96 protein-coding genes, 7 tRNA genes, 2 pseudogenes and 1 riboswitch (2 of these 106 only partly in view) are annotated in these 115343 nt (G+C 63.0%); of the genes and pseudogenes, 50 read left to right on the plus strand and 55 right to left on the minus strand.

Annotated elements, in window-relative coordinates:
- Positions 1-851, plus strand: partial view of an SDR family oxidoreductase gene (locus LDO86_RS08380; RefSeq protein ID WP_018770759.1) — the 3' portion only. 28 nt of this gene lie to the left of the window's left edge; 851 of the gene's 879 nt are visible here — the last part of the coding sequence; the start codon falls outside the window, past its left edge; the stop codon is at positions 849-851.
- Positions 852-911: 60 nt separating this feature from the next.
- Positions 912-2690 carry a multicopper oxidase domain-containing protein gene (locus LDO86_RS08385; RefSeq protein ID WP_051081413.1) on the plus strand — a complete coding sequence of 593 codons (1779 nt, stop codon included), beginning with the start codon at positions 912-914 and terminating at the stop codon, positions 2688-2690.
- A 25-nt stretch (positions 2691-2715) separates the two neighbouring features.
- Here the strand turns inward: LDO86_RS08385 and ybaK are convergent, their stop codons facing one another.
- Genes ybaK through LDO86_RS08400 form a run of 3 tightly spaced genes read right to left on the minus strand, consistent with a single transcriptional unit; the run spans position 2716 to position 4651 of the window.
- The gene (gene ybaK, locus LDO86_RS08390; RefSeq protein ID WP_018770761.1) at positions 2716-3228 is read right to left on the minus strand and encodes a Cys-tRNA(Pro) deacylase; all 513 of its coding nucleotides are present in this window, start codon (positions 3226-3228) and stop codon (positions 2716-2718) included.
- A gap of 11 nt (positions 3229-3239) precedes the next feature.
- Entirely contained in the window at positions 3240-3698 is a 459-nt protein-coding gene (locus LDO86_RS08395; RefSeq protein ID WP_043425219.1) for a SufE family protein, read from the minus strand.
- Positions 3699-3727: 29 nt separating this feature from the next.
- Entirely contained in the window at positions 3728-4651 is a 924-nt protein-coding gene (locus tag LDO86_RS08400) for a sulfurtransferase (protein ID WP_018770763.1), read from the minus strand.
- A 215-nt stretch (positions 4652-4866) separates the two neighbouring features.
- On the opposite strand from LDO86_RS08400, the gene zapE reads away from it, so the two are divergent.
- Positions 4867-5904, plus strand: coding sequence for a cell division protein ZapE (gene zapE, locus LDO86_RS08405; protein ID WP_018770764.1), 1038 nt, complete (start codon positions 4867-4869; stop codon positions 5902-5904).
- Here the strand turns inward: zapE and LDO86_RS08410 are convergent.
- From LDO86_RS08410 to LDO86_RS08440, 7 genes are all read right to left on the minus strand, one after another.
- Positions 5901-7121: a benzoate/H(+) symporter BenE family transporter gene (locus LDO86_RS08410; protein ID WP_018770765.1), complete on the minus strand. Its 1221-nt coding sequence runs from the start codon at positions 7119-7121 to the stop codon at positions 5901-5903. The genes zapE and LDO86_RS08410 overlap by 4 nt on opposite strands.
- A gap of 165 nt (positions 7122-7286) precedes the next feature.
- Entirely contained in the window at positions 7287-7550 is a 264-nt protein-coding gene (locus tag LDO86_RS08415; RefSeq protein WP_026265999.1) for an antitoxin, read from the minus strand.
- 137 nt (positions 7551-7687) lie between these two features.
- Positions 7688-7762: transfer RNA gene (locus LDO86_RS08420), tRNA-Val, on the minus strand.
- 32 nt (positions 7763-7794) lie between these two features.
- A tRNA-Gly gene (locus tag LDO86_RS08425) sits at positions 7795-7867 on the minus strand.
- 54 nt (positions 7868-7921) lie between these two features.
- Positions 7922-7993: transfer RNA gene (locus LDO86_RS08430), tRNA-Val, on the minus strand.
- 38 nt (positions 7994-8031) lie between these two features.
- Positions 8032-8102 (minus strand) — tRNA-Cys (locus tag LDO86_RS08435).
- Between the two features lie 47 nt (positions 8103-8149).
- A tRNA-Gly gene (locus LDO86_RS08440) sits at positions 8150-8222 on the minus strand.
- 328 nt (positions 8223-8550) lie between these two features.
- Between LDO86_RS08440 and LDO86_RS08445 the strand changes: the two genes are divergently transcribed.
- The 14 genes from LDO86_RS08445 (at position 8551) to hisF (ending at position 19873) form a co-directional block, all read left to right on the plus strand.
- Positions 8551-8622, plus strand: a tRNA-Val gene (locus tag LDO86_RS08445).
- Between the two features lie 105 nt (positions 8623-8727).
- A complete protein-coding gene (locus tag LDO86_RS08450; RefSeq protein WP_018770767.1) occupies positions 8728-9588 on the plus strand; it encodes a hypothetical protein in 861 nt (286 codons plus the stop codon).
- A gap of 77 nt (positions 9589-9665) precedes the next feature.
- Positions 9666-10268 carry a peptide deformylase gene (gene def / locus LDO86_RS08455; RefSeq protein ID WP_018770768.1) on the plus strand — a complete coding sequence of 201 codons (603 nt, stop codon included), beginning with the start codon at positions 9666-9668 and terminating at the stop codon, positions 10266-10268.
- Positions 10265-11185 carry a methionyl-tRNA formyltransferase gene (fmt, locus tag LDO86_RS08460; protein WP_018770769.1) on the plus strand — a complete coding sequence of 307 codons (921 nt, stop codon included), beginning with the start codon at positions 10265-10267 and terminating at the stop codon, positions 11183-11185. Before def ends, fmt begins: the two co-directional genes overlap by 4 nt.
- Complete coding sequence (locus tag LDO86_RS08465; protein ID WP_018770770.1) at positions 11182-12762, plus strand: transcription antitermination factor NusB; 1581 nt, start codon at positions 11182-11184, stop codon at positions 12760-12762. Before fmt ends, LDO86_RS08465 begins: the two co-directional genes overlap by 4 nt.
- Before the next feature lie 144 nt (positions 12763-12906).
- Positions 12907-13584 carry a ribulose-phosphate 3-epimerase gene (rpe, locus tag LDO86_RS08470; protein ID WP_018770771.1) on the plus strand — a complete coding sequence of 226 codons (678 nt, stop codon included), beginning with the start codon at positions 12907-12909 and terminating at the stop codon, positions 13582-13584.
- Between the two features lie 39 nt (positions 13585-13623).
- A riboswitch (FMN riboswitch) is annotated at positions 13624-13772 on the plus strand.
- Positions 13773-13939: 167 nt separating this feature from the next.
- Positions 13940-15079, plus strand: coding sequence for a bifunctional diaminohydroxyphosphoribosylaminopyrimidine deaminase/5-amino-6-(5-phosphoribosylamino)uracil reductase RibD (ribD, locus tag LDO86_RS08475; RefSeq protein ID WP_224084421.1), 1140 nt, complete (start codon positions 13940-13942; stop codon positions 15077-15079).
- A complete protein-coding gene (locus LDO86_RS08480) occupies positions 15079-15741 on the plus strand; it encodes a riboflavin synthase (protein WP_018770773.1) in 663 nt (220 codons plus the stop codon). Before ribD ends, LDO86_RS08480 begins: the two co-directional genes overlap by 1 nt.
- 47 nt (positions 15742-15788) lie before the next feature.
- Positions 15789-16487 (plus strand): 3,4-dihydroxy-2-butanone-4-phosphate synthase, encoded by a 699-nt coding sequence (gene ribB / locus LDO86_RS08485; protein ID WP_155845615.1) that lies wholly within the window; start codon positions 15789-15791, stop codon positions 16485-16487.
- Entirely contained in the window at positions 16484-17218 is a 735-nt protein-coding gene (gene ribA, locus LDO86_RS08490; RefSeq protein WP_018770775.1) for a GTP cyclohydrolase II, read from the plus strand. The genes ribB and ribA overlap by 4 nt, the downstream gene beginning before the upstream one ends.
- A gap of 15 nt (positions 17219-17233) precedes the next feature.
- Positions 17234-17722, plus strand: coding sequence for a 6,7-dimethyl-8-ribityllumazine synthase (gene ribH / locus LDO86_RS08495; RefSeq protein WP_018770776.1), 489 nt, complete (start codon positions 17234-17236; stop codon positions 17720-17722).
- 123 nt (positions 17723-17845) lie between these two features.
- Positions 17846-18109 carry a phosphoribosyl-ATP diphosphatase gene (locus tag LDO86_RS08500; protein ID WP_009358176.1) on the plus strand — a complete coding sequence of 88 codons (264 nt, stop codon included), beginning with the start codon at positions 17846-17848 and terminating at the stop codon, positions 18107-18109.
- 85 nt (positions 18110-18194) lie between these two features.
- Complete coding sequence (gene hisG, locus LDO86_RS08505) at positions 18195-19055, plus strand: ATP phosphoribosyltransferase (RefSeq protein WP_018770777.1); 861 nt, start codon at positions 18195-18197, stop codon at positions 19053-19055.
- Between the two features lie 41 nt (positions 19056-19096).
- Positions 19097-19873, plus strand: coding sequence for an imidazole glycerol phosphate synthase subunit HisF (gene hisF / locus LDO86_RS08510; RefSeq protein ID WP_018770778.1), 777 nt, complete (start codon positions 19097-19099; stop codon positions 19871-19873).
- A gap of 66 nt (positions 19874-19939) precedes the next feature.
- Here the strand turns inward: hisF and LDO86_RS08515 are convergent, their stop codons facing one another.
- A complete protein-coding gene (locus LDO86_RS08515; protein ID WP_018770779.1) occupies positions 19940-20584 on the minus strand; it encodes a TIGR03085 family metal-binding protein in 645 nt (214 codons plus the stop codon).
- Positions 20585-20696: 112 nt separating this feature from the next.
- Between LDO86_RS08515 and hisI the strand changes: the two genes are divergently transcribed.
- From hisI to pyk, 11 genes are all read left to right on the plus strand, one after another.
- Positions 20697-21149 carry a phosphoribosyl-AMP cyclohydrolase gene (gene hisI / locus LDO86_RS08520; RefSeq protein ID WP_018770780.1) on the plus strand — a complete coding sequence of 151 codons (453 nt, stop codon included), beginning with the start codon at positions 20697-20699 and terminating at the stop codon, positions 21147-21149.
- 111 nt (positions 21150-21260) lie between these two features.
- Entirely contained in the window at positions 21261-22823 is a 1563-nt protein-coding gene (locus tag LDO86_RS08525; protein WP_018770782.1) for an anthranilate synthase component I, read from the plus strand.
- Entirely contained in the window at positions 22823-23527 is a 705-nt protein-coding gene (locus tag LDO86_RS08530) for a Trp biosynthesis-associated membrane protein (protein ID WP_018770783.1), read from the plus strand. Before LDO86_RS08525 ends, LDO86_RS08530 begins: the two co-directional genes overlap by 1 nt.
- A gap of 104 nt (positions 23528-23631) precedes the next feature.
- Positions 23632-23919 carry an HGxxPAAW family protein gene (locus LDO86_RS08535; protein WP_018770784.1) on the plus strand — a complete coding sequence of 96 codons (288 nt, stop codon included), beginning with the start codon at positions 23632-23634 and terminating at the stop codon, positions 23917-23919.
- Positions 23919-24740 carry an indole-3-glycerol phosphate synthase TrpC gene (gene trpC / locus LDO86_RS08540; RefSeq protein WP_018770785.1) on the plus strand — a complete coding sequence of 274 codons (822 nt, stop codon included), beginning with the start codon at positions 23919-23921 and terminating at the stop codon, positions 24738-24740. Before LDO86_RS08535 ends, trpC begins: the two co-directional genes overlap by 1 nt.
- Before the next feature lie 126 nt (positions 24741-24866).
- Positions 24867-26186 (plus strand): tryptophan synthase subunit beta, encoded by a 1320-nt coding sequence (gene trpB / locus LDO86_RS08545; protein ID WP_018770786.1) that lies wholly within the window; start codon positions 24867-24869, stop codon positions 26184-26186.
- A gap of 11 nt (positions 26187-26197) precedes the next feature.
- Positions 26198-27031 carry a tryptophan synthase subunit alpha gene (trpA, locus tag LDO86_RS08550; protein ID WP_018770787.1) on the plus strand — a complete coding sequence of 278 codons (834 nt, stop codon included), beginning with the start codon at positions 26198-26200 and terminating at the stop codon, positions 27029-27031.
- Positions 27032-27034: 3 nt separating this feature from the next.
- Positions 27035-28201, plus strand: a complete 1167-nt coding sequence (gene lgt, locus LDO86_RS08555; protein WP_018770788.1) for a prolipoprotein diacylglyceryl transferase — start codon at positions 27035-27037, stop codon at positions 28199-28201.
- 263 nt (positions 28202-28464) lie between these two features.
- Positions 28465-33078: a glutamate synthase large subunit gene (gltB, locus tag LDO86_RS08560; RefSeq protein ID WP_018770789.1), complete on the plus strand. Its 4614-nt coding sequence runs from the start codon at positions 28465-28467 to the stop codon at positions 33076-33078.
- Positions 33071-34528 carry a glutamate synthase subunit beta gene (locus LDO86_RS08565; protein WP_018770790.1) on the plus strand — a complete coding sequence of 486 codons (1458 nt, stop codon included), beginning with the start codon at positions 33071-33073 and terminating at the stop codon, positions 34526-34528. The genes gltB and LDO86_RS08565 overlap by 8 nt, the downstream gene beginning before the upstream one ends.
- A 91-nt stretch (positions 34529-34619) precedes the next feature.
- Entirely contained in the window at positions 34620-36116 is a 1497-nt protein-coding gene (gene pyk / locus LDO86_RS08570) for a pyruvate kinase (protein WP_043425225.1), read from the plus strand.
- A gap of 126 nt (positions 36117-36242) precedes the next feature.
- On the opposite strand, the gene LDO86_RS08575 is transcribed toward pyk, so the two are convergent.
- A complete protein-coding gene (locus LDO86_RS08575) occupies positions 36243-36848 on the minus strand; it encodes a response regulator (RefSeq protein ID WP_009358190.1) in 606 nt (201 codons plus the stop codon).
- Positions 36849-37049: 201 nt separating this feature from the next.
- Between LDO86_RS08575 and LDO86_RS08580 the strand changes: the two genes are divergently transcribed.
- Positions 37050-37131, plus strand: a tRNA-Leu gene (locus LDO86_RS08580).
- Positions 37132-38034: 903 nt separating this feature from the next.
- Here the strand turns inward: LDO86_RS08580 and LDO86_RS08585 are convergent.
- The 10 genes and pseudogenes from LDO86_RS08585 to LDO86_RS08630 form a co-directional block, all read right to left on the minus strand.
- Positions 38035-38223 (minus strand): hypothetical protein, encoded by a 189-nt coding sequence (locus LDO86_RS08585; protein WP_018763842.1) that lies wholly within the window; start codon positions 38221-38223, stop codon positions 38035-38037.
- 455 nt (positions 38224-38678) lie between these two features.
- A pseudogene (locus tag LDO86_RS20260) lies at positions 38679-39187 on the minus strand (flavin reductase family protein).
- Between the two features lie 15 nt (positions 39188-39202).
- Positions 39203-39508 carry a hypothetical protein gene (locus LDO86_RS08595; RefSeq protein WP_018770794.1) on the minus strand — a complete coding sequence of 102 codons (306 nt, stop codon included), beginning with the start codon at positions 39506-39508 and terminating at the stop codon, positions 39203-39205.
- A gap of 112 nt (positions 39509-39620) precedes the next feature.
- The gene (locus LDO86_RS08600; RefSeq protein WP_018770795.1) at positions 39621-40109 is read right to left on the minus strand and encodes a DUF1097 domain-containing protein; all 489 of its coding nucleotides are present in this window, start codon (positions 40107-40109) and stop codon (positions 39621-39623) included.
- Positions 40110-40294: 185 nt separating this feature from the next.
- Entirely contained in the window at positions 40295-41572 is a 1278-nt protein-coding gene (locus LDO86_RS08605) for an amidohydrolase family protein (RefSeq protein WP_018770796.1), read from the minus strand.
- A 44-nt stretch (positions 41573-41616) separates the two neighbouring features.
- The gene (locus LDO86_RS08610) at positions 41617-42525 is read right to left on the minus strand and encodes an alpha/beta hydrolase (protein ID WP_018770797.1); all 909 of its coding nucleotides are present in this window, start codon (positions 42523-42525) and stop codon (positions 41617-41619) included.
- The gene (locus LDO86_RS08615) at positions 42522-43394 is read right to left on the minus strand and encodes a fumarylacetoacetate hydrolase family protein (protein ID WP_018770798.1); all 873 of its coding nucleotides are present in this window, start codon (positions 43392-43394) and stop codon (positions 42522-42524) included. Before LDO86_RS08615 ends, LDO86_RS08610 begins: the two co-directional genes overlap by 4 nt.
- 133 nt (positions 43395-43527) lie before the next feature.
- Positions 43528-44169: a GntR family transcriptional regulator gene (locus tag LDO86_RS08620; RefSeq protein WP_018770799.1), complete on the minus strand. Its 642-nt coding sequence runs from the start codon at positions 44167-44169 to the stop codon at positions 43528-43530.
- 12 nt (positions 44170-44181) lie between these two features.
- Complete coding sequence (locus LDO86_RS08625; protein ID WP_018770800.1) at positions 44182-45600, minus strand: DHA2 family efflux MFS transporter permease subunit; 1419 nt, start codon at positions 45598-45600, stop codon at positions 44182-44184.
- Positions 45601-45685: 85 nt separating this feature from the next.
- A pseudogene (locus LDO86_RS08630) lies at positions 45686-46104 on the minus strand (cupin domain-containing protein).
- 147 nt (positions 46105-46251) lie between these two features.
- Here LDO86_RS08630 and LDO86_RS08635 point away from each other — a divergent pair.
- The 6 genes from LDO86_RS08635 to LDO86_RS08660 are packed head-to-tail and all read left to right on the plus strand — an operon-like array spanning position 46252 to position 51728.
- Positions 46252-46887, plus strand: a complete 636-nt coding sequence (locus LDO86_RS08635) for a GntR family transcriptional regulator (protein ID WP_018770801.1) — start codon at positions 46252-46254, stop codon at positions 46885-46887.
- Between the two features lie 43 nt (positions 46888-46930).
- Entirely contained in the window at positions 46931-47644 is a 714-nt protein-coding gene (locus tag LDO86_RS08640; protein ID WP_018770802.1) for an SDR family oxidoreductase, read from the plus strand.
- 43 nt (positions 47645-47687) lie between these two features.
- Positions 47688-48761 (plus strand): SDR family oxidoreductase, encoded by a 1074-nt coding sequence (locus tag LDO86_RS08645; RefSeq protein WP_224084423.1) that lies wholly within the window; start codon positions 47688-47690, stop codon positions 48759-48761.
- Positions 48761-49981, plus strand: a complete 1221-nt coding sequence (locus LDO86_RS08650) for an MFS transporter (protein WP_018770804.1) — start codon at positions 48761-48763, stop codon at positions 49979-49981. The genes LDO86_RS08645 and LDO86_RS08650 overlap by 1 nt, the downstream gene beginning before the upstream one ends.
- On the plus strand, positions 49978-50757 hold the full coding sequence (locus tag LDO86_RS08655; protein WP_018770805.1) for an aldo/keto reductase: 780 nt from the start codon (positions 49978-49980) through the stop codon (positions 50755-50757). The genes LDO86_RS08650 and LDO86_RS08655 overlap by 4 nt, the downstream gene beginning before the upstream one ends.
- A 23-nt stretch (positions 50758-50780) precedes the next feature.
- Positions 50781-51728, plus strand: a complete 948-nt coding sequence (locus tag LDO86_RS08660) for an aldo/keto reductase (protein ID WP_018770806.1) — start codon at positions 50781-50783, stop codon at positions 51726-51728.
- Between the two features lie 656 nt (positions 51729-52384).
- Here the strand turns inward: LDO86_RS08660 and LDO86_RS08665 are convergent.
- From LDO86_RS08665 to LDO86_RS08710, 10 genes are all read right to left on the minus strand, one after another.
- Complete coding sequence (locus LDO86_RS08665; RefSeq protein WP_018770807.1) at positions 52385-52630, minus strand: hypothetical protein; 246 nt, start codon at positions 52628-52630, stop codon at positions 52385-52387.
- A 65-nt stretch (positions 52631-52695) separates the two neighbouring features.
- On the minus strand, positions 52696-54348 hold the full coding sequence (gene aceB, locus LDO86_RS08670) for a malate synthase A (protein ID WP_224084424.1): 1653 nt from the start codon (positions 54346-54348) through the stop codon (positions 52696-52698).
- Positions 54349-54434: 86 nt separating this feature from the next.
- Positions 54435-55799 (minus strand): pyruvate dehydrogenase complex dihydrolipoamide acetyltransferase, encoded by a 1365-nt coding sequence (locus tag LDO86_RS08675; protein WP_043425410.1) that lies wholly within the window; start codon positions 55797-55799, stop codon positions 54435-54437.
- A gap of 31 nt (positions 55800-55830) precedes the next feature.
- Positions 55831-58038: an alpha-ketoacid dehydrogenase subunit alpha/beta gene (locus LDO86_RS08680; RefSeq protein ID WP_018771251.1), complete on the minus strand. Its 2208-nt coding sequence runs from the start codon at positions 58036-58038 to the stop codon at positions 55831-55833.
- A 907-nt stretch (positions 58039-58945) separates the two neighbouring features.
- A complete protein-coding gene (locus LDO86_RS08685) occupies positions 58946-59452 on the minus strand; it encodes a VOC family protein (protein ID WP_018771253.1) in 507 nt (168 codons plus the stop codon).
- A 124-nt stretch (positions 59453-59576) separates the two neighbouring features.
- Positions 59577-60455 carry a carbohydrate ABC transporter permease gene (locus LDO86_RS08690; RefSeq protein WP_018771254.1) on the minus strand — a complete coding sequence of 293 codons (879 nt, stop codon included), beginning with the start codon at positions 60453-60455 and terminating at the stop codon, positions 59577-59579.
- Positions 60452-61408: a sugar ABC transporter permease gene (locus tag LDO86_RS08695; protein ID WP_081620244.1), complete on the minus strand. Its 957-nt coding sequence runs from the start codon at positions 61406-61408 to the stop codon at positions 60452-60454. The genes LDO86_RS08690 and LDO86_RS08695 overlap by 4 nt, the downstream gene beginning before the upstream one ends.
- Positions 61409-61471: 63 nt before the next feature.
- Complete coding sequence (locus LDO86_RS08700; protein WP_018771256.1) at positions 61472-62830, minus strand: sugar ABC transporter substrate-binding protein; 1359 nt, start codon at positions 62828-62830, stop codon at positions 61472-61474.
- A gap of 608 nt (positions 62831-63438) precedes the next feature.
- Positions 63439-64515: a 2,3-butanediol dehydrogenase gene (locus LDO86_RS08705; RefSeq protein WP_026266070.1), complete on the minus strand. Its 1077-nt coding sequence runs from the start codon at positions 64513-64515 to the stop codon at positions 63439-63441.
- 519 nt (positions 64516-65034) lie between these two features.
- On the minus strand, positions 65035-65805 hold the full coding sequence (locus LDO86_RS08710) for an IclR family transcriptional regulator (RefSeq protein ID WP_026266071.1): 771 nt from the start codon (positions 65803-65805) through the stop codon (positions 65035-65037).
- Between the two features lie 635 nt (positions 65806-66440).
- On the opposite strand from LDO86_RS08710, the gene LDO86_RS08715 reads away from it, so the two are divergent.
- The 5 genes from LDO86_RS08715 to LDO86_RS08735 are packed head-to-tail and all read left to right on the plus strand — an operon-like array spanning position 66441 to position 71639.
- The gene (locus LDO86_RS08715) at positions 66441-67235 is read left to right on the plus strand and encodes an SDR family NAD(P)-dependent oxidoreductase (protein ID WP_224084425.1); all 795 of its coding nucleotides are present in this window, start codon (positions 66441-66443) and stop codon (positions 67233-67235) included.
- Positions 67232-68206, plus strand: coding sequence for a hypothetical protein (locus LDO86_RS08720; protein WP_018771260.1), 975 nt, complete (start codon positions 67232-67234; stop codon positions 68204-68206). The genes LDO86_RS08715 and LDO86_RS08720 overlap by 4 nt, the downstream gene beginning before the upstream one ends.
- Entirely contained in the window at positions 68199-69308 is a 1110-nt protein-coding gene (locus LDO86_RS08725; protein WP_018771261.1) for an enolase C-terminal domain-like protein, read from the plus strand. Before LDO86_RS08720 ends, LDO86_RS08725 begins: the two co-directional genes overlap by 8 nt.
- Positions 69309-69366: 58 nt before the next feature.
- Positions 69367-70350, plus strand: coding sequence for a sugar phosphate isomerase/epimerase (locus LDO86_RS08730; protein WP_018771262.1), 984 nt, complete (start codon positions 69367-69369; stop codon positions 70348-70350).
- 23 nt (positions 70351-70373) lie between these two features.
- On the plus strand, positions 70374-71639 hold the full coding sequence (locus tag LDO86_RS08735; protein ID WP_018771263.1) for a Gfo/Idh/MocA family oxidoreductase: 1266 nt from the start codon (positions 70374-70376) through the stop codon (positions 71637-71639).
- 596 nt (positions 71640-72235) lie between these two features.
- Here the strand turns inward: LDO86_RS08735 and LDO86_RS08740 are convergent.
- Both LDO86_RS08740 and LDO86_RS08745 read right to left on the minus strand, forming a co-directional pair.
- Complete coding sequence (locus tag LDO86_RS08740; protein ID WP_018771264.1) at positions 72236-73114, minus strand: SMP-30/gluconolactonase/LRE family protein; 879 nt, start codon at positions 73112-73114, stop codon at positions 72236-72238.
- 34 nt (positions 73115-73148) lie between these two features.
- On the minus strand, positions 73149-73787 hold the full coding sequence (locus tag LDO86_RS08745; protein ID WP_018771265.1) for a zinc-binding dehydrogenase: 639 nt from the start codon (positions 73785-73787) through the stop codon (positions 73149-73151).
- Between the two features lie 966 nt (positions 73788-74753).
- On the opposite strand from LDO86_RS08745, the gene LDO86_RS08750 reads away from it, so the two are divergent.
- The 7 genes from LDO86_RS08750 (at position 74754) to LDO86_RS08785 (ending at position 85608) form a co-directional block, all read left to right on the plus strand.
- Complete coding sequence (locus LDO86_RS08750) at positions 74754-76748, plus strand: alpha-ketoacid dehydrogenase subunit alpha/beta (RefSeq protein WP_018771266.1); 1995 nt, start codon at positions 74754-74756, stop codon at positions 76746-76748.
- A gap of 1292 nt (positions 76749-78040) precedes the next feature.
- Positions 78041-79078, plus strand: coding sequence for an alcohol dehydrogenase catalytic domain-containing protein (locus LDO86_RS08760; protein ID WP_018771269.1), 1038 nt, complete (start codon positions 78041-78043; stop codon positions 79076-79078).
- Positions 79079-79385: 307 nt separating this feature from the next.
- Positions 79386-79817, plus strand: a complete 432-nt coding sequence (locus tag LDO86_RS08765; protein ID WP_018771270.1) for a hotdog domain-containing protein — start codon at positions 79386-79388, stop codon at positions 79815-79817.
- A 243-nt stretch (positions 79818-80060) separates the two neighbouring features.
- On the plus strand, positions 80061-81497 hold the full coding sequence (locus tag LDO86_RS08770) for an SLC13 family permease (RefSeq protein ID WP_018771271.1): 1437 nt from the start codon (positions 80061-80063) through the stop codon (positions 81495-81497).
- Between the two features lie 80 nt (positions 81498-81577).
- Positions 81578-83137: a multiple monosaccharide ABC transporter ATP-binding protein gene (gene mmsA / locus LDO86_RS08775; RefSeq protein ID WP_018771272.1), complete on the plus strand. Its 1560-nt coding sequence runs from the start codon at positions 81578-81580 to the stop codon at positions 83135-83137.
- A 44-nt stretch (positions 83138-83181) separates the two neighbouring features.
- Positions 83182-84465, plus strand: coding sequence for a multiple monosaccharide ABC transporter permease (mmsB, locus tag LDO86_RS08780; protein WP_018771273.1), 1284 nt, complete (start codon positions 83182-83184; stop codon positions 84463-84465).
- Between the two features lie 54 nt (positions 84466-84519).
- A complete protein-coding gene (locus LDO86_RS08785; protein ID WP_018771274.1) occupies positions 84520-85608 on the plus strand; it encodes a sugar-binding protein in 1089 nt (362 codons plus the stop codon).
- 453 nt (positions 85609-86061) lie between these two features.
- Here the strand turns inward: LDO86_RS08785 and LDO86_RS08790 are convergent, their stop codons facing one another.
- The 8 genes from LDO86_RS08790 to LDO86_RS08825 all read right to left on the minus strand — a co-directional run bounded on the left by LDO86_RS08790 (position 86062) and on the right by LDO86_RS08825 (position 97898).
- Entirely contained in the window at positions 86062-87096 is a 1035-nt protein-coding gene (locus tag LDO86_RS08790) for a DUF4192 domain-containing protein (RefSeq protein ID WP_155845632.1), read from the minus strand.
- Positions 87097-88524: 1428 nt separating this feature from the next.
- Positions 88525-91110 (minus strand): UvrD-helicase domain-containing protein, encoded by a 2586-nt coding sequence (locus LDO86_RS08795; protein ID WP_018771277.1) that lies wholly within the window; start codon positions 91108-91110, stop codon positions 88525-88527.
- A 388-nt stretch (positions 91111-91498) separates the two neighbouring features.
- Positions 91499-92305, minus strand: a complete 807-nt coding sequence (locus tag LDO86_RS08800; RefSeq protein WP_224084426.1) for a nuclease-related domain-containing protein — start codon at positions 92303-92305, stop codon at positions 91499-91501.
- Between the two features lie 679 nt (positions 92306-92984).
- Positions 92985-93338, minus strand: coding sequence for a hypothetical protein (locus LDO86_RS08805; RefSeq protein ID WP_346655924.1), 354 nt, complete (start codon positions 93336-93338; stop codon positions 92985-92987).
- A gap of 137 nt (positions 93339-93475) precedes the next feature.
- On the minus strand, positions 93476-94318 hold the full coding sequence (gene catA / locus LDO86_RS08810; protein WP_018771281.1) for a catechol 1,2-dioxygenase: 843 nt from the start codon (positions 94316-94318) through the stop codon (positions 93476-93478).
- Positions 94319-94360: 42 nt separating this feature from the next.
- Complete coding sequence (locus LDO86_RS08815; protein ID WP_018771282.1) at positions 94361-95335, minus strand: amidohydrolase family protein; 975 nt, start codon at positions 95333-95335, stop codon at positions 94361-94363.
- Positions 95336-95409: 74 nt separating this feature from the next.
- Entirely contained in the window at positions 95410-96696 is a 1287-nt protein-coding gene (locus LDO86_RS08820) for an FAD-dependent oxidoreductase (RefSeq protein WP_018771283.1), read from the minus strand.
- A 38-nt stretch (positions 96697-96734) separates the two neighbouring features.
- A complete protein-coding gene (locus tag LDO86_RS08825) occupies positions 96735-97898 on the minus strand; it encodes an MFS transporter (RefSeq protein ID WP_018771284.1) in 1164 nt (387 codons plus the stop codon).
- A 299-nt stretch (positions 97899-98197) separates the two neighbouring features.
- On the opposite strand from LDO86_RS08825, the gene LDO86_RS08830 reads away from it, so the two are divergent.
- From LDO86_RS08830 to LDO86_RS08840, 3 genes are all read left to right on the plus strand, one after another.
- A complete protein-coding gene (locus tag LDO86_RS08830; protein WP_018771286.1) occupies positions 98198-99073 on the plus strand; it encodes a LysR family transcriptional regulator in 876 nt (291 codons plus the stop codon).
- A 419-nt stretch (positions 99074-99492) separates the two neighbouring features.
- Complete coding sequence (locus tag LDO86_RS08835; RefSeq protein WP_224084428.1) at positions 99493-99699, plus strand: ribbon-helix-helix protein, CopG family; 207 nt, start codon at positions 99493-99495, stop codon at positions 99697-99699.
- Positions 99696-100064, plus strand: a complete 369-nt coding sequence (locus LDO86_RS08840; protein ID WP_018771288.1) for a type II toxin-antitoxin system death-on-curing family toxin — start codon at positions 99696-99698, stop codon at positions 100062-100064. Before LDO86_RS08835 ends, LDO86_RS08840 begins: the two co-directional genes overlap by 4 nt.
- A 394-nt stretch (positions 100065-100458) precedes the next feature.
- Here LDO86_RS08840 and LDO86_RS08845 read toward each other — a convergent pair whose 3' ends face one another.
- The 13 genes from LDO86_RS08845 to LDO86_RS08905 all read right to left on the minus strand — a co-directional run.
- Positions 100459-101361 (minus strand): carbohydrate ABC transporter permease, encoded by a 903-nt coding sequence (locus LDO86_RS08845; protein ID WP_018771289.1) that lies wholly within the window; start codon positions 101359-101361, stop codon positions 100459-100461.
- An 8-nt stretch (positions 101362-101369) separates the two neighbouring features.
- Positions 101370-102299, minus strand: coding sequence for a sugar ABC transporter permease (locus LDO86_RS08850; RefSeq protein ID WP_018771290.1), 930 nt, complete (start codon positions 102297-102299; stop codon positions 101370-101372).
- The gene (locus LDO86_RS08855) at positions 102296-103756 is read right to left on the minus strand and encodes an extracellular solute-binding protein (RefSeq protein ID WP_018771291.1); all 1461 of its coding nucleotides are present in this window, start codon (positions 103754-103756) and stop codon (positions 102296-102298) included. Before LDO86_RS08855 ends, LDO86_RS08850 begins: the two co-directional genes overlap by 4 nt.
- A gap of 64 nt (positions 103757-103820) precedes the next feature.
- The gene (locus LDO86_RS08860; protein ID WP_018771292.1) at positions 103821-104792 is read right to left on the minus strand and encodes a PfkB family carbohydrate kinase; all 972 of its coding nucleotides are present in this window, start codon (positions 104790-104792) and stop codon (positions 103821-103823) included.
- Positions 104793-104826: 34 nt separating this feature from the next.
- Positions 104827-106251 (minus strand): glycoside hydrolase family 32 protein, encoded by a 1425-nt coding sequence (locus tag LDO86_RS08865; protein ID WP_018771293.1) that lies wholly within the window; start codon positions 106249-106251, stop codon positions 104827-104829.
- Between the two features lie 246 nt (positions 106252-106497).
- Positions 106498-107571 (minus strand): ABC transporter ATP-binding protein, encoded by a 1074-nt coding sequence (locus LDO86_RS08870; RefSeq protein ID WP_018771294.1) that lies wholly within the window; start codon positions 107569-107571, stop codon positions 106498-106500.
- On the minus strand, positions 107568-108521 hold the full coding sequence (locus tag LDO86_RS08875) for an ABC transporter ATP-binding protein (protein ID WP_018771295.1): 954 nt from the start codon (positions 108519-108521) through the stop codon (positions 107568-107570). The genes LDO86_RS08870 and LDO86_RS08875 overlap by 4 nt, the downstream gene beginning before the upstream one ends.
- Positions 108518-109444 carry an ABC transporter permease gene (locus tag LDO86_RS08880; protein WP_018763807.1) on the minus strand — a complete coding sequence of 309 codons (927 nt, stop codon included), beginning with the start codon at positions 109442-109444 and terminating at the stop codon, positions 108518-108520. Before LDO86_RS08880 ends, LDO86_RS08875 begins: the two co-directional genes overlap by 4 nt.
- A 32-nt stretch (positions 109445-109476) precedes the next feature.
- Positions 109477-110454, minus strand: a complete 978-nt coding sequence (locus tag LDO86_RS08885) for an ABC transporter permease (RefSeq protein ID WP_224084429.1) — start codon at positions 110452-110454, stop codon at positions 109477-109479.
- A gap of 122 nt (positions 110455-110576) precedes the next feature.
- A complete protein-coding gene (locus LDO86_RS08890; protein ID WP_018771297.1) occupies positions 110577-112250 on the minus strand; it encodes an ABC transporter substrate-binding protein in 1674 nt (557 codons plus the stop codon).
- 79 nt (positions 112251-112329) lie between these two features.
- A complete protein-coding gene (locus tag LDO86_RS08895) occupies positions 112330-113400 on the minus strand; it encodes a LacI family DNA-binding transcriptional regulator (protein ID WP_018771298.1) in 1071 nt (356 codons plus the stop codon).
- A gap of 155 nt (positions 113401-113555) precedes the next feature.
- The gene (locus LDO86_RS08900) at positions 113556-114554 is read right to left on the minus strand and encodes an aldo/keto reductase family protein (RefSeq protein ID WP_018771299.1); all 999 of its coding nucleotides are present in this window, start codon (positions 114552-114554) and stop codon (positions 113556-113558) included.
- Positions 114554-115343 carry the 3' portion of a glycoside hydrolase family 32 protein gene (locus tag LDO86_RS08905; protein WP_018771300.1) on the minus strand. 719 nt of this gene lie beyond the right edge of the window, so only the last 790 of its 1509 coding nucleotides appear in the window; its start codon lies beyond the right edge, outside the window; its stop codon occupies positions 114554-114556. Before LDO86_RS08905 ends, LDO86_RS08900 begins: the two co-directional genes overlap by 1 nt.

Below are 115343 nucleotides of genomic sequence, written 5' to 3' on the forward strand. Positions count from 1 at the left end.
CAACTGTGCTGATCACGGGAGGCGGCAGCGGGCTGGGCCGCCGCCTGGCGCTTGGAGCAGCCCGGCGCGGAAGCCGGGTGGTGATCTGGGATGTGGACGTCCAACGCGGCACGGCGGTGCGCGACGAGATCCGGGCTGCCGGCGGTTTGGCCGAAGCCCATGCCGTGGACGTCACGGACCGTGGGGGCGTGAAGGCCGCGGCGGCTGTTGCCGGACCCGTGGATATCCTGGTCAACAACGCCGGAGTGGTCAGCGGCCTGGCACTCCTCGACGCCACGGAAGAAGCCATCGAAAGGACCATGAAGGTCAACGTCATGGCCCTGTACTGGGTCACCCGCGGCTTCCTGGGCGGAATGGTAGACCGCCGGCGGGGAACCGTGGTCACCATTGCCAGTGCTGCAGCCCTGGTGGGCGTCGCCCGCCAGACAGACTATTCCGCCAGCAAGTTTGCCGCCTTCGGTTTCAACGAATCACTCCGTGCCGAGCTCCGCGCTGGAAAAATTGGTGTCAATACGCTGGCGGTGTGCCCTTATTACATCGACACGGGGATGTTCGACGGCGTCCGGACGCGCTGGCCCCTGCTTCTTCCCATCCTCCAGGAAGAGCAGGTGGCAACCAAGGTCCTGGATGCCATCGAAGCCGGGCGCCGAAAGCTGGTCCTGCCGCCCATCGTGAACCTGCTGCCGGCCCTGCGGGTCCTTCCGGTTGGCGTCTTCGACCGGGTCATGGATGTGCTGGGGGTCAACCAAACCATGGACCATTTCACCGGCCGGGCCGCGGGGCGGACTGGAGGGCATACCGGGGTGGCCCACCCCCTTACAGAGGGGACCCGTGACCCTATGACGGACTAAAGCACAGGTTTATCCTGCTGCCCAAGGGGGGATACCGCTGCGAAGAAATGGGGCCCCAAAATGCGCATTACAAGACGACAACTGCTGCAGGCCGGCGCTGTGGCCGGTGCAGGTGTTCTGACCCAGGCTTATGGATCCGGGGCCAGCCCGGGACTGGCGGCCCCTGTTTCCCCGCCCGGCACCTTTACGGAGCAGCTTCCCGCGCTCGCCGACCTGGGGGTTATCGACATGCGGTCCGGCGGCAACCTTGAGTTGTGGGCCCGCAACTCCCGCCACCGCTTCCAGGCCGAAATGGGCCTGACCGACACGCTGACGTACCAGGACGCTGCATCAACCAGGAGTTACCTGGGGCCGGTCATCATCGCCCGGAAGGGTACACCCCTGAGCCTCACAGTCCACAACGATATTGGGCGGCATCCCCTTGCCTTCGCCATCGACCCGGAACTGGTCCCGCCTGGCAGCAACGACGCCCGATCTCCCAGGACGGCTGTCCACCTCCACGGCGGCAACACTGCACCAACGTCCGACGGCGGCCCTGGACAGACTTTCCGGCCCGGCGCCTCGTACACCTACCACTATGGCAACAACCAGGATGCGGCCGGCCTCTGGTACCACGACCACGCGCTGGGCCTCACCCGCCTGAATGTCTACGCCGGGCTGGCCGGTGGCTACCTGCTCCGGGACACCCGCAGTACGGGCATCGACACCGGCGACGGGACACATCTTCCACCGCCGCCATATGAATTGCCGCTGGTCATCCAGGACCGCATGTTCAACCCGGACGGCTCGTTTGCCTACCCGCCCAACCCTGAACTAGTGGACGCAGACGGCGCAGCCCGGCCCTGGGCCCCTGAGTTCTTCGGCGATGTTGCCACGGTCAACGGAAAATGCCGGCCCAACCTGGACGTGGCCCGCGGCAAGTACCGCTTCCGGATGTTCAACGGCTCCAACGCGCGGTTCTACGACTTCAAGTTCATCGCGGACGGCACCGCAGTCACTTTCCACCAGATAGGGTCCGACGGCGGCCTGCTGGACGCCCCGGTCAGGCTCAACAGGCTGGTCATGGGACCCGGTGAGCGGGCAGACATTGTGGTGGACTTCGCCGGGCTGAAGGCAGGTTCGAAGGTGGTCCTGGCCAACAGTGCCCGGGTGCCCTTCCCGAACGGGCCGGAATCTGTCCAGCGCGGCGCCATCCCGCTCCCACAAATCATGCAGTTCACTGTCCTCTCCGAGCCCGGCTATACGGTGCCGCTGCCGGCCCAGCTGCGGTCCGAGCCTCTCACCCGGCTCGTGGAACTGCCCACCGTGGCCACCAGGTCCATGGCATTGGTGGAAGTGGCGAACACCGATGACGTTCCCATCATGGCGCTGCTGAACAACAGGATGTTCGACAGCCCCGACATCACGGTGGTGAAGCAAGACACACTGGAACAGTGGGAACTCATCAACACCACCGTGGACGCCCACCCGATCCACCTTCACTTCACCCAGTTCCAGGTGCTCAACCGGCAGAAGTTCGATGCCGACTCCTACCTGGAGGCCACGGACTTCGTGGACCCCAAAACCGGACTCGTCACGCCCGGAAGGGGGTGCGCTGTACCGGTCAAGCCCTTCCTGATCGGCCGTCCCAAGGCCGCGCCGGCCAATGAACAGGGATGGAAGGACACCGTGGTGGCGATGCCTGGCGAAGTGACGCGGATCCGCGTCCCCTTCGGTGCAGCCGCTGCAGGAGGTGACCCACTGGCCATCGGCTCATCCTTCACGGGTGAATACGTCTGGCACTGCCACATCCTGGAGCACGAGGACAACGACATGATGCAGCGGTACGTCATCGAGTAGCCAGAGGCTCCCAGCCCCTGCACTGCTATGGACGGGAGTTGCCCGCAGCCGGCGAACCAATGGGCGCCGCAACAGCTTCCGTCAGCCGGATGAGGTCGGCCGGAGCTAGCTCGATGTCCAGGCCGCGGCGCCCCCCGGACACCAGCATCGTCTCCAGCCGCAACGCGGAGGAGTCCAGGACCGTGGGGGAGGGCTGGCGCTGGCCGATCGGGGAGATGCCGCCCAGCACATAGCCTGTGCGCCGCTGGGCCGCTGCGGGATCAGCCATGGCAGCCTTCTTGGCTCCGAGTGCGGCAGCCATTGCCTTCAGGTCGAGGGTTCCGCTGACAGGTACGATGCCCACGGCCAGCCGGCCCTCCACGTCCACCATCAACGTCTTGAAGACGCGGGACGGATCAATGCCGAGGGCCTCGGCGGCCTCGGTGCCATAGCTCGCGGCCGCCGGATCGTGGGTGTAGGGGTGGAGCACAAAGGGAACCCCGGCCGCGGTCAAAGCCGCTGTGGCCGGGGTTCCCTGGGAGCCGTTCCTGCGTGCCATGGAGGGGGGGGTCAGGCGACCTTGGCGTCTGCGGCCACCTTGCGCTTGATCCTTCCCAGCATGGCCGTCATGCCCCTCATGCGCAGCGGGGTGATGGCCCGGGTGAGCCCCAGCAGCTCCGGCATGTCGTCCGGCACGGACAGGATCTCCTCCGCGGACAGGCCGTCCAGTCCCTCGTGCAGGACGCCGGCAAAACCCCGGGTGGTGGGAGCCTCAGCCGGGGCCTTGAAGTACAGCCGCACGGCGCCGGCGGGACCGGCGTCGTTCTTCTCTGTCTCGATGGTGAGGAACAGCGGCGACTGGCACTCCACCACCTGCTCCAGGAGTTCGGGGTGGTCCTTGAGCCGGTCGGGGAGCTCCGGCAGTCCTTCCGAGAACTCCAGCAGCAGCTGCAGCCTCTCGGGTTCGGACAAGGCCTGGAAGTCGTCCACGATTGCCGCCAGGGCGGAAGGCAAAGCTTGAGTAGTCATCGTTCCAAGTCTACGCGGGTGGTCCTGCGTCAGGCTCCGACGGCGACGGGAACGGAACCACGCTCGGCGCCCTTGACGATCGGCACCCGCACGGCGTTGCCCCACTCGGTCCACGATCCGTCGTAGTTGCGGACGGAATCAAAGCCCAGGAGGTACTTCAGGGCGAACCAGGTGTGGCTGGACCGCTCGCCGATGCGGCAGTACGCCACGACGTCGTCACCCTCGGACAGCCCGGCTTCGCCCAGGTAGATGGCCTCCAGTTCCTCCCTGCTGCGGAAGGTGCCGTCAGCTGCGGCGGCACGGGCCCAGGGAATGGATGCCGCAGTGGGGATGTGGCCGCCGCGGAGGGCGCCCTCCTCCGGGTAGGCAGGCATGTGGGTGCGCTGGCCGGTGTATTCCTCGGGGGAGCGGACGTCGATGAGGGGCTTGCCCAGGTGAGCCAGGACGTCGTCCTTGAAGGCGCGGATTGGGGCGTCGTCGCGCTCAACCACCGGGTAGCTGCCCCGGGCGGGGGCAGGCCGGTCCTTGGTCAGCTCGCGGCCTTCGGCGATCCATTTGTCCCGGCCGCCGTCGAGCAGCCGGACATCCTGGTGGCCAAAGAGCGTGAAGACCCAGAGCGCGTATGCGGCCCACCAGTTGGACTTGTCGCCATAGATGACCACGGTGCTGTCCCGGGAGATGCCCTTGGACGCCGCCAGCTCAGCGAAGGCCGCGCCGTCAATGTAGTCGCGGGACACTTCGTCGTTCAGGTCGGTGTGCCAGTCGATCTTGACGGCACCGGGGATATGGCCGGTCTCGTACAGCAGCACGTCCTCGTCGGACTCCACCACCACCAGCCCGCCATTGGCCACTGCGCCGTCCTTGATGGCAGCCGCGAGCCACTCCGTGGAAACGAGCCGCTCCGGGTGGGCGTAGGCTGCGAACTTCTCATTCTGTTCAACCGGGTAGGGCATGGCTTGGCCTTTCAGTAAGAGCACGGGAAACCGTGGAACATGCATTGGAACCTGTTCCCACCCTAGCCAGCGCCCATGACGTTGTCCGTATTCCGTTAATAGGACGAAATGTTGCCTTCGTCACGCCCTCGGTCGGGAGGGAGGCAACCAGCCCGGGTCCGGTCCGCATTGCCGGTATCCTTTCTGGGGACCAACCACCAGCAGAACGGACCACCTTGGTACAGATCGAACAGCTTGCCGCCCGCACTCCGGCAGTTTCGGTGGACGAACTCCTCAAGGGCTTCTACCCATCGCCGCGGTTCGGGGAGGTCTCCTTTGCGAGCTACCGCCCGGACCCCAAGCAGCCCAGCCAGGCCGCTGCCGTGCGCGAACTGGAAGGGTTTGCCGACGGCGTGGGGTCGGGCAACGGAGGCGGGCTGTTCAAGAAGCTGTTCGGCAAAAAGGACGATTCCCGTGCCGGCATCTACCTTGACGGCGGGTTTGGCGTGGGCAAGACCCACCTGCTCGCTTCGCTGTGGCATGCCTCGCCGGGCCCCAAGGCTTTCGGCACGTTCGTGGAGTACACCAACCTCGTGGGCGCCCTGTCCTTCCGCAAGACCGTTGACGCCCTGAGCAGCTACAAGCTGGTCTGCATCGACGAATTCGAACTGGACGATCCCGGCGACACCGTCCTGATGTCCCGGCTCATGCGGGAACTGGCCGACGCCGGCGTCAAGCTCGCCGCCACGTCCAACACCTTGCCGGGTTCCCTGGGTGACGGCCGCTTTGCCGCCGTAGACTTCCAGCGCGAAATCCAGGTCCTGGCGGACCAGTTCGAGGTCATCCGCATCGACGGCGAGGACTTCCGCCACCGCGGCCTCCCCGCCGCACCGGCCCCGCTGAGAAACAGCGAACTTAACGCCCACATGAAGGCGGAGTTCGACGGCAAGACGGTTGCCCAGGACGAATTCTCCACCCTCATCCACCACTTGGCCGGTGTCCACCCCAGCCGCTACCGCCAACTGATCGACGGCATTGACGGCGTGGTGTGGCGCAACGTGGAAACCATCAAGGAGCAGGCTGTGGCGCTGCGGTTCGTGGTCCTGGCGGACCGGCTCTACGACAAGGACGTTCCCATCCTGGCCAGCGGCGTCCCCTTCGACCAGCTGTTCACCGAGGAAATGATGACCGGCGGGTACATGAAGAAATACTTCCGCGCCGTGTCCCGCCTGACCGCCCTGGCGCGTGAAGGGCAGAACCACGAACCGTCCTAAGAGGCGGTCCCGCTGCGCCGTGGCTGCAGCACCCACCGCACCGCCAGCCCGGCAATGAGCGCCCAGAACGCGGAACCGATTCCGGCAAATGCCAGGCCTGAGGCCGCCATCAGGAACGTGACGGCCGGGGCGATGCGGTCTTCCGTGTCCGCCAGGGCAGCCGAAATCGCCGACGCAAGGGTTCCCAGCAGGGCCAACCCGGCCACTGCTTCGAGCATCCCGCCCGGCGCCCGGTTCACCACCGCCACCAAGGCAGCGGAAAAAGCGGCAAGCACCAGGTAGGCCAGCCCGGAGGTGAAGCCGGCAACCCACCGCCTGCTCCGGTCCCCGCCTGCTTCCCCGCCCGCGGCCAGCGCCGCGCTGAGCGCTGCAAGATTGATGGCGTGGCCGCCGAAGGGAGCCCCCGCAACAGTCCCCGCTCCCGTGACCAGCATCGCCGGCTGCCACGGAGTGTCATATCCGAATGACCGCAGGACAGCCACCCCGGGAACGTTCTGCGACGCCATGGTCACCACGAACAAGGGGACGGCGATGCCCACCAGGGCCTGCAGGCTGAACGCCGGCGTGGTCCAGGCGAGTGCGGGCATAAGGCCTCCCGCATCCACCGGCGTCCCGGCGGACGCCAGGGAAATTCCGATCACGCCCAGGGCCATGAGCAAAGCCGCGGGCACCGCCCACCGCGGAGCGAACTTCATCATCACCAGCCAGCACAGGATCACCGGCGCCACAAAACCGGGAACCGTGCCCAGGGCTTTGAAGGGGGCCAGGCAAAGCTGGAGCAGGACTCCCGCCAGCATCGCCTGCGCCAGCGGGGACGGAATCCGCGCCATCAACCTGCCAAGCGCCGGCACCATGCCGGTCAGGGCCAACAGCAGGCCTGTCGCCAGGAAGGCGCCGACGGCGGCCGGCCACCCGCCGTCGGGCATTCCCGCTGCCGCCAGCAGCGCCGCACCCGGCGTCGACCAGGCCAGAGTCACCGGAACCCGGGAGCGCCAGGCGAGGACCAGGACGCCCAGCCCGACGGCGAGGGTCAGCGCCAGCAGGCCGGACGCGGCCTGGGTGGAATCGGCGCCCACCGCCTTGAGGCCGGCGAGGACTACGGCAAAGGACGAGGTAAAGCCCACCAGGGCGGTAACGATCCCGGCGACAACGGGCCGGGAGTCGAACCGCGGCAGTCCGGCCTTGGTTGTCCTGGAGGGTGCGGGGGAGTTGGGCATACCCGGCAGGTTACCGGCGCGGGTTTGGGAACCGGCAATCGGGGCTGCCAAAGGCAGACTGGCCGGGCGGCCGAGGGCACTTTTAAACGCCAAAGGCGCGGGCGCCGCCTCGCGGCGGGACCCGCGCCCCGTTGACGTGCTGGGGCAAGGCCCCGGCCAAATCCTTTACGGAGCCCTGTCCACCGGCGGAACCGGATTTTCAGGAGCTGCCGGGGGAACCTGTCCGGGGGCAGGTGCCTGGCCCGGGGTTCCGTTCTTGTCAATGAGCTTGGAAGCGCCATCCTGGATCTTGTCGACGTGGCCTGCGTACTTGCCGCCGGTCTTCGTGTCGACGAAATCGCCGGCCTTGCTGATGCCGTCCTTGATGGCCTGCTCGTTGCCGCGGATGAGACCCTGAGCCTTGCCCTTTAGATCGTCAATCAAACCCACGAGCACCTCCCTTCTGTCGCGGAGCCAGGTCGCTCCTCGCGCCTTCGATCCTATCCGGGCGTGAAAGGTGTGCCAAGGGACTTCGCCTGCAGCGGATCGGGAATACGAAAAAAGCAGCTCCGCAGAGCTGCTTTACATGGTGGGCGATACTGGGATCGAACCAGTGACCTCTTCCGTGTCAGGGAAGCGCGCTACCGCTGCGCCAATCGCCCCGAACCGGAAGACCGGCTGTGGGATGTAAGAGAGCGGACGACGAGATTCGAACTCGCGACATCCACCTTGGCAAGGTGGTGCTCTACCAGCTGAGCTACGTCCGCGTGTGCAGGATGGACCGGTAAACCGGTGGTACTGCGGGCAAGTTGCCTTGCCAGTGGGCGATACTGGGATCGAACCAGTGACCTCTTCCGTGTCAGGGAAGCGCGCTACCGCTGCGCCAATCGCCCATTGCATCCGAAGGATCCGGAAACCATGGTTTTCACCGAGGTGGGTACGGGATTCGAACCCGTGTATACGGCTTTGCAGGCCGCTGCCTCGCCTCTCGGCCAACCCACCGTGTTAGCGTCAATTCCGAAGAACCTTTGCTGTGACAGTGTCCTGCGAGCGGACGACGAGATTCGAACTCGCGACATCCACCTTGGCAAGGTGGTGCTCTACCAGCTGAGCTACGTCCGCATTTTGGAGTGTTGATTCCCTGCCGTTTCCGGCATTTCCTCGCGTTCCAACGAGTAAAAACAATATCGGAGGTTCCGGGATTCTCCAAATCGCTCCGGCCCTGCGCCCATTGTGTGCCTCCAGATCGCTGCAACCACGCGGAGTTTGCGAGTTACAGGTGTGTAATTTCCGACGGCGGCAGGGGCGCCCGGGGGCGGCAGGCTGTGCTCCGCCGGGCTGCTTTCGAGGATTCCCGGCCAGGCAGAGGCTGCGGCGCGGTACCGGTCAGCGGGGTGTGTTGTTCGATTTTTGAAATAGGGCAGAGGTGGGCTAGCATTCAAATGCATCGGGGCGATTGGCGCAGTGGTAGCGCGCTTCGTTCACACCGAAGAGGTCACTGGTTCGAACCCAGTATCGCCCACCGCAGAGGCCCGTTTCCGCTCATCAGCAGCGGAGACGGGCCTTTTTCATGTGCAGCGCCTGCCTCCCGGAGCTTTTGTCGGCCCCCTGTGAAAGAGTCTTTTGTATGACTGATCCGCTTCTCGCCCACGCCACCGAATACGGCCGGATGTACGCACGGTCAACGTCTGAGCAGTTTTCCGTACCTTCCATCACCACGGTTATCAGCCAGCAGCCGCATGGCCTTGACGGCTGGTTCGGTTACATGGGTGCCAGCAGCCTGGCCAATGATCCGCTGCTGTCGGACTGCCTGGGCAGCCCGGCCAAAATCAAGCAGGCCATCAACCGTGCGGCCAAGGCTGCGGAAACCTATCGTGATGATGCCGCCCGGCGCGGGGACCGCGTCCACAATTACTGCGAGCAGGTGGCGTTGCGCGCGCTGGGACGTCCCCACGCCATGAAGGAGGCCCGTGAGGCGTTGGCCGCCAACGGGGAGGAAGCGTTCGCGGTCCGCTTCGACGAGTGGTGGGAGCTCTTCCAGGTGGAGCCCATCGCCCCCGAGATCACGGTCTGGAACAACACCGTGGGCTACGCCGGCACCCTTGACCTTGTGGCGCGGATCAACGGACGCATTTGCCTGATCGACTACAAGACCAAGGGCACAACGCGCGACGGCCTGGTCAAACCGCTGGACGACAAAGTAGTGATGCAGCTGGTGGCCGGCATGAAGGCGGAGGAAAGCCTGGTGGATGCGGAGGCGGGAACCTGGGAGCCCTGGAAGTACGGCGAAAACCCGGTCCTGCTGGCCGTCGCCATCGGGGAGACGGAGGTCCGGCCCGTCCGTGCCAACCCCGAGGTCCTCAAGCACCACTGGTGGAAATTCTGCGCCTTGCGCCGGGTCTGGGAACTGTCGGCGGACACCATCAGTGCAGGCACCGCGCTGCTGCCCATCGCACCCCCGCCGCTGGCACAGGCCCGTACCGCCTAAGCGCCGGATGGACCCGGAGAGACTGCACCTAAACTGGATAGGTTCCCTTTGCCGCCAACCGTGAGGACAAACAGCGCATGGCTATTCTGAATATCCGCATCATCGGTGATCCTGTGCTGCGCACAGTTGCCGATCCCGTGACGGAATTCGGACCCGAGCTTGCCAAACTGGTGGCCGACATGACCGAAACCATGGAGGACGTGGACGGTGCAGGGCTTGCCGCCCCGCAGGTCGGCGTCAGCAAGCGCGTCTTCACCTACCGCATCGACGGTGTGGAAGGGCACATCATCAATCCGGTCCTGGAGAACAGCGGGGACTACCAGCCGGACCAGGTGGAAGGCTGCCTGTCCATTCCGGGCCTCGGTTTCCCTGTCCGCCGCTTCCGCGCCACCCGGGTCACCGGTGTGGACATGCATGGACATCCGGTGTCCATCGACGGGGAGGGCATGCTGGCACGCTGCTTCCAGCACGAAAATGACCACCTGGACGGCATCCTCTACACCGACCGCCTCGAAGGCGAAGACCGGAAGGCTGCCTTGCGGTCCATCCGCAACGCCAATTACGACGCCGTCGCCGGTCGGACCACAGCCAAGCGCGCCAAGAACGTGGGATCGAGTTTCGGCGGTGCCGGCTTTGGCCAAACCAGCACCCCCGGCTCCAGCTTTGGCGGAGCAGGGTGAGGGTCCTCTTCGCGGGGACGCCCGCCGTCGCCGTGCCATCCCTGGACGCCCTCGTCAATGCCGGCTTCAACGTGGTCGCGGTCCTGACCCGTCCCGATGCCCCGGTAGGCCGCAAACGCGTACTGACGCCGTCGCCGGTGGCACAACGGGCCGGGGAACTGGGCATTGATGTCATCCGTGCCGCCCGGGTCGACGCCGACGCCGTCGCCGCCATCGCCGCAGTGCAGCCGGACGTCGCGGCCATCGTTGCTTATGGCGGACTGGTCCCCCCTGCGGCCCTGGGCATACCGGCGCACGGCTGGGTCAATCTGCATTTCTCCCTGCTGCCGGCCTGGCGAGGCGCGGCACCGGTCCAGCGGTCCGTCATTGCCGGAGACGATGTCACAGGTGCCGTGACCTTCCAGCTTGAAGAGGGACTCGACACCGGTCCTGTTTTTGGCACCCTCACCGAGGCGGTCAGGCCCCAGGACACGGCAGGAGACCTGCTTGAGCGGCTGTCCCACAGCGGTGCCGTCCTGCTGGCGCAGACACTGTCCGCCATCGAGGCCGGAAAAGCGTCGCCGCAGCCGCAGGCCGGAGAGGTCTCCCTGGCACCCAAACTGACTCTGGAGGACGGACACCTTAACTGGTCCCACCCGGCCCTTGCCATCAACAGGCAGGCACGCGGAGTCACCCCTGAGCCCGGCGCCTGGACCCTGCTGGACGGGCAGCGGGTCAAGCTCGAACCTGTCCGGCTCCGGCCGGATATTTCAGGACTTGCCCCTGGCTCAGTGGCATTGCAGGGGAAAGCCGTGTTGGTGGGAACAGGTTCACACGCCGTGGAACTCACCCGGGTCCAGCCCGCTGGGAAAAAGATGATGGCTGCAGCCGACTGGGCACGCGGCATGGCTTCACTGGAGGGTGTGGTGTTCGAATGAGCGTGTCCGGCGGTAATACAGGTGGACGGAACACGGGCGGACCAAACACCGGCGGAGGGGGAAGCGCCGGAGGAGGCGGCCGCGGCAAGGGCGGACCCCGGGATGCCAGCAGAAGGGATGCCAAAGGGCGGGAACGCAACCGCGGGCCGCAGCGGAACTTCACCGGGCAGGCGCCGTCGCAGCGGACCAGGCGCGCCGATCCAGCCCGCCTGGTGGCCTTCGAAGTGCTGCGTGCCGTGGCTGAGGAGGACGCCTACGCCAACCTCGTGCTGCCCGCGCGGATCCGGCACCACCGGCTGGACAAACGCGACGCCGGATTCGCCACGGAACTAAGCTACGGAGCCCTGCGCGGCCAAGGCACCTACGACGCCATCCTGGCGCGGTGCGTGGACCGGCCCCTGGCCCAGCTTGACCCCGCCGTCCTCGACGCCCTCCGTATCGGCGCCCACCAGCTGCTGGCCATGCGGGTCCCCGCGCACGCCGCACTGGACCAGACGGTTGGACTTGCCCGTGCCGTCATCGGGGCGGGACCCTCGGCGCTGATCAATGCCGTCCTCCGCAAGGTCACTGCCCACCCCCTTGAGGAATGGCTGGACCTGCTGGTGGAGGGCGAAACCGACGAGACGAAGATTGCCTCGCTCAGGTACGCCCACCCCGAATGGATTGTCCGGGCAATGCGCCAGTCGCTCGTGGCCCATGGCCGGCCCGCAGCCGAGATCAACGACCTGCTCGAAGCGGACAACGCCGCCCCTGTGGTCAACCTTGTGGCCCTGCCGGGGCTGGGCAGCCTCGACGAAGCGCTGGAAAACGGTGCCACCCCCGGGGAACTGGTGGAAGGCTCCGCGCTCTCCAGCGGCGGTGACCTGGGGCGGTTGGCATCCGTACGCGCCGGTACCCTCCGGGTGCAGGATGTCGGTTCCCAGCTGGTGGCCAGGGCCCTGGCCGCGGTGAACCTCGGCCAGGCGGCCGATGGTGCCGGTGAAGCGTGGCTCGACCTCTGCGCAGGCCCGGGTGGAAAGGCGGCACTCCTTGGTGCCCTTGCGCACCAGCGGGGGGCCACGCTTCTTGCGAACGAGCCCGCCCCGCACCGCGCAAAGCTTGTCAGTCAGGCACTGTCCGCCGTACCGCAGGACAGCTGGCAGGTCCGGACCGGCGACGGCCGGGATGTAGGCGCCGAACAGCCGGGGCAATACTCCCGTGTCCTGGTGGACGTTCCCTGCACCGGCCTGGGGGCACTTCGGCGCAGGCCCGAGTCCCGGTGGCGTCGCTCGCCCAAGGACATTGCAGACCTGGGCCCACTGCAGCGCGAGCTGCTGAACTCTGCCCTGGCCGCGGTTCGGCCCGGAGGAGTGGTGGCCTACGTGACGTGTTCACCGCACCCGGCAGAGACCACAGCTGTTGTGGCCGACGTGCTCCGGAAGCGCGGCCACCTGGAACTCCTCGATGCCGGCGCCGCACTTGACGCAGTCAGCCTCACTGGAAGCCTTGGCGCGGGCCATGAACTGACCGCGCAGCTCTGGCCCCACATCCACCACACCGATGCCATGTTCCTGGCCCTGATACAGAAAAAATCCTGACAGGAGAAGAAACCCTGACAGGCAAAGAAACCTGATCAGGAAGAATTCCCGGCTTCCCGACCTGCGGCTACCAGCCCCGCCCGCTCCCTGCAGCGGGCTGGAACTTCCCTGCGACCAACGCACGTTCATCCGAAAGGCAACCCTGTGACGCAATGCTGCATCAACCCGAGCATCCTCTCCGCCGACTTCGTCAACCTTGAGGCCGAACTGCGGCGGATCAGCAACGCCGACGCCGTGCACGTGGACGTCATGGACAACCACTTCGTCCCCAACCTGACCATCGGGCTGCCGGTGGTGCAGCGGATCCAGGCCGTCAGCCCGGTTCCACTCGACGCCCACCTGATGATTGCCGACGCGGACCGCTGGGCGCCCGGGTTCGCCGACGCAGGCCTGGCATCGGTCACGTTCCACGCCGAGGCATCCATTGCGCCCATCAAGCTGGCGCGGGAACTGCGCAGCAGGGGGGCCAAAGCGGGTATGGCGCTTCGCCCCGCCACCCCCGTGGAGCCGTACCTCGACATGCTGCCGGAGCTGGACATGCTGCTCATCATGACTGTGGAACCGGGCTTTGGCGGCCAGGCGTTCCTGGACGTCACGCTCCCCAAAATCCGCCGGGCCCGCGAAGCTGTGGAAGGCTCCGGGCTCGGAGTTGCCATCCAGGTGGACGGCGGGATCACCGAGGAAACCATCACCCGCGCCGCCGAGGCCGGCGCCAACGTCTTTGTGGCGGGCTCTGCCGTCTACGGCGCCGATGACCCCGCCGCAGCCATCGACCTGCTGCGCCACAAGGGCAGCCGGACATTACGCGGGGCGACGGAATAACCGGGTGCCCCTGCCGGTTGTGGCACAATAACAACACACATACGTGCTCCGGGGTCGGTGTAAGTCCGAACCGGCGGTGACAGTCCGCGACCCGCGAGCCGGCTTCCTCCCAGGAGGATTCCGGCGGACGGTTGAACCGGTGGAATTCCGGTACCGACAGTTAAAGTCTGGATGAGAGAAGCACGTACAGCTGTATCAGTGGGCCCGTTGGGTCCGCAACGTTCTGCTGTCGTATCCCCGGAGCCATCGCGGTTCGACAGGGAAGGAACGCACGCATGAACCCCCAGCGATGGCTCTTAACCGCCGAAAATACTGCCGCCTCCAAGGCAGGCACCCCATCCGTCCGGGCCGCCGCATGACGGGCCCGGTGGAACTGAAGCCCGCGGCCGGGGTGGTTACCGCCTTCAGCGCCGACGAAACCCGCGCCATGGAGCACGCCCTGCAGGCAGCCCTGCAGGGTGCGCGCGGAGCGAATCCCCTGGTGGGCGCCGTCGTCGTCGGTCCTGACGGGCGCCAACTTGTCACCGGCTACCACCGCGGTGCCGGCACTGCGCATGCCGAAGCGGACGCAATCGCCCAGGCCGCCGCCGTCGGCCTTGATCTTTCCGGCTGCACCATGGTGGTCACGCTGGAGCCCTGCGACCACGTGGGCCGCACCGGGCCGTGCACGCAGGCGATCATCGACGCCGGCATCACGGACGTGGTGTACGCCGTCGACGACCCCCATGACCCGGCGGCCGGTGGCGCAGCAACACTGCGGGCGGCCGGCGTCCGGGTCCGCAGTGGCCTCGGCGCCGACGAATCCCTGGACCTGAACCGCCAGTGGTTTGAGGCAGTCGCCGCCAAGCGCCCGTTCGTCACCCTCCACATCGCCCAGACCCTGGACGCCCGGATAGCAGCCGAAGACGGCACCAGCCAATGGATCTCCAGCCCTGAGTCGCTGGCAGACAACCACGGAATCCGGGGCCGCATCGACGCCATCCTGGTGGGCACCCAGACCGTGCTGGTGGACAACCCCCGCCTGACCGCCCGGGAACCCTCCGGAGACCCCGCACCCAAACAGCCGGTACGGGCCGTCATGGGACTGCGCGGAATTCCGGACGACGCCGCGATCCACGGCGATGACGGCCTGGCTGTCCACCTCCCCACCCGGAACCCCCGCGAAGCGTTGACCCTGCTGTACAAAGCCGGGATCCGGCATGTGATGGTGGAAGGCGGCTCACGGATCCTCAGCTCCTTCCTCTCTGCCGGCCTGGTAGACGAACTCATCGTCTACCTTGCCCCCACCCTGCTGGGATCCGGCACCCCCGCCCTGAACGGGCTGGGCATCACCAGCCTCCCGGACGCCCAGCAATGGGAATGGGACGAGGCCGACGGCGGCGCCGTCCGGACGCTCGGCCGGGACCTCAGGCTTCACCTCAGACCGCAACGGAAAGTTGCACTCGACCACCCACCAACCCGCGGCAGCGCGGAGCAAGCCGAGAGAGGCTACTGATGTTCACCGGAATTATTGCCGAGCAGGGGCAGGTGCTGTCCGTCGAGCGTGACGGTAACACCAGCGCCACCGTGCGGCTGCACGCCCCCGGCTCCACCGAAGGCCTGGCACTTGGCGGCTCCATCGCCGTGAACGGGGTCTGCCTCACGGCAACCGCCATCGACGGCAAGGAGTTCAGCGTGGACGTCATGGGGGAGACCCTGGTCCGGAGCACCATCGGCGAACTCGCGGCCGGCGATTCGGTCAACCTGGAGCGCTGTGTTCCCGCGGGCGGCCGACTGGACGGACACGTGGTCCAGGGCCACGTGGACGGCGTGGGGGTCCTGCTGGAACGCGAACCCCAGGGCAACTGGGAGCGGCTGCGTTTTGGCGTCCCCGCCAACCTGGCCCGCTACATTGCCGAGAAAGGCTCCATCGCCATCGACGGTGTCTCCCTCACCGTGACAACCGTCAGCCCGGCTTCGGAGCAGGAACCCTGGTTCGAGGTAGGCCTGATCCCCACCACGCTGGCAGAAACGGGCCTGGGGACCAAAACCACCGGCAGCCGGGTGAACCTGGAGGTCGACGTGCTGGCAAAGTACACCGAGCGGCTGCTGGCCTTCCGCGACGCGGATGCAGCAACCGGTACCGGTGGCGCCGCGGTTGCAGGAGGTGCACGGTGAACGCCGCCGTACGCCTGGAACCCGCCGCATCCGCGGAGGCTGTCACTGTGACCGATGGACGGACGTCCGCGCCTGCCGTGGGACTGGACTCCGTTGAGGACGCAGTCCGGGCCATGGCCGCCGGCCGGCCCGTGCTCGTCGTCGACAACGAGGACCGCGAAAACGAAGGCGACATCATCTTCGCCGCCCAGCACGCCACGCCCGCCCTGATGGGCTGGACCATCCGGTACAGCTCCGGCGTCATTTGCGTGCCGCTGACCGGAGACCGCGCGGATGCACTGGCACTGCCTCCCATGACGGCGATCAACGAGGACGCCAAAGGCACGGCCTACACGGTGTCCTGCGACGCCGCCACCGGCGTCAGCACCGGAATCTCCGCCACGGACCGGGCCCTGACCGCCCGGATTCTGGCCGACCCGCACGCCGGTCCTGCATCCGTGACCCGCCCGGGGCATATTTTCCCGCTCCGCGCGGTTGACGGTGGAGTGCGGGAACGCCAGGGCCACACCGAGGCCGCGGTGGATCTGTGCCGCCTTGCAGGCTTGGAGCCTGTCGGGGTGATCGCGGAAGTGGTGTATGACGACGGTGAAATGATGCGCCTGGACGGGCTCCGTTCGTTCGCAGCTGAACATGGATGCCCCCTGATCTCCATCGAGGACCTGGTGGCGTATCTTGAAGCCGGGGCCGGGGGAACCCAGCGTGAGGATGTCCGGGTAACGCCGGGCGAAGAGAAGGAGAAGCGATGACGGCAGCGGCAGCCAGCGACGACAGCCACCAGAACGGCCACCGGAAACACCACACGGTGTCCGGCGCAGCGCCCCATCCCGTCAGCGGAGGGCCGGTTGTACAGTTGCCCACGGCCTTCGGCGAGTTCGTGGCACAGGCATGGACGGACCTGGTGACGGGTGTGGAACACCTCGCCGTCAGTTCCCCCAACGCTCCCACTGACGGTAAAGCACCACTGGTGCGGCTGCACTCCGAGTGCCTCACCGGCGACGTCTTCGGTTCCTACCGCTGCGACTGCGGCGAACAACTTGCCTTCGCGCTGGAACTGATCCGGGACAACGGCGGCACGCTGCTCTACCTGCGCGGCCAGGAAGGCCGCGGCATTGGCCTGGCCAACAAGATCAAGGCCTACGCCCTGCAGGAGGCCGGCTTCGACACCGTTGAGGCGAACGAGCAGCTGGGCCTCCCCGTTGACGCCCGGTGCTACAAGGCCGCAGCCCAGATCCTGGCCGAAATGGGCCTGCATGAGGTGCGGCTGCTGAGCAACAACCCGGACAAGCAGAACAGGCTGGCCAAGGCGGGCGTGAAGGTCGTGGAAATGGTGCCTACGGAGGTGCCGTCCCGCGAACAGAACATCCGCTACCTGCGCACCAAGAAGGACCGCATGGAACACCGGCTGCTGCTGGACACCGGGGTGGCTCCCGTGCCCGTGCCCGCCCCTGAAACCCCTTTCGACCACGAACAAGACTGAACGGAACAAGAACCCATGAGTGGACACGGCGCCCCCGACATCGACCTCAGCACCCTCAACCCGGCCGAGACGTCGCAGCTGAAACTGGCCATCATCGCAGCAAGCTGGCACACACAGATCATGGACGGGCTCCTGGACGGCGCACTCCGGGCCGCCAAGGACGCCGGCATCGCGGAGCCCACAGTGCTGCGGGTTCCCGGCAGCTTCGAGCTCCCGGTTGCCGCAGCGCGGCTGGCACCGCACTTTGACGCCGTTGTTGCCCTCGGCGTCGTAATCCGCGGCGGAACCCCGCACTTTGACTACGTCTGCCAGGCCGCGACGTCGGGCCTCACCGACGTCAGCGTGTCCACGGGCGTGCCGGTGGGTTTCGGCGTGCTCACCTGCGACAACGAACAGCAGGGGCTGGACCGGGCAGGCCTGCCCGGCTCCAAGGAAGACAAGGGCCATGAGGCCGTGACAGCTGCGCTGGCTACCGCCGTCGTCCTCAAGCAGTACCGGAGCTAGGCGCAGCGCCGGACCCGGCGTCAGGTTGTCGCACGGGCGCGGTGTGTGTATTCGCTCACATCGCGCCCGTCATGCAACGGCCCGGGAAGCGCCGCTGCGGCTGCACCAAGTAGGCTGGAGGGCGTGAAGAATTTCGAGACGCTGTTCGCTGAGCTCAGCGAGAAGGCAGCCACCCGCCCGGAAGGCTCCCGCACCGTCGCTGAATTGGAGTCCGGTGTTCACGGCATCGGCAAAAAAGTCGTTGAGGAAGCAGCCGAAGTGTGGATGGCTGCCGAATATGAATCCGATGAAGCCGCGGCCGAGGAAATCTCCCAGCTGCTGTACCACCTGCAGGTTCTGATGCTCGCCAAAGGCCTGACCCTGGAAGACGTCTACAAGCATCTGTAGCCACCGGTCCGGCGCACTGCCGCCGGGCCCGCCGTGGCCTGCACTGCCTGAAAACCCAGACCTTCCACCCCAGAAAGAATTTCCCATGCTGCGAGTAGCCGTCCCCAACAAGGGCTCCCTGTCCGAAGCCGCCTCCGCCATGCTCTCCGAAGCCGGCTACCGCCAGCGCCGCGACACGCGCGAACTGGTCATGGTGGACCCTGACAACGAGATCGAGTTCTTCTTCCTCCGCCCCCGCGATATTGCGGTCTATGTCGGCCAGGGAACACTCGACGTCGGCATCACCGGACGCGACCTGCTCCTGGACGCCGGCGTGGAAGCCGAAGAGCTGCTGCCGCTGGGTTTCGCCGGCTCCACCTTCCGTTTTGCCGGACCCGTCGGCGACTTCAGCAAGGTGGAGGAACTCGAGGGCAAGCGCCTGGCCACCAGCTACGACGGACTGCTGCGCAACTACCTGGCCGAACGCGGCATCAACGCCAAGGTGGTCCGGCTGGATGGCGCGGTTGAATCCTCGGTCCGCCTGGGCGTCGCCGACGCCATCGCCGACGTCGTGGAAACCGGCAACACCCTCAAGGCCGCCGGCATGGAAATCTTCGGCGACCCCATCCTCAAATCCGAGGCCGTCCTGATCCGCCGCACCGGCAACGGGGGCGCCGCCAACGGCACCGCCAAGGAAATCGACGTCCTCATCCGCCGGCTCCAGGGCGTCCTGGTGGCACGCCAGTACGTGCTGATGGACTACGACATCCGCAAGGAACTCGTGGAGAAGGCGGCCGGCCTGACGCCTGGCCTCGAATCGCCCACGGTTTCGCCGCTGCGCGACTCCGACTGGGTGGCCGTCCGGTCCATGGTTCCCAAGAAGGAAACCAACCGCATCATGGATGAACTGTACGACCTCGGCGCCCGCGCCATCCTGGTCAGCAGCATCCACGCCTGCCGCATCTGAGCCGGCCCCGCAGCAACCAACACAGACTCCAGGAGTACCCCATGGCAGTAGCAGTACGCGTCATTCCCTGCCTCGACGTCGACGCCGGACGCGTCGTCAAGGGCGTCAACTTCGAGGGCCTGCGCGATGCCGGCGACCCCGTGGAACTCGCCCACCGCTACGACAACGCCGGCGCCGACGAACTGACCTTCCTTGACGTCACAGCTTCCTCGGGCAACCGCGAGACCACGTTTGACGTTGTCCGCCGCACGGCCGAAGAAGTATTCATCCCGCTGACGGTGGGCGGCGGCGTCCGCGGCGTGGCGGAAGTGGACAAGCTCCTGCGCTACGGCGCCGACAAGGCCTCCATCAACACCGCGGCCGTGGCCCGCCCCGACGTCATCGACGAAATTACCCGGCACTTCGGTTCCCAAGTGCTCGTCCTGTCCGTTGACGCCCGCCGCACCCGCCCGGGGTCCCAGCCCACGCCGTCGGGATTCGAAGTGACTACCCACGGCGGCCGCACCGGTACCGGCATCGACGCCATCGAGTGGGCCAGGGAAGCGGCCGACCGCGGGGTGGGGGAGATCCTGCTGAACTCCATCGACGCCGACGGCACCAAGGACGGGTTCGACCTCGAACTCATCAAGCTGGTCCGGGCTGCCGTCAGGGTCCCGATCATCGCGTCCGGCGGTGCCGGAGAGCCCGCACACTTCCCGCCGGCCGTCGCAGCCGGCGCGGACGCCGTCCTGGCGGCTTCGATTTTCCACTGGGGACCGGACAACATGATGTCCCAGGTCAAGGAAGCGATCCGGGAAGCCGGCTTCGAAGTCCGCTAACCCGACTGACTCGCATTTGTTGTCGTTATGAACGCTCATAACGACAACAACTGCGACCCAGTTGGGTCAGAGGCCTACTTCGGCTGACTGGAGGAGGGCGACGGCGTCGGGCTGGCCTTCGAAGGTGACCAGCGCGTGGCGTGTCCGGCCGTGGGCGTGCATCAGCAGTTCGCCCGGCTCGCCGACGATCGCCACCGAAACGGGGGCGCGCTTGGCAACATGCCGCGGACCGGACGGACGGACCAGGACAATGCCCAGGTCCACGCCGCGGTAGAGGATGGCGGCACGCTTGACCAGTTCGTCCCACAGTGCGTCAGAGTACGCTTCATCAAGTGCCCTGGGCGCCCACCGGTCCACGGCCCGCCGGACATCCTCGGTGTGCACGAAGTATTCGATCAGGTTGGAACTTTCGTCCAGTGCCTTGATCTTCATCGGCGACAGCGCCGGTGGACCGGCGCGGAAGGTGTTGACCAGCCGGGCGTAGTCCTCGTTGGTGGTCAGCTTGGCTGCCAGCTTGGCGGTTGCCTGGTCCGAGGCCTTGGCCAGGCGCTTGATGATCAAACCGAGCCCGACGGCGGCCTTCCGCTCGCGCAGGTAAAGGTGCGCGGCAAGGTCCCTGGTACGCCAGCCCTTGCACAGAGTGGGCGCATCAGGGCCGGCCGCAAGCAGGGTTTCGGCCAGGACTTCTCGGGACGGTTCGACGAAATGCATCACTTGGAAAACTAGCACGACAGGCGCGGAGTTGGGCAGCAGCGCAGGGGCAGGTGGCGTGCCGTTGTTCACAACAGGAGGACGGGCACGTGAAGGCACTAGACTTGACCCGATGTCTGAGCAGCCAACCCCCGTCCCCACCGCAGGATCCGCCGTGTCCCAGCCTGTGGCATCCGTGCCGCCGTCGTCCGGGGAATCCGTCCCGGCCAGCCCGCTGCCCATGGAGGTAGCCGCGGCACTCAAGCGCGACGCCGCCGGCCTGGTGGCCGCGGTGGTGCAGCAGTACGACACCAATGAAGTCCTCATGCTCGGCTGGATGGACGACGAGGCGCTGCACCGCACCATGACCACCGGCCGGGTGACCTTCTACTCCCGCTCACGGCAGGAGTACTGGCGCAAGGGTGATACCTCGGGGCATGTGCAATGGGTCAAATCCGTGGCCATGGACTGCGACGGCGACGCACTGCTGGTGCGCGTGGACCAGGTGGGCGCGGCCTGCCACACGGGCACCCGCACCTGCTTCGACGGCAGGGACCTCGACGTGGTGGCAGGCCACGCAGGCTAGGCGGACACGCTGCCCGGCCGGGCTTCCTCCACAGCCCCGGCCACCCCAGCAAGCACACCAAGGCGCCCGGCAATGCCGGCCCTTTCGAAGAACAGGCGGACAAGCATAACCATGCAGGACCTTGGAACCATCAGCCCGAGCCTCGAGGAATTCCGGGAACTTGCCGGCCACAGCCGCGTCATTCCCGTCCGGCTCAAGGTCCTCGCCGACGCCGAAACCCCCATCGGGCTGTACCGGAAGCTGGCGCAGGGGCAGCCCGGCACCTTCCTGATGGAATCGGCAGCGGTGGGCGGAGCCTGGTCCCGGTACTCCTTCATCGGCGCCAAGTCCCGTGCCACCCTGACCACCAAGGACGGCCAGGCGCACTGGCTGGGCCAGCCGCCCGCGGGCGTGCCGGTCAGCGGCAGTCCGGTGGACGCCATCCGCGACACCGTGGAGGCGCTGCGCACCGACCGTTTCGAAGGGCTGCCGCCCTTTACCTCCGGGCTGGTGGGCTTCCTCGGCTGGGAAACCGTCCGGCACTGGGAACGGCTGGTCAGCCCGCCCGAGGATGACCTGCAGCTGCCGGAAATGGCCCTGAACCTGGTCACCGACATGGCCGTGCATGACAACGTGGACGGTACGGTCCTGCTCATCGCAAACGCCATCAACTTCGACAACAGTTCCGAACGCGTTGACGAGGCCTGGCACGACGCCGTGCGCCGGGTCAAGGAACTCCTGGCCAAAATCAGCACCCCGGTGGTGCAGCCGGTCTCCGTCCTGACGCCGGCGGCCCTGGACTTTGCCTCCAGCGTCCAGGAACGCTGGGACGAGGCTGAATACCTTGCGGCGCTGGACCGCGGCAAGGAAGCGATCGTGGACGGCGAGGTCTTCCAGGTGGTGATTTCGCGCCGGTTCGAGATGGAGTGCAAGGCGTCCGCGCTGGACGTCTACAGGGTCCTGCGCAACACCAACCCCAGCCCGTACATGTACATCTTCAGCCTGGCCGACGCCGAGGGCCGCGAGTACTCGATCGTCGGCTCCTCGCCCGAAGCCTTGGTCACGGTCACCGGCGAGGAAGTCATCACCCACCCCATCGCCGGCTCGCGTCCGCGCGGCAAGACGGTCGAGGCGGACAAGGCCCTGGCCGAGGAGCTCCTGGCGGACCAGAAGGAACGCGCCGAGCACCTGATGCTGGTGGACCTGTCCCGCAACGACCTGTCCAAGGTCTGCGTGGCGGGAACGGTGGACGTCACCCAGTTCATGGAGGTGGAGCGCTTCAGCCACATCATGCACCTGGTGTCCACCGTGGTGGGCCGCTTGGCTCCGCAGGCCAAAGCCTATGACGTGCTGAAGGCCACCTTCCCGGCCGGCACCCTCTCCGGCGCACCCAAGCCCCGTGCCCTGCGGCTGCTGGACGAGCTGGAACCGCACCGCCGCGGCATCTATGGCGGCGTGGTGGGCTACCTCGACTTTGCCGGCGACATGGATATGGCCATCGCCATCAGGTCCGCCCTGATCCGGGAAGGACGCGCCTACGTCCAGGCAGGGGGTGGCATCGTGGCAGACTCCGTGAACCCCACCGAGGCCCTGGAAACGGTCAACAAGGCCGCCGCTCCGTTGCGCGCCGTGCACACGGCCGGATCGCTGCACAACATTTCCGCGGAATCCCTTCCCGACGGGTCGGTTTCCTGATGCCGGACTCCGGCATGGCGGCAGGCCGCCCCGAAGAGGCGGCCAAGGCAGGACAGGCGGATACGGCGGCCAGGGCCGGCAAAGCCGGCAAGGCCCGGGCCGTGCCGGTCTGGGCGCGCAAGTCCACCCTGGTCATGCTGATTACCCTCCTGGCGCTGGCCGCCTTCGGCACCACCACCCAGACCTGGATGACCGCCACCCTGGACCCCAACCAGGTGGGACAGACCGGAGCCGCCCAAAGCACCATCCAGGTGCAGGGCAGCAAGGCCGCCACCACGGTGACGGCCCTGGCCCTGGTGGCCCTGGCAGGCGGGCTCGCAGCGGCCATCGCCGGCAGGATCGCCCGGTGGGTGATCACGGCCATCATCGTCCTTGCCTCCGCAGGCGTGGTGACGGCGGCGGCCACCGTCCTGGCCGATCCGCTCGCCGCGGCGCAAGGTTCCATTGCGGCAGCCACCGGCGTCTCCGGCAGCCAGGCGCACGTGGACGTTACCCCGTTCCCGCTGCTCGCCGTCGTCGCGGGCTGCCTTCTCGCCCTGTCAGCCCTGCTGATCCTGCCCGCCTCCCGTTACTGGAAGACGCGCACCAAATATGACGCGGCCGGAGCGGCAGCACCCACGGCCGCCGGCGCCACGGCGGTGGCCGGCCCCGTGGACGAGATCGACAGCTGGGACCGGCTTTCCCGGGGCGAGGACCCCACCTAAGACCGGCGGACGCCGGCGCCGGCAGGGGCGGCAGGCCCTGCGGTACGCGGGCGGCAGCCAAAAAATGGCAGAATGTAAGCAGTATCCATCCTGAGGAGATTTCCATGAGCAAAGCACCTGCGTCCGTTTCCAAGTCAGGCACCCGCACCGTTGCCCCCGGCGCCATTGACCACAGCCAGGAACTGGGCCACGGCAACAGCCCGGCCGCGTGGACCTGCGTCATCGTCATGCTCGTCGGCGCGCTCATCGCAGCCATCGCCTTCGTCATCGCCAGCACCCCCATCTTCATCGGCGGCGCCGTTGTCATGGTCGTCGGACTGATCCTCGGATACGTCATGCGCAAGGCAGGCTACGGCGTCGAAGGCAGCAAGCTGAAGAACTCCGGCCACTGATGGCGACTGTTCTCGACGACATCAACGCCGGTGTCAGGGAGGATATGGAGGCCAGGAAACGGCTCGTTTCCCTGGCTGAGCTGAAGGACCTGGCCCAGGCCGCGGCACCTGCCCGTGACGCGTGGGCAGCCCTCGGCGGCACCTCCCGAACCCGGGAACAGCTGAAAGTCATTGCCGAAATCAAACGCCGCAGCCCCTCCAAGGGCGATCTCGCCAGCATCGGGGATCCGGCGTCGCTCGCCCGGCAGTATGCCGACGGCGGTGCCTCCGTCATCAGCGTCCTCACCGAACAGCGCCGCTTCAACGGGTCCCTGGCCGACCTCGACGCCGTGCGCGCCGCCGTCGACATCCCGCTGCTGCGGAAGGACTTCACGCTCGACGAGTACCAGATCTGGGAGGCCCGTTCCCACGGCGCCGACCTCATCCTGCTCATCGTGGCTGCCCTCTCGGACGCCCAGCTCGCCGAATTCAGCGGCCTCAGCCGGGACCTGGGCATGAACGTGCTCGTGGAGACCCACACGGAAGAGGAAATCGAGCGGGCCGTGGCCGCCAACGCGCGGATCATCGGCGTCAACGTGCGCAACCTCAAAACGCTCGACGTCGACCGTTCCGTCTTTGCCGCACTGGCGGGGCTGATTCCGGCCGAGGCCGTGGTGGTTGCCGAATCCGGCGTCCGCGACGCCGCCGACGTCACGCACTACGCCGGCAGCGGCGCCAACGCCATACTGGTGGGCGAGGCACTGGTAAGCCACGCCACGCCCCGGGAACGCATCGCAGAGTTCACTGCCGCAGGTGCCGCCGCCATCGCCGCCCGCGGCTGACGAAACGCACCAAACCGTCGTCCTGCGGGCCCGTGGCACGCCGGCCCGCAGGACAGCACACCATTCCGGCCGCCACCGCCGGAACAGCAACTTTTTGACCAACCACCACCGAACAGGACAGGACTGATGGCTGACGCACCCTCAGGAAACGCTGACAACAACACCGCGGAAGCATTCCTGCAGGGCGGATCCCTCCGCCACGCCCCGGGGCCGTACTTCGGAAACTACGGCGGGCGATGGATGCCCGAGTCCCTCATCGCCGCCCTGGACGAACTTGAAGAGACCTTCAACAAGGCCAAGGACGATCCCGACTTCCGTGCGCAGATCGCTGACCTGAACAAGAACTACTCCGGCCGGCCGTCCCTCCTGACCGAAGCCAAGCGGTTCTCCCAGCACGCCGGGGGAGTGCGCATCTTCCTCAAGCGCGAAGACCTCAACCACACGGGTTCGCACAAGATCAACAATGTCCTTGGCCAGGCGCTGCTCGCCAAGCGCATGGGCAAGACGCGCGTCATCGCCGAGACCGGCGCAGGCCAGCACGGCGTGGCAAGCGCTACCGCTGCCGCCCTGATGGGCCTGGAGTGCGTGGTGTACATGGGCGCCGAGGACTGCCGCCGCCAGGCGCTTAACGTCGCCCGCATGGAACTCCTGGGCGCCAAGGTGATTCCCGTCACCAGCGGATCCCAGACCCTCAAGGACGCCATCAACGAGGCCCTCCGGGACTGGGTGGCCAACGTTGGCAACACCCACTACCTGTTGGGCACCGCTGCCGGAGCCCACCCGTTCCCGGCCATGGTCCGTTACTTCCACGAGGTCATCGGCGAGGAAGCCCGCGCCCAGATCCTGGAGCAGGAGGGCCGCCTCCCGGACGCCGTCTGCGCCTGCATCGGCGGCGGCTCGAACGCCATCGGCATCTTCCACGGGTTCCTGGATGATCCCTCCGTGAAGATCTACGGTTTCGAGGCCGGCGGCGACGGCGTCGAAACCGGCCGGCACGCCGCCACCATCACCCTGGGCAAGCCCGGCGTGCTGCACGGCGCACGCTCCTACCTGATGCAGGACGACGACGGCCAGACGATCGAGTCGCACTCCATCTCCGCCGGCCTGGACTACCCCGGCGTGGGACCCGAGCACTCCTACCTGGCCGACATCGGACGGGTCAGCTACGAGCCCATCACGGACAGCGAAGCCATGGAGGCCTTCCGCCTCCTGTGCCGCACCGAGGGCATCATCCCCGCCATCGAGTCCTCGCACGCGCTGGCCGGAGCCATCAAGGTGGGACAGCGGCTTGCTGCCGAAGACCCGGCGGCCGCGGTCGAAAAGATCGTCATCGTCAACCTGTCCGGACGCGGAGACAAGGACGTGGCCACCGCCGCCGAATGGTTTGACCTGTTGGACAAGAATTCCGCCGAATCCGAGATCGGCAAAGAGGGGGAGCAGCTGTGAGCAGTGCAGAAATGGCCAACCGGGCAGAGATGACCAGCAAGTCGGCAGCAGCCATCGACAGGGCGCGCTCCCAGGGACGCTCCGCCCTCATCGGCTACCTCCCCGCCGGCTACCCCAGTGTGGAGGACACCATCGCCGCAGGCATTGCCCTGGCGGAAAACGGCGCGGACCTGATCGAGATCGGCATTCCCTACTCGGACCCCGTCATGGATGGCCAGGTCATCCAGGCCGCCACCACCGAGGCACTGGCCAAGGGCTTCCACGTCAGCCAGGTGTTCGACGTCGTGGCCGGCATCACCAGCAGGACCGACGCCGCCGTCCTGGTCATGACGTACTGGAACCCGGTGGTCCGGATGGGCGTGGATGAGTTCTCGCGCCGGCTGGCCGAAGCCGGGGGAGCCGGGCTGATCACCCCGGACCTGATTCCGGACGAGGCCGCCGAGTGGATGGAAGCCTCGGACAAGTACAGCCTGGACCGTGTGTTCCTCGTGGCGCCGTCCTCCACCGCGGAGCGCATGCAGCGGACCGTGGATGCCAGCCGTGGATTCGTGTACGCCGTCTCCATCATGGGCGTCACCGGTGCCCGCACCTCCGTCAGCACCGCAGCCAAGGACGTTGTGGCGGCGGCGCACGGCGCCGGCGCCGAGCGCGTCTGCGTCGGGCTGGGCGTCTCCACCGCGGACCAGGTCCGCGAAATCGCCGCCTACGCCGAAGGCGTCATCGTGGGCACCGCCCTGGTGGCGGCCCTCCGCGACGGGGGAGTGGATGCCGTCGCCGCCCTCACCAAGGACCTGAGCACCGGCCTGGCGCCTGAACCGGGCCTGGCGCAGGAAGCCGGGGCCTAGGACATGCAGCCACTCCTTCAGGCAGCCGCGCTGGTACCCACGATGGTGCCGGCCAGCATCCCCAGCCCGGACTGGTCCGGCTTCGACATTCCCCTGCCTTGGGGCAGCCTCCGGATCCACGCCTACGCGCTGTGCATCCTCGCGGGGATCGTCGCGGGGCTCTGGCTCACATCCGTCCGCTGGGCCAGGCGCGGCGCCCCTGAAGGCAGCGTCTGGGACATCGTCATCTGGGCCATCCCCTTCGGCATCATCGGAGGCCGGCTCTACCACGTGGTGTCATCACCGGACGCTTACTTCGGCCCGGGGTTCGACGGCACCGGAGACCTCTCGCTGATCCCGCAGATCCAGCGCGGCGGGCTGGGAATCTGGGGCGCCGTGGTCCTTGGGGCCCTTGGCGCCTGGATCGGCTGCCGCCGCAGCGGAGTGAAGCTGAGCGCATTCGCCGACGCAGCGGCCCCGGGCCTGCTCCTGGCCCAGGCCATAGGCCGGTGGGGCAACTACTTCAACCAGGAACTTTTCGGCGGTCCCACCACGCTGCCGTGGGGCCTGCAGGTGGACGCCGACAACCCCAACTTCCCCGCCGGCATGCCCGCGGACACCCTCTTCCACCCCACGTTCCTCTACGAGTCCCTGTGGAACCTGGCCGGCGTCCTGATCCTGCTGGCCCTGGACCGGCGCTTCAACTTCCGCCGGAGCCGGCTTTTCTGGCTGTACGCCATGTACTACACCCTGGGCCGGGTCTGGATCGAGGCAATGCGCATCGACGACGCCGAACAGATCACCATCTTCGGCATCACCACCAGGCTCAACGTGTGGACCAGCATCTTCGTGTTCCTGGCGGCCCTGGTCGCCTTCATCCTGTTGGGCCTCAAAAGCCGGACGGACCCGGACACCGTGTACCTTCCGGGGCACGGAGCGGAGAAAGCCGTGGAACCGGGAACCGATTCCGTGGCCAGTCATGAAGTCCGTGATCCGGACGATGTTGTCTCAGATAGTGATTCGCGTGGTAATCTCCCTGATAACCACAGCGGTTCCAGGCATGCTTCCGACCCCACGGAAGAAGCCGCGGCGGCACCGGCGGGCTCAAAGCCCGGAACGGATGCAACGGCTGCCGGACACTCCGGCAGCACAGCCACAGGACCCGCACCGGAGGCCGGCACCGGCAAGTAGGGCGCCGGCCAGGCAGGGCAGCAGAGCCACCGCTCGAAGCGCCCGAAAACCACAATGTCGTGGCATGGGGCACCGTCCGCCCAGCATGGATTTGCTGGCTGATGATGCCTCGGGCAGGGGCCTGCGTAACCGTTAGTTCAGCAGGCTGCGCTGACCTACAATTTCCAGTAATCAACACTTTGTTGTGCCCACCGCAGCGGCGCCGACGAGTGGGGCCAACGGTGTCCCTTCCATACGCACGATCAGGAGGAAGGACGTCTCCCATGACCCAAACTCTTCACACTCCCAGCTGGTCCGAACCGGACCAGCCTGAGACTGCAATGTCGCCGTTCAAGCGCTTCGCAGCCATGCCGGAGGCCGCCGGGCTCTACAACCCGGAACAGGAGAAGGACGCCTGCGGACTCGCGATCATCGCGACCCTGCGCGGCGAACCCGGGTATGACATTGTCGACGCCGCCCTGACCGCCCTGCGCAACCTGGAGCACCGCGGTGCCGTGGGTGCTGACGAGGGCACGGGCGACGGCGCGGGCCTGCTCATGCAGATCCCCGACGAGTTCTTCCGTGCGGTCACCGAGTTCGAGCTGCCCGCACCGGGCCAGTACGTCGCCGGTACCGCGTTCCTGCCTGCCGAGCAGCGCGAGGCCGACGCCGCCAAGGCAGGTATCGAGGGCCTGGCCGCCGATGAGGGCCTGAAGGTCCTCGGCTGGCGTGAAGTGCCGGTGGTCGCCGACCTCGTGGGCGCCATGGCCCGCGCCTGCATGCCCTACTTCTCCCAGCCCTTCCTGGCATCCGCCAACGGCGAGGAGCTGGACCGCAACGAGCTCGACTCGCGCGCCTGGCGCATCCGCAAGCGTGCCCAGAACAAGTTCGGTGTGTACTTCCCCTCGCTGTCCTCGCGCACCATCGTCTATAAGGGCATGCTCACCACCGCCCAGCTGGAGCCGTTCTACCCGGACCTTTCGGACAAGCGGTTCAAGACCAAGCTGGCGATCGTGCACTCACGCTTCTCCACGAACACCTTCCCGTCCTGGCCGCTCGCCCAGCCGTTCCGGACCATTGCCCACAACGGTGAGATCAACACCGTCAAGGGCAACCGGAACTGGATGCGCGCCCGCCAGTCCCAGCTCGCCAACCCGCTGCTGGGCGACTCGCCGGAAGAGCTGTACCCCATCTGCACCCCCGGCGCCTCCGACTCCGCCTCGTTCGACGAGGTAGCGGAGCTGCTGTGGCTGTCCGGCCGGCCCATCACGCACTCGATCATGATGATGATCCCCGAGGCCTGGGAAAACCACGCCACCATGGATCCGGCCCGTCGCGCCTTCTACGAGTACCACTCCCTGCTGATGGAACCGTGGGATGGCCCGGCTGCCGTGTCCTTTACCGACGGCAACCTGGTGGGCGCAACCCTTGACCGCAACGGCCTGCGCCCCGGACGCTTCTGGATCACCGAAGACGGCCTGATCGTCTTCGCCTCCGAGGTGGGCGTGATCGACGTCGAACCCTCCAAGGTGGTCAAGAAGGGCCGCGTGTCCCCGGGCAAGATGTTCCTGGTGGACACCGAGGCCGGCCGCATCATCGATGACGAAGAGGTCAAAGCCGAAGTTGCCGCGGCCAACCCGTGGGCGGAGTGGGTCAAGGACAACCTGATCGACCTCAACGACCTGCCCGAGCGTGAGCACGTGGTGCACACTGCCGCGTCCGTGAACATCCGCCAGCGCACCTTCGGCTACACCACCGAGGAACTGAAGATCCTGCTCGGCCCGATGGCCCGCACCGGCGCCGAGCCGCTGGGCGCCATGGGTTCCGACACCCCCGTGGCCGTGCTGTCCAAGCGCCCCCGCCTGCTCTTCGACTACTTCGTGCAGTCCTTCGCGCAGGTCACCAACCCGCCGCTGGACGCCATCCGCGAGGAACTGGTCACGTCCCTGACCTGCGCCATCGGACCCAACGGCAACCTGCTGGACACCAAGCAGGTCCGCCAGCCCCAGGTCCAGCTGCCCTTCCCGGTGATCAATAACGACCAGCTCGCCAAGATCGCCAACATCGAGGACGCTGATGGCAATCGCGTGGCCATGAAGGTCCGCGGCCTGTACCGGCCCGAAGGCGGCGAGAACGCGCTCCGCGCCCGGCTCACCGAGATCTGCGAGCAGGTCTCCGGTGCTATCAACCGCGGCGTGCAGTACATCGTGCTGTCCGACCGTGACTCCAACGCCCAGTGGGCACCCATCCCGTCGCTGCTGCTGGTCAGCGCCGTGCACCACCACCTGCTGCGCAGCGCCAACCGCACCAAGACTGCCCTGGTGGTCGAGGCCGGCGATGTCCGCGAAACGCACCACGTGGCCGTGCTCATTGGTTACGGCGCGTCCGCCGTCAACCCGTACCTGGCGATGGAATCCGTGGAGCAGCTGATCGCTGCCGGCGACGTCACCGGTGTGACCCCGCAGGACGGCGTCTACAACCTGATCAAGGGCCTGGGCAAGGGCGTCCTGAAGATCATGTCCAAGATGGGCATCTCCACCGTGGCGTCCTACACCGGCGCCCAGACCTTCGAAGCCCTTGGCCTGGGCCAGGACCTGGTGGACGAGTTCTTTGCCGGCACGCATTCCCAGCTGGGCGGCGTGGGCCTGGACGTGATCGCGGCCGAAGTGTCCGCACGCCACCAGATGGCCTACCCCGAGGGCGGCATCGAGCAGCCGCACCGCCCCCTGCTGGGCGGCGGCGAGTACCAGTGGCGCCGTGATGGCGAACCGCACCTGTTCAACCCGGAGACCGTGTTCCGGCTGCAGCACGCCACGCGTGAGCGCCGCTACGACATCTTCAAGGCCTACACCAAGGGCGTGGACGACCAGTCCACCAACCTGATGACCCTCCGCGGCCTGCTCAAGTTCAAGAACGACCGCCCGTCCGTGCCCCTTGAGGAAGTGGAGCCGGTCTCCAGCATCGTCAAGCGATTCTCCACGGGAGCGATGAGCTACGGCTCCATCTCGCAGGAGGCCCACGAGACGCTGGCCATCGCCATGAACCAGCTGGGCGGCAAGTCCAACACCGGTGAAGGCGGCGAGGACGTGGATCGCCTGCTCGATCCCAAGCGCCGCTCTGCGGTCAAGCAGATCGCGTCCGGCCGTTTCGGCGTGACCAGCCTCTACCTGACCAACGCGGACGACATCCAGATCAAGATGGCCCAGGGTGCCAAGCCCGGCGAAGGCGGCCAGCTGATGGCGCAGAAGGTCTACCCCTGGGTGGCCCGGACACGGCACTCAACCCCCGGCGTGGGGCTGATCTCCCCGCCTCCGCACCACGACATCTACTCGATCGAGGACCTCGCGCAGCTCATCTACGATGCCAAGCGCGCCAACCCCTCGGCGAGGGTCCACGTGAAGCTGGTCTCGGAAGTCGGGATCGGCACCGTGGCGTCCGGCGTGACCAAGGCCAAGGCCGACGTCGTACTCGTTTCCGGGCACGACGGCGGTACCGGCGCCTCACCGCTGAACTCGCTTAAGCACGCCGGTGTCCCGTGGGAGCTCGGCCTGGCCGAAACCCAGCAGACGCTGATGCTCAACGGCCTGCGCGACCGCGTGGTGGTGCAGGTGGATGGCCAGCTCAAGACCGGCCGCGACGTTGTGATCGCCGCGCTGCTGGGCGGCGAGGAGTTCGGCTTCGCCACCGCTCCGCTGGTGGTGGAAGGCTGCATCATGATGCGCGTCTGCCACTTGGACACCTGCCCCGTGGGTGTGGCCACGCAGAACCCCGAGCTGCGCGCCCGCTTCAGCGGCAAGCCGGAGTTCGTGGTCAACTTCTTCGAGTTCCTTGCCGAGGAAGTCCGCGAGATCCTGGCGGAGCTTGGCTTCCGCAGCCTCGAGGAGGCCATTGGCCACGCAGAGGTCCTGGACGCCCGCGAGGCGATCGACCACTGGAAGGCCGACGGCCTGGACCTGGACCCGATCCTGCACGGCCTGGAGTTCGACGACGACGCGCCGCTGCGCAACATGACCGGCCAGAACCATGAGCTGGACAAGCACTTCGACCAGCGGCTGATCACCATGGCCACGGAAGCGCTGACGGACCGCAGCCCGGTGAAGATCACCGTTGACGTAATCAACACCGACCGTTCGGTGGGCACCATGCTGGGCCACGTGGTCACCAAGACCTTCGGCACGGATGTGCTGGCCACGGACACGATCGACATCACGCTGAACGGCACCGCCGGCCAGTCGTTGGGTGCCTTCCTGCCTGCCGGCATCACCCTGCGGCTCTACGGCGACTCCAACGACTACGTGGGCAAGGGCCTCTCCGGCGGCCGGATCGTCGTCCGCCCGGACCGTACCAACGTGTTCAAGGCGGAGACCAACGTCATCGCCGGCAACGTCATCGGCTACGGCGCCACCAGCGGCGAGATGTTCCTGCGCGGCCAGGTGGGCGAACGCTTCCTGGTCCGCAACTCCGGTGCCACCGCCGTCGTCGAAGGCATTGGCGACCATGGCTGCGAGTACATGACCGGCGGCCAGACGCTGATCATCGGGCGCACCGGCCGCAACTTCGGTGCCGGCATGTCCGGCGGAACCGCCTACGTCCTGGACCTGGACACTGCCAAGGTCAACAAGGACGCCCTGCAGTCCGGCGAACTCCAGATCCGCGAGCTGGACGCCGAAGACCGCGACATCGTCCACGGCCTGCTGGTCAAGCATGTGGAAGAAACTGACTCCCAGCTGGCGGCGCGTCTCCTCGAGAACTTCGATGACACCGCTGCCCGCATTACCAAGGTGCTGCCGCGCGACTACGCGGCTGTGCTGCAAACCCGTCTCGACGCCATCGAAGAGGGCCTTGACCCTGACGGCGAAGAAGTATGGTCTCGAATCCTGGAGGTGACCGGTGGCTGATCCACGCGGATTTCTGAAAGTACGCCAGCGTGAAACCCAGCCACGCCGTCCTGTTCCCGTCCGCATCATGGACTGGAAAGAGGTCTATGAGGCGCAGGAAAAAGGCACGCTGAAGGCCCAGGCCGGACGCTGCATGGACTGCGGCGTCCCGTTCTGCCACCAGGGCTGCCCGCTGGGCAACCTCATTCCCGAGTGGAACGACCTCATGTGGCGGGACAAGGGTGAGGAAGCGATCGAGCGCCTGCACGCCACGAACAACTTCCCCGAGTTCACCGGACGGCTCTGCCCGGCGCCGTGCGAGGCGTCCTGCGTGCTGGGAATCAACCAGCCCGCGGTCACCATCAAGCAGGTGGAAGTCTCGATCATCGACGAGGCCTGGGACAACGGCTGGGTCAACCCGCTGCCGCCCGCACGCCTGACAGGCAAGACCGTTGCGGTGGTTGGCTCCGGCCCGGCAGGACTCGCCGTCGCCCAGCAGCTCACCCGCGTGGGCCACACGGTTGCCGTCTATGAGCGGGACGACAAGATCGGCGGCCTGCTCCGCTACGGCATCCCCGACTTCAAGATGGAAAAGGAGCAGGTGGACCGCCGCGTCGAGCAGATGAAGGCCGAGGGCACCCGCTTCCGTACCGGCGTCTCCGTGGGGACCGACGTCACCTGGGAGCAGCTGCGCAGGCGCTACGACGCCGTCGTGGTCTGCACCGGCGCCACCGTTCCGCGTGACCTGCCCATCCCGGGCCGCGACCTGGACGGCATCCACTTCGCCATGGACTACCTGGTGCCGGCCAACCGCGCTGTTGCCGGGGAAACCATCGAGAACCAGATCAATGCCCACGGCAAGCATGTTGTCATCCTGGGCGGCGGCGACACCGGCGCTGACTGCCTGGGGACCGCGCACCGGCACGGCGCTGCCTCGGTGACCACCCTGGCGATTGGCAAGCAGCCGCCGTCGGAGCGTGCCAGCCACCAGCCGTGGCCGACGTTCCCCACCCTGTTCGAGGTGGCCAGCGCGCACGAGGAAGGCGGCGAACGCACCTACCTCGCGTCCACGGTCGAGTTCGTTGGCGAGAACGGCAGGCTGACTGGCGTGAAGGTGGCGGAGACCGAGTTCGTTGACGGCAAGCGCCTCCCGAAGGCCGGCACCGAGCGGATCATCCCGGCGGACCTGGTGTTCCTGTCCCTCGGCTTCACCGGTGCCGAGCCTGCCGGCATCACCGAGCAGGTGCACGCCGAGTTCGACGGCCGCGGCAACGTGGCCCGCGACGGCTACTACATGACCAACACCGAGGGCGTGTTTGTTGCCGGTGACGCCGGCCGCGGGCAGTCCCTGATCGTGTGGGCCATCGCCGAGGGACGTGCCGCCGCTGCCGCCGTTGACAAGTACCTGATGGGAAGCACGATCCTTCCCGCTCCCGTAGCACCGACGGACCGGGCCATCGCCGTCCTCTAGCCGCAGTCCTCTGGCCGCAGTCCCGCAGGATGCATCGAGGGTTCACCTCGCAGACAACTTAACCAATGCAAGAGACCAATAGGGTAGGTATATGAGACGCGCAAAAATTGTGGCTACGTTTGGCCCGGCAATTGCCAGCTACGAAAACACCCTCGCGGTGCTGGAAGCCGGCGTTGACGTCGCCCGCATGAACATGAGCCACGGCGACTACTCCGTGCATGACAACACCTACGAGAACGTCCGCAAGGCAGCATCCGACCTTGGCAAGGCCGTGGCCATCATGGCCGACCTGCAGGGCCCCAAGATCCGCCTGGGCCGTTTCGTCGACGGTCCGCACGCCCTGGCCGTAGGTGACGTCTTCACCATCACTACCGAAGACGTTCCCGGTACCCGGGAGATCTGCTCCACCACGCTGAAGAGCCTCACCGAGGACGTCAAGGTGGGCGATGCCCTGCTGATCGACGACGGCAAGGTGGCCCTGCGTGCCACGGCGGTGGACGACGTCAAGGTGGTCACCGAGGTGACCGTTGGCGGCATGGTGTCCAACAACAAGGGCATCAACCTTCCCGGCGTGGCCGTGAACGTGCCCGCGCTGAGCGAGAAGGACGAGGACGATCTCCGCTGGGCGCTGCGCCGCGGCGTAGACCTGGTGGCGCTGTCGTTCGTGCGTGACGCTACGGACATCGCCCGCGTCCACGAGATCATGGACGAGGAAGGCCGCCGCGTACCGGTCATCGCCAAGATCGAAAAGCCGCAGGCCGTTGAGCAGCTGCCCGAGATCATCGACGCCTTCGACGCCATCATGGTGGCCCGTGGCGACCTGGGCGTGGAGCTTCCGCTGGAGGAAGTGCCGATCGTGCAGAAGCGCGCCATTGAACTGGCACGCCGCTGGGCCAAGCCGGTCATCGTGGCCACCCAGGTCCTTGAGTCCATGATCGACAACCCGCGCCCCACCCGTGCAGAGGCTTCCGACTGCGCCAACGCCGTCCTGGACGGTGCTGACGCCGTCATGCTGTCCGGTGAGACCAGCGTGGGCAAGTACCCGATCGAGACGGTCAAGACCATGGCCCGGATCATCGAATCCACCGAGGTCCACGGCCTGGAGCGCGTCCCCCCGCTGGGGACCAAGCCCAGGACCCGTGGTGGCGCCATCACCCGTGCCGCCGTCGAAATCGCCGACCAACTGGACGCCAAGTACATCTGTGCGTTCACCCAGTCCGGTGACTCGGCCCGCCGGCTCTCCCGTCTGCGGCCCATCAAGCCGGTCTTCGCGTTCACCCCGGTGGAGCAGGTCTGGAACCAGATGGCGCTGACCTGGGGCATCCAGCCGGTGCTTGTCCAGATGGTTGACCACACCGACGCCATGACGGCCCAGGTGGACCGCAGCCTTGAGGAAATGGGACTTGTGGAAGACGGTGACCTGGTGGTCATCGCCGCCGGTTCGCCTCCCGGAAAGGCGGGTTCCACCAACTCGCTGAAGGTGCACAAGGTGGGCGACCTCGCCGACTCCACGCGCGCCGGAGACGTCGCCAGCAACAAGGAAAAGCTCGGCCCGTGGCCGGAAAAGAAGAAGAAGGCCCAGGCCTAGTCTTAAGACACAGCGAAGGACCCCTGCCGGTTGGCAGGGGTCCTTTGCTTTGGTGCTGTGCGCGTTAGGGTACTTTACGCGTAGGGCCGGGCCGCCGTCGGAAACTCTTCGGGCCCGGCCGGCGCGTTAGTTGACCTGGTTGATGATGGTCTCTGCAACCTCGCGCATGCTAAGGCGGCGGTCCATCGAGGTCTTCTGGATCCAGCGGAAGGCTTCGGGTTCGGTCAGGCCCATCTTGGTGGTCAGCAGGCTCTTGGCGCGTTCCACGAGCTTGCGGGTGGCGAACTGCTCCTGCAGGTCGGACACCTCGCTCTCGAGGGCCTTGATTTCCTCGTGGCGAGAGAGTGCGATCTCCAGCGCCGGGATGAGGTCCGCGGGGGTGAAGGGCTTGACGACGTAGGCCATGGCGCCGGCGTCGCGGGCACGCTCCACCAGTTCCTTCTGGCTGAAGGCGGTCAGCAGCACCACGGGGGCGATACGGGCCTTGACGATCTTTTCGGCCGCAGAAATGCCGTCCATGACGGGCATCTTGACGTCCATGAGGACCAGGTCCGGCTTGAGTTCCTCGGCGAGCTGGACGGCCTTCTCGCCATTGTCCGCCTCACCCACGACATCGTAACCTTCGCCGCGCAGGATCTCGATGATGTCGAGGCGGATGAGGGTTTCATCCTCTGCCACAATGACGCGGCGCGCCGGCTGGGACGTGGGCTTGGACTCCGTCTGTTCAGTCACGGGATCTCCTTGAAAAGGTACGGCGGGACATCACTATCTTAGGTGCCACCGCTGCTGTACTTGGTTTGCAGGGTTCGTTTGCGGCGACGGCGGCGCGATTCTGGAATTCAGCCTATCTGCATGTAGAGTAATTCCGCGTACGTGAAGCGATCGCGTTGCTCACAGTCAGCTGTGAGCGTACTTTGGCTCCGCGTAATCCGCGCCCGAGTGGCGGAATTGGCAGACGCGCCGCACTCAAAATGCGGTATCGAAAGGTGTGTGGGTTCGAGTCCCACCTCGGGCACAGTGTTTTCCCTCGTCAGGGGCTTTTTTGCTTTGACGTCTTGACAAAGCTTGTTTCGCGTCGCTCTGGCGGGTGGGTCGCGGGCTGGTGCCTGGCCGCCGCGGGGCCTGTTCAGGTGTGTGGGGTGGCGGGTTCAAGTCCCTAGCTGGTGGGCCTTCCGCCTGCTGTGGTGCGGTTAGATGCTTCCTCGTTTCGGTTCTGTGTGGTGGGCGTGGTTGCCCAACACCTATTCATGGTCCGAGGTGGCGGGTACAACATGACGTAGCCGCCGTTGGTACGGCAATTTTCTTGAAGGGCTCCTTGCAACCGCCGCCGGAGCCGTATGCGCTCGATTTGTCCTGCCAAATTGGGTGTGGACAGTGTCCACACTTACGTCTGCTTTATGAGAGTCCCTGCTGGCTAGGAGCACGGAAGGGCATGTCGGATCAAGGGCCCCAGGTGCCGCCCTGACTGCGGCGGGGAACGGCCCAGTGAAGAACAGAAGGATAAAGGCGAAGCAGGCTTGGCTGCAGGTCGCACAAAATTGTGGGGGAGCGGGCCACTACGACGCCCAGGAACGGGCTCGGCCTTCTGACACACCGAGTGCTTGGACCAAGCGCCGGGGATTGGGCCTACGGTCGTCCCGGCTCGAGAGACTCCGCGTTGCAGTTTGCAGTGATCGGGACCCGGCGGGGTCAACGTTGCGCTAAGACAGAAGTGGCAGGGTTCGATCTAAGAGCTTTTCCAAGACAACGTGGGAAATGAACGACCACACCTCATTCAAGCCCTGCCTGACGTGCGGCCTTACGTCAACTTAGGGTCTAACTCCATCTTGGAGCCGGCCCTAGCGGGGAAGGGGAAAGCCCTCGACCGGAGTCGGTCGAGGGCCTTCCTCACGTCCAGACTTGTGGAGGAGATGGAGGTCTACGGCTTGGAATTATGCGCCTGGATCCCGCTGTGGGGAGTCTCGGCGAGCAGGTGCTCGCCCTTCAGCACTTCGGGGTCTGCCGGAGCGACGGTGGCACGTCCGCCCCGGCTGCCGGTCTCGGGGAGTGTGAAGTAAACGACGAGGCAGAGGGCGACGATGGCGATCATGTATACCGCGACGAACATGGGCTGTCCGGCGCCGACGAACGCGGCGGCGATCAGTGGTGCGGTGCCGCCAAAGACGGCGATGACGATCTGGTGTGCGAAGCCGATTCCGGAGACCCGGACAGAGGCCGGGAACAGCTCGGCCTGGATTGTCGGGTAACTGACCGAATACGAAGTGACATACCTGACCCTTCACGTCGCCCGGATGGTCGAAGCCTTCCGGCTTCGCTGACATCCGACGACCCAGGAGACGTTGTGAGGGTGGGGTGTGCTCCACACGCGGGAGCGTCCCATTTTAGTTGATCCGTCGTTGGCATTTAGTTGACGTTTCCGGCGATGCTGATGGCACAGGCATTCAGGCCGGCTTCCATCGTGTGGACCATCGTGCCCCTGCCTTTCCCTCCGGCGGCGTCCGGTGCCCTGGCCTAGTGCGAGGTGAATGCATTTCAAGCTGCTGCGCGCGGACGCAAAGGGCCTTAGCGGGGGAGGAGTCCCGCGAATTCATGGTTTTGGAAGACCAAGGGATCTTTGGCGTTCCCGGTGTTGAGGCCCAGGACCCTGGCCAGGACAAAGGCGTGGTCCCCGATGGGCGTGACGTTCTCGATTTGGCATTCCAAGGCCGCGACTGCGCCTGCGACCAGTGGGGCACCGTATGCTCCTTGGATCCAGAAGCTGTCATCGAAGCGGTCCGCGTCCTTTTACCCAGCTTGCGGCAGAACTGCGCCTGTGTTGATGCAAGAGCGCTGATGCCCAGCACGGTGGCCTTGTTGAGTTGTGGCCAGCTGGAAGACTCGTGGCCGATGAAGAAGCCGACCACGCACGGGTCCAGGGAGATAAAGACGAACGATCCGACGATCATTGCGGCACGGTCACCGGTGAGTTCAGACTGTCCGGCGACGACGGCGACGCTGGTGGGCACCATGGACATGGTGTCCCGCACGTGGGTGGGATCGAGAGTGCCGGGCCGTTCGGTAACGATAGTCATGGCTGCCTCCTTCGGTTACCGGTGTTGCTGGATGTAGTAGAGCTGCTCGGCGTCAATCCACACTTCGTATCCGTCGAGTTTGTCGATGAGGATGCGTGAGTCGACGCCTTCGGGTGCGAGCCACAGCATTCGGGAGTCGGGGGTGGCATCTTCGATGCGCGCGGTTCTGACGTATGTGCCGTTTCGGCGGATTTCCACTGTTGCTGTTGTCGGGAGATGGAACCAGTCATCGAGCCGGTAGGACTGTGGCGGGTGGGGGGTGAAGGTTCTGCGTTCGATCGGGAAGGACCCGGCCGCAGCATGGGCTGTTGGTGCGTTCATCACGGTTCCTCAGGTGGCGGCGGGCAGGGGTGGGGTCAGGTGCCACCGACCGCCGGGGAGCTGGCCGGTGGCACCTGAGAGGGGTTGGCGGGTCGAGCAGGCTTGCTGTGGTTCAGGCGACGGGTTGCGTGTCCGCGACCGGGACGGATGCCTGGTCCTTTTTAGCCGTGGTGAGGAGCCCCGCGGTGTATTCGGAGAGCCACCCAAGGCAGGCGCCGACGATTAAGGCCAGACAGGTGCCGGCCACGTCGAAGGTGGCGCCAAAGTAGGCGGCGCATCCGGCAAACGCTCCGGGGATGAAGCCCAGGAGGCTCCAGCGGGCCTGGACGCACATGGCGAACGCTGCGACGGCGACGGAGATGCCGAGCGCGCCGGGGATGGGGAGGTTCGCCGCTCCCCAGACGATGATGGCGCCCCAGAGGACTCCGGAGAGGTTGGCAGGGATCGTTTTGAGGAGTGCGGCGCGTTTTCCGCCGGCTGCGAAGAAGCATGCCCAGGAGAGGAATCCGACCCAGGTTATAAGGCCCAAGGGTGTGCTGAATTGGGTCCAGAGCCCGGCGAGGATGCCGGCGGTGATTCCGATGATGACGAGGGGCTTCATGGGTAGTTCCTTAGGGTCAAAATGGCGTCATTGTCTTTTTGAAAAGGAAAGCTGAGGGAGTGTGAATGTGCAGGCTTCGCTGAAGTGCGCAGAACGCGGAGCGGGTGTTAGCTCTTTCGGGTGCGGGTGAATCTGGCGGTACGGCCCCGGCAAGGACGCCGGGGCCGTACTACGTGGGGAGTGTTTTAGAGGTGGGTCAGGGCGAGGTCGGCGGGGTCCGCGTTGTCGGGAGTCGCAGGCGTGGGTTCCACCGGTGCGCGGTGAAACTCGCCGTTCTTCATCACTGCGGTGATCTTGTTGATGTCCTGCAGGATGGTGATGTCTTCGAGCGGGTTGCCGTCGACGAGGATCATGTCGGCGTAGAAGCCGGGCAGGACCTTGCCGAGTTCGTTGGGCTTTTCGAAGAGTTCCCCGCCGAGGGCGGTGGCAGCGATGATGGCTTCCATTTCGGTGTAGCCGAAGAGCTTCACGAAGTGGTCCAGGTCCCGGGCGTACGTTCCGCGGGGCGTCCAGGCGAAGCCGTAGTCTCCGCCGGGCAGCACGCGGATGCCGCGGCGGCGCATCTCCTGCATTGCCTTGACGGCGATGTCGAGTTCGCGGGCGTAGCCGGCCTGTTCGGCCGCCTCGTGGGAGTAGCCGAACGCTTCGGCGTCTTGGAGCGTTGCGACCAGCCAGTTGATGGCAGGGGCGACGAAGACGCGGTCCTTGGCGGCCTCGAGGAGGTCCATGCCTTCGTCATCAATGTAGGAGGCGTGGTAGATCATGTCGACGCCGGTTTTCAGGGAAATGAGCACAGAGTCGCGGCTGCGGGCGTGGGTGCAGACGCGCACGTGCCGGCGGTGCGCCTCGTCGACGGCGACCTGGAGTTCTTCTTCGGTGATGTAGGTGTCGGTGGCTGCCTTGGTGCCGGTGATTTCCTCACCGGAGATGCTGAGTTTGATCTGGTCCACGCCCAGTCCGATGGTTTCACGAACCACTTTGCGCATTTCCTCCACGCCGTCGGCGATCTGGGTGATGCCGGGCACGAGGTCCCCTGCGGTGGTCGCGATTTCCTGGCCGTTGGCCAGGTAGCGGGGGCCTGGGATCCGGCCGGCGTTGATGGCGTCGCGTACGACGACATCGAGCCGCTTCTTGGCGCTGGCCGCGCCGAAGCACATGGTGTACCCGTAGTCGATGTAGTACTTGGCTGACTCGACGGTGTGCAGCAGGTGTTCCTCGACGTTCATGGTTTCGAGGCTGTTGAGGTCCCCATCGTTCCAGGTGAAGTGGGTGTGTGCGTCGCACAGGCCCGACATCAGGGTCTGGCCGCGGCCGTCGATGACCCGGGCGCCTTCGCGGGGCAGGTTGCCCGTGCCGGGACGGACGTCGGTGATGCGCTCATCGATGACGAGCACTTCGCCGAGGAAGGGCTGGGCGCCGGTGCTGTCGAGGATGTTGACGTTGGTGAAGAGGGTTTTCGACATGACTTCGTTGTCCTTATCTTGAGATGGAGACGGTGGTGCGGTTGTTAGGGGGCTTTGCGGATCTGCATGGTGATGGTCTGCTGTCGGCGCGACTGGCAGCCGGGGCTGGGGCTGCTGCAGGCGCACGTCTTCTTCGTCTCCGGTTTGAGCGTGGAGTCGGTGAGGAAGTCCAGGACCGCGGCGGTGACGAAGTCCGGCGCCTCGGGGACGGTCCAGTGGCCGGTGCCCGGGGCGACCAGGAGTTCGGCCTGGCCCAGCTCCGCGGCGATGGCCTCGTTGGCGGCCGGGGTGCTGACTTTGTCTTCGCTGCCGGTGAGCAGCAGGACTTTGGACTGGATCCTGGCCAGGTCCGGGTTGGTGGCGGCCGCGAGGGCTTCGCAGGCCTGGGCGTAGGCTTTCGGGTCCTGGCCCAGGAGCAGTTCGCGGACGAAGGGGCGCACCAGCGGGTTCGCCAGTGCTGCGTGGTCGGCGGTGGCGGCGTTGGCGACGGTGTCAGCGACCGCGGCCATGCCCTTTTCGCGGACGAGGGCCGCGCGTGCCCGGGTGGCGTCCTTGGCCGCCTGGGCCTGTTCCCGGACCGGGCCGAGCAGGACTATTTCCCGGACCAGGTCAGGGCGGGTTGAGGCCAGCTGCTGGGCGATGAGGGTTCCCATCGAGTGGGCGACGAGGTGGGCGCGGCCTGAGGTGGTCTGGGTTTCGATGACCAGGGCCAGTTCAGCGGTCAGGGATCCCAGGCTCAGTTCGTCTTCGCGGGGCGAGCGTCCGTGCCCGGCAAAGTCGTAGCGGGTGACGCGGAACCGTTCGGCCAGTGAGGCGACGAGGGGTTCGTAGAAGCTGGTGGTGCCGCCCAATCCGTGGACCAGGACAACATCATCGCCGGTGCCTGTGGTTTCGACGAACAGGTGTTTCGTTCCGACTGCTGTCAGTCCTGCGGGGATGGTCGCGGTGCTCATCGGCCTTCTCCGATCCGGTTCCGCAGCGTGCCGAGCTTGCTGATGGTGATCTCCACGACGTCTCCGCTGGTCAGGAACCGCGGCGGAGTGAAGCCGATGCCGACGCCGACCGGGGTGCCGGTCGCGATGATGTCCCCAGGCTGGAGCGTGATGCCGGCGCTGATCGTTTCGATGATGGTGGGGATGTCGAAGATCAGGTCTGCTGTCGTGGCCTTCTGGCGGGTTTCACCGTTGACGGTGCAGAGCAGGTCCAGGGGACCGTCGCCGACTTCATCGCGGGTTACGGCCCAGGGGCCCATGGGGCAGTGGGTGTCGAGGCTCTTGCCCAGGAACCACTGCTTGTGGTCTTTCTGCAGGTCACGGGCGGTAACGTCGTTGATGATCGTGTAACCCCAGACGTGGTCCAGCGCATCCGCCTTGCTGATGCCCCGGCCGCCCGCGCCGATAATGACACCGAGCTCGGCTTCGTAGTCCAGTTCGGAGGTGACGCCGGTGTGCGGGTCAACGTCGGCGTTGGTGCCAATGACGGTAGAAGGTGCTTTGGTGAACACCACCGGGTATTCCGGTTGCGCGGTGGCGCTGGCGGTGGCGTCATAGCCGGAGTTGGCGAACTCTTTGGCGTGTTCGACGTAGTTGCGGCCCACGCAGAAGATGTTGCGGCGGGGGAGCGGGATCGGGGCCAGCAGCTCAATCTCGGTCGCGGGGATTGCTTCGCCGGTCACGGCGGCGAGCTGGGCCGCGGCGCTGTCCCAACTGTCGATGAGCGAAAGCAGGTCCTGCCCGCCCGGTACTGCAGTCACCGTAGAGGCGTCCTCGTTGAGGACGCCGGTCCGCTGGGTGCCGTTGTGGCGGAAAGTAACGAGTTTCAAAGTGATTCCCCTTCGAATCGATTATCGATAATTGATGGGTCGACTCTACACGATCGTGACTGGCATCACAAACGATTATCGATAATTTTTTATTGGGTGGGGTGCGGGCCCTTCCGGGGGAGGAGGAAGGGGCCTATTCCTGGGGGAGGATGGAGTACTCGTGCTGGTGTTCGATGACGAGCTTGGTGCAGAGGTCCGGTGTGCCGCTCTCGAAGGCTTCCAGGATCGGGACGTGGGCTTCGGCCGCTGTGTGCAGGTCGACGTGGCCGCGCACGACGGTGGCCATGGTGCGGGCCTCGACATACAGGGAATCCCAGATCTCCAGCATCAGCCGGTTCCCGGTCGCAACCACAACAGCCCGGTGGAAGTCGGTACTGTACTTGGCGATGCCGTGGGCATCGTTCGTCGCCGCGGCCTCACGCATGCCGGCCAGGGCCTCCCGCAGCGGGGTCGGGTCGGCATGCAGTGCCGGATATGCGGCGGCGGCGGCGGTTCCCTCCAGCGCGAGGCGGACGAAGTAGACTTCGGCGAGGTCATCCTGGGAGGCGGACCGGACGAAGGTTCCGCGGCGGGGGATGTTTTCGACCAGCCGCGTGGAGGACAGCTCCCGCAGGGCCTCGCGGACCGGCGCTTGGCTGACGCCGAATTCTTTGGCGAGCTGGAGCTCCACGAGGCGCATACCGGGAGGGTAGGTGCCGTCAACGACCCTGTCCACGATGGTGCGCTTGACCTTTTCCGAGAGGCTCTCGTTCTCAAATGCTGCTGATACCGCCATTTCCCCAGTCTTTCATGATGCTCTCGTGGCGCCCGTCCGTTCAGGCCGTTTCGGGGCATGTTCTGGATCTCGCGGTGCGGGCTTGGGGTCCCTGAAGGCCAGGCTGGGGACAATGGCCAGCGCTGCCAGGGCCGCGGCGAGGAGAAAGGCGCCAGCATATCCGGAACCGGGGCCGTTGGTGCCGTTCAAGGCATTGAGGGCAGCAGCGGCGGCGGCTACGCCGACCGCCATGCCGATCTGCCGGGCCATATTCACGATTGTCGAACCGTCGGCCAGCTCCGGACCGTGCAGTCCGGTGACGGTAGCCGTCTGCAGCGGGACGATGGTTGTGCCGAAACCCGCACCCGCAACCAGAATCGCGGCTGCCGTCAGCCACCCCGGCGTTGCCTGGCCCGCCAGTGACAGGGCACCCGCTCCCGCTGCCATGAGACCCAACCCTGCAGCCAGCGGCGCACGCGGGCCCGTGCGCCGGGTAAGGCGCGTGGTGACCGGGGTGGCCAGCAGGATGCCGACGGCATGCAGGGCTGTCATGAATCCGCTGTCCAGCGGGGACATCCCGCTGTGGCCCTGGAGATACAGCGGGAGCAGGAACAGTAGCGCCCCATAGGACAGGGCGGTCAGGAGGAAGGCGAGGTTGCTGCTCCAGATCTCCCGCTTGACGAGCAGCCGGACATTGAGCAGGGGATCTTCGCGGCGGAGCTGCCGCACGGCGAATCCGGCCAGGAGCAGCACTGCGGTGGCGATGGCGATCAGGGGCAGAGCGGCGGGGTATCCGTTCTCGGCTTCGGTAAGACCCAGCACCAAAAGCACAAGGCCGGCCGAGACAAGTACAAGGCCAACGCCGTCGAACCGGGCACCGGGGGTGGCCGGCCGCTGCGCCGGCAAACGCAGGCCGGTCAGAATGGCGGCGAGGGCGATGGGCACGTTAAGCCAGAAGACGCACCGCCAGCCGATGTCCTGCACAAACCACCCACCGATCAGCGGGCCCAGGACCGGGGCGAGGGCCGCCGGCACCGAAATGAGCGCGGAGGCCTTCGCCCGCTGGTCGGAGGGGAACGCGGCGAAAAGCATGGCCATGCCGATCGGGAGGATCAAACCTCCGCCCAGACCCTGTAGAGCCCGGAACGCGATGAGGACCGGCAGGGACCATGCCAAGGCAGTGAGGGCCGAGGCCATCCCGAAGATTCCCAGCGCGATCAGGAATGCCCGGCCCTGGCCCATACGGCGGCTGATCCAGCCACTCATCGGCAGTGACACCGCGATCGCCAAAAGATAGGAGGTGATCACCCACTGGACCGGCCCGGGGCCGGCGTCAAACTCCTCCTGAAGGGTAGGCACCGCGATATTGACCACGGTGGTATCCAGCAGGTCCATGACGACAGCCAGGGTCACGGCCACGGCCGTCAGCCGGGAAATGCTTCTTTCAGACATGAGCTCGGCGTTCCTTTCGGATCGGGATCCGCATTGTCGGACGTTGATCCGCCGCAGGCGTCCGACCGTTTCGATGTGTGGTCAGTTATTCGGGATCGGATTTTGTGGTCTGCACAGTGCCGTGCGGGTGTTCCGGTGGTGAATAGATCGAGTAGAGCTAAGGGGGACAGCGCCGACGGCTGTGACGTTGTGCCAGGTTCCGGCCGGAACAAAGATCGCATCGCCGTCCCGAGCGTCCCATTCATGGATCAGGTTCCCGGCTGCCGGACCCATCTGGACCTTGCCCTGTCCGCTCTCCACCCGCAGGAACTGGTCCACGTCCTGGTGCACTTCCAGTCCGATGTCGTCCGCCGGGGCAATGGCCATGACGGTGAGCTGTAGCCGGCCGCCCGTCCAGATTGTCCTTCGGTAGTCATCGTTGGCCTCCGTAGCACTCTCGATGTCCAGGACATAAGGCGCGGGACCATGGTCGGTGAGCGTGGGATCGATCTCTTCTTTAGTCACAAATCAATTATCCATTATCGATAATGTAGTATCTAGGTTGGTAAGGCTTATCTAAGGGAAGTAAGCAACAAATGACAGTGACAGCGGGGGAGTCCACCGTGAAGGATCCGGACTCCTCTTCCGGCGGCCCCCCTGGTTGCCACGCCCTTGCGCGTCCGCGTCCGCGACCACATCGCGGCCAGGATCGTGGACGGGACCTATGTCCCGGGCCAGCGCCTGACAGAACTGGAGATAGCCCGGAGCCTGGGCACCAGCCAGACACCTGCGCGGGAGGCGCTGCGGGACCTTGCGGGCATGGGCTTTGTAGAGTCCGAACCCAACAAGGGCTGCCGCGTTCGGGAACTGGACAGCGAGGACCTGCGACAGGCCCACCCCGTCCGGGCCGCCCTCGAGGAAATCGCCGGACATTCCGCTGCACGTCATCTGAAGGGCAAGACAACGGACTTGGCCAGCGCGCTGGATGGAATGCGGGCCGCACAGGAAAACGGCGATCTCATCGGGCTGTGCTTCCACAGCACACGCTTCCATCGCCACATCGTTGAAAGCGCCGGCAACGATGCACTCACCCGGGCCTGGAACGCCCTGGGAATCGAAATGCTCACCCTCGTAGGCGCCGCCCACGACCAGGTGGGCTTCCCCAACTCGGTGGAAGAACACGCCGCAATCATGGCAGCCCTCGAAGCGGGTCAAGCCGCCGCGGCGGCCCGCCTATTGAAAAACCATGCCTGGTCATACGTCACCAGGGATCCGGGTTCCACCGGCGCCCTGTGCACCACCCCGTAACTGACCAATTTGCCTTCGCGGCCCGAACCCATAGGACATCAGCATGAGCACCTCGCAGACAGTACTGATCATCGGCGGAACCTCCGGCATAGGTCGCGACACCGCGAAACTGCTGGCATCACGCGGTGACGCGGTAATCGTTGCCGGCCGCACGCAATCCCGCGCGCAGGCCACGGCCCGGGACATTGGCGGCGGCGCCGTCGGCCTCGAGATTGACCTCACTGACATGGACAGCATCCGGGCAGCCGCTGCGGCAACAGGCCCCATCGACCACATGGTCCTCTCCGCCGCCGCCCTGGACTATGCCCCCTTCCGGGAACTTGCCATCGACGACGCCCGGAACGTCTTCGAAGCAAAATTCTGGGGTTACTACCGCGCCGTCCAGGTCTTCGGGCCGTTGCTGCCGGACACCGGCAGCATCACTTTCTTCTCCGGCGTCGCCGCCGACCGCCCCGCGCCCGGCACGGTCGCCGTGACAGCAGTGAATGCCGCCGTCGAAGGCCTCACCCGCTCTCTCGCCGTCGAACTAGCTCCCGTGCGGGTTAACGCCGTCAGCCCGGGCATGACCGACACCGAGGGCTGGTCCCACCTCCCCGACGACCAAAAGGCAGCAGCTTTTGAACAGCAGGCCATATCCTTGCCGACCGGCCGCATCGGACGTCCTGAGGATCTCGCCTCTACAGTCCTGCACCTGATCGATAACGGCTTCACGACCGGAACAATCCACCACGTTGACGGCGGAGCCCGCCTTGTCTGAGCAGCACCTCAGGGATCCGGACCAGCCCCGCCGGAAGGGCAGCGTGCTTGTTGCCGGGGCCGGGGGAGTGATCGGACGGCATGCCGCCGATGAGTATGCACGTCAGGGCTGGCAGGTTCGCGGCATCAGCCGGCGCCCCGTCCAGGGCGCCGGCTGGGACCACTTGTCGGTAGATCTCAGCGATCCCGCAGCCTCCGCTTCAGGTCTGGCTGAGGCCGAAGACACAACGCATCTGGTCTTCGGCGCTTACGCCGAGCGCCCGACGTCCCGGGAACTTTCAGAGACCAACGTCGGATTGCTGCGCAATACCCTTGATGGCCTTTACAGCGCCGGTGCCCCACTGCGTCACGTCACCCTGTATCAGGGCGGAAAGCCCTACGGGGCGCATCTGGGTTACTTCAACACACCGGCCAAGGAGCGGGACCCGCGCCTCGTGCAGCCGAACTTTTACTACGACCAGGAGGACCTGCTGCGTCAAACCGCAGCGGAGCGCGGCTTTGACCTGACCATCCTGCGTCCCGAAGGGGTAGTCGGCTACGCTGTCGGCAACCCAATGAACCTGCTGATGGTAATCGCCGTCTACGCCAGCATCTGTCGTGAACTGGGCCAGCCGCTACGATTTCCCGGCACGATTGCCGCCTTTGACGCCCTCTATCAGGTCACCGATGCAGGGCTGCTTGCCCGGGCCACAGTATGGGCGGGCTCGGATCCACAGGCCGCCGGCGAAGTCTTCAACATCACCAACGGTGACCAGTTCCGTTGGCGCCAGCTGTGGCCGGCCTTCGCCCGTCACCTCTGCATGGATTACGCCGAACCCCAGCCGGTGCCCCTGGCTGAGGCGATGCCTCAGCTCAAAAACGTCTGGGAGCGGCTGGTGGCCCGGCACTCGTTGGTCCCGACTCCGTATGAAGACCTGGTCGGATGGGAATTCGGCGACTTCCTGCTGCGGTCCGGGTTCGACAACGTCTCCTCCACCATTAAGGCCCGGCAGGCCGGCTTCACCGACTGCCTCGACAGCGAAGACCGGTTCCTGGAACTCTTCCGTGAACTTGAGGCCGATCGGATCATTCCGCCCGTTGTGCTAAGCAGCCAGTCATCAGAAAGGTACGTGCCCTGATGGGAAATGCGCGGGAATGGTCCTGGGCCGCCAGACTGATCGTTCTCGCGGTCGCCGCAGCTACAGCGGTCAGCGTTATTTACCTGCCACAGGCCATGCTGACGGTGCTGGCGGCTCGTTTTGGCGTGGCCCCGGCAGCGGCCGGTGTCATCGCGACCAGCGTTCAGGCCGGTTACGCCATCGGCATATTCCTGCTGGTTCCCCTCGCTGACCGCGTTCAGCCCCGGCGGCAGGTCACGATTCAGGCGGTTCTCCTTGCCGCGGCCCTTGCGGTAACGGCGGTGCTGCCCGAGATTGTGGGAGTCACATTGGGATTCCTGGCAGTGGGCCTGGTGGCAAACATTGCCCAGATCCTCATCCCGGCCGCGAGCCGGTTAGCCCCCAAAGGGAAGGAGGGCGCTGCCTTGGCAACAGTGGCCGGCGCCCTGCTGATCGGAATTTTTGGCGGCCGGATCATCGCAAGCCTGCTCGTCCAGACCATCGGATGGCGGTGGGTCGTCTTGTCTTTCGCCGCCCTGGTCCTGGCCGTGCTGCCGTTCCTGCGCACTGCCCTGGCCACAGAGCTCGAGCTGCACTCCGCCGGCGGCAATTACCGGCACCTGCTGGCCTCGACCCTTCAGCTGAGCCGGCGGAGCCCTGAACTGATCCAGTCTGCGCTGATGCAGTTCTTCGTGTTCGCCACCTTCAACTCCCTGTGGACGGTCACGGTGCTGCACCTCACCGGACCTGGCTTCGGCTGGAGCGTCCTCTCGGCCGGCCTTTTCGGGGCCGTCGGACTTGCCGCCGGAATCGCTACCCCATTCAGCGGTCGCTTCGTTGACCGTTTCGGGCCCCTTCCGGTCGGTCTCGTGTTCTTGCTGGTCCTGCTCCTGGGCGTGCTGTCGGTGATCATAGATCCCTCGTCGGCCGTCCTGTTTGGTGCGAGCATGTTCGTCATCACCTGGGCCAACCAGACAATCCTCTCCGCTAACCAGGCCCGGACCCTGGCGGCGAACCCGTTCCAATCAGCCCAGGCCAACACGGTCTTCATGTTCGCAGTGTTCCTGGGCGGCTCAGCCGGAGCCTTTACGGGCACGGTCGCCTTCAGCGCCGGAGGGATGCCCCTCGTCGGCGTGCAGGCTGGCGCCTTCGTTCTCATAGCCCTCGTTATCTGGTTCGCGTCCGCAACGCACCAGAAACGCACCACACCAAACCCTGGCAAGAAAAGGATCACAGCATGACCACCGCAGGAAGCATCCAGCTGAATACCGGAGCGAGCATCCCACCGGTCGGATACGGATGCTGGCAGACCGCCCGCGCCGATATTGCCGCCGCCGCGCGCGCCGGATACCGCGCCTTTGACACCGCAACCTTCTACGCGAACGAACAGGCCGTAGGTCAGGGCATCCGCGACGCAGGGCTAACCCCCGAAGACGTCTTCCTCACCACCAAGGTATGGCGCGCCGACATGGGCTACGCTCAAACCCTGAAAGCGTTCGACACCTCACGCCGCCTGCTCGATGCCGACGTCATCGACCTCTATCTCATCCACTGGCCCCAGCCCGACTCCCGACTGGTCGCCGAAACCTGGCGGGCCATGGAAAAGCTCCTGGAACGCGGAACCGTCCGCTCCATCGGTGTTTCAAACTTCGAAGCCGCCGATCTTGACCTCCTGGCCCAGCACTCGGACGTCACCCCTGCGGTAAACCAGATCGAACTAAACCCTCTACGGCAGCGCAAGAGCCTGGTTGCGGAAAATACCGCACGCGGCATCGTCACGACAGCCTGGTCACCGCTGGGTCAGGGCGGTCCCGTCCTGCAAAACAAGACACTGCTTCATCTGGCCGAAGACCATGACGTCAGCGTCGCCCAGATCGTCCTTCTCTGGATGCTCCAAAAGCGGATCGTGACAATCCCGCGTTCAACCAATCCCGCACGCATCGTCCAGAACCTCGACTTGAACGGCTTCACCCTAAACACGGCCGAGATGGAAGCCATCGACGCGCTCTCCGACTGACCCCGACACCTCAAGGACATCTCATGCCTACCGTTGGTCATTCCGACCTGACCATCTTTCCGATCGCCCTGGGCGGAAACACCTTCGGGTGGACCTCCAATGAAACAGAGTCCCGCGCTGTCCTGGACGCCTTCACTGAGCAGGGCGGAAACTTCGTCGACACAGCAGACAGCTACTCGGCCTGGGCCGAGGGCAACACCGGAGGGGAATCCGAGACGATCATCGGAGACTGGATGGCACGGCGCTCCAACAGGTCTCAGGTCATCATCGGAACGAAAGTCAGCCAGCACCCCGGTTTTCCAGGCCTGTCCCGGAAGAACATCGTGGCAGCCTCCGAAGCATCCCTGCGACGGCTAGGCAGCGACTACATCGACCTCTACTATGCGCACTTCGATGACGAGACCACTCCTCTGGAGGAGACCGTCGGAGCCTTCGATGATCTCGTTATTGCCGGAAAAATCCGTCACGTCGGCCTCTCAAACTACAGCGCGGACCGGATCAGGGAGTGGATCAGGATCGCTGACGAAAACGGCTATGACCGTCCCGTGGCCCTGCAGCCGCACTACAACCTGGTACACAGAACCGGCTTCGAGGGCGAACTCGCTTCACTGGCTGCTGCCAACGGGCTCGGGGTCATCCCCTACTGGTCCCTCGCTAGCGGATTCCTCACCGGCAAATACCGGACCCGTGAAGACCTCGTAGGCACACCCCGAGAACGGATGGCAGGCAGTTACTTCAGTACCGAAGGCTTGCGGGTCATCTCCGTCCTCGACGACATCGCACAGGAGAGAGGCACCACTATTGCGACAGCAGCTCTCGCATGGCTCCTCACCCGACCCAATATCGCCGCCCCAATCGCCAGCGCCCGCACCGCGGAACAGTTGCCCGACCTCATGGCAGCAGCCTCCCTGACCCTCACGGAACTGGAAATCCAACGCCTCGACGAGATGTCCTCCCTCATTCCGGCCTGATAAACAAAAGGGAGCGTTTCGCGGCCTGGTCGTGGCCCCGCCCGGCGGCTAGACGCAGGGCGGGGCAGTTTGGACTGGGAGAGCTTGAGCAGAAACCGTCACGATATCGGCCGGAAGTAGCCCTACCGAGCACTCCCTTGTCTGTTTTCAAAGGCTGATAATGCAGATTCCGTCAATTAGCCGAAAGGTGCGTGCCGGTACCCTGCGAGGTTTCCTGATGTCGTTCGATGAGCCAACGTTTGCGTCAGAATTGCGTGCAAATCCGCTTCACTGACAGCCGCTCAACTGTTCTCAGAGATCCCACACTGACAGTTCGAGGGGCAGGAAGCTGAGGGGTGAACCCGCCAAGCCATAAGTGAAATAGCCGAAGTGTGGGGTTTGACTGTAACCAGTGGGGGCTGGCCCCGCCATGCCAACTCTGGCGGTCCTGCACCTGTCTGGCAAGCAGCCTGGGACTCCACCGCAGGCGAATCAGTCCTAATCAGGCGCTATAACGTTGGGTTGAGGTGTAGCTCATCAGGGGCGCACTCCGATCTCATGAGCCTCTTGGGTTAATCGACGTTTAGAGAGCCTGCCGAACAAAGAAAGGTGTTTTGCGGCGCATTCATATGGTTTACCTATTTCATGCATTCACCAGGCACCAAGTTCCTCGAGGTCTACTGACGTGATTCATGTATCGTGCCGCATGGCACTTTCTCATCAACGCGGACGGTGTATTTGTCATAGTCGCGTTGTATCACGGCAATGCCCTGTCCCCGCTCTAGGGCGCCGGGTATGAGCACATTGACGGCACGGTTGAGCTGTTCATCCCTGCTTGCGGACTCCTTCACGATCACTTCAAGGGAAAGCGGAAGCACCGAGTTCGACATAAGGTCCGAGCCGAGAAGCGGAGCATTGGACACAATTTCTCCTTTGCTGGACGGACCACACGGCCACGGTCCATGGTTCGTTGAAGTGTGATTTCCTGCTATGCCGCGGCGAGTTCCTCGACGGTGGCCTTTTCGCGGGCCTCGGTCAGGTAGCGGGCGTAGGCGGGGAGGGTGAGGAAGGAAGGGAACTCACGGCTGAGGGTGACTTCCTCGAAGATGTCCCGGGCGTCCTCGAAGCGGTCGCCGTCGAAGCGCTCCAGCCGGGCGAATTCCTCGTCCAGGAGTTCCTCCACCCATTCGTGGCTGATGATCTCGCCGTGGTCCGTGATGGCCCGGGCGTAGATCCACTGCCACAGCTGGGACCGGGAGATCTCGGCGGTGGCGGCGTCCTCCATCAGGTTGTGGATGGCTACGCCGCCGTTGCCGCGCAGCCAGGACTCGATGTAGCGGATGCCCACTTCGATGTTGTTCCGAATGCCCTGCTCGGTGATGGTGCCGGTGGTGGCAGCGACGTTGATCAGGGCGCGGTCATCGGGGGTGACGTCCTCGCGGAGCCGGTCCAGCTGGTTGGGCTTGCTGCCGAGGACGCCGTCGAACACTTCGCGGCAGACGGGCACCAGGTCGGGGTGGGCCACCCAGGAGCCGTCGAACCCGTCGTTGGCCTCGCGGGTCTTGTCCGCACGGACCTTTTCGAGGGCGTTGGCGTTGGCTTCGGGGTCCTTGCGGTTGGGAACGGCTGCGGCCATGCCGCCGATGGCCATGGCACCGCGCTTGTGGCAGGCCCGGACCAGCTGTTCGGTGTAGGCGCGCATGAACGGCTGCGTCATGGTGACCTGGCCGCGGTCCGGGAGGACGAAGCGGGGGCCGCGGGTGCGGAAGTTCTTGATCAGGGAGAAGATGTAGTCCCAGCGGCCGGCGTTCAGGCCCGAGGCGTGGTCGCGGAGTTCGTAGAGGATCTCCTCCATTTCGAACGCTGCGGTGATGGTTTCGATCAGCACGGTGGCGCGGATGGTGCCCTGCGGGATGCCGAGCAGGTCCTGGGCCAGGATGAAGATGTCGTTCCACAGCCGGGCTTCGAGGTGGTTCTCGATCTTGGGCAGGTAGAAGTAGGGGCCCTTGCCCTGGGCGAGGAGGCGGCGGGCGTTGTGGAAGAAGAACAGGCCAAAGTCCACGATGCCGCCGGCGATGGGCTGGCCGTCGATGAGCATGTGCTTTTCCGGCAGGTGCCAGCCGCGGGGGCGGACCACAATGGTGGGCAGGTCGCCGTCCGCCTTCAGCTTGTATTCCTTGCCTTCTTCGGTGGTGAAGTCGATCCGGCGTTCCAGGGCGTCGGTGAGGTTCAGCTGGCCCTTGATGACGTTCCGCCAGGTGGGGGTGGAGGAGTCTTCCATGTCAGCAAGCCAGACCTTGGCGCCGGAGTTCAGGGCGTTGATGGTCATCTTCTTGTCCACCGGGCCGGTGATCTCCACACGGCGGTCCTCCAGGCCGGGCGCCGGGGGAGCGACGCGCCAGGACGGGTCGTTGCGGATGTGCTCGGTCTCGCGCAGGAACCGCGGATCCTGCCACGCCGCTATCGCGGCCCGGCGTGCGGGACGGGCCGCAAGCAGCTCCTGCCTACGCTGAGCAGTAGCCCGGTGCAGCTCGGCCAGAAACCTCAGGGCCTCCGGCGTCAGCACCTCGTCCTGCCGGCGCACGGGTTGACCGGTGCAGATGATGCCACTCATCGTGAGGCTGTCAGTAAAGCTGTTCATCTTATTCTCCTGGGCAGGGGCCAATCGGGGAGCAGTAAGTGTCGTATTTAGTGGAACTGACCCTCTTCGTCCGTCCAACGGCGGATTTATAGGAGCATCGTCAAGGGGTTTTCCACGCGCGATTTGAAGGCGTTCATCCATTGCGCCGCTACGGCCCCATCGATGACTCTGTGATCTGCTGAAAGGGTGCAGGTCATAATGTTGGCGATGACCAGTTCCCCATCATTGACTACGGCTCGGGGTTCCGCCGCCCCCACGGCGAGGATTGCTGACTGCGGCGGGTTGAGGATCGCCGAGAACTGCTTGGTACCAAACATGCCGAGGTTGGTGATCGAAAAGCTCCCGCCCGCCAGTTCATCTTGGCGGATCTTGCCGGCCTTGGCCCGTTCGACGAAATCACCAATGGTGGTGCTGATGCTGATGAGGGGCTGCGATTCCACAGCCCTTACGACCGGCGTCAGCAGGCCGCCGTCCACTGCGATGGCAACGGAAATATCTGCGGTAGCGTATTGCAGTTGGGCGTCCTCCGTCCAACTGACATTTGCCTCCGGGACATCGTGTAGGGCAAGGCCGGCCGCCTTGACGACGAGGTCGTTGACGGTGATGCGCCGTGTGGCGGCGGTGTTGATCTGCTGCCGCAGTGCCAGGAGAGCATCCATCTTGACGTCAGCGGTGAGATAGAAGTGGGGGACGGTGCTCTTCGACTCGGTGAGACGCCGGGCTATGGTTCGACGCATCCTGGTGTGGGGGACAGATACGGGTCCTGCTCCTGGGCGGGGTTGCTCTGCTGCGGCATGCTGCGGTGCGGCGTCGGGGGTCACAGTGCTCGTGGGGGAAGCTGTGGTTCCCGCGCCCTCATCAACTGTTGGGGATGTCTTGGATTGAACCGCTTTTTCGACGTCGCGTCGTATGATTCGACCATTCGGACCTGTTCCGGCGATGGAGGCTACATCGAGGTCGTTGTCCTTTGCAACGCGCCGGGCAAGAGGCGAAGCAAAGATGCGCCCGTGGACGTTGCCGGTGTTGACAGGGGGAGGAGTGACATCTCGCTCTTGAGTTATGGGGCTTTCTACAATGGGTGTGTTGGTTTCTGTCGCTTCAGCGGGGGTCGTTTCGCTTGGGACTTGCGGGGCAGTACCGGAGGGGCTATCAGTGCTGTCGGTCGGGTTCTGGACGCTCTCCAGGAGCGCAGCAACTTCTGCGTCGGTGTCCCCGCTAGCCCTAATAATGAGGATTGGTGCACCAACGTCGACGTTGGTTCCTTCTTCCACGAGCAGCCGGGCGACAATTCCTTCGGACTCGGCTTCGATTTCGACGGTGGCTTTTTCAGTTTCCACTTCTGCTATCGATTCGCCGACGGAAACTTTATCGCCTTCGCGTTTCAGCCAAGTGGACAGCGCCGCCTCCGTGGCGTTCGCCATGACTTCTGGCATATTCATCAATGCGGGCATTATTTTCTCCAGTGATTTCTTGGGGCTCTGCTTAGAGGCTCTGGTCTTTTTTGATGGTCTTCAGGGCTGCAGCTATTTCGGGTCGTCCGGCGAAGGCCGCCCGTTCCAGAACTTTTGAGATGCTGGGGGAGGCTTCTCCGCCTGAGACCCGCTGGATCGGGTAGTCCAAGTAGTCAAAGTACCGTCGTTGGATTTCGTCGCTGAGCCAGCCGCCATACGACGTCCCCCGGGTGCCCTGCTCGACAATAAGGATGTTGTTCGTCTTTTTAATACTGGCCGCAATGGTGTCCCAGTCGATGCTTGCCTTGTCGAGCCAGCGGAGATCGACGACCTCCGCGTCCGTTCCGGTGTCACCGACGGCATCAAGGGTGGGGTGGACCATCGCACCGTAGGTCAGGATAGTCAAGGCTTTACCGGTCCGACGGATGGCGGCCTTGCCGAAGGGGATTTGGAAGTCGAAGTCTTGGACCGGTACTGTCCCGGTGCTGGTGTAGAGGTCAACGTGTTCGATGATCACCACTGGATCGTTGATTGCCAAAGCGGCGTTCATAAGCCCGACGTAGTCGAAGGGCGTGGAGGGGGCTACTATTCGCCATCCGGCAGATGTAGCGAAGATGCCGGCCGGGTCCATGGAGTGTTGTGAACCGTAGCCGGTTCCCATGGCCACTTTAGAGCGAAGGACGAGGGGCATTTCACCTCTGCCGCCGAACATGTGCCTTTCCTTGGCGATTTGATTGAAGAGTTGGTCGCCGGCGACCCACATGAAGTCGGCGTACATGAATTCAATGACTGGCTTGAATCGGCCGTCCATAGCAATGCCACCTGCCAGGCCGGCAAACGCGTTTTCGCTGATAGGTGTCCCCAAAACCCGTTCAGGGTGTGCTTCTTTGAGTCCGCGGGTTGCGCCATTGGTTCCACCCTTGAGGCGGTGGACGTCTTCGCCTATGACCACGATCGACTTGTCGGCGTCCATACGCGCCTGCATGACATCGGCTACCGCATCAATGAACTTGCCCTTCGCGAGCTCACCGGTGAAGGAGGACTCTTCCTCCGTCCTGGCAGATTCCAGTTCTGAAAGATCGCTCCGGATCCCGATATCGACGAAGGATGCGTCAGGCCATAGAGCTGGTCGGATGCGTCGCTTTCCGATCTTGCCGTCCGGGTCCTGTTCGGTTAGTTCCGCTACAGCCAAGGTGCAGGCTTGTTTGATGTTGTCTGTCATTTGGGTAATGACTGCATCATCGAGATATCCGAGCTTTTTCATTTCCTTCGTCACGCGCACGATGGGATCGCGTTTACGCCATGCGTTCTCCTCGTCCTTGGTGCGGTAGCCGAAGGCACTGCCAGAGAAAGGGCCGTTCTGGTGGAAGTAGCGGTAGACCTCGGCCTCAATGAGGGTAGGACCTCCACCTGAGCGCATGTGCTCAGTGGCCTGTTCCATCGCAAGGTGCACAGCCAGGGGATCCATACCGTCTACACGCCAGGAACGGATTCCGAAACCTGGGCCTCGTCCGGAGAGACGAGATTCGGCTGTTACTTCCTTAACATGCGTGGACACGGCATAGAGGTTGTTTTCGATAAAGAAGCAAAGGGGCAACTTCCAGGCCGCTGCAAGGTTCATGGTTTCCAGGACGGAACCTATATTGGTTGCCCCGTCACCGAAGTAGGAAACGGTAATGTCGGTCCCTGCGTCGGATGTAGGGGAATGCTTTTGCGCCCAGGCGTTACCGGCCGCGAGTGGGACACCTCCGCCGACAATGGCGTTCGTGCCAAGCGCCCCCGCTTCCATCCACTGCAGGTGCATGGATCCGCCTCGTCCATGGCTGAAACCCTGGTCAAGGCCGAGAATTTCTGCCAAGGTCCGCTGAAGATATGCCTGGACCTCTGCGCTTACCGGGTCCACCGGATCCATGGTGCCACCGGTGGTGCGCGCCAGATAAGCAAGCCCTTTGGCGAGGAACTGGTGGTGGCCGCGGTGAGAACCGTTGACGCCATCGCCGGGGCGCAGCATCACTGCAGAGCCTACAGCGCCACCTTCCTGCCCAATGCTTGAGTGTGCGGGGCCATGGACAAGTCCTTCGGCAGCCAGCTCCAGCACAGATTCTTCAAAAGATCGGATGATCTGCATTTGTACGAGCATCGTTTTCAGCAAGGACGGATCAGCTTTTTTCCAGTCCTGGGCCGTGGTGGCCAACTCGAGCCATTCCACATCAGGGGTCAGGGGTTTGCTGCGTGACATTGATTTCTCCACGGGTATGAAAGTCCTCGGACGGCATGACTTAGCGCACAAGACGAGGATTTTGCGCCCGTGACCTCCGTTTGCCCGCTTGCAAACACCAGCTAACGGGTAGGTCTAGAAGCGGAGTACCGAATGGGTCCGTCGGCGGGCGGCATTCTGTGTTCCTCATCCTTGAGGGCCCTAATACGTGCCTCATTGGACGATAATCAATACTCGCATGGACCAAGGATTATAGTCAACATATGGAATTAAATTCATTTGGTGAAAGTTGAGGTTTAGGGACTTGTCTTGGACGAATGGCAGGTTCGCTCCATCACGCGCTAGCAGACGCGGCTGGGCACAGGGCAGCGCGAGCGTCGGAACTTCCCCAGCCGAAGCGAGAATTGCACACCCACCGACGACAGCGTCACCAAGGCCTTAACGGGAATCCTCCGCGGCGAACTCGTCGTTGTCGATGACCTCGGGCTCCTCCCAATGGCACCGACGCCGCCAAAGGACTCAGGAGAGTCGTGGACGCCGCCTACTAGAAACAACGCTCAGCCGCGATCTCCTCGAATCTCCACGAGGCCAACTTCGACGGACTCATGCCCCGGCCACGGAAATCGTGGTCCGGCCCCTGCACCACGCATGCCAGACCAGCGGCGACTTTGTCGTCCTTTGAACCGCGCCCTGCCTACAGGAGCCGGGTCGAATCACACGGAATTTCCCTCAGCAGCAGTGACGAGTTCATCGGAAGACGATCCACCTGACAAGATCGACGAAGGAACAGGAGAGCGGGCAGATCCTGCTCGCCAAGCTCTTTAGACGCAAAGAACGGCTCCGTTAGCCGGGACCATTGGCGATTTGTTGGTGCCTAGTCCTCAACGTTCAGCTCCAAGCCGCAGAATCGAGGGGATTGACTGCGTGGTCATAGGCTTTCCGACGGCCGGCGTCGTTTTGGTACTTCGATCGCTTCCAAGACCAGGGGTGAGCCTGGAAGGTCTATATAGGCAAAGCCTCCGTCCAGGTCCACCCCGTATCCCCGGCCCGACTGGATGACGTCAAGACCAGCGTTTTCGAATTCTTCGATTGACTTTTCGATCGATGGTACGAAGAAGCCTAGGTGATGAAGCCCGTATCCATGTTCGGCGATCCAGTCGTGGTAAATACTCGGCCCTCGCAACGGTTGAATAAGCTCCACCTGGGGAGAGCTGCCACCGAGTGCCAAACGGAACTTGAACTCTCCTGGCTTGCCGCGGTACGTCGGAGTGGCAATGTTGTCCTGGCTGTAGGTGTAGATACGCCAGTCAGATATGCCCAGGCCAGTCCACAGTTCGAGGGAGCTATCCAGGTCTTCAACTAAAAGGGCCACTTGGTCCACCCCATGGCCGAGTGCCTTTACGAGACCTTGGATAAGGTTTTCATTGATTGCCATCGTGCTGTAATCCTTACTTCCGGTCCGAATACAGGATGAGCCGTTTCAGCTCAGTTGGCCGCCTATGTCCTTCGTGCAAATTTCCTTGTTGGTGTCCTAACGACGTTTGGGGGGGTGTGCCTCCTTATTTAATAGCTCCCATTGCGAGGCCGCGCACTAGCTGCTTCTGTGCGAACCAACCGGCGATGACCACCGGGAGGACGGCCACCGTTGAAGCTGCGGAAAGTACGGATAGGAATAGTCCCCGTCCGTCAACGAAGCTCGACAGGAACGGGGGTGCAGTTCGGGCCATCGAGGACGTCAGCAGGTTCGCCAAGAAGTATTCGTTCCAAGCGAAAATGAAGCAGATGAGGCCTGCCGCAGCCACACCAGGTAGGACGACTGGCAGCACAATCCTAAATAGCTCTGTACGTAGGTTGGCGCCATCAATTTGCCCAGCCTCGACGATCTCGATTGGCACCTCTGAGAAGAAGGAGCGCATCATCCAGACCGCGATCGGAAGATTGACACCCACGTAGAGCACACTTAGGGCCGTGATGTTGTCAAGCAGGTCGAGTGACTGCAGGATCAGGTATACGGGGATGATGGATGCCGCGACGGGCATGAATCTTGTCGAAATGAAGAAGAGAAGAGCGTCGCGTACTTTGACCACTGGACGGATGCTCAGGGCGTAGGCCGCAGGGATAGCCAGCATTAGCACTATCACGGTCGATACCAGCGAGGCGCTGAACGAGTTGATCAAATATGGTGCCATTTCGCTGGAGAATACGGCCTGGAAGTTCTCCATCGTCCAGTCAGCAAAGAAGGTAGGCGGGCTTGTCGCGGCTTGGGTCTCTGGTTTGAAGGACGTGAGAATCATCCAGAGGACGGGGAAGAAGAAGAGCATCACAAAGCACCAGGTCATAAGAGTTACGGCCGACCCCCGAATGCGCTTCTTGGCGCGGCCGGACTGTGCAACGACGCGAGTGGTGCGTGCATTGGTCGAAGTGACGGAGGATATCATTTCGTTCCTTCCGTGAAGATCTTAAACAGCGTGCGAAGGGCGACACTTGCTATGAGGAGGGTGATTGTGACCGTGACAACCCCGTACGCGGCGGCCTCACCGACTTCGAGGCCGACGAATGCACGCTCGTAAATTAGATACGCAAGGGTTTTTGTTCCGCCAGTACCACGCGTCATGATGGCGATTGGGTCGAAGACCTGCACAAGTTGGATCGACCCCAGCAGTACAGCGATTTCGATGTACTGCCGGAGGTGCGGGAGGGTAACGAAGGCAAAGGTCCGGAAGGGTCCGGCCCCATCGACAGCTGACGCCTCGAGCACCTCTTTCGACTGAGACTGCAGCCCGGCAAGGATGATCAGCATGAAGAATGGCGTGTACTGCCAGGCGAGCACCATGATGACCGTAACGACTGGGATATCGGTGTTCCATGCTACGGGCGGGATGCCTGCCAGCCCGGTGAACCAGTTGACTATGCCGGTGCTTGCTTCAAGCATGGACCACTTCCAGATCAATGCTGCAGCGGCAGGCATGATAAGAAACGGCGTGATAAGGAGTGTACGAGCTAAGGCTCGACCTCGGAAGGGGCGATCGAGCAACACAGCGAGCACCAGACCGAAGAAGCATGAGAGCAATACAGCAGCCGCCGTGATAAGGGCTGTGTTGAACAACGAAGATAAAAACACGCCGTTAGAGAAAACGGTCACATAATTCGCGAAGCCCGCAAAGCCTTGCTGAGTGGGTTTCAGCAGATTCCAGGACTGGAACGAGTAGTAGATCGTAAACAGGAAAGGGAGCTGGGTGAGAACGATCGACACCGTGAGGGCTGGCCAGAGCAGTGCCCGAGCAAGTCCGATACCTCTCCTACTGGTAGCACGAGGGGTTTTAACTACGATCTTGTCGTCATCGGGGCCCTCAGAGGGAGGATCGGCGAGCGGGATAGTAAGGGAAGTCATTGGTCTCGTCTTCGAGGGTTTTGGAGAGGGTCCCGAATGCTTCGGGACCCTCTCGCACGATTGCTATTTGTGGGCGTCGCCCGCGGCTTGGGCGATTTTCTCCGAGTTCGCCAAGAATGTGTCAACATCAGTCTTGCCGGATATAACGTCGGCGAACCCTTGGGAGATTTGGTTGCCTATGTCTTGGAACTCCGGAATACCGACGTATTGCACGCCGACCCAGTTCTGGGGCTCAGTTCCGGGTTGCAGCGTGTTGACGTTGAGCATTACTTCTTTCGTCAGCGGGGCGAAGGAACCTGCGGCTTTGAGGTACTCAGGGATGGAGTAGGTTGATTCCCGGGTTCCAGGAGGAGCCTGGGTCCAGCCGATTTTTTCACCCACCAGCTTCACGTACTCCTTTGAAGTCGCCCATGAGATGAAGTCCCATGCAGCATCCTGCTTTTTTGAAGTTGCGGGGATAGCGAGATTCCACGACCAGAACCAGCCAGACTCGGCGGTCTTTTTGGTGGGTGCGTGTACGTAGCCCACCTTGCCGGCTATTTTTGAAGTAGCTGGGTCTTCAACGACTCCACCGGCCGACGTTGAGTCGTACCACATTGCCGCTTTTCCTTGCGTGAAAAGATTGAGAGACTCTGCGAAACCATACGAGACCGGGTCCGGCTGTCCAGCCGACTTCAGCAGATTGACGTAAAACTTCGTCGCTTCGGTGAACGCTGGAGAGGTGAGCTTGGCATTCCAGTCTTTATCGAACCACTGACCGCCGAAGGTGTTGACTACCGTGTTTAGGGGCGCCAGGGACTCGCCCCATCCTGGTTTGCCTCGGAGGATAATTCCCGAAACGCCCTTGGCGGGGTCGTTCAGAGTGGCGGCGAGGCTGGCAACCTGGTCCCAGGTGGGGTGTGCAGGCATAGTCAAGCCAGCAGCTTCGAAGAGGTCCTTTCGATACATCAGGAAGGAAGACTCGCTGTAGAACGGGGCTGAGTACATTTTCCCTTCGTATGAGCTGCCATCCCGTACCGGCTGGAAGATGTCGTTGACGTCGTAGCCGTCGGTCTTTTCTGCGCGGGCGCCAATGTCAGAGAGCCAACCGTTCGCGGCCCAGATTGGAGTCTCGTAGGCTCCGATCGTGACGACGTCATACTGGCCTCCCTTCGTGGCGACGTCTTTGGTGACGGCGTCACGAAGATCGCTCTCCTCGAGGAAAGTGAATTTCACCTTGATACCCGGGTGGGACTTTTCAAATTCCGGAGCAAGCTTCTCCATGTCTTTCATCTGGGAGAAGCTTGGCGTGGCGAGATTAAGGGTGACGTCGCCAGTCGTTCCGCCGCTGCCTCCGGCGCCGGTGCAGGCCGTAAGTAATGCGGCGGTAAACACCGCTGAGAGGCTGCTAGCGGCGATTTTTGTGAAGCGTAGGTTCTTCATTGAATCCTCTCTACGTGCAGGGCAGGCGCCCTCGTGCTGTCACGATACTGGGAAAAGACTGTAATAACAATCACTATTTTGAAGCTCTTTCATAATATGAAATACGACTGCCTGCGAAGCAAGGAATTTGGGCTCCAAGCCGCACGGATTGCCCAGCTCTGACCACCCGGACCGGAGAGGGGGAGAAGGTCGAACAGACAACTGGGAAGGCCGCCTTTTCTGCTGCCCGGACCGGTTCATCGGCGTCGGCGCCCATCCCCGGTATCGGGGCCCGTGCTCACCGTCACCGGTTCGGACCATGTCGATGCAGCAAGAGCCAGGCAGGGCCTTGAAAAGGCCCATATCACTCTCCACTGGCGGAGGAGATTTTCGCCTGGCCTTGGGAAACACCTCAAGGCGTTACGGGCCGCAACTTGGTTGGCAGGAGACTCTTCAAGCCGCCTTGAGTGCCTCCCATGCGGATGCATGCGCCAGCAGCCTCGCCATTTTCGTTAGCTTTCACACGCTCGTGCGCCACCAAAAGCCACATTTGTGGTGTGGTATAACTCCACGCCCTAGGCTGCATGGGGATGCTCTGCGGGACCAGCGGAGGGAACAGGATTGCGGTGTCAGAGTCCCTTGCCCGAGGGCGAAACAATAATCTTTACGGCAGTCTCGCCATGGTGGATCAAGGTGTTAAAGCCCTCTTGGATCAGCCCGTCAAGGCCGATCCTATGCGTCACGAACGGCTCAAGGTCAATCCTTCCCGAACCCAGCAGTTCGATGACGGCGGGGTAGGAATTGACGTACGCGAAGGCACCACGTAGATCGATTTCCTTTACGACAAGTTTAAATAAGTCGATGGCCGCCCGATTTCCCCAAATTCCGATAACGACTAGGGTTCCGGCCGGGCGGACAGCGTCAATAAGGGTGTCCAGAACTGCTTGTGCACTGCTGCACTCAAATGCCACGTCGGCGCCCCGGCCCTTGGTTAGCCGGCGCACTTCCTCGGCTACGTCGACCTCCCTCGGGTCCAAAACGTGATCGGCGACCCCCGCGTCCGAGGCCTTCTTCCGGCGCAGGGAACTGAGCTCTGAAACGATGACGGTGACGCCCAAAGCCTTTAGCAGGGCGGACGTCAGCAGACCGATCGGGCCGGCGCCCCCAACGAGGGCAACCTGTCCGGCTTTAGCCCCGGATCGCTCTACGGCGTGGTATCCCACGGACAGCGGTTCGATCAGAGCGGCGTGGTCAAGGGGGACAGAGTCGGGGATGGGGTGCACCCAGCGGCGTGGAACCGCGATTTTCTCTGCGAGCCCGCCGCCTCCGCCGCTTAGGCCGATTACACCTAAGCCTTCTGAAAGGTGATAATCCGTGCTGTCAGGTCCGGTATTGATGTCGTCGCGTGCGATATATGGTTCCACCGCGACTCGCTGGCCTGGGACAACATCGTCTACGCCCTGACCTACTGCGTATACGGTTCCCGCGAACTCGTGGCCCAAGGTAACAGGCAAAGATTCTCCGGACGCAGGGTGTCGCTCACCGGGCTGGGGACAAAAAATGGGTCCCTCAAGGTACTCGTGGAGGTCGGTGCCGCAAATGCCGCACCATGCGACATCAATACCTACGGTGCCTGGCGCCACGTCCGGCTCAGGAACGTCATCGATCTGAATATTCCCGCGGCCGTAATAGCGTGCTGCTCTCATAATTTTCCTCGTTATGGTCCTGCGCCGACGGCGCTAAGGGATAGGGGAGTTGGTGGGGTGGGCTGCGTTGTTCGGAACCCATCGGGGAAGCTGTTGTCGTCAAATCGGAAAAGTATCGAAGCAGAGTCGGGCTATGCCTGTTGTTGCTAACTGCCGGTCAACTGGCCCTCGCCGCAGGTCGTAGTGCCTGGCTGGACATGCTTTACAACAAGTTTCGGGTAAATGCGCAACTTAGCTCGCCCCAACGCCCAATGCCGTCGGCGGGGAGTTGGGGGTATACGCTAAAGGAGCTGAGGGCTTCCGATAAATGCTTCACTCAGACGCAACCGCATCCGCGCCACAGCGTAACGGATACATTTGCTACTCAGCAAGGAAAATGCAGGGCCAAACTCTTCAAAATCGGTTCCATCGTGCAGAAACCTCTACTGGCCCCTAGAAGTTTGGCGGTGGCCGCAAGGGCACAAACGCTTCAAGAACCCTGGCCCACCACTGCTGTTGGCTCGATAGGGCACGTGCGCCTCAGTTGACGCTGAGTGTGGCGGTAATTTCAGCGAGCTTGGCGATAAGGTCTTGCTCCGTATCCACAAACCTGGTGGAAGGCGATGAGATCGTAATGCAGGCAACTACGTGCTCGGCCTGAAAGATCGGAAAGCAAACGCAGTCCACTCCGAGTTGAAACTCTTGTCGATCGAAAGAATAACCCCGCTCACGTATTGCTTCGAGTTCCTGGCGGAATTCTTTCTTCTTTGTGATGGTGTTCGGGGTGAGAGGCGTAAAGCGCATCCGCTCTATTGCTGCCTCCCGGACATCCACTGGTGCGAAAGCTAACAGCAATTTGCCGCTGGCACGAGCATGAACATTGTCGGAGTAGCCGGTGTCCAAACCGACAACGCGGACTGCATGGGCACCTTCTGCGGTGGCCAGCACCTTCACAGCGCCACCGCGCCAGACGCTCAGATAGGTGGTTTCCCCAGTGCTTTGCGCCAGGGAGTTGATGGCCCGTGCATAGCTGGCCGGTACAACGTCCGCCCGCGCATACGCGTCGGAGATGATCGCCGCCCTCGGTCCAAGACGGAAGTAGCGCCGATCGTCCTTTGTCACCATACCCTCAGCCGCAAGCGTGGTGAGCAGGTGGTAAGTAGTGGGGAGGGACAGTCCGAAGCGCTCGGACACCTGTTTGGCTTGAAGGCCCTCAGATTCAGCCACAGCAAGCAGAATCTGCACCGCACGGCTAACCGACTGAATGCGGGTCTGACTTTTGAGGTCGGGATCTCCCATATTTGTAACCACAGCCCTAGTGTACCTTTCACTATATTGAATTGCTTCATGTCCCGTTCCGTGGTGCCGTCTGGACGCCCTGCGTTCGGGTTCCTGCCTTGTCGCATGCAGCCCTTGTGCTGCGGCCGCCGCAACTTGGCCACTTCACCGGGGCAGGGGTCGCCGACAGGGTTCACAAGGGCCTGCAAACCAACCGCCCCCTGTGGGCAAGCGTCCCCGCTACGCGCGCCCAGCTCCACCTTTTCGTTGTGCTGCGGTTCACATGTCGCGCATATGGCGCTACTATTTGAAATGAATTCAAGATAGAGACAAGGCTACTCCCGCAATCCTGCCAGCTGCCGTCACTGAGAAAGCAATGATGCTCCATGACTAGACCTCTGACATATCGTGCCGTAGTTAACTTGGACGGCCTCCCGTGCGAGGGTGCTGCGAACAGGGACCAGCAGTCGGAACTACACCCCCGACTTGGGCAAGAGGATTCTGTGCGAGGACTCCTTGGCCAGGGCCGCCCTCCGGGCTGGTCCTGGGAACACGCTGCCTGATTCTCGAAAGCAGCGCGGAAATCAGCACACCTGCGCGAACGCTCCGAAATTTTGGGCGCCAGAAGCAGCAACGATACGACGCATTTGTCGGCAGGAAGGATGCAGATGCAAGAGGGACAGATTGTAGTGGTCACGGGGATCTCCAAGGGGATCGGGAGGGCTATCGCACTGCGCGCAGCAGCCCAAGGGGCTTGCGTGGCAGGCATCCACCGTGGAAGTGACCCGGAAGCTACCGAGCATCTCTCAGCGGAAATCTCGGCAGCCGGTGGCACACCGCTGATCTTGACAGGCGACACCGGGTCGACATCGGATGTCGACCGCCTGGCTGACGCTGTCTCCGATCGTTTCGGCGGCATCGACGTGTGGATCAATAACGCGGCCGCCCTTCTGGTCCAGCCATTTCTGTCTATGACAGATGACGACTGGATGGCCATCATCAATTCGAATTTGATGGGGTATATCAGAGGTGCACGTGCGGCTGCCGCCGTCATGGTTCCGGCGGGGCGCGGAAGCATAGTAAACATCAGCTCGGTAGTGGCTGATCAACCACCCACTGAAATGACAGGATACGTGGTCGCCAAGGGTGGCATCTCGGGCCTGACTCGCTCGTTGGCTGTCGAACTTGGCCCCTTGGGCGTGACAGTAAATTCTGTCGCGCCCGGTGCCACCGAGACGCCGCTGAACACCGATAGCTGGACTGAGGATGTGCGTGCGACCTATCGCGACCGTATTCCCCTGGGCCGCATCGCCACCCCGGAGGAGATTGCCGATGTCGCCTTGTTCTTCGCATCCGAGGCGGCACGATATGTAACCGGTCAGACGGTTTCAGTGGATGGTGGCCTCCTGCTCAACGGTTCCGTCGGTCACAAACGACTTGCCGCGGCGGAGCCGGCGAAATGACCGTAGTTCTGGAAAATGAGCACGTAGAACTGGTGATGGATCCCGAAAGGGGAGGAGAAATAGTACGCTTCGCCCGCCCGGGTGAAGCCAACGGGCTGGCGCACTATGCGTGGACGACCCCGAACCCGCCCGATCAAAATATCCGTTACGGATCCACCGAACTCGACTGGTTGGCCGGGTACCGTGGCGGATGGCAGGTGCTGTTCCCGAATGCTGGAGCGGAATGCCTCGTTGACGGCCTCCCGGTCGCCTTCCATGGGGAGGGCTCAATCTCCCGGGCACAGGTGATCGAACAAACCGCCACCTCGTGCACAATATCGATTGGCTCCCGGCTTCCTCTCGAGCTGACCAGAACCGTCCGGATCCTGGAAGATTCCCCTACCGTGCAGGTCGAAGATGCAGTCCACAACATAGGAATCGGGCCTGCCTCTTTTATCTGGGGCCATCACCCGGTGTTTCCCCTCACGGAAGGAAGCGTGATTGACGCGCCACCATCGACGGTTAAGGTGGAACCCAGCAAAGCGGGGGGCCATCTGCTCCAATCCGGGCAGTGGCCACGACTCAGTGGCCAAGACGGAACGTGGGAAGACCTGAGCCGTTCTCCTGGAGAGCAGACCGAGCGGTTGGTGTACCTTCAGGACCTCCCCGAAGGGTGGGCGGCGCTTCGTCATCCGGACGCGGGCTCCCCAAGCATAGCGATGGCGTGGGATGTCAATGCGTATCCACACCTTTGGTTGTGGACTCTCGACGGGGCTGACGGGTTCCCTTGGTACGGGCGTGCCCGGATGATAGGGATTGAACCCCAGCGCGCTTGGCCCTTCGACGGGCTGAAAGGAGCGATCGACCGCGGCCAGGCCTTAACCCTCGGGCCCGGGGGTGCGCAGTCATCCTGGTTCACTCTGACTCTGCTCCCTGGGGGAGAAAAGCCAGTGATTGGCATGGATCAGGACGGAACGGTGCACCATGACTGACCGGATCACCGCGGCCGAGGCATGGCTGGTACACCTGCCCATGCCCTACGAACTGGTGCTCGGGCCCATAACCTACAAAACCCGCGACTACGTCGTCCTGCGGTTGACGACCGCATCAGGGCTCACGGGTGTGGCGGTGGGCTACACACGACACACCCCCTTGATCGAAGCCCTCGAAATCCTGGTCCCCCAGATAAAGGGCCTCGGACTTGAGCCAGGCGAGGTGCAGCGCACCCTGAAAGGCCGTTTCTCTCCTGGATGGGGCTCGCTCGTCCGGGCAGCATCTCTGATCGACATAGCCCTATGGGACATAAATGCCAAGGCCAGACAGCAATCGCTGGAAGACTTCATGGGAACGCGGAACGAGCCCGTCCCGTTGATGGCGGTCGCCGGCTATTTCCTGGAAGCCAGAGGAAAGTCGGCCGTTGTGGAGGAAATCGAGCGTTTTGTCGCCGAGGGCTACACGACCATCAAGCTCATCATCCCTGGCCATAACCTGGAGCACGACCTGGACCTGATCGGCGACATCAACCAGATCCTTCCATCCGGGGTCACGCTCGCAGCTGATTTCCATGGAGCCTTTCACTCCGTCGACGAGGCAGTGCAATACAGCGAAGGCTTGTCAGATTGCGGACTCCGGTTCATCGAGGACGCCTTTCCAAGCTACGAGAGCGATATGGTGTCGGCCTTCGCAAGAGCCGCAGGCACACCTGCCGCTGCAGGTGAAGATGTAATGACCCCGGCGGCACACCGCGCGCTGTTGGACGGCGGCGTCAGTTACCTTCGGGCGGACGCGACAGCCACCGGCGGATACACCGCCGCTATGAAGAGTGTCGCCGCCGCGGAAGACGCGGCAGCCTGGGTCGCCCCTCATGTTTGGCCCCATATCCACCACCCGCTCTCACACACTTCAAGTCGTGTCGCAATGATCGAAACCATCCCCCGATACGTAGGAGCCGACCCTATCGTCGACCTCCTTCTGGAGGATCTGCCCATTGTTGACGGCAAATGGTCACCGCCCCAGCACGAAGGTCTGTACCTTCCCCTGGACTGGGCCCGCGTCGAGGCGTTGGCCAGTGTTTCTCGCACCTGGGCGCTCTGAAAAGACCCACGCCCGCACCGTTCCACTGAAAATCCCATCTCAAAGAAGAGGTAAAGCAATGAAAATCGGAATCCTGACCGCACTGTTCGACGCCAAGCCGCTGGACGAGGTAGCAAATTATGTAGCTGATCTCGGCTACGAAGCGGTCGAACTCACCACCTGGGCAGGCTCTGGCCATTTCGATCTCGATCAGGCCATCTCAGACCCGCAGTACAGCCGAAATTTGAAGAAGATGTTGAACTCGCGAGGACTGTCCATCTCGGCTCTCTCGGACCACCTGTCAGCACAGCAGGTGCTTCCGCCCAAGGACGCCAGTTTCGATGACTGGTCGCCGACAACCGACAAGCAGGAGATGTTCGAATACGGGAAGCAGCACCTACTGAACACCGCACGAGCGGCATCAGATCTTGAAATCCCGGTGGTCAACGGCTTCTTTGGCTCGACCGTCTGGGGCTCCTGGTACACCTGGCCTCCGAAGCACCTGGAGCTTTACAACGAAGGCTGGGACCTCTTTGTGGAGCGTTGGAATCCCATCCTGGATGAATTCGCCAAACTCGGGGTGAAGTTCGCCCACGAGGTCCACCCGACCGAGATCGCTTACAACATCACCACAGCCCAGACTGCTGTCGAGAAGCTTGGTCGTGACGACTGGGGTTTCAATTTCGATCCCAGCCATTTCATCTGGCAGCAGATCGACCCTGTCGTCTTCATTAAGACCTTCGGCAACCGGATCCTCCACGTACATGCCAAGGACTTTGAAGTGCAGGAAGACGAAATCCGACGCGACGGGGTGCTCTCCACCGGATCATGGCGGAACATGCACCGGGCAGCACGGTACCGCGTGGTTGGATGGGGCCAGGTGCCGTGGAAGAGGGTCATCACTGCGTTGCTGGAGGTGGGTTACGACTATGTCATGTCCTACGAGCATGAGGACCCGGTAATGAGCGAACGCGATGGTGCCGAAAAGGCCATTGACTACCTGCGTCCCCTCATCGTGAAAGAGCCGATGGATCCCGAAGCCCACCACTTCTGGCTCGTCTGAGACAAGAAAAAGGGAAGATTACGATGACACAGGATTTACCAGCCTTTTTCACCCAGGGGCTGATGAAAGATGATCACCGGGAAGTCCCGGCCATCGGCGTCGGCATGCTCGGCTATTCGTTCATGGGCAGGGCACATACGAATGCCTTGAAGAAGATCACGTATACCTACTGGCCGCCGCCGATGCAGCCGGAATTGGTTGGAATCGCAGGCCGCACCCAAAGTGCGGTCGATGAAGCAGCCCGTCGATACGGTTATGCCAAGTCAACGACCGATTGGCGCGAGCTGGTCGAAGATCCTGCGATCGGGCTATTCGACAACACCGGGCCGAATGACCAGCACAAGGAACCAACCATCGCCGCAGCCAGGGCCGGCAAGCACGTTATATGTGAGAAGCCCCTCGGTCGAACTGCCGATGAGGCATACGAGATCTGGACCGAAGTCGCGAAGACCGGCGTTAAGGCGATGACCGCCTTCAACTACAGATTCTTTCCGGCAATCCGCCTGATCAAGGAGATGCTTGACGACGGGACACTGGGTGAAGTCCGCCATTTCCGGGCCAGGTATCACCAGGAGTGGCTGGTTGACCCGAAGAGCCCTACCTCATGGAGGCTGGACAAGAGCATCGCAGGTTCAGGAGCGCTCGGGGACCTCGGTGCCCACATCATCGACCTTTCCCGGTATCTCGTTGGTGAGCCCGTAAGCGTGTCAGCAAACATGAAGACGTTTGTGGAGGACCGTCCTGGCGGGCACGTGGACGTTGACGACGCGTTCGACGCCATCATCACCTTTGACACCGGCGCTCTCGGCACCTTGGAAGCAACCCGGGTTGCGCCAGGCCGTAAAAATCACATGCGCTTCGAGATCAGTACAACGAAAGGCACGGTGATCTTCGATCAGGAACGGATGAACGAGATCGAACTGCACCTGGCCGACTCGACACCAGGCCCGAAAGCACAAGGCTTCCGTACGGTTCTCGTTTCCGAAAGTTACCACCCGTATTGGGAACACTGGTGGCCACATGGCCACATGATCGGGTGGGAGGACAGCTTCGTCCACGAACTCGGCCACCTGCTGCAAGCCATCGCCGATGACACAGAGATCGGGCCCCATGGTGCTTCCCTCGAGGACGGATACCGCTGCGCCGAGGTTACTGATGCCATCGAGCGATCAGCAACAACCGGTGCACGACAAGAGATTGTGTATCGACAGGCATCAGAGGGGGGCGGGGCACCATTGAGGAAAACAGCGGCCCAAGGTACGCTGATCCGCAGCCAACGGCTTGAATGAACCCGAGCTGCTGCCTCAGCTGACGTAGAAGGAGATCGGCGTGGGCTGGGCCCGCGCCGATCTCCTTTGTGCGTTCCGTGATCGGCAGCGTTAGGGCCTTTGCTCCATTGCTACGAAACCTGAGCGCCTTAGGGGCCTGCAATCGGCAGAGCTGGAAAGGCGGAGGATGTCCCGGGACGTTCTCATTATGATCAGCCGGTGAAAGAGGATGGGAAATGTCGAACCGCGCTGCCGGATCGGGGGAGTCAGCCGTACATTAAGAAGCACACCTTATCCAGCACCGGAAGCTAGCGGTCATCTCCGCCCGGTTTCCGCTTGAAGCGGGTCCAGTCTAGGTGGTACATGGGCGGATCATGGACGTTGCGGGGCACCCCGCTCAGCGCCTGATGGCCAATTCGGTGAATTCCGTGACTTATGACTTGGCCGGGGGAGCACACGGAAGAGGGGCCTCAAGCCTGGACTTAGAGGAGAGGTGCTTACGGCGCAAGATACCAGCTGCCGAGACGCATTACTCCGGCAACCTCAGCCTTAAGATCTATTTGCGGCCGGCACTCAATTCTTGCCCGCTTTACCGTTAACCGTCGTCCACTTATGAATCAGGAACCAAAACGATGCGCGGGCAGGCCTTTAACGCCGAGGCCGTCAATAGCGAAAACGGCGCCTCGCATAGGGCCGTCGTCGGGCAGCCCAGGCAGGGGTGGTCGGCCCATGCTCGTCACGTACAGAATGTCGAGATTGGGGCCACCGAACATGACGCTTGTGACCTTCTTGACCGGCATGGGCACGGTGCGGTCCAGGGATCCGTCTGGTGCGTAGCGGTTTAGTTTGCCTCCGAAGACATGAGCTTCCCAAAGATAGCCTTCGGCGTCGACCGTCATACCGTCCGCGACTCCACCGTCTGATTTGTCCATGCCGACAAAGCTCCTACGGTTCGATACGGCTCCGGTTTCCGGGTCGTAGTCGTAGGCCCAGATGTCGTTGCCCCATGAGTCGGTGAAGTAGAAGGTCTTTTCGTCAGGGCTCCAGCAAGGTCCGTTTGAGCAGACGATCCCCGAGTCCAGGGTGGTGAGGGTGAGGTCAGGGTCAAGGCTGTACAGCTTTCCGGTGCCGGCCTTTTCGTTAGTGTCCATTGACCCGACGACAAATCGGCCTCGGGAATCGACCTTGCCGTCGTTGAAGCGGTTGGACGGAATATCGGACTCGGGGGAGTGGAGCAGCTCGAGCCGGTCGTGTTTGAAGTCGAAACTGTACAGTCCGTGCTGAAGAGCCACGATTGCGCTCTGCCCGTCCGCGCGGAGCGCCATGGACCCGATCTTTTCGCGGACATCCCATGCCTTGATTTGCTGACCGTCCGCTGTGGATCGGAAAATCCGGCCGTCGGCGGAGTCAATGAAATAGAGCATCTGCTGCTCCGCGTCCCAGAGCGGGCCTTCTCCGAGGCTTGTTTTCAGGTCGGCGATGACACGGATGCGCACTGGTCTCCTCTTAGCTGCTAGTCGTTACTTAGTCCTACAGGTGGGGATCGAAAACGAACTTCATCCCGTCTCCCTCACGGGTGGCTTTGAAAATGCGTTCCCAGTCACCCAGGCCGGCGACTTCGGTCACGAGGGGCCCCAGGGAAACTTTTCCGCTCGTGACCAGTGCGATGGCTCGGTGCCAGGCAGCGGTCGGAGAGGCCAGACCAGATGTGATGGTCAATTCCTTCATCAGCACTTTGTCCAGTGGGACAGTCACGGGCTTTCCGAATACTCCCACCTGAACGTAGGCTCCGCGGGGTCCCACGTTTTCAAGGCACAGAGCAGCACCTGAAGGGTGGCCGGAGCATTCGATAACGACGTCGGCAGGGCGTGTCCCTGGCCTATAGCTTTCGTCGGTAGCCGTGGCCAAACCGAGGGAGTTGGCGATATGCAGCCGTTGGGCGTCTCGGGCGGTACCGACGACGGTTACTTGGGCTCCCGATGACTGTGCGATCTGAGCCGCGAGAATCCCCATCGTGCCGGGCCCCGTGACAAGAACGGAATCGCCGGGGTTGATGATGGGCGGATCCAACAGGCAGTTCGCCACGGACCCCAGGGGTTCCAGCAGTGCCGCATGGTGCAGGTCCATCCCGTCCGGAAGGCGGTGCAGGTTTCGGACGGGGACGAGCACTTCTGAAGCAAAGCCCCCGTTGACATGGCTGCCGATGGAGACCCGCTCTGGACATAGATTGCGGTGACCGGACAGGCAGGATGGGCAGTGCCCGCATGTGGAAAAGAAACTTTCGAGGGCGACAGGGGAATCCCGCCAGGCTTCGTCCACGCCTGGACCAAGCTGGCGGACAATGCCGGCAACTTCGTGCCCAAGCACGACGGGAGGGTTAGTAGGCCACTCTCCGTCCATGATGTGCAGGTCAGTACCGCAGAGTCCAGCACCATAGACCTCAACGACAACCTGACCTGGTCCTGGAGTGGGCCGTTCGACCTCTGTCAGGAACATAGCGCCCCTGCCCGGGCTGAGCTTCACGATGGCAGACATACTGGGCATAAGGGAACCTCCACGGCTTTGGGGCGGCAGTCAATCAGGCGGACTTAGGACTTCAGCAAGAATAGCCGACAACGCTTGCAACTGTAAATATATGAAATTACTTTCAGATAGCAATACCGAGGGGAAGGCTAGTCCACCCCGGCTCCAAGCTCCTATAACTATCTTGACAGGATTCAAGATATTGACAAGATATCTGCCTCCCTGCCAGACTTCCTAAGGTGAACGACATCGAGGTCGGATGGAAACAGGAGCATGCGGCAGGCGGGCACACGGCTGTGCCTTGCGCGTCGGCTTGGGACTTTGCGTCCTGCCCGACGGACGTCACTCGCCGCTGCAGGCCTCGCAGAGGCAATTGGCTGCAACAGGCCGGTGAGCGTGTCAGCCGGGGTGAGGCAACTTTTAGCCGCAGGGTCTTCGGTAAGTTCACGCTAACGAGGGCACCTCTGCATACTTCCGTCCGTGCAAGCGACTCTTCCGTGAAACATCCCGTATCCGCCGCACCTTGTTGATTGCGGAGTCCTGGAGGGCGTGGGCTTGCGCAAGATCCGTCGGCGCTCCGCAGTCCGGCAAGTAAACACGAAGTGAGGAAGAATGACCATTTCCAGCGAATTGACACCCCTTGAGGCCTACCGGCGGATGGCGCTCATTCGCGCATTCGAAGAACGTGTACTGGCGTTGTCGCTTGACGGCCACGTAGCAGGCTCAGTGCACCTGTGCCTCGGCCAGGAGGCCATTCCTGTTGGAGCCTTGGCGGCGCTCGGGCCGGCCGACCGCGTTCTTGCTACCTATAGAGGACATGGGTGGGCGATCGCTCGCGGCAGCAGCCCTACCGGGGTTCTCGCCGAAATCGCACAGCGGGAAGGCGGGGTTAATGGGGGCCGTGCCGGTTCTCCGCTGCTCAGCGACCCGGCAGTAGGTTTCCTTGGGGAAAATTCCATTGTGGGCGCCGGATCCCCCATTGCCTCTGGTGTCGCCCTGGCAGCCAAAACTCAAGGCTCCGACCGGGTCGTTGTCACCACCTTCGGCGACGGTGCCATGAACCAAGGCGCAACCACCGAAGGCATGATCTTCGCGGCTGCGAATAATCTTCCCGTTATCTTTATCTGCGAAAACAACGGCTGGGCCGAGATGACACCGCAGGACAGAACAACCCGGGGCCCCGATCTCGCCATGCGGGGAGAAGGCCTGGGCATTGAAAGTCACGTCGTAGACGGTGGCGACCCGTTCGCTGTTCGCGACGCAGTCGCAGCAGCAGCAGAAACCTGCAGGCGCGGCGAGGGCCCAGTACTGCTCGAGTGCAAGACCGTCAGGTTGAGCGGACACTACAACCGGGACATCGAACACTACCGCCCTAAGGCCGACAAGCAGAACGCTATCGACACCGAGCCGCTCACCCGCCTCCGTTCCAGCGGCGCGCTGAATGAGGACGCGGTCGCGGCAATTGACGCCGAAATCGCAGCCGAAATCGAAGAAATTGTGCAAAGCGTTCTGGCTATGCCAGCTCCAAACCCGGCGACTGCGCAGGATCACCTCTACGGGGCCGCCGTAGAACTCGATGCCAATGCCAAGCACACCCAGTCTAAAGAGCTCACATACCAGCGAGCGGTCAACCAGGCACTCGCGGATGAACTGGACAGCAGGCCGGACCTTCTGGTCTACGGCGAGGATGTCGGGTTTGCAGGCGGCATCTTCGGCGTCTCCCGCGGTCTTCAGAAGAAGTATGGCGAAGAGCGCGTCTTCGACACCCCCATCTCTGAGTCCGCAATTCTCGGTTCTGCCGTCGGGGCCGGCATGGAGGGAGTACGGACGGTTACGGAAATCATGTGGGCTGATTTCGTATTCGTTGCTCTGGACCAGATCATCAACCAGGCTTCGAACGTCAGGTACATCAACCGGTCAGCCATCCATGCCCCCTTGACCATTCGGATGCAGCAGGGCGTCACGCCGGGGTCGTGTGCCCAACACTCCCAGAGCATAGAGGCGATCCTGGCCCACATCCCGGGTATCAAGGTAGGTCTGCCGGCGACACCGCAGGATGCATACAACATGACACGAGCGGCCATTGCAGACCCAGACCCAACCATCCTCCTCGAGAACCGTGCGCTGTATCAGGTCTCCACTCCGGTGAACTTTGGTGGGGTAGTTGAACGTGCGGAGGGCGCCCGTCACCACCGCGACGGCAAGGATCTCACTATCATCACGTGGGGAAGCACACTTTCCCTGGCGTTGGAAGCCGCAGAGGAATTGGAACGAGACGGGATTTCCGCCGGAGTTCTCGACCTTCGATGGTTGCGGCCATTGGACCTGGATGCCATTGCCCGCGCAGTCAGTGCTTCTGCTGGACGCATCCTTGTCGTCCATGAGGCCCACACCAGTGGGGGGTTCGGCGCTGAAGTCGCCGCAAGGATTACAGAACTGCACTTCGAGAAACTCACCGCTCCAGTCCAGCGGGTGGGTACCCCGGATGTGCGCATGCCATCGGCGCCTGCACTGCAGGATGCGCTGCTGCCGACCACCGGCAGGATTGTCGCGGCAGCCCAGACGTTGGTGAGCAGCGCCCCTACTGGCCACGCCATTGGGGTGTAAAGGCGGTGGAGTTCCTCGTTGAAATATCTTTCACAACTCCAGTTGGAATGGATTCTGGCGTTCTTGAGGAGCTCAAAACGGCAGAAGCACAGCGGGCCGGGCAGCTCGCTGCCTCCGGGCATCTGCTTCGGTTGTGGCGCCCCCAAGTGCCGGGATGGCGGAACATCGGTCTGTGGGAGGCCGAAGACGTGACCGAACTCCAGACGCTGTTGGACTCCCTGCCGCTAAGGGAATTTATGTCAATAACAATTCGACCGCTGGATCCCCATCCATCTGACCCACCGCTGATGCTGGGCAAGGTTTAACTACCATGCTCGTGGCGGGCTCTTTTACTGCTAGGAGGTCTGGCCCCATCCGCCTGGGCGGGGCCAGACTGCCTGCTCATCATCGAAGCCGCATGCCCAGCTGCCCGCCACTCCTTTTGCGGCCCGTCCCCGAAGATTCCGGGATGTTACCAGGTCGTCGCCCTGAAATGGGCTTTGAGAAACGACGTGAAAAACCTGTATCAACGACAGCAGCAGCACCAGCACGCTGCGTCCAGTCCTAAGTGAGCAGACGTGGTTGGAACGATGCCAGTGAAATGCAACTGTCCACCTGAGGAGAGTCGCCCGCCGAAGGTCCTTCCCCGGCATGTCGACGATTGGACCGGTTTGACGGGATCCAGGGTCGAGATTCGGAAAGACGGGCAGGTCGACTGTGCCGGCATTGTTGATGCCGTCACTTCTGACGGCATGATTCTCTGGCTTCAACCCCCATCCGACCAAAGGCGGCTCTACGAGAAGTCCGCCTCGTACGAAGTCTGGGTGCACGTCGCACCTGGGTAAGGCCCAATCAAGGCACCCCTTATTCCGCGCTAGTTTCCGGAACGGAGCCACGATAGGCCACCTGATTCGAGACGGAAGGGGCATGAACGGTGAAAAGTGTCATGCGTTCTTCCTGATCATTAACTGTTCGGGCCCTTTATGGAACCGCCAGCTGGCCTATGTCAACCTCGTGGAAGGCCCGAGCAGTTAGAGCGGTCACTGCCTGCGTCGTCGAGGCACTTGACTAGCGCACCCGCCATCCGACCGCATAGCCACGGCAACGATCCTGCTGGAGGTCGATGTCACCTTCGAGAAACGAGCCTTCGCCCCTTCTTTCTCATGGGGCCCAAAATGTCTCTATCTGAAAAGACTTCAACATAGTTGTTGTAAAATCGGCCGGTAAAGCGATAGTTTGTGATCCCCGGCACCTCAACGCCTCGGCAGCCGTTCTCACACGCGTCCCACAGCATGAACACCATGGAGTCACCTATGTCCAAAACACAACTAGTCACCGCTGCGATCTTCACAGGGATGTCCGAAATGGCTCTCGTCCAGAAAGAAGTCAAGTCACCAAGCCTTGGAGAAGTGCTGCTTGATGTTAAAGCGGAGGGGGTTTGTGGGAGCGACCTGCATTACTACCACATCTCGGCCGACGCCATGGAGTCCCACACCCAACCACGGAAGTACACAACGACGCCGGGACACGAAATTGCCGGCATAGTCGAGTCCGTCGGCGAGGGAGTCAGCCACCTGAAGCCCGGTGACCGCGTAGCTGTGCAACATTACTCAGGTTGCGGCCATTGCCTGTCTTGCCGCAAGGGGTGGGACAACCACTGTGTCAACAACACGGTGTATTCCCTCGACCGTGACGGCGGCTACCAGGACAAAGTGATCGTTGAAGCGCGCGATTGCGTACCCCTTCCCAGCGAGTTGAGCTTCGGAGCAGGTGCCTTTCTTGCCTGTGGTGCTTCAACGGCATACCAAGCGCTGCATCGAGCTGACATCCCGCTCGGCGGCACTGTCGCTATTATCGGCCTAGGGCCGGTGGGACTTGCTGCCTTGGCGTGGGCAAAAGCATTCGGAGTGCGCGCATTCGGGATCGATCCGGTTTCTGAGCGTTTGGAATTCGCGACGAGCCTGGGCTTCGAAAGTCACGACTCCCGGGATTTCGACGTCACTTCTATCGCACCCGACGGGGTGGACTCTGTGATCGACACTTCAGGCAACATTCATGGCCGTCGTACGGCGTCACGCATTGCGAAGGTCTGGGGCACTGTCGTGCTAGTCGGATTTGGGCCAGGATACGACATCGATCCCGTCACGGACGTGATTATGCGACAGTCGACAATCAAGGGATCATTCGTTTTCAGCATGCCCGTGATGATGGAGGCTGTCGCGGATGCAGTGAAGCTGGGACTCGATCTCGATCCAATCCTTACAGTTTGCTGTGGCTTGGAAGATGCTCCGGCTGCCATCGCCGACTTCGCTAACGGCAGCATCGGCAAAACGACGATCATTTGGCCTTAGATCTGACTCACGACAAAGCTCTCCGCCATTTCATCAAATCACCCTGGCTTTTGAGAGCTCGGTCAAGAATGAATGACACGAACTGGCAGCCATCTTCAGTTTGACCAAAAGGGTGCTGGTTCTTCTCAGATAGCATCATCAGCCTTGCGTCCTCGCCAAAGCTGCAAAACATTGCGCGTACCACCAAGCAGATCGTTTCGAAGTTACCGTCAATCGTCCTCAGGAATCGAGCCGGCTACTAGACCAAGGCTCCCCCGAATAATCCTCGCATTGGAACGAATGCAAGACCACAGAAGTAAGGTTCACAATGGAGTCCTCCGATATAACCTTCCGCACTCGAAAGTGGGTGCGCCCAGAAGACCTGAATGCGAACGGAACCCTGTTCGGTGGAAGTCTTCTCAAGTGGATTGATGAGGAAGCGGCAATCTATGCCATTCTCCAGCTTGGCAATGGCCGGGCGGTGACCAAGTACATCTCGGAGATCAACTTTGTCAGCTCCGCCGTGCAAGGGGACCTCATCGAGATGGGTCTAGCGGCAACCAAATTTGGCCGGACTTCACTGACCATGCGAGCGGAAGTCCGCAACATGATCACCCGGCGAAGCATCCTCACCATCGAAGAGATCGTGTTTGTAAACCTGGACGTCGAGGGCAAGCCTGAGCCTCACGGCTATGCAGAAATCACATACGACAGGGACAGGATCCCCGCTCACCACCTCGCAGGATGGCAACCCGATTAGAAGGTAGCTGCGCAGAGTTACCACGCTAACCCTAGGCGCCCCAGGGAACCTAGGCTCTCAGCGGACTCTCATTGAAGTCCCTTATTTCTACGTCCCAACCCGGCAGCACCCGCAAATTTCCGATGACCCGCTCAAAGTTGAGCTGAACGCTCATCCATATACAGGAGGTAAATCTTGTTTCCACTAATAGTCGCCACGGCTGGCGGATCAGCTGACGTCCCGCCGGCAAGTGGTCCGGCGCAATTGATCACGGTCGCCCTTATCGCAGTCGCGCTTATTATCGCCCTCATCTCGTGGCTCAAAGTACATCCTTTTCTTGCCCTGACTGGCACAGCCATCTGCGCCGGCATCGCCGCTGGCATGGCACCGGGAAAGTCAGTCGATAGCTTCACAAATGGTTTCGGGGCCACTATGGCGGGCGTCGGCGTTCTCATCGCTATAGGCGCTATTTTTGGTAAGCTCCTGGCCGATTCTGGCGGTGCGGACGCGATCGTTGACGCTCTCTTGCATCGAGCAGGGCTTCAGTCGCTGCCTTGGATTATGGCGGTAATTGGCGCCGTAGTGGGCCTACCGATGTTTTTTGAAGTCGGTCTGGTCCTTCTCATGCCGATCATTCTTCTGGTGGCACGCCGCAGCCGCGTGCATCTGCTAAAGGTTGCTCTGCCGGCGATAGCAGGCCTCTCGGCGATGCATGGGCTTGTCCCTCCGCATCCTGGTCCGCTTGTGGCCATCTCCACGCTCAACGCCAACATCGGCCTGAGTCTAGCCATCGGGGCAGCATTGGCGGTGCCCCTCGTGGTGCTCGCCGGCCCCGTGCTCAGCTTTGCTGCCGCACGATGGATGCCGCACGTTCGAGTTCCCGAAATGTTCACAGGAGAAGGCCGTGGCGGCGTTCTCCAAACGAACAATAATGATGACTCATCCAGGCCTCCCGCTGGTCCCCACGGTGGCCATTCTGTGGGCTTGGAACTGAAGGAGCAGACACAGCTCTCAACGGCCGTTGTCCGAAAGCGGCCGTCCGCGCTCGTGACAACAATAGGAATTCTGCTCCCCATCGTTTGCATGCTTGTTCGCGCCGTGAACGAATCGTTGAATCCAAATCCCACTGATTCGTTCTCAACTTTGATTCATTTCATAGGAACTCCGACTATTGCTCTGGGTTTGGCTTTGATCTACGCAATGATTTTCTTCGTCCGCGCGAGCAACATGCGGCAAAGTGACGTAGGAAGGTCCGCAAGCGACGCGCTGCTTTCTGTAGCCGGAATCTTACTCATTGTCGGTGCCGGTGGCGGCCTAAAGCAGATCCTCATTGATGCCGGAATTGGAAGTCTGTTGGCGAAGGCTGCCTTGGGCAGCGGCATCTCCATCGTATTGCTCTCATGGTTGGTCGCAGCTCTGGTCCGCGTTGCCACAGGGTCAGCAACCGTCGCAACGGTAACCGCCTCCGGAATTTTGGCTCCTTTGGCTGTCGGCCTTTCATCACCGGAACTATCCCTCTTGGTCATTGCAATCGGTGCTGGCTCACTCTTCTTGTCCCATGTGAACGATCCTGGTTTTTGGATGGTGAAGGAGTTTTTAGGTCTCACGGTCAGCCAGACATTCAAGACGTGGACTCTCATGGTAACCCTGCTCTCTTTAGCGGGCCTTGCCGGAGCATTGCTCATCGAAGCATTTATTTAGAGTTAGCAGCTTTCGCACTCCCTTAGTAGTTGTGAGCAACGAGAAGACAAGAAGTCGTGGCATTTGAAGGGTTGGGCAATATGACGTGCCAGACGGCGCATTCGGATCCGGTCATCCTTGAGATGCGGTCCATTACCAAGGAGTTCCCGGGCGTTAAAGCCTTGTCGAACGTCAACCTGCGGGTGAAGGCGGGCGAGATCCACGCCATCTGCGGCGAGAACGGCGCCGGGAAGTCCACCCTCATGAAGGTCCTCTCTGGGGTGTACCCGTACGGAAGCTACGACGGCGACATCGTCTACCAGGGGCAGGTTCAGCACTTCCGGGACATCAGGGCCAGCGAACACGCCGGCATCGTGATCATCCACCAGGAACTGGCACTGATCCCTGAGCTGTCCATCATGGAAAACATCTTCCTGGGCAACGAACCCACCAAACGGGGCGTCATCGACTGGGCGGAGGCGCGCCTGCGGTCGCTGGACCTCCTGGCCCGCGTGGGCCTGCGCGATGACCCCGACACCCCGATCAAGGAGATCGGCGTCGGCAAGCAGCAGCTTGTTGAAATCGCCAAGGCCCTGAACAAGTCCGTCAAGATCCTCATCCTGGACGAGCCCACGGCTGCGCTGAACGAATCCGACTCACAGCACCTGCTGGACCTGATGCTGGGCCTGAAGGCCAAGGGCATCACGTCGATCATCATTTCCCACAAGCTCAACGAGATTGAGCAGATCGCCGACTCCATCACCATCATCCGCGACGGAAAATCCATCGAAACCCTTGACGTGAAGGCCGACGGCGTGGACGAGGACCGCATTATCAAGGGCATGGTGGGGCGGACCCTCGAGTCCAGGTTCCCGGACCACACCCCCAAAATCGGGGAAGTGTTCTTCGAGGTCAAGAGCTGGACGGTGGGCCACCCCAACGTCCAGGACCGCCTGGTCTGCAAGAACTCCAGCTTCTTCGTTCGCCGCGGGGAAATCGTAGGGTTCGCCGGGCTTATGGGCGCCGGCCGGACCGAACTGGCCCGTTCCGTCTTCGGCCGCTCCTACGGCCGCTTCATTGACGGCCACATCTACAAAGACGGCAAGGAAGTGGTCCTCAAGAACGTCCGCCAGGCCATCGACGCCGGGCTGGGATACGTCACCGAGGACCGGAAGACCCTGGGCCTGAACCTTCTCGACGACATCAAGACCACAACCGTGTCAGCGAATCTCGAGAAGATCAGCCTCAACTCGGTGGTGGATCCGAACCAGGAGTTCACCGTGGCTGAGCAGTACCGCAAGTCGCTGCGGACCAAGACGCCTTCCGTGGAGGAGGGCGTGGCCAAGCTGTCCGGCGGTAACCAGCAGAAGGTGGTGCTGGCCAAGTGGATGTTTACCGACCCGGACTTGCTGATCCTCGATGAACCCACGCGCGGCATTGACGTCGGTGCCAAGTACGAGATCTACGGGATCATCCACCAACTGGCGAACCAGGGCAAGGGAGTCATTGTCATTTCCTCGGAGCTGCCTGAGCTGCTGGGCTTGTCGGACCGCATCTACACGATCTTCGAAGGCGCCGTCACTGGTGTCCTGAACAAAGACGAGGCCACCCAGGAAAGCCTGATGAAGCTGATGACCTCCGCCACCCGAAAAGCCGCCTGACCCTCTGGCCCTTCCAGAACCTTCCGGACACAAGGACTGACACCATGAACGCCCTCAAAAAGCTGTTTGGCGGCAACACCCGCCAATTCGGCATGATCTTTGCCCTCGTGGCCCTGATCATTTTCTTCCAGTTCGCCACTGAAGGCCGGACGCTGACGCCCGGCAACGTCATCAACCTCTTCAACGGCAACTCCTACATCCTGATCCTGGCCATCGGCATGGTGCTGGTGATCATCGCCGGCCACATCGACCTTTCCGTCGGCTCGGTTGCGGCGTTCGTGGGTGTCACCGTTGCCCTGGCCATCCGCGACTGGGGCATCCCCTGGTGGGCGGGCGTGCTGCTCGGTCTCGTACTCGGCGCCGCCATCGGTGCCTGGCAAGGCTGGTGGAGCGCCTATGTGGGGATCCCTGCCTTCATTGTCACGCTGGCCGGCATGCTCCTGTTCCGCGGCTTCAACCAGTTCGTCGGCAAGTCCAACACCATCCCCGTCCCCAACGACTTCCAGTACCTCGGCTCCGGCTACCTGCCGGAAGTCGGGCCCAACACCGGGTTCAACAACCTCACCCTGCTCCTCGGCATCGCCGCCGCGGCGTTCGTGGTCTGGGGAGAACTGCGCTTCAGGGCACGCGCCAAGGCCTTGGGCGCCGAGGTCCCCGAAATGTGGGTCACGGCCCTGAAGCTGGTCCTGGTCTGCGGCGCCATCCTCTACGCCACATACCTGTTCGCCACCGGCCGGCCCGGGACCTCGTTCCCCATCCCCGGCCTCATCCTGGCTGTCCTGGTACTCCTCTACGGCTTCATCTCCTCCCGCACCATCCTGGGCCGGCACGTCTACGCGGTCGGTGGCAACCGGCACGCGGCCGAACTCTCCGGCGTCCAGTCCAAGAAGGTCAACTTCCTGGTCATGATGAACATGTCCATCCTGGCCGGCCTGGCCGGCATGATCTTCGTGGGCCGCTCCACCGCGTCCGGCCCGTTCGACGGCGTCGGCTGGGAACTGGACGCCATCGCCGCAGTCTTCATCGGTGGCGCGGCCGTCACCGGCGGTGTAGGCACCGTGGTCGGCTCCATCATCGGTGGCCTGGTCATGGCCGTGCTCAACAACGGGCTCCAGCTCCTGGGCGTCGGCGCCGACCTCACCCAGATCATCAAGGGCCTCGTCCTGCTCATCGCCGTCGCCTTCGACGTCTACAACAAGAGCCAGGGCAAGAAGTCGATCATCGGCCTCCTGACCCGGAACATGAACCGCAACACCGCCGGCCCCAGCGGCCCCATCCAGCCCGACGAAACAACCTCCACCAAGGAAGCAATCGCCAGGGAAGCCTGAGCTTGCAGCCTGAATACCGTTCCATCACACAAAGAAAGAGAACCAACAATGCGAATGATTGGCAAAGCAGGAAAGGCCGCAGCGGTAGCTGCCATCGCAGCACTGGCGCTGACAGGCTGCGGCCGTGCCGAGACGGGAACTTCCAGTGGGGCAACCGCCGAATCCATTCCCAAAGATTCAGTGATCGGAGTCGCGCTCCCTCAGAAAGCAAGTGAGGTCTTCGTTCGGGCAGAGGGCCTATTCCGAAAGGGGCTCACGGATGCGGGATTCAAGCCGGATATTCAGTTCGCCAACGGCGGTGCATCGGAGCAGCAGAACCAGATCAGTGCCATGGTCACCAAAGGCGCCAAAGTCATCATCGTCGCGGCAAACGACGGCTCGCAGCTTGGCACGCAGCTCAAGCAGGCCAAAGACGCTGGCGTTACAATCATCGCGTACGAACGACTGCTGCTGAACACCGATAACGTGGACTACTACGCGGCCTACGACAACTTCAAGGTCGGCGTCCTCCAGGGCCAGGCCCTACTGGAGGGCCTCAAGGCCAAGAAGCCTTCCGGACCGTACAACATCGAACTGTTCGCCGGATCCCCGGATGACGCCAACTCCAAGGTCTTCTTCGATGGCGCCATGAGTGTCCTGAAGCCGAAGATCGACGACGGCACCCTGAAGGTTGAGTCCGGCCAGACCAGCTTCGAGCAGGCCGTAACCCAGGGCTGGAAGGGTGAAAACGCACAGAACCGAATGGACACCCTGCTCAGCGGCAGCTATGCCAGCGCATCTTTGGACGGCGTTCTGGCCCCCAACGACAATCTCGCTCGGGCAATCCTGACCTCGATCAAGGCCGCCGGCAAACCTACCCCTGTCGTCACTGGGCAGGACTCCGAGGCGGAGTCGGTCAAGTCCATCATGTCCGGCGAGCAGTACTCCACCATCAACAAGGACACGAGCAAACTGGTTGAGCGCGCGATCACGATGGTCAAGGACCTGCAGGCCGGCAAGAAGCCCGAAATTAACGACGACAAGTCATACAACAACGGAGTGAAAACTGTCCCTGCATACCTGCTGGACCCGGTCCTCGTGACAGCCGCAAACGTCAAGACTGCCTACGAGGGCGATCCAGTATTGGGGCCGCTCACCAAGTAACGTGCTCCTGGAGTGGCTGAGCTGTGGGGTCTGGCCGGCCACAATTGACTCATACATTGAACTGCTCCCCGTGTAGCTCTTGATCTTAAGGACGCCAACAGGGGGGCAGTTCCATCTCGGAAAGCCATTCGACAACGAAGGCGACCGACACCGAAACCAAAAACTCCACGGGGCGCCGCAGGCATCATCGCCCATCTCGGCATAACCCCAAACAGCTCGCTGTTTGGGGTTATGCCGAGAGCCGCGACCAAGCATCTGTGCTCGCCACCCGTCACCAGTCGGGAGTTCTCGCAAGTACTTCTACTCGTCCCACTCGAACGCCGATAATTGATCTTCCGTCAACCTGATCTGCTCGGTTGTTGGATGTCGAGCCGTGGCTCGCGTCTTGGCCGGAGGTAGGGAATCTCCACTGTCACGGTGAGCACATTGTTTTCGTTTTTGCGCGGACAAGTCTTACGGCATGTCGAACGGTAGGGCTTTGTAGGCCGTGTTCTTGTTCATGTTCCAGCCGGCGACGATGCCGGAGCCGACCATCTGGTCGCTGAGGCGGGCGAGGCGGTAGGCGGGGTCGTTGTCGAGGGCGGGTTGGAGGAATTGGTGTGCTTTGCTGCCTTTGCCTTCCCACCAGTTGATGTAGCCGATGGCGGTGAGGACTGGTGCTGCGTGTTCGGGGGAGGTGCGGGTGTAGGCGTGCAGGAGGAGTTGTTGTGCCCATTCGATGCGCGACCACTTCGGGGCCTCTGTGGTCTGGGCGAACAGGATGTGCTGCATGGGTTCGTCAAACCCTGGGATGTCGGCTATGAGTCTGTCTCGGATGGCGGGGAATTGCAGGTTCGCGACGAGGGCGTGGCAGTCGTCGTCGCTGGGGAAGTCCGCGGAGCCGAGCATGCTGCCCCAGAGTTCCCTTCCGTGCAGGATGGCAGTCTCGGTGGTTTGAGACCTGATGGAGTCCATGTGGCTTTCAACTGCGGCGGCTTTCGCTGCCGTCGGGCCGGTGGCTGGGAGGGTGATGCGGTCGGTGGGTTGGACGTAGCTGCCGCGGTAGATGAATTCCGCGTTGATGGCGCTGGTCTGGGTGGAATTGACGGGCAGGGCGAGGCTGGTGCCTGGTTCCCCGTCGTAGGGGGAGAAGGTTTCGTCTCCGACGATGAGGCCGTCTCGGATGGTGATGCCTTGTTCTGCGAGGACTCCGGTGAGCGCCGCGATGGCTCCGGCTTGGGGTTTAGGCTGTCCGGGTTGGGTGGTTTCGCTGGTGTAGACGGCGAAGAGGATGGACGTGGCGGTGGCGTCGCTGGTGAGGTAGTGGGCGACGGTTTGTGCGTAGGGGAGTTCCTGTCCTGGTTGGTGGGGGAGGTCGATGCGGAGGGTTGCGCCGATGCTGTTGTCTTTCATTGTGATGCACACCAGGCTTTCCTGGGGCCAGAAGCCGAGGGTGTGCCCGATGAAGCTGAGGACATCTGATGGTGTTTTGAGCGTGAGTTTTTCCATGATCCCGTGTTTCCCTTCACCCTGCGATTGCTGTTTCTTCTGCGGTTGTTGGTTATGGGCGTCGTTCTGGTAGGGGACCATCCGCTGGGTCGAGGGGCCGGAGTGCAACTTGGGGGACCGGCCCCGGGACTGGAAACTTCCATGCGGAGCGCATGTGCCTTGTTGCGCAAAGTTTTCGGTTTCGGGGTCGGCGCGGTAGCGCCCTGGTTGCGTGGAGGACCCGCCCAGCGATCATGGGGAGTATCAGAATGACAAGCAGTTCGTCCTTCTGCTTGTCCATCGACTCCGCGCGACAATGCGGCATGACTTACGGGGGAAGGCCCCTTGGAATGAGGCGTGGTCGTGTAGTGGATTGGAGTAACAGGCATGGCGGACCACTGGCTGCTTAAAGGAGCAGGGCCAGGACGGTAGAACAAACAAGACCGGGAAAGAATGGAAGTGGCGGTTACGGCTTTGCGTGCGGGCAGCCAGTGTCAGGAAGGGTACCGTTTTGGTACCGTGAAGCGGTGGTTATGAATCTCCGTGTCCCTGAGGAGCCCGAGCGGCGGCTGGAGAAGTTGGCTGCCGGGGAATATGCGTCCCAGCCCGCGCTTCTGTTGCAGGGCGCAGGGTTGGTTCTGCAGCGCCGCGCGCGCCGGCGTGAAATCAGTGAGGGCCTTGGCTTTGTTATGAGTCATGACGCTGATTTGCTTAAGCGTCTAGAGGACGCGTGACGGCGTAGTTTGGTTTCAGGCTGGTTGTGGGCTCGCTGCTGGCACTACTGACTTGCCCGCCCAGGTTTACAGGCATCTGATGTCCCCGGTAGTGCTTCAGCAGCCCCGAATGGGGTGTGGACAATGTCCACACTTTCCGCGCCGGATCGGCTTGTACAGCCGTCAAACTGCTTCGGTTTCCGGGTGTTTCCGCGGGTTCCCGGTGTTTTCAAGGGCTTGAAGCCGGTTCGAGTCCCACCTCGGGCACAGTGTTTCCGCAGGTCAGGGGCTTTTTGGTTTCTTACTGTTGACAAAGCTTGACATTCGTAAGTTGCATGATGCGTATATTCGCATACCCGGCTGAACTTGGAACGTCGCTGCGAACGGATTCATTAACGCCTCGGCCGTCCTGAGTGAAGCGGACGCGCGGAGAGGTCTATCCAGCTCCCTCGGGCCCCAGTTGCCCTGGCAAGGACCTGCAGCCAGTGGGAGGCGGTGTCAGCCCTAAGGCTGGACCCCCGACGCGATCTAGCTCCGTATTTGACCGCCGTCTGGGCAGCGGCAACGACCTGCCCACAGCACTCCAGGCTCCGGCGCTCATCCGGAAGATACTTGGGAGGTAACGCCGGTGGAGCGCTCATTCCCGGACCTCAGTGTTGCGCGCGTATCCGGTTCTTGCCCGCCCCGGTCCGTGCGGGCCTGTCGGGCCGAGCAGGACCTTGGCTCCACAGTTTCGTCAGTTTGGAAAAGCTCCGCCCATGCCTGTGTTTTTCGGCCGTGGTTGTGCCGCGGGGCTGTTGGTGGTTTTGGCGTAGGTGGCGGTGTTCATGGTGCCTGTGCAGGCGGGATATTCGCTGCAGCCGTAGAAGGTGCCGTATTTGCCGGAGCGTTGGGTCATGAATCCGTTGCCGCATTTGGGGCAAATGACCGTTTGCATTGGTTGCCCATTGAGGTTTTGCAGTGTGAGGCCGTGATCCTTCATCAGTTCCTTGATGAAGGGGGATTCCTGGCCCTCAACGGTGAGGAGCAACACTGATCGTCTGGCCCGTGTGAGTGCGACGTAGAAGAGCCGCCGTTCCTCGGCCAGGGGATAAGTGTCGCCGTCGGGCATCGCGAGTTCGAGTACGGGGTCATCGATGATGGTGCTGGGGAACCCGTATCTGCCTTTGGTCATTCCAAGGATCACGATGTAGTCAGCTTCGAGGCCTTTTGCGCCGTGGACGGTGTTCATCTGTATGTTCAGGTGATCCCACCCGTTTCCGTAGCCGGCGGGGATGCTGTTGAGCAGGTGACGGTATCGGGCGAGGATACGGACCTGAACTTGACCTTCGGCCCCGGCCGGCACCTCACCGGCGCGCACCTCGCGGTTCAGTTGTTCCAAATAGGTGTTCACGGCGCCGGCGAACCTATCCGCGCTGTTGGCGAACCGGTTGGTGTTGCTGACGGCGACGATCCTGACCGGAGTTCCGATTTCCGGGGTCAGGGATTTGACCTTTTTAGGGAGTTGTTGGGGATTTTTTTGAATGAAGGCGCTGGAGATGTCACTGACGCTTTGCGGGGACCGGAACGTTCTCTCCAGGCGCAGGGTCTGACCCGGGCCGAACCAGCGGTGAAAGTCCGTCATCACGGACAGGTCCGCGCCGGCGAACCTGTTGATGCTTTGCCAGTCGTCTCCTACCGCGAACAGGTACCTGTCGGAATGATTGACCAGGGCCCGCACCAGTCGTGCCCGGGCGTGGCTGGCGTCTTGCATTTCATCTACCATGACCAGTTCGTATCCGCTGTCCCACCGGCCGGCTTCGATATGGTCGGCGGCGTGGTTGAGCATGTCCTCGAAATCGATGTAGTTCTCCGCCGCGAGTTCCTGCTCCCATTTGTCTCGGATTGACCCGAACAGGGTCAGGAAGATCGAGTGCCGGAACCGGTTCCGGAGTCCGGGCCGGGATTTCAGATTGTCCCGGAGGGCTGCGTCGTCGAGCCGGTTGCTTTTCGCGTGGATCAGGAAGGTCCGGAACGTCCGCACGAGGTCCGCGTTCTCGATTACCTGGCGCCCGGGGACGGGACGGTCCGGGTTGGGGTCGAGGGTGAGGCCGCGGTCGGTGAGTTCCCTTTCTAGGTAGCTGAACGCAGTTCCGTCCAATGTTCCTGCCGTGGTGGTTTCCAGCAGGGTGGTTCCGTGCTGCTGGTGGGTTGCGCGTTTCCAAGTGACCCCGTCGAGGTACCCTTCGAACCCGGTGCGGGGCGCCCGGCCGTGTGTATCCAAGGCGAAATGCTCGTGGTAGGTGTCAATGGCGGGGTAGTAGAAGTCTGGGCAGTATTGCCGGTGTTCAGCGTCGGTGGTGTCGTGCTCGTACCGTGCTTCATATTTGTATTGAACCCCGTTGTAGAACAGCCAGTCAGCAATCATCTGTTCGCCGTGGCTTTTGACGGTTTCGCCCTGCAGGGTCCGAAGCGCCGAAGCGTTCGTTGCGGTCTCCCAGAGGTTTGGATCGTCCTGTTCCTGTCCGAATTCGGGCAGGTCGCTGCCGAGAACGATGCGGAAAAAGTCCCACAATCCTCGGAACCCGGGATCGGTATCCCTGAGCCCGTCAACCAGGCGCATCAAGTGTTCGTGGTCCCGTCCATTCTCCAGCCACGGGGCCAGGGCAGGTTTCCGGCCGGTGGCCTTCCCGATGACTTCCAGTCCGAATGCGTGGAAGGTGCGGGCGGCGACCTGGTCACCGTCGAGGTCCAGGGGATGCGCGCGGTCCTTAATCCGTTGTTTGAGTTCTTCGGCGGCGTCTTTGTTGAAGGCCAGCAGCAGGATTTTCTCCGCCGGTACAAGGTTGCGGTGCAGGGCGTAGGCGGTTTTGGCGACCATGGTGGAGGTCTTCCCGGAACCGGCGGAGGCGATGACCTGCACGCGGTTGTCGAAACAGATCACGGCGTGGGCCTGCTCCCGGGTCAAGGGTGAACGCTCAACCCGGTCAAACAAGTCGGCACAGGATTCCAGCTCGGAACTCATGTGATCTGCGTTCAACCCTGCAATGTACTGTTCGAGGTCAGTGCTCCAGAACCGGATTGCTTTCTGGGCAGTGTTGTCGAGAGCGGCAATGTGGCCGGCCAGGAGCGGTTCGCGCAGGAGCTTCCCGAGCCTTTCTCCGGGTTTCGTTTTTTCCCACCGCAGGCAAAAGTCCCGGCTAAGCCATCGCCGTCCCCCGGTCGAGGGAAGGGCTGCATCGAAGAACCCTGCCGCCCAAGCTTTCACCTCACCGATCCCCAGCAGCAGTTCGATGGCGCTCCCAAGTTCACGGGCCGAGCGGGAGGGAATACCGCGCAGCACTATGCTTCGCCCTTCGCACGGCACCACGAGCCTGGACCACAACACGCCTGGTAGCACTATCGGCGATGTCAATGCCTCCATGCCGACAGCAAACGACCCTCCGTCGTCGCGGACAGTCAGACCGTCATCAGCAAGGGTGAGCTGCCAACTGCCGGAACCGGTGACAAGCTTCCCGAACCCCGACGGTCCCCACGTCCTCAACATCCGCCCCGCCCTCCCGGTAGCGTCGCTGCTGGTCCAGCTCAAAAGAGAAGAGCCGTGTGACAAGGAGCAGCAGCTGGGCCAACAAATATCAAAAAGCGTCCGCCACCAAATATGGCAGCGCTATGGCACCTACCTGTCCGGGCAGTAAGGAGGATGCCGGTGGCGGGCGCCGTCGACAAGGACGTCACGAGGATTTGAACCGCGAAGCTACCGACTCACGGACGGCAGCGACGTCGACGTCGCCGCCGGTGTCTTCTGTAAGCAGTTTCGCCAGCCTTTTCGGCCAGACAATGTGGATGCTACGTGTCGCGAAGGCACCCCCGATCAGCGGCCAGTCGGCATCAACGAAACACAGCGCCCCGGTGACCGGCACATCCCCGACGAGCTCGCGTATGTGTCCGACCTGTTTGAGTACGCCATCGATCAGTTTCGTGCAGTCCCGCCGGCCTACGAGGAGCTTCTCGACGCGTGGTCGGAGGATTCCGCCCTCGATTTTCAGCTCGGGTCGCCCCTTGTACCGCTTGGCGTCGATCACCCAAATTCCACCGCGAGTGATCGCGTTGTGGTCGATGTTCGCCTTCGAGCCAGGGATACGTCGGTCGTGAAGAACTGCGATGTCATCGGTGACCAGGGCATCTAGCCGGGCGCCCAGGCGTTCCTCACCGACCGCGCCTCGATCCCACGCTCTGGTGCTTGGCCGCTCGTCAGCGAGGGCCACTGCTATGCCACCGACACGGCCCCACTTCTCACGGAGCCTTGCCTCATCCTTGGCCTTGCGGCGCTCATATTCACGACGGGCGGACGACCCAGCCACTCCGGACTCATCAGAACGTCTTTCCACATCGGGAGGCATGGCGTTTGTAGCCTCGGTGGCGCACTCCAAGCAGCGGACGGTCTTGGTCTCGCTCTCATAGACCGCTTCTGTTCCCTGCGGAAGAGGCGACTCACACGCCCTGCAAACCCCCGCGTACCGAAGTCTCATCTTTTTCATGACGAGGCGGGGTAAATCACTGGAACGAATCGCCGAGTCAGCTTGTAGATCACGGCCGTCGGGCCGCAGATGCGCGTTGCCATGCCTCATTCTCACCCGCGGCAGGAACTTTTTCGGGGCAGGCCGCGCGTCCGCTCGGAAAGACATAGGAAACTGTCCCATTGAGTGATCCCCTTGTGGGCACCCAAAGCGCCAACAGCGCCGTGGAAGGCGGCCGTTATCGTCGAAAGTCAAATTTTTGGCACCCATGCCAGCAAGCCGAAAAGACTAGTCAGAAATGGTCGTTTTGGCGTCCCTTTACCTGGCTCCTCTTTTGGGGCATCAACTGTCTCCCACGTGTCTGGAAACTAAAGGTTCGCAATTTCAGCTGCAGGTGCCGCGGTTTCGCAATAGGCCTGCACATAGACTTCCTTCCATGCGCGTCGTCGACATCGCCTTCAACTACCTTCTCGACACCGCGCCTCCAGGAAAGGACCCGGATTCCCATAGTCCGTGGCTCAAGGCTGATCATCAGTTGCTCTGGACCAAGGAGCTATGCGAGGGACAGCTGTTCGAACTGGTGGTATCGGAAGATCCCAAGGTGCGTCGTAACAACTACCTGATGTTCGAGCAGACCCCCGAACAATGGTTCACATTCGGCAATGACGCCAACACGAACTCGTACACCAGGTGGGGAAGCCTAGGGCTTTGGTCGAGTTTTGCCAATCGCGTAGCATACGGCGATGTCAACAGATCCCTTGGCGACGTGGTTGTTAACTGTCCGGCCCAGTACCGCGTGAATCCGTTCCCGGTCCAGAACCTCGGTGCCCAAGTGCTGTGGAGCGAACACGTTGTCGATGATCGCCGTGATGGATTCCTGGGTCTCCCCGTAGGTGTAGGGGCGGGGAGGAGCGTCAGCGATTCCCACGACTCCGTCGTCAGTGTAGACGCGGATTAGGACGTGGTCGGCGATGGCGACCTCGCCACTGGCGAATTTCAAAGGGTGCGTGTAAGGGATCGCATACGGGATCGCTTCGATCCGCTCGATTTTCACGGGGGCGGTCCTTCCGGTCTCAGTCGAGGAGTGTGGCAGCGCAAGAGGGGGTCTGAATGCTGGGGACGGGGAACTTCCGTTGCGGGATCCAGGGACAGGTCCCGCAACGGCAGCTCGATGACCTTCGCTTCTGGTGGTTAGGAAGAGGGGTCCAGGATGAAGTTGTAGCTGGACTGCACTACCTGCCCGTTGGGGCCGGGCTGAATGTCCAGCATCAGCTCCGGCTTGGTCGCGGTGGCGATGTCGTCATCGTTGTGCGGGTCTCCGGGGAAGTAGAGCTGCGTGGTCAGAAGCTCGTGTCCGGGCGCGGAAACTTTCAGGTGCAGGTGGGCCGGACGCCAGGCGTGCCAGCCTGCTGCGTTGATGAGGCGGCCGCAGGCTCCGTCGGTTGGGATCTGGTACGGGGCAGGCTGGATCGTGTTGATCTGGAAGTTCCCCTCGTCATCGGTGATGAAGGTACCGCGCAGGTTCCACTCTGGGATGTTCGGTGCGAACTGGGAGTAGAAGCCGTCCTCGTCAGCGTGCCACAGCTGAATCTCCGCAAACGGCAACGGGCGGCCCTCGGTGCTGCGGACCTGGCCTTGGAAGAGCATTGGGGTGCCCTTCTCGTCGGGGCGCATGTCGATGGTTGCGGGGCTTTTGTGTTCCGGTGCGTTCGGTGCGTAGTAGGGCCCTTCGATGGATCCCTTGTTGCCGATGCGGTGGCTGGTCGCCACTTCCTCGACGGAGTGCTCAACCCAAACGTCCAGGAAGAGCGGCCATTCACCGTCCTCGCCGACCTGGATCAGCCACGCTTTCAGGGCGTTGTACTCGTCGTAGGTGACCCTTTCTTCCAGCACGAGGTCGTTCGCGGCTTTGATCAGCCGTCCGGCGAGCAGGGCCACACGCTCCTGGCTCGTGGCTGCACTGGTCTGCTTGTTCTCACGGAATCGTTGTGTTGCGTTGGCGCCGGAGGCGGCAGCGGTTGCTTGTGCGCTCATGTCTGGTGTTCCTAATACTTGATTGGCTAAAGGTTGAGTTCGCTAGAGCTTCAGGAGCTTCGCAGCGTTCGTGCGTGCGATCTTGGTCAGATCGTTTTCGTTGAGTTCGAGGTTGTCGAACCAGGTCGCAGCCTCATCCATGCGCTCGAACGGGTAGTCCGAGGAGAACAGCAGCCGGTCTGCCCCGATCTCCTGGATGGTGTTCAGCAGGGCAGGGGTGCGGAAGTTGCCGCTGGTCGTGAGGTGGAAGTTGTTGCGCAGGTAGTGTCCAAAGGTCTTTTCGATGGAGATGCCTCGGGGAGCGACGGCGACCCTGTGGTCGGTGCGCCAGATGTTGAAGGGCAGCAGTTCGCCCAGGTGGCCGAGGATGATTTGGATTCCTGGATGCTTGTCGAACAGTCCGCTGCCCATCAGCCGCAGCGCGTGGGTGCCGGTTTCGACGGAGAATGCCCAGGCGGACCCGTACAGCCACGGGTGTCCGTCGTACTGCGGGCTGCGTGAAGCCAGCGGGTCACGGGGGTGAAGGTAGAGGGGCACATCGAGTTCCTCGACCGTGGCCCAGAACTCGGCGTACCGCGCGTCGTCCAGGTACACCACCGTGTCCTCGGTACCGATCTGCGAATAGCCATTCACCAAGGCCCCGACAAGGCCCAGGTCAGTCACGGCGCGGCGCAGCTCCGCGACGGCGGCGTCGGGGTCCTGCATCGGAAGTGCTGCGAAGGAAGCGAATCGCTCCGGATTGTTTGAAACCTGTTTGGCGGCGTAATCGTTCAGTCGCTTCGACCAGTCCACGGCCTGCTCGGAATTGTGCAGCGACTGGATGCCGGGCGAAAGCAGCGACAGCACGGACTTTTCGATTCCGCACTTGTCCATCAGGCGAAGCCGGTCTTCGTGGATGTCGAGCAGCATGTCCCGGCGTGCGGGCCATGCGTCGGCGGTGAAGTGCTCCGCGGACTGCTCAACGATGTTGGGGTCGGTAGCACCGAAGTGCTCTTCAAGGGCGATCTTGGCAACCATGAATGTTCATTCCTTTGGCATAGGTGAAGGGCGGTGTGGCCGTAGGGCCAGACCGAGAAAGGGTTGGGAGTGGGCTAGGAGGCAGCCACGTCGAGGTGAGCTACCGAGCAAACGGGGAGCGGGAGTCGGGCATCCTGACGTTGGAGCTCTGCCTGCACCGTGTAGGTGTCGCAGAGCCTGTCCAAGGCGATGTGGGCGGCGGCGATCCCGGCCGCGTGACCGGTGGCGAACGCTGTGCCCATGACCCTTAGTGATGACCCGGCGGCCTGGTCTCCGTCGAGGACTCGGCCGGCGGCGAAGAGGTTGGTCCGGTTTACGCTCTTGAGGCAGTCCAGGGGAATGCCGAAGTAGCCCGGGTCGGCGATGAATTTCCATATCGAGGGGACTCCGGGGCCGGGGTGGTATTCCATTGGCCAGGCTCCAATGGCTACGGCGTCTTCGCGGGGTTCCGGGAGGAGGATGTCTTCTTCTGTGAGGCGCAGGGGTGCGACGATGTGTCGGGATTCCCGGGTGCCGAGCTCGGGTCCGGTGGAGACGATGTAGGCGTTCTCGCAGCCGGGCACAGTTTTGAGCGCTTGGAGGTATGCCTGGGCCTGCAGGCGGGCGTGGGCTTCTGCGCGGCTGGTGTCCGTGGCGCTACGGGCGTCGTAGCCCTCGTCCACCAGGTAGGTGATGATGTCTCCGGAGAGCGGGAGTCGGGCGACGAGTCCGGTTTCGGCGAGGAGGTTCGGCATGCCGGCAGCCTTGCTGGCAGTGACCGCTTTCTTCAGTGCGGCGCGTCCGGCATCGACGTCCAGGGGTATGCCGCCGAAGCGGACTCCGAGGGTGCCGTTTTGGACTTTGCCGTCCCGGCCATACCGCACTTCCGCCCCGCTGTGGTGAGCGAGGTCTGCATCTCCGGTAGCGTCGACGAACGCGGCGGCGGTGAAGTCGTGCAGTCCTTCGTGGTCTGCGACGTTCACCGCGGTGATCGACCCGTTGTCATCTGTCTCGGCACCCACGATGAGGGTGTGAAGCCGAACGTCGACACCGGCCTCGGCGCACAGCTCATCGAGGACGAATTTCACGTCTTCTGGCTCGAAGACGACCGTGACCGCGTTGTATTTCCGTGGTTCGCTGACAGCCCCCAGCCCGCGGAGTCTCGCGTAGACCTCTTCCATCACGCCGAACACGACCTGCCGCTGGTCTTCCTGGGTGAAGATCCCGGCATAGGTGACCACATTGCGGAGGGTTGCGGCGCCTCCCAGGCAGGGCCCCTTCTCAAGGAGCAGCGTGCGCGCGCCGGTACGACTGGCGCCGATGGCTGCAGCCACTCCTGCCGAGCCGCCGCCGGCGATAATGACGTCGTAATGGTTGTCCAAAGTCTTGCCTTTCAAGTGTTGCTTCAGGTGTAGAGGTGTTACCGGGCCGGCTCGGTGGCTGCCACCGGAACGTTCTTGCCACTGGTGGTGTTTGCCGGGCGGATTGCCAGCATGGGAATGACGGCGAGCAGGGGTCCTGCCGCCAGGGCGAGGAAGGCTAGCTGGAAGGAGGATGTGGCGCCGAAGATCATCCCGATGACCGTAGGGACAATCGTGCTGCCCAGCTGCCAGAAAGCATTGATGCCGCCTGCTGCGGATCCGGCGAGCTTTTCTCCGGCCAGGGTGGGGATCATGGCGAGCATGATGGGGCTGTAAATGTAGGCGGCGATGCCGAGCAGGGGTGCGATCCAAAGGAACTGCACGCTGTTGCTGGCCATGCTGAATGCGACCAGGGTGGCCGAGAATGCCAGCAGGATGATGATGGTGAGGTTCCGCCGGGTCATCTTGATCGCGTCGGAAACGAAACCGATGAGGGGCTTTGAAAAGATAGCGGCGGAGCCGAAGATCACGACGACAACGCCGGCCTGAACTGGGCTGATGCCGATCCCCTTGGTCATGAGGAGGTTTGACCAGGTGACGAACCCGTATGTGCCCCAGAGGGCGCCGAAACCGGCTAGACCGAGCATGAGGAGGTTCCTGTTGCGCAGCAGTGGCATGATCTGGGGGCGTGTCTTCTCTTGGGGTTCTGCTTGTCGTTTTCCGCCCCGCAGGAAGATTAGGCAGAGAACGCCGAGGCCGACGGAGATGAATCCGAACAGGTGGTAGGAAGTTCGCCAGCTCGACTGCTGGATCAGGGAAGGAACAACAGCATTAGCGATCACAAGGCCGAGAGAGGTTGCCGTCATAAAGATGCCCATAGCCGTGCCGCGCTTTTCCGGCCGGAACCAGTTGGCGATCAACCTGACGCCTCCGCCAAATTCCGCGCCTGCGAACAAGCCGACACAGGCTTGGAAGACGAGGCCCATGTCTTTCGATGTCGATTCGCCGAAGGCGAGCATGAAGGAACCGGAGAGCAATATGCTTAGTCCGACAATGAGCCGGCCGCCGAGCCAGTCGGCAAGAAAACCACCGAACAGGTTGGAAACGACGTAGCCGATGTAATAGGTGGTCGCGAACAAGCCCAACCCGGCAACGGCAACACCGAGGTCCTCGCCGACAAAGCCCGCGGCGGGTCCCCAGGTGGCTCGGTCTACGGAAGTCATGGTAAAGGCAGCCCAGGCCAAGGTTAGGATCACCCAACGGTATGGGGACTGGCGGATCGCAGGTAGCGAAGTCGTCATTGACTTTCTTTCTGTGAGGCAATTGACAAAGGGGGAAGGGGCGGGCTGCAGCGAGTCCCTGCTGTGACGGGGAGATCCGTTTCCATAACCACGGTGCTGGGTCTATGTCACACATCACAATATAGAAGCCCTTGATCACAGGTATCCAATACCCTTTTCCGCGAGGGGGCATACCCTGAAGTTATGGGGAATGGAAACCCTTACCGGCGAAAGGAAGCCAAATGGAACTTCGGCAGCTGCGCTACTTTGTGGCGGTCTTCAACCAGAAGTCGATCTCCAGGGCCGCTGAACAGTTACTCATTTCCCAGCCAGCCCTGACCAGGCAAATCCGCCTCCTAGAGCACGAATGCGGTACGCCCCTCTTCGAGCGGCTGCCCAAGGGCACCTTCCCGACTCCGGCTGGGGCGGCACTTCATAAACATGCTCTGACCATGCTTGCGATGGCAGGGTCCGCCAGAGAGGTAGCGCGCCAAGCCGGGCCAGTGAAGCAGCCTGTCGCTGTTGGGCTGGCGCCGGGTCTGCCTTTCGAGTGGGTGGACCGGCTTCTGGCGGCAGTAGCTGCACAAGCGCCCCTTGCTGAGCTGGAGTTGACGGACGGAGATACGACAAACCAGTTAAGGATGGTCCGGGAAGGACGCCTTGATATTGGTCTGGTTCATCAGGAGCCTTCACAGGACCTGGTCGGCGGCCATGTCCGGAAGGAGTTCTTCGGGCTCGCCTGCCGTCCCGGCCTACCGGCGATTGGCGACGAGACAAGCTGCCGGCTTGCCGATGTTCATGACCAACCAGTGCTGATTCATTCCAGGGAACAGTTCCCCCTCGGCCATGACCGATTGTTGGCAACCTCCCATGAGATGGGTGTGGCTCCAGCCTGGCGGATTGCCACATTCAACGAGCACGCCCGCGCCTGTGCGGACTCGACGTCGTCCGTTGCCGTAATGCTGACCGAAGCAAGCGCCAGCCGCCTCCTGCCCGATTGGCCATGGAAACAACTCGTGGACCCAGCCATGGCGCTTGAAACATGGCTGGTTCGCCAACCCGTCACGCGTGGAATCGTCGAAGAAGTCGCAGGCGTCATCCTTGCAACATTCCAATAGAGCCGGGGCTTTCTTTACAACGGACTTCTGAGGCGCACACACCCTCCGCCCCGGCCAGCGACAATCTCTCGATGGCTCATAACCCTTGGGAAACGAGACGTCTCAAGGGGCTAACAGTCGTCTGACCTGCACAGTCCCAGATTCCCTGCAGAATGTTGGACGCGCGATGGCAACGGCGATTCTCGTAACTATGTCTCATAGCTTCGTAGCCAAACTCTGGTAGTCATCCTTAGTTATGAGACAGGTGAGCCGGCGTCGGTTTGAGGGTGTTAGAACGAGGCCGGAAGGAAACACACTTTTAGTTTCAGCAGCGTAGCGCCTGAGTCTTCCAAGACACCGCGACCCTGCTCGGGTGAGTCTGGTCTAATTAGCGGCGCGCGCCCGGGCAAGGGAGGGTACCGGTTTGGTACCATGAAGGCATGGCTATGAATCTCCGCGTCCCCGAAGACCTCGATCGGCGGCTGGAGAAGTTGGCTGCCGAGGAACACACCTCCAAGTCGGCGCTTCTGTTGCAGGGTGCAGAGTTGGTTCTGCAGCGCCACGCGCGCCGACGTGAAATCAGCGCAGGTCTTGATTTTGTCACGAGTCATGACGCTGATCTGCTGAAGCGCCTTGAGGACGCGTGACAGCGTATCTGGACATTGAGGATGCACTTCAGGTAGTTGATCGGTATGGCTTCCATATCCGTGATGTCGGGTTGTTGGCCTCGGCATTGGCCAGGCCGGCGACGACTGTCATGGGCGCGGAAGCCTATCCGGAACTCGCGGTGAAGGCCGCTGCCTTGTTGGAGTTGGTAGCCCGGTTCCATCCGCTCGTTGATGGCAACAAGCGGACGGCGTGGACGCTCATGGTGCTGCTGCTGTGGATCAACGGTTATCGGCATGACTTCACCACGGATGAAGGCTTCGACCTCGTCGTCGGAGTCGCCGCGGGCACTGTCGACTTGCTGGACTCTGCCGCCGAGATTTCCAGGCATCTGGTGTCCCGGTAGTCCTCCAGCTCCCCCGAAAGGGGTGTGGACATTGTCCACACTTTTCGTCTCGTACTGGGCCAAATAGCCTTCGGACTGGCTCGGATTTCGAGTCCCACCTCGGGCACGGCATATCCCCTCGTCAGAGGGGCTTTTTGCTTTAACGTGTTCAGATATTTTGATTCTCGTGGCTCTGGTCCGCCTGCCGTGAGTGGGTTCTGAACCTTCCTCGTTCAGGTTATGTCGGGTGGGCCGTCGGTGGCCTACACCTATTCATTCGCCGGGGGAGCGGGGACGACATGACGGGCCCTTATCTTGATGCCGCGCCAGACGAGATGGGCGCGGGATCGTCTCGCCGTGCCGTCCCGAGATGATGCACCCCACTGCGTGGACGTGTTTCTTTCCTACAGCACCGCTACTTGCTGGCGCCCGCGGTGAGGCCTTCTCGCAGGGTTCGTTGGCCGAAGATGAAGACGACCAGAGCCGGCAGCATGGACAGGATCACGCCGGCGAGGACCACCGAGATGCTGCCGGTGCCGAGGTTGCCCTGGAGCGTGACCAGGCCGAGGGGAAGGGTGAAATTCTGTTCGCTGATGGTGAGGATCAGTGGCCGGAAGAACTCGTTCCAATGGAAGTTGAAGGCGAGGATCCCGACGATCGCCATGCCGGGGACCGCCAGGGGGACGTAGACCAAACGGAAGATCCGCCACGGCCCGGCACCGTCCAGGGCTGCTGCTTCGGCGAAGTCGTTCGGCAGACCAAGGAAGTACTGGCGCATCAGGAAGGTGCCGAATGCTGTGGGAATGGCCGGAAGGATCAGGGCCAGCAGGGTGTCGGACAGGCCCATTCCACGGATCAGCATGAACACCGGGACGATGGTGACCTGCACCGGGACCATCATGGTGGCCAGCACCAGCGAGAAGATGGCGTTCTTACCGCGGAAGTCCAGGCGGGCGAAGGCGTAGCCGGCCAGGGTGGCCGACGCCATCTGGCCAAGTGCGATCAGGCCGGTCACCAGGGCGCTGTTCAGGACCAGGAGGCCGACGTTGATCTGCTTGAACACTTCCTGGTAGGCCGTGAAGTCAGGGTTGATGGGCAGGAAGGAGGGCGGCAGGTTGAACGATTCCGACGGCGTGCGCAGCGAGGTGGACAAGGTCCACAGGACAGGGCCGAGGGTCAGCGCCGCTGCCACGGCCAAGGCTGCGTATCTGCCGGCAGTGCCGGCTGATGGCAAGCGGCGGGGCGTACGGGTGGCGGGCGGTTCGGCGGTGGAACCGGAAGGCAAGCCGGTCCCGGTGTGCAGGGTCTGGCTGGACATGGCGGACCTCACTGGTAGAAGACGAAGCGGCGGCTAAGGCGGAACTGCAGGGCGGTGACGGCAAGGATCAGCACGGTGAGTACCAGGCCGATGGCGGAGGCTTTGCCGAACTCCAGTTGCTGGAAGGCGGATTCGAAGATGACCATGACGGCGGTCCGGGTGGAGTCGCCGGGGCCGCCGTTGGTCAGGACATAGGGCTGGTCGAAGACCTGCAGGGCGCTGATGATGGCCATGACGGACGCCACGAGCACCGTGGGGCTGATCAGCGGAAGGGTCACGTTGCTGAACTGTTTCCAGCCCGTGGCACCATCCAGGTTCGCTGCTTCATGCAGTTCTTTCGGGATATTGGTGAGGGCGCCAAGGAAGAGCAGGAAAGAGAACCCGAAGTTCTGCCACACGTAGACCAGGACGACGACGGCGGCGGACGCCGCGGGGCTTGTCAGCCACGGCACAGCGGGGATCCCGACGAGTGACAGGAGCCAATTCACCACGCCGAATTGTTCGTTGAACATGTACCGCATGAAGATGGACACCGACGCGGCGGACAGGACCAGGGGAAAGAAGAAGGTGGAACGGAGGAATACCCTCAGCCAGGACGGCATCCTGGCCTGAAGCATGGAGGCCAGGCCAAGGGCGATGCCCAGTTGAAGGACTACCGCCACAATCACAAACCCGATGGTGTTCAGGAAGGACACGCGGACGGTGGGGTCCTGTGCCAGCGAGGCGAAATTGGCGAAACCGACGAACTGTGGTGCCGAAATGATGTCCCAGCGGAAGAAAGCCAGGACCAGCGAAGCAATGATCGGCAGGAAGGTGAAAAGGGCCATCCCGATCACCGTAGGAGCAAGGAAAATCCTTGCAAGCCGCCGCTCGACAAAGGACCGGCGCACGGCCGGTGGCTTCACTGTTGGCCGCGGGACGGTGGACGTGGTGGTCATGAATTCCTCCTCAGGGCCAGTTCGAGGTCACGTTGAAGGTTGCCCATCGCTGTCCGTACATCGGCGGAGCTGCCGCTGACCGCGGTGGAGACGTTCTTCATCAGGGCAGTTTCGACGGCCGCCTGCTGCGGTGGGGCGGGGATCGGACCGGAGGTGGGGAACCTGTCCAGGGTGTCGTAGAAGACTTTCCAGTGCCGCGGCCCGGTGGCGGCGTAGAAGGACTCGTTGACCATCGAACGGCGTGTGGGGGTGGTGTTCGGTTTGGGAATGGCCAGTTGCATCGCTTCGCGGCTGGAGCAGAACTTCACCCATTCCCAGGCCGCGTCCTTGTCTTTCGCAGTGCGCATGATCGCGTAGCCGGCAGCACCGAACTGGTGCCGCTGGGTCCGCCAGCGCGGGAAGAACTGCACGTCGAACTGATCGGCGGTCATCCCGGCCTCGTGCAGGCCCTGCGCCCAATAGCCACCGGCCGGCGTCGTGCCAATGCGGTTGTTGCCGAACAGGCCCACCAGGGCGTTGCCGCCCCCGGATTCGGGCCGCACGCCAAGCCCTTCGGCTACCAGTTCACGCAGATAGTCGAAGGTCTCGACCACCCGCCCGTCCTCGGCGTTGGGGGCCAGCCACTGGTACCCGCCGCCGCGGGTCCCACGGGCAGGATCGCTCGGGTAGAAGCGGTCCCAAAGCCAGTCCCCGCCGGGAGCCTTTGTTTCGGACAGGAAGCTGGTGTCATTGGCGTAAAGCCACGGGACAACCCCGCCGAAAAGCCGGTTGGTCCAGTAGTACGGGGTGAAGTCAGCCGGCCGGGCCTTGCGCAGGGCTCGCAGTGTGGCGCTGAAGTCGTCCTTGGTCCAGTCGTCCCTCGGCCGGTTAAGGCCGGCCTGCGCGAAGGTGGTGGTATTCAGGTACATGTTCGCCGCGTTCCAGTCCAGGGGAAGCTGGTACAGGCTTCCCTGGTACATGAAGGCTTCCAGCAGGCTCGGATGAACGTCGTTAAAGTAGTCGCTCATCGCCGCGGCGTCCCGGCGGACATATCCATCCAGAGGCTCGGCCAGCTTGTCGGCGAACAACTGGGCGCCTTCGGTGGCGACATAGACCACATCCGGGGGCGTGCCCGCGGCCACCATGGTCAGGATCTTGGAAAAGAAGTCCTTCCAGTCCGCACCCTGAATCGCCTGCAGCCGCACTGGGATGTCGGGATGGGCGGCGGTGAAAGCCTGGATCAGGCCCTGGCGTCCCGCCGCATCCGCTGCCGTTCCCAGAATGGCGATGTTCAGGGCCTTGCTGCTGCGGCCCGGAATGTCAGCGCCGGTAAGTCGGGGCCAGGCCCCCACAGTGGCCCCCGCCACGGCGAGCCCGCCCAGGCCCAGCATGGAACGCCGGGTGAGTTGCGCAAACCTGCTGCTGGACGGCAGCGAATGCGCAGGGGCTTGGTGCCCCGGTGTCTTTTCAGACGTCATTGTTGGCTCCTCCTAACAGGGTAAACGGCGTCCTTTACTTTTGTTGCCCGCAGGGTCGTTTTGTTTATGCCTGGTCGCATGCGAAAGCCCGTGGTACGGAGGCGTGTGCTTCGACAGCAGCTGTGAGTTCGTCAAGGGTGGGTGGGTTAGCCCCGGCGCGCTGCACGGTGATGGCCGCTGCTGCGGCTGCGGTGCGTCCCAGCTGCTCCATGACGGCGGGGGCAAAGCCCCCGGCGCCGCGGGTGAGCAGGCCCAGGATCAGTGCGGCCATGTAGGAGTCGCCGGCGCCGATGGTGTCCGCCACCGTCGCTTTGACGGCGGGAATGGTGATGCTCGCGGACGGCGAGGTGAATTGGGAGCCGGCAGCACCTTTGGTTACCACCGCCAGCTTGGCGCCGAGGCGGAGGATGTGCTCAGCGGCTTCTTCCAGTGTTTTCGCGGGGTAGAGCCACTGGGCGTCCTCGTCGCTGAGTTTAACGACGTCGGTCAGTGCGCCGATTGCTTCAAAGGTTGCCTTCGCTTCGGCGTGGCTGCCAAGCAGCGATGGCCTGATGTTCGGGTCGTAGGTGATGGTGCAATGCTTGTGGGCTTGTTCGAGCAGGGTTTTGACGGCACCGGCCCCGGGGTTGAGGAAGGTGGCGATGGAACCGGTGTGCAGGATTTTGGGGAAACAGGCAGGCGTTGCTGTTGGCAGCTGCCAGCGGATGTCGAAGTCGTATGCGGCGGATCCGTCGGGTCCGAGGGCTGCGGTCGCTGTTGCGGTGCGGGTGAGGGATTTTGATCCGGGCAGAAGTGTCACCCCGGCCCGGTGGAGGTGGTTCTCTATAGTTCTTCCCCGCTCATCGGGTGCAATGGCCGTGAGCAAGCCCGTGGTGACCCCCAGGAGACCGAGGCCATAGGCGACATTGGCGGGCGATCCGCCAGGATGCTCAACCTGGCTGTCCGGGGTGGTGACCACATCGATCAACGCTTCACCGACAACGACGGCGTCAAAAGGCTTTTGGGAGTCTGGGCAGGCTGCTTTGAGGTAATCCATGTTTGTCTCTCGGACAGTGTTGATGGGGGAGCGGCTAGGTCGTCGCGTTGATCTCGTTGATCGTCAGGTCACTGAAGGTGGCCGTTCCATCGTTGGCGTAGAGCCGGATGTTGTTGTCACCTTCCAGGGGAAACACGCGGTGTGAGTGCACCACCCGTCCGTCTCCGACGAACATTTCGACGCTGGTCCGGTCCACCAGGAGGCGGAGTGTGAGGCGCCCTGCCGAGGGATCGATAGGTGTCTGGCTTTCCCCGCCAGTGGGGTTGATGGTGGGCCGCCTGTTGACGTAGGCGAAGGGGCCGCGGAGGAATGCACCGGCCGCGACGTGCCGGCCCCCACCGGATGCACGGCAGAGCTCAAGGCCGATGTTGGACGGAGGGGCCGCCGGGTCCCATACGAGCTCACAGGTCAGGTCATAGGCCGGTGAACTGATATCGAGGTCTTGGGTTCCCGTGACCTTGACGTCCCCGAGGTGGTGGGTGCGTTTGATGTGGTTGGCCAGGCCGGTGGTGGGGGTTGAGGCGAGGTGGTAGCTTCCGCCTGCCTTCTTGAGCCGGATGTCGCGCACGATCATGTCATCACCGTTGTACGCGTCGGTCGCCAGGGTGGGAGTGTTGTGGGGGTAGTCCCAGAAGTTCGCCCAGCCAAGCGCCCTGCGCAGGGTGGCATCCTCCGCACCGGAGGAGTCGTGATGGGGGTAGGTCACTGCACCGTAGAAGTCATAGCCGTAGTCCAGCCATTCCGGCTCGGCATGGTCGGGAGTAAACGTGATTCCGTTGAAGGCTCCTGTCCAGTAGGCGTATGTTGCCGGCAGTCCACGGCCCTTGCCGTTGGCGCTGGTGCCCAGGACCCAGTGCGAAGTACCGTCGTCGGCGGTCATGCGGAAAAGGTCCGGGCACTCCAGCAACCCCAGGTCCGTCCGGACGAATTCGCCGACCCGCCGCCAGGAACGCAGGTTGGCAGATGTGTAGAAGCCGAGCTTCTGCCCTTCGGCGTTGACCATGAACCACTGCCCGCGGTCGGCGTCCCAGATGACTTTCGGGTCGCGGAAGTCCTGCACGCCTGGGTTTGGAAGTACCGGCGCCGTCCCACCAGGTTTGAACGAACGCCCACGGTCTGTTGAGTACCAGAGGTATTGCGCCTGGCGGCCCTGGGGTGCCTGGGTCACGAGGGCTATGACGGCGTTTTCACCGTAGCCGGCAGTGTTCCGTTCGTCGATGACAAGACAGCCTGACCAGCAGTCGCCGTTGTCGTTGCTGAACTTGGGGATGGCCACGCCACGGTCGCGGAAGGAGACGTGGTCGGTGGTGGTGGCACGGCGCCACGATGTGCCGCCGCCGCCCTGGAGGTAATCGGCGTTGTAGAGGTAGTAGTAGTGGTATTCGCCGTCAATGTAGATGGGCCGCTGGGGGTCGTTCTTCCAGTTGTCGGGGACGCTGAAGTGATAAGTCGGGCGCATACGGGTTGGTCCTTTGTAGGGCGGCTTGGCCGGTGCGTTGTCGCGGGCGTTCGGGGGTGCCGCTGCCGCTGATTGGGCGAATGGTGTTGCGAGTGCGAGCGATCCGGTGAGGGCAACGGCCCCGCTTCCGGTCAGGAGGGCACGCCGGGATACGGCGGGTGAATCTTTTATCAGTTACCCTTCGGCGGGCAGCGTCGGTGCTGCCAGTGCGTGAATGTTGATGTTTTGGACGTGGGAACGGGAACGTCAGTCTCCAGGCTCCGGTTCTGTCGCCAATGCATGGCCGCCGGCACCGGCGCGCGGGCGGTAGAGGTGGCAGCGGACCCAGTGGCGGTTGAGGGGGTCGCCCACCTGGTGCCGGACGGGTTCCTCGGATGAGCAGCGCTGCTCCGGGTCGTTCTCAAAGGCGCAGCCGGCGGAAGCCATGACGGCTTGCCGGAGATGGGCGCGGTGGATGGGGTCGTAGGATCCCGCCCGCGCCGGGTCGGGGACGGCTGAGACGAGCAATTGGGTGTAGGGGTGGGCCGGGTTGGCGAGCAGGTCCAGTGATTCACCTTCTTCCACGATTTCGCCGGCGAACATGACTGCCGTCCGGTCCGCCAGGTACCGGGCGGAGGCGAGGTCGTGGGTGATGTAGAGCATGGAAATGCCCTGCTCATCGCGCAGTTTCCGCATCAGGTTCAGCACGCCGATGCGGACTGAAACGTCCAGCATGGAAGTCGGCTCGTCGGCGAGGATGACGTTTGGCTCCACGGCCAGGGCTCGCGCGATCGCGACCCGTTGACGTTGCCCGCCGGAGAGCTCATGGGGGTAGGAGTCGAGCATGTCGGCTTGAAGCCCGACGGTGGTCATGAGCTCTTCTAGACGGCGCCTGGTCTGCTCTTCGGAACCGCGTTGGCGGGTGCCGCCTTTGCCGTGGACGGTGAGGGACCGGCGGAGGAAGTGCTCGATTCGGTGGGCGGGGTTCAGTGAGCCAAAGGGGTCCTGGAAGACCATTTGCAGCTGGGACCGGAACTCCCGTGAGGCCTGGAAACGGTCACGTTTGAGGACGTCGACGCCGTCGACCAGGATGGCCCCTTCGCTGGGTTTTTCGAGCCGGGCGACACAGCGGGCCAGGGTGCTCTTGCCTGAGCCCGATTCGCCGACCAGTGCCACGATTTCTCCACGGCCGATGGTCAGGTCGACGCGGTGGAGCGCCCGGACCGCCTGGCTGGAGAACAGGCCGCCGATGTGGAAGGACTTACCCAGTCCGCGCACCTCCAGGGCCGGCGTCAGGGTCGAAACATCCGGCCGTGTCGGGGAGTGGACGGCGTGGCTCATTGTGCTGCTCCTTCAAGGACGGCGGCTTCGGCGTCGGCATCAAACGGTGCCACGAAGTGGCCGGGCGCAATTTCGGCGAGGTCCGGGATGTTCCGGAACTTCACGCCTTCGGGCAGGCCCTTAAGCGGGATCCGCGGGCCGGTGAGCGGCGGGAACGCGCCCATGAGGGCTTGGGTGTAGGGGTGCCCTGGGGCGGTGTAGATGTCGTGCGCTTTGGCGGTCTCTACGATCCGGCCGCCGTACATGACGGCCATCCGGTGGGAGAGTTCCACCATCAAGGACATGTCGTGCGTGATGAAGAGGACGGAGAAGCCCAGTTCGCGCTGGAGATCCTTGATCTGGGCCATGATCTCCTGTTGCACCACCACGTCCAGTGCGGTGGTGGGCTCGTCAAGGATCAGCAGTGACGGCTTCAGGGCCACAGCCATGGCGATGACGGCGCGTTGCCGCATGCCGCCGGAGAGTTGATGCGGGTACGACTTGAGGCGAGCGGGGTCCATTCTGACCAGTTCCAGCAGCTGTGCGGCGCGTCGAAGGGATTCTTTGCGCGAGTAGCCGGCGTGGGTGGTGAAGATGTCTGCCATCTGTTCCCCGACGGCGAGCACGGGGTTCAGCGAGTTCATGGCGGACTGGAACACCATGGCGACGTCCTGCCAGCGGAAACGGCGCAGCTCGTCCTGGTTCATGGCGAGCACGTCCTTGCCGCCGAAGGAGATGCTGCCGGCGGCGATCTTCGCCGGGTCCTTGAGCAGCCGCATGATGGAGTTGGCGATGGTTGATTTTCCGCAACCGGATTCGCCGGCCAGCCCGAACACCTCGCCGGCGCCGATGTTGAAGGAGACGTCGTTCACAGCCGTGGTCGAGCGGGAGTCGCCGATGTACTTGACGGTGAGGTTCTTGACGTCGAGGACCGGTTCATGGGAGCCGAAGGAGGTTTGGGAGACGGTCACTGTGCGGCGCCCCTTTCGGTGGTGGCGGGTTTGCGGATCTTCCGCAGGCGGGGGTTGGTTACTTCGTCAACGGCGTAGTTGATGAGGGCCAGGGCGAACGCGACCAGTGCGATGCAGAGGCCGGAGGGGATGAAGACCCACCAGCTTCCAGTGAGCAGGGCGCCTTCGTTTCCGGCCCAGAAGAGGTTGTTGCCCCAGGAGACGGTGCTGACGTCGCCCAGTCCAAGGAATTCGAGGCCCGCCTGGGCCCCGATGCCGTAGATGACGCAGGCGAGCAGCGTTCCCATCACGATCGATGCCATGTTCGGCAGGATTTCGCGGAACATGATGCGGCCGGCGCGCTCTCCGGAGACGACCGCGGCAGCGACGAAGTCCTTGGATCGGATGGACAGGGCCTGTGCCCGGAGTACGCGCGCTGATCCGGCCCATCCCGTGACGGTGAGGACCAGGATGACCGTGCCCAGGCCTGGGGGCAGGAAGGCGGCCAGGATCACAAGCAGCGGCAGGCCGGGAAGGAGGAGGAAGACGTTGGTCAGCAGCGACAGTGCTTCGTCGATGAATTTGCCGAAATAGGCTGATGCCAGGCCGACGAGGATTCCGATGAAAGTGGATGCGAACCCGACGGTAAGCCCTACGAGCAGGGAGCTTCGGGCGCCGTGGATGGTCAGGGCGAGCACGTCCTGGCCCTTGGCGGTGGTTCCGAGCCAGTGTTCGCTGTCTGGTTCCAGTGAGGCCATCCCGGTGATCCGGGAGGGGTCGTCCGGGAACAGTACCGGCGCGGCCAGGGCCAGGACGATGAAGACGAGCATAATGGCCATGCCGGTCATGGCCTTCTTGTTGGTGATGAGTCCGTGGATGAAACCGCGGTTGGTTTTGCGGGCAGCTTTTGCTTCAGTTGGCTGCTGGAGGATAACGCTGGTCATGGTCGGTCCCTTGGTTACTGGGTACGCACTGCTCAGTTGCTGCGCACGCGGGGGTCGAGGCGGACGTAGAGGATGTCCACCAGGAAGTTCGCCAGCAGCACGGCGGCGGTGATGGTCAGGAACAGGCCCTGCATAAGCGGGTAGTCGAGGCCTTGGACGGCGTTGAGGAGCTGGTAGCCGACGCCGGGGTAGGCGAAGACGACCTCGGTCAGGAGGGCGCCGCCGACGACGAAGCCCAGGCCCATGCCGAAGCTGGTCACCGAGGGCAGCATCGCGTTCCGGGCTGCGTAGCGGAGCATGATCCGTCCGGGGCGCAGGCCTTTGGCTTCGGCCATTGTGATGTAGTCCTCGGAGTTCGTGGCAATCATGGTGTTCCGCATGCCCAACATCCAGCCACCGATGGAGACCAGCACGATGGTCAGCGCCGGTAGCACGAGGTGGGCGCCGACGTCACCGATGAACTCGGCAGTGAACGCCGGCTCCAGGCCGTCGGTGAACGCGTGGCGGATGGGGAACCAGCCGAGCACGACGCCGAACAGGTACAGGGCGCCCATTGCCAGCCAGAAGTAGGGGAACGATCCGATAAAGACCAGCACGGGGGGCAGAGCCGAGTCGAGGGCGCTGCCGCGGCGCCAGGCTGCCAGGATGCCCAGCAGGTTGCCCACGACGGCGGCAATCACCAGCGCGGTCCCGCCAAGCAGGAGGGTCCAGCCGATTTGGGATGAGATGACTTCGGTGACGGGGGTGGGGAAGCGTGTAATCGATATCCCCATCTGTCCGGTGAGGATGTTCTGGAGGTAGCCGGCGTACTGCTCCCAGATGGGCCGGTCGTCCACGCCAAGCAGCTTGCGCAGGGCTTCGAGCTGTTCGGGCTGCATTCTGTCCAGGGAGCGGGCAAACATGCGTGATACGGGGTCCCCGGGCATGAAGCGGGGGAGCAGGAAATTCAGGGTAATGGATGCCCAGAAGGCGATCAGGTAGAAACCCAGTCGGCGCAGGATGAAGCGCACGGTTTCCCTCCAATTCGGGAGTGGTCAAGATTGTGGGTACGCCCGACGGCCGGCTGATGGCATGAGCCAGGCCGTCGGGCGTGTGATGCCTTGAGGGCCAGATGGGCCTCAGGGGCGGGGGACTACTTGCGCGGTTCCAGGCTGGTCAGCACCAGAACCGTGGAGGGTGCGCGGACAGAGAGGGTGGCGTACGGGTTGTCCTGGGTGGGCCAGCCGGTGAAGCGGGTGTCGTTGTACGCACCCCATTCCGGGCCGGAGAACAGCGGCACCAGTGGTGCGACGTCGTTGTATTCTTCCTGCAGCTTGTTGGCAATATCTTTTTGCTTGGACTGGTCCGTGGCTGCGGCGAAGTCGCTCAGCAGGGCATCGGCTTTGGGGTCGCCGAAACGGTGGTAGTTGTCGGAGGCCTTAGTGCCCACCGGCTTCACCGATGCAGTGCCCATGGTGGTGTTGAAGTACTTGTAAGGGCTGGGATCGTTGGCGCTCCAGACGATGCCGGAGTCGAAGTCACCCTTTTCGTACCCTGCCACGACGGCAGCCCAGTCCGGGGAGTCCACCTTCGCGGTCACGCCGACCTCCGCCAGGTTCTGGGAGATCACGTTGGCCACGGAGAGCCAGTCGGACGAGGTAGCACCCACGGAAATCTTGAACTCGAACGGTTTGCCGTCCTTGAGCGTGCGCTTGCCGTCGGCGCCCTTGGGGTAGCCCGCCTTGTCCAGCAGGTCGTTTGCCTGCTGGACGTCGTGCTTGGTCCACGTGCAGGTGTCCTTGACCTGGGTGTTCTTCCAGGTCTCGTAGTTGCCGGAGAGGCCGGTGCAGTCGGCCGGCTGCGCGTAGCCGCTCATGCCGATCTTGGTGACCTGGTCCCGGTCCACGGCCATGCTCAGCGCCTTGCGGACATCAACATCGTTGAAGGGCGCCTTGGTGGTGTTGAGCTGCCAGTTGATCATGGCACCGGTCGGAGGGAACCAGTAGTGCCGGTGGTCCTTGTCCTTCGAGACGAAGGTCTTTTCGATATTCGGGATGTACTGGGGCGCCCAGTCCACGTCGCCGTTGGCGGCGGCGAGGTTGGCGCCGTCGTTCCCCGCGAACGCGAGCATTTTGATGCCGGCAATCTTCTGCTTATCCGGCTGCCAGTAGTTGGGGTTCTTCTTCAGCACGAAGGACTGCGCCTGGAAGTTGTCCACCTCGGTGTACGGTCCGGTGCCGACCGGTTTGGCGTTGGCATCCTTTTCCGGATCGGCCAGTGCGGACCAGATGTGCTTGGGCAGAATGCTGAGCTGGCCGACGTCGGACAGGGCGGGGGACCAGGGCTTGTTGAAGTTGAAGGTGACCTTGTTGCCTTGGGCCGTGACGCCGTCGAGGTACTCGTAGCCGCCCTTAAGCTTCTTCTGAAGCTCGAAGGTGTACGCGACGTCGTCGGCAACGAAGGGCTGGCCGTCGGACCACTTCACCCCGTCACGCAGGGTGAAGGTGATGGACTTTCCGTCGTCCGCGGCCTTCCAGTCGGTGGCCAGCCACGGCACCGTATTCCCCTTGGCCGGGTTGAAGACCAGGAGGGACTCGTAAATGGACTGCTGGACCATGGGGTTGACGGTCGGCGCGAACGGGTTGAAGTTCTGCACGAACGTTCCCATGTCTTCACGGGGAATGGTGAGGAATGCGCTGGCGTTGGCCGCGGCGTCGGTGCCGCCGGACTTGTTGCCGGTGGCGGCGCAGCCGGTCAGCAGCATCGCGCCTACCGCCAGTCCGGCCGCGGCAATGCGGGCGGACTTGAGGAACTTGGTTTGTGTCATGATGGGGTTATCTCTTCCTGTCTTCATCAGCAAGGTGAAGGGTGGGTTGGGGTTTTGCTCTTCGACGTTGGTTTCGCGGTCAGACCGAAGAGCGTTCTAACAGCGGACAGTCGACCAACTGCTGATTGGCAGTGATCGGCTGTCCGGCTGTAAGGGCGGCGAGCGTCTGGACTCCCAGAGCGCCCATCTTTTCGAACGGCAACGCAACAGTAGTCAGCTTGGGCCTGAGGTAGGCCGCGATGAGTTCCTGGTTGTCGAAGCCGATCACGGCGATGTCACCGGGGATGGCCAGGCCACGTTCCTTGATGGCGTCGTAAGCCCCCATGGCCATACGGTCATTGAGGCAAAACAGTGCGGTGGGCCTTTCCTTGGCCGGGTACCGGTCAAGGATCTGACACGCAGCGTCGTAGCCGCCGTCTGCCGTCGCATATCCGGCCGTCACCAGCTCCGGATCAAGCTCCAGGCCGGCGTCGGCCAAGGCCTCCCGGACGCCCTGCAAACGCCCAACAGCTGCCGGGATGCGCGGGTCCAGGTTGATCACACCGATTTTGGTGTGGCCGGCCATGAGGAGGCGTTCGACGGCGACCCGTCCGCCCGCGCGTTCGTCAGGGACGATTGAGGGCAGCTTCCCGTCCAGGTCGAAGCAGTTGACGAGCACCGTGGGTACTTCGTGTGCGCTGCGGGGCACGTGGACGCCGCGGTGGTGTGTTGCGGCGTACAGCAGGCCTTCCACCCGCTGCTCCAGCAGCTTCTCCACAGCGGCATCCTCCCTCCCCTGGTCGGGGCCAGCCGCATCACCCTGTTCCGACGGGGCGATCAGGAGAAACCGGCCATCACTCCAGGCCTGGTCCTGGGCACCCTTGATGATGTCCACGGCGAAGGGGGCGGTGACGATCTCGGTGACGATCCCGTACCAATCGCTGCGCTGGGATGCCAGCGCCCTGGCCCCGGCATTTGGACGGTAGCCCAAAGCCTGAACCGCGTCAGCGATGCGGACCCGGGTCTCCTCTGAGATGCTGGCGTCTTCACGGTTGTTCAGCACGAATGAAACAGCTGTCCGGGATACTCCGGCATGCTTGGCTACGTCATTCATGGTGACGCCACGCTGCCGGGCAGTGCCGGGTTTGTTGGGTGAGGTGGTCTTCGCCATTGAATGCTCCAGAGGTCTTCATTGAGCTGGGGTTGCCCGTGCTAATACGGAAGTAATTGGGTGAATCTATGTATAGTAACTCGCGTTACTTTTGGCTGTGATCTAAGTTACCCGCGTTACTAACCGGTGTCAAGACGTTTCTTCAGCCGCTGCTGTTAGGGGCGATTCTTGAAGGACTCGACCTTCCCGGGGTCTCTTTCAATGACGGGGCCGAGGATGTCATCGATCCTCAGGAGCATTTCCTGGTCGAGTTTGACTCCTGCGGCCCGGACATTGTCAACGAGCTGCTCGGGCCGGGATGCTCCCACGATGGCTGCCGAGACGTTGGGGTTTTGCAGTACCCATGCGACCGCGAAGGCTGCCATGGACAGTCCGGTCTCTTCGGCCAGGGGCTTCAGTTCCTGGACGCGGGTGAGGATGTCCTCGTTGAGAAAGCGGTGGTCATTCTTCAGTTCGCCGTTGTCGCCTCGGAAGCGGGAGCCGTGTGGGGGCGCCGCGCCGGGGGTGTACTTGCCGGTGAGGACTCCCTGGGCGAGCGGGGACCAGCAGATCTGGCCAATGCCCAGTTCTTCGCTCAGGGGAACGATCTCCTGCTCGATGACGCGCCACAGCATGGAATACTGCGGCTGGTTGGAGATGAGCTGGACCCCAAGGTCCTTGGCGAGGGCAACACCGGCTCGTATCTCGTCCGTCGTCCACTCTGACACCCCTATATAGTGTGCTTTCCCCGCCCGGACAATATCGGCAAAAGCCTGCATGGTCTCTTCCAGCGGAGTCTCGTAGTCATACCTGTGCGCCTGGTACAGGTCGACGTAGTCAGTCTGGAGCCGGCGCAGCGAGGAGTTAATGGACTCCATGACGTGTTTGCGGGACAGGCCGCGGTCGTTCCGGCCGTCCCCGGTGGGGAAGTAGGCCTTGGTAAAGATCTCCACGCTCTCACGGCGTGTTCCCTTGAGCGCCACACCCAAAGCTTCCTCCGCCCGGGTTCCGGCATAGGCATCGGCAGTGTCGAAGGTGGTGATGCCCAACTCCAGTGCCTGTTTGACGCATTCCGTCGCAGCGGCCTGGTCAATCTGCTCGCCGTGGGTGACCCAGTTTCCGTAGGCGATTTCACTGATGTACAGGCCGGAGGTTCCCAGTTTGCGGTATTCCATTAGGCATCAGCCTTTTCGAAGTTGGTGAGTTGGAGCACTGCGTCGGCTGTGCCGCCGGTGGAGTAGAGAGTGAGGGAAGTTTGGGCTGGATCCGGGAAGATCAGTTCGGTCACCGAGACGAGCCCATCGTTCGCGAAGACCTCCACGGAGCAGTGGTCGACAAAGATCTGCAGGGTGTAGTTGCCGTCCTTGGCTGCGGCAATGGGGGCGCGGCTGGTAGAGGGGAAGGCTTCGTGGAAGTCGGTGTCGCCGGAGTGGGTGCGGTCCACGATCAGGTCGCCGCTGCCGGGGTGGATCCCGATCCGTGTCCCGACCGTGCCGTCCGCTGGCCCTCTGACCACGACGCCGAATTCCTCGGCGTCCCCAGGGGAAAAGGTGATGTCAATAAGCTGTACTGCTGTGCCGCCCTCAACAGTTGCGGGGCCGTTCAGTGCCAGCCGCTGCTCGGGACCGGGTGTCGAAGTTGCCCTCACTTCCGGTACGGGGTGCTGCAGGAGCCGGGGTTGCCCGTTCACGGAAACGAGGGACACGTCCCGGACCAGGCTCATGGGGCTGCGCCAGGGCGAGGTGGGGATGTGGTTGGCATACTGCCAGTTGTTCATCCAGCCGATCATCAGCCGCCGGCCATCCGGGACGTTGCTGAACGAGACCGCGGCGTAGTAGTCCCGGCCCCAGTCCAGCCACTGGTAGTCGGGTACGCGCTCAGGGTCCTGCATCCCCTCGGTGAGGGTTGTCTCGGAGCTGAACGTGACGCCGTCGAACTCTCCCACAAAGTACTGCCCTGCGGAC

This window comes from Arthrobacter sp. StoSoilB19 (genome assembly GCF_019977275.1).
Taxonomy (GTDB): domain Bacteria; phylum Actinomycetota; class Actinomycetes; order Actinomycetales; family Micrococcaceae; genus Arthrobacter.

Bases quoted from the DNA above. Each gene is read 5' to 3' on its own strand.
- hisI (WP_018770780.1), top strand. From the start codon at position 20,697: ATGTCTGAGCAGCCAACCCCCGTCCCCACCGCAGGATCCGCCGTGTCC.
- ribD (WP_224084421.1), top strand. From the start codon at position 13,940: ATGACGGGCCCGGTGGAACTGAAGCCCGCGGCCGGGGTGGTTACCGCC.
- LDO86_RS08675 (WP_043425410.1), bottom strand. From the start codon at position 55,799: ATGCCCGCATTGATGAATATGCCAGAAGTCATGGCGAACGCCACGGAG.
- LDO86_RS08605 (WP_018770796.1), bottom strand. From the start codon at position 41,572: ATGTCGAAAACCCTCTTCACCAACGTCAACATCCTCGACAGCACCGGC.
- ybaK (WP_018770761.1), bottom strand. From the start codon at position 3,228: ATGGCACGCAGGAACGGCTCCCAGGGAACCCCGGCCACAGCGGCTTTG.
- LDO86_RS08385 (WP_051081413.1), top strand. From the start codon at position 912: ATGCGCATTACAAGACGACAACTGCTGCAGGCCGGCGCTGTGGCCGGT.
- LDO86_RS08395 (WP_043425219.1), bottom strand. From the start codon at position 3,698: ATGACTACTCAAGCTTTGCCTTCCGCCCTGGCGGCAATCGTGGACGAC.
- def (WP_018770768.1), top strand. From the start codon at position 9,666: ATGGCTATTCTGAATATCCGCATCATCGGTGATCCTGTGCTGCGCACA.
- LDO86_RS08480 (WP_018770773.1), top strand. From the start codon at position 15,079: ATGTTCACCGGAATTATTGCCGAGCAGGGGCAGGTGCTGTCCGTCGAG.
- LDO86_RS08450 (WP_018770767.1), top strand. From the start codon at position 8,728: ATGACTGATCCGCTTCTCGCCCACGCCACCGAATACGGCCGGATGTAC.
- LDO86_RS08800 (WP_224084426.1), bottom strand. From the start codon at position 92,305: ATGAAAAAGATGAGACTTCGGTACGCGGGGGTTTGCAGGGCGTGTGAG.
- trpA (WP_018770787.1), top strand. From the start codon at position 26,198: ATGGCCAACCGGGCAGAGATGACCAGCAAGTCGGCAGCAGCCATCGAC.
- hisF (WP_018770778.1), top strand. From the start codon at position 19,097: ATGGCAGTAGCAGTACGCGTCATTCCCTGCCTCGACGTCGACGCCGGA.
- LDO86_RS08715 (WP_224084425.1), top strand. From the start codon at position 66,441: ATGCAAGAGGGACAGATTGTAGTGGTCACGGGGATCTCCAAGGGGATC.
- trpC (WP_018770785.1), top strand. From the start codon at position 23,919: ATGGCGACTGTTCTCGACGACATCAACGCCGGTGTCAGGGAGGATATG.
- LDO86_RS08895 (WP_018771298.1), bottom strand. From the start codon at position 113,400: ATGGCGAAGACCACCTCACCCAACAAACCCGGCACTGCCCGGCAGCGT.
- hisG (WP_018770777.1), top strand. From the start codon at position 18,195: ATGCTGCGAGTAGCCGTCCCCAACAAGGGCTCCCTGTCCGAAGCCGCC.
- LDO86_RS08660 (WP_018770806.1), top strand. From the start codon at position 50,781: ATGCCTACCGTTGGTCATTCCGACCTGACCATCTTTCCGATCGCCCTG.
- LDO86_RS08750 (WP_018771266.1), top strand. From the start codon at position 74,754: ATGACCATTTCCAGCGAATTGACACCCCTTGAGGCCTACCGGCGGATG.
- LDO86_RS08720 (WP_018771260.1), top strand. From the start codon at position 67,232: ATGACCGTAGTTCTGGAAAATGAGCACGTAGAACTGGTGATGGATCCC.
- ribA (WP_018770775.1), top strand. From the start codon at position 16,484: ATGACGGCAGCGGCAGCCAGCGACGACAGCCACCAGAACGGCCACCGG.
- LDO86_RS08525 (WP_018770782.1), top strand. From the start codon at position 21,261: ATGCAGGACCTTGGAACCATCAGCCCGAGCCTCGAGGAATTCCGGGAA.
- LDO86_RS08730 (WP_018771262.1), top strand. From the start codon at position 69,367: ATGAAAATCGGAATCCTGACCGCACTGTTCGACGCCAAGCCGCTGGAC.
- LDO86_RS08830 (WP_018771286.1), top strand. From the start codon at position 98,198: ATGGAACTTCGGCAGCTGCGCTACTTTGTGGCGGTCTTCAACCAGAAG.
- LDO86_RS08640 (WP_018770802.1), top strand. From the start codon at position 46,931: ATGAGCACCTCGCAGACAGTACTGATCATCGGCGGAACCTCCGGCATA.
- LDO86_RS08725 (WP_018771261.1), top strand. From the start codon at position 68,199: ATGACTGACCGGATCACCGCGGCCGAGGCATGGCTGGTACACCTGCCC.
- LDO86_RS08880 (WP_018763807.1), bottom strand. From the start codon at position 109,444: ATGACCAGCGTTATCCTCCAGCAGCCAACTGAAGCAAAAGCTGCCCGC.
- LDO86_RS08705 (WP_026266070.1), bottom strand. From the start codon at position 64,515: ATGAGAGCAGCACGCTATTACGGCCGCGGGAATATTCAGATCGATGAC.
- LDO86_RS08695 (WP_081620244.1), bottom strand. From the start codon at position 61,408: ATGACTTCCCTTACTATCCCGCTCGCCGATCCTCCCTCTGAGGGCCCC.
- LDO86_RS08825 (WP_018771284.1), bottom strand. From the start codon at position 97,898: ATGACTTCCGTAGACCGAGCCACCTGGGGACCCGCCGCGGGCTTTGTC.
- LDO86_RS08790 (WP_155845632.1), bottom strand. From the start codon at position 87,096: ATGGAAAAACTCACGCTCAAAACACCATCAGATGTCCTCAGCTTCATC.
- LDO86_RS08900 (WP_018771299.1), bottom strand. From the start codon at position 114,554: ATGGAATACCGCAAACTGGGAACCTCCGGCCTGTACATCAGTGAAATC.
- LDO86_RS08735 (WP_018771263.1), top strand. From the start codon at position 70,374: ATGACACAGGATTTACCAGCCTTTTTCACCCAGGGGCTGATGAAAGAT.
- mmsB (WP_018771273.1), top strand. From the start codon at position 83,182: ATGAACGCCCTCAAAAAGCTGTTTGGCGGCAACACCCGCCAATTCGGC.
- LDO86_RS08690 (WP_018771254.1), bottom strand. From the start codon at position 60,455: ATGATATCCTCCGTCACTTCGACCAATGCACGCACCACTCGCGTCGTT.
- LDO86_RS08515 (WP_018770779.1), bottom strand. From the start codon at position 20,584: ATGCATTTCGTCGAACCGTCCCGAGAAGTCCTGGCCGAAACCCTGCTT.
- LDO86_RS08400 (WP_018770763.1), bottom strand. From the start codon at position 4,651: ATGCCCTACCCGGTTGAACAGAATGAGAAGTTCGCAGCCTACGCCCAC.
- trpB (WP_018770786.1), top strand. From the start codon at position 24,867: ATGGCTGACGCACCCTCAGGAAACGCTGACAACAACACCGCGGAAGCA.
- LDO86_RS08765 (WP_018771270.1), top strand. From the start codon at position 79,386: ATGGAGTCCTCCGATATAACCTTCCGCACTCGAAAGTGGGTGCGCCCA.
- LDO86_RS08655 (WP_018770805.1), top strand. From the start codon at position 49,978: ATGACCACCGCAGGAAGCATCCAGCTGAATACCGGAGCGAGCATCCCA.
- LDO86_RS08850 (WP_018771290.1), bottom strand. From the start codon at position 102,299: ATGACCACCACGTCCACCGTCCCGCGGCCAACAGTGAAGCCACCGGCC.
- LDO86_RS08855 (WP_018771291.1), bottom strand. From the start codon at position 103,756: ATGACGTCTGAAAAGACACCGGGGCACCAAGCCCCTGCGCATTCGCTG.
- LDO86_RS08535 (WP_018770784.1), top strand. From the start codon at position 23,632: ATGAGCAAAGCACCTGCGTCCGTTTCCAAGTCAGGCACCCGCACCGTT.
- LDO86_RS08625 (WP_018770800.1), bottom strand. From the start codon at position 45,600: ATGTCTGAAAGAAGCATTTCCCGGCTGACGGCCGTGGCCGTGACCCTG.
- LDO86_RS08610 (WP_018770797.1), bottom strand. From the start codon at position 42,525: ATGAGCACCGCGACCATCCCCGCAGGACTGACAGCAGTCGGAACGAAA.
- LDO86_RS08890 (WP_018771297.1), bottom strand. From the start codon at position 112,250: ATGACACAAACCAAGTTCCTCAAGTCCGCCCGCATTGCCGCGGCCGGA.
- LDO86_RS08680 (WP_018771251.1), bottom strand. From the start codon at position 58,038: ATGTCACGCAGCAAACCCCTGACCCCTGATGTGGAATGGCTCGAGTTG.
- mmsA (WP_018771272.1), top strand. From the start codon at position 81,578: ATGACGTGCCAGACGGCGCATTCGGATCCGGTCATCCTTGAGATGCGG.
- catA (WP_018771281.1), bottom strand. From the start codon at position 94,318: ATGAGCGCACAAGCAACCGCTGCCGCCTCCGGCGCCAACGCAACACAA.
- LDO86_RS08530 (WP_018770783.1), top strand. From the start codon at position 22,823: ATGCCGGACTCCGGCATGGCGGCAGGCCGCCCCGAAGAGGCGGCCAAG.
- aceB (WP_224084424.1), bottom strand. From the start codon at position 54,348: ATGAACAGCTTTACTGACAGCCTCACGATGAGTGGCATCATCTGCACC.
- LDO86_RS08845 (WP_018771289.1), bottom strand. From the start codon at position 101,361: ATGTCCAGCCAGACCCTGCACACCGGGACCGGCTTGCCTTCCGGTTCC.
- ribH (WP_018770776.1), top strand. From the start codon at position 17,234: ATGAGTGGACACGGCGCCCCCGACATCGACCTCAGCACCCTCAACCCG.
- LDO86_RS08835 (WP_224084428.1), top strand. From the start codon at position 99,493: ATGGCTATGAATCTCCGCGTCCCCGAAGACCTCGATCGGCGGCTGGAG.
- LDO86_RS08865 (WP_018771293.1), bottom strand. From the start codon at position 106,251: ATGCGCCCGACTTATCACTTCAGCGTCCCCGACAACTGGAAGAACGAC.
- LDO86_RS08815 (WP_018771282.1), bottom strand. From the start codon at position 95,335: ATGGTTGCCAAGATCGCCCTTGAAGAGCACTTCGGTGCTACCGACCCC.
- lgt (WP_018770788.1), top strand. From the start codon at position 27,035: ATGCAGCCACTCCTTCAGGCAGCCGCGCTGGTACCCACGATGGTGCCG.
- LDO86_RS08585 (WP_018763842.1), bottom strand. From the start codon at position 38,223: ATGTTCGTCGCGGTATACATGATCGCCATCGTCGCCCTCTGCCTCGTC.
- LDO86_RS08785 (WP_018771274.1), top strand. From the start codon at position 84,520: ATGATTGGCAAAGCAGGAAAGGCCGCAGCGGTAGCTGCCATCGCAGCA.
- LDO86_RS08870 (WP_018771294.1), bottom strand. From the start codon at position 107,571: ATGAGCCACGCCGTCCACTCCCCGACACGGCCGGATGTTTCGACCCTG.
- gltB (WP_018770789.1), top strand. From the start codon at position 28,465: ATGACCCAAACTCTTCACACTCCCAGCTGGTCCGAACCGGACCAGCCT.
- pyk (WP_043425225.1), top strand. From the start codon at position 34,620: ATGAGACGCGCAAAAATTGTGGCTACGTTTGGCCCGGCAATTGCCAGC.
- LDO86_RS08600 (WP_018770795.1), bottom strand. From the start codon at position 40,109: ATGAAGCCCCTCGTCATCATCGGAATCACCGCCGGCATCCTCGCCGGG.
- LDO86_RS08860 (WP_018771292.1), bottom strand. From the start codon at position 104,792: ATGGATTACCTCAAAGCAGCCTGCCCAGACTCCCAAAAGCCTTTTGAC.
- LDO86_RS08465 (WP_018770770.1), top strand. From the start codon at position 11,182: ATGAGCGTGTCCGGCGGTAATACAGGTGGACGGAACACGGGCGGACCA.
- LDO86_RS08620 (WP_018770799.1), bottom strand. From the start codon at position 44,169: ATGGCGGTATCAGCAGCATTTGAGAACGAGAGCCTCTCGGAAAAGGTC.
- LDO86_RS08685 (WP_018771253.1), bottom strand. From the start codon at position 59,452: ATGGCAATCAATGAAAACCTTATCCAAGGTCTCGTAAAGGCACTCGGC.
- LDO86_RS08760 (WP_018771269.1), top strand. From the start codon at position 78,041: ATGTCCAAAACACAACTAGTCACCGCTGCGATCTTCACAGGGATGTCC.
- LDO86_RS08650 (WP_018770804.1), top strand. From the start codon at position 48,761: ATGGGAAATGCGCGGGAATGGTCCTGGGCCGCCAGACTGATCGTTCTC.
- LDO86_RS08595 (WP_018770794.1), bottom strand. From the start codon at position 39,508: ATGAACGCACCAACAGCCCATGCTGCGGCCGGGTCCTTCCCGATCGAA.
- LDO86_RS08700 (WP_018771256.1), bottom strand. From the start codon at position 62,830: ATGAAGAACCTACGCTTCACAAAAATCGCCGCTAGCAGCCTCTCAGCG.
- LDO86_RS08410 (WP_018770765.1), bottom strand. From the start codon at position 7,121: ATGCCCAACTCCCCCGCACCCTCCAGGACAACCAAGGCCGGACTGCCG.